The sequence below is a fragment of the Micromonospora sp. NPDC048887 genome (assembly GCF_040649715.1).
Classification (GTDB): Bacteria; Actinomycetota; Actinomycetes; order Mycobacteriales; family Micromonosporaceae; genus Micromonospora.
In genome coordinates, this window is the sequence record NZ_JBEZGA010000020.1 from 1 (window position 1) to 115343 (window position 115343).

A 115343-nucleotide genomic window follows, 5' to 3' on the forward strand; every position below is an offset into this window, starting at 1 on the left:
GCCGAGACCGGCTTGGCCGCGTGGGTGGTGTCCGCCGCGTGGGCCGCGACCGGACCGGCGAACACGCCACCGGTGAAAGCCAGACCAGCGATACCGAGAATGCTCTTACGCAGGATCGTGTTCATGAGGGGGCTCCATTCGGGGGTCGACGCACCCGGGGGAAGGCACGTGGCACCGTCAGGCGCTCAAAAAGTCTCGGGGGATCCGGCTGCTCGCGGGGCAGGGGGTGCCACGTCGCGGCGCCGGAACCATGTCCAACGACCGGCAGCCCGGGATGATTCCCGGACCTTCACGGATACCGCCCCGCCTGGGGCGAGCCCTTACTCGGTCGTTCACCCGGTTACAACGCCACCGACCCGCCGACGATTCCACCCCCAGAGTGCCACCCACCACCCCCGAACCAGACACCCACCCCAAACCCCCAAGCCCGCCCCCAGCACCGCGCCCTGCCACCTGTGATCAAGGACTTTGCGGCAGCTTTCTGCGCCAACGAGAACGCAAACCCCTTGATCACCGGCGAAATCCCCCCGGGCACCCGCCGAGTGCGGTCGATCATGAGGCTGACGGCAGCTGGTGTCCGGTTTGTCGCCGCCAACCTCATGATCGACCGGGCTGGAGGCGGTCGCCGAGGACTGGGCGGCAGGGACGAGAAGCCGGCGAAGAAGAACGGGGACGAGAGCCGACCCCGGGAGGTCCTCCGCGCGATCTTGCAGTTTTGGCCTCTGGCATGCCCTGTTTGCGAGGTTTGTGGGGTACGCAAGTGCAAGATCGCGCGGGGCTGGAGGAGGAGGTCCGCGGTGACGGGGTGGGTGGGGCTCGGCGGCGCTGTTGGTTGCGCGCGCGGGGACGGTCAGGCGGCGGGCCAGTCCTGGGAGGCCAGACGCGGCGAGACCGCCCCGGGTGGGGCGGCCTCGAGCCAGGACAGGAATCCGGTGACAGTGGATCGCGCCATGGCGATCTCGATCGGGGCGTGGTGGCTGGTACAGCGCAGGATCACCCACTCGGCGGGCATCGACATGCACTCCTGCCCCTCGGGCAGCCGGCGGCGCTCGACCGCCAGCCCCTTGCGCGAGAGCACCCGCTTGGGACGCAGCGCGAAGCTGAACATGCGATACCAGCGGAGCTCGTCGCCCACGAAGCGACCGAACCCGGGTGACCAGCCACGACCGTCGAGGATCGTGTTGACCCGGACGCTCAGCCGGATGATGCCACCGCTACGGGTGAACAGGGCCCGCCGGATGAAGAGGATCAGAAGCGCGACGACGACGATCGCGAAGCCGATTCCGATCCCTTCGACGATCTCCATCGGCGGGTCGGCTCAGCGGGCCGGGGTGGCGGGGGTTGCGCTCTCGGCGAGGACTGTGACGCCCTCACCGGTCACCGACAGGAAGCCGCCGTCCACGTCGAACGCGATCTGCTGGCCACCGGCCTGCTTGATGCGTACCTGGCTGGGTTCGGCGAGCTGGCCGAGCAGCGGTGCGTGCCCTGGCAGCACACCGAGCTCACCCTCGGTCGTCCGCGCGACGACCATCTCGGCCTCGCCGGTCCAGACCTTCTCCTCGACGGCTACGAGCTCGACGTGAAGCTGCTGTGCCACGCTGTCTCCTTGCTGCGGCGGCGGATTGCCGAAAGTCTAGTCGCGCCCCCGCAGCCCACCCAACGCGGGTGGTGAGAGCCCTGCCACCACGGCCCCGCACCCGCTCAGGCTACTTGGTCTTCTGGATGAAGTCGGGGTGCTCCAGCAGGAACGCGTCGAGCTGTTCGGTGCGCAGCGCGGTGAAGAAGTCCTCCGCCGGTTCGAGCAGTTCCTCGCCCCGGTAGTTGCCGCCGGTGCCGATCGAGCCGCCCGGCAGCTTGATCGTCTCGATCGCGTCGGGGCGGATGTCCTTCAGGGCCAGCCCGAAGTCCACCACGCTGTTGCCCCGGCCGTTGAACACCAGTGACTTCCCGGCGGCGCGCAGCACCCGGTCCAGCTTGACCGGGTTGGTCACCACGTCGGCGCTGAACGCCTGGCTCGCCATCGCCTTGACGAACTGCTGCTGGTGCCGCTGCCGGCCGTAGTCGCCGTCCGGCACGCCGTTCTTGGGGTAGCGCTGCCGGACGTAGTCCAGCGCCTGCCAGCCCTTGAGGTGGGCGTTGCCCTTCTTGTACACCGCCTGCGGTCCGAGGTAGCCCCCGCCGCCGGGCCTGAGCTGGCGCGGCGTGCCGTCCGGCTGGAGGTGCTCGGAGCGCACCTCCCGCTCGATGTACATGTCGACACCGCCCATGGCGTCGACGATCTTCTTGAAACCGCTGAAGTTGATGATCGCCCCGGCGTCGAAGCGCTTGATGCCGGTGACGCCCTGCACGGTCTTGGCGAGCAACTCGAAGCCCTGAACGGTGCTGGGGTTCTGGCCCGGCACGTTGCTGCCGTGCGACATGGCCGCGTTGAGCCGGTCGTTGGCGCCGGCGTACTCGGCCTTGGGGAACGCCGGAATGTCCACCCGCAGGTCGCGTGGGAGCGAGAAGAGATAGCCGCGGTCCATGCTGGCGGGCACGTGCAGCACCATGATCGAGTCGGCCAGTGGCCGGGCGGTGGACGTCCGCGGGTCCACGCCGACGAGCAGGATGTTGAGTGGCCCCTTGATGTCGCTCTTCTTCTCGTTGGCGCCGGCGGCCTGGTCGCCGAAGAGGTCGGCCTTGCCCACCGATCCCTCGTAGCGGGCGACCAGGGCACGTGAGCCGATCAGCACGGAGCCGCTGAGCACCACCATGACGATGCCGAGGATGGTGCAGACGCGGGCCCACCGGGGCACGCCGCGCCACATGGACCGCTTGCCGCGATCCGTGCCGCCCTTACCGCCCACGAGCATCTCCAATCGTCGCGCCCTCGGGTAGGAAGACGGGCACGGGGGTCCGTTTGGTTGCAGAGATCAACGGCCGGGATGTGAAGTCGTGTCAGAAACGGTAGCGCGTGATCCGGCGAACCGCTTGCCGGAGAAGCGGGCATCTGATAGAGCGCTGCGCCGAACAGGCGAGGGCCGCCCCGGCTTCCGCCGGGACGGCCCTCGTGGGTGTGAGCGGGCTCTCAGCCCTCCTCGCCCATCAGCTCCTTGGCCTTGGCCCGGAGGTCGTCCAGGCCGCCGCACATGAAGAACGCCTGCTCCGGGAAGTGGTCGAACTCCCCCTCGCTGATCCGGCGGAAGGCGTCGATGGTCTCGGAGATCGGGACCGTCGAGCCGGGTACGCCGGTGAACTGCTCCGCCGCGTACGTGTTCTGCGAGAGGAACCGCTCGATCCGGCGGGCGCGCCCGACGGTGAGCTTGTCCTCCTCGGAGAGCTCCTCGATACCGAGGATGGCGATGATGTCCTGCAGGTCCTTGTAGCGCTGCAGGATCCGCTTCACCTCGGTGGCGACGGCGAAGTGCTCCTCGCCGACGAACTCCGGGGCGAGGATCCGGGACGAGGACGCCAGCGGGTCCACGGCCGGGTAGATGCCCTTGTCGGAGATCGACCGCTCCAGGTTGGTGGTCGCGTCGAGGTGGGCGAACGTGGTGGCCGGCGCCGGGTCGGTGTAGTCGTCGGCGGGCACGTAGATCGCCTGCATCGAGGTGATGGCCTGGCCCCGGACGGAGGTGATCCGCTCCTGGAGCTGGCCCATCTCGTCGGCCAGGGTCGGCTGGTAACCCACGGCGCTCGGCATGCGGCCGAGCAGCGTGGAGACCTCGGAACCGGCCTGGGTGAAGCGGAAGATGTTGTCGATGAAGAGCAGCACCTCCTGCTTCTTCACGTCACGGAAGTACTCCGCCATGGTGAGCGCGGACAGCGCGACCCGCAGCCGGGTGCCCGGCGGCTCGTCCATCTGGCCGTACACCAGGGCGGTCTTGTCGATGACGCCCGACTCGGTCATCTCGGCGATGAGGTCGTTGCCCTCGCGGGTGCGCTCACCCACGCCGGCGAAGACAGAGGTACCACCGAAGTTCCGGGCCACACGGGTGATCATCTCCTGGATGAGCACCGTCTTGCCCACGCCGGCACCGCCGAACAGGCCGATCTTGCCGCCCTTGACGTACGGGGCGAGCAGGTCGATGACCTTGATGCCGGTCTCCAGCATCTCGGTCTTCGGCTCCAGGTCCGCGAAGGCCGGTGCCTTGCGGTGGATGCCCCACCGGTCGTCGGCCTCGATGGTCTCGCCCTCGGTGAGGTTGAGGCACTCGCCGATCGCGTTGAAGACGTGGCCCTTGACCGCGTCACCCACCGGCACGCTGATCGGCGCCCCGGTGTCGCGCACGTCGGTGCCGCGGACCAGACCGTCGGTCGGCTGCATCGAGATGGCGCGGACCAGGTTGTCACCCAGGTGCTGGGCGACCTCCAGGGTCAGCGTCTTCTCACCGCCGGAGAGGGTCACGTCGACGTGCAGGGCGTTGAACAGCTCCGGCATGGCGTCGCGCGGGAACTCGGCGTCGACGACCGGGCCGATGACCCGGACCACGCGACCCGTGGCCGTCTTGGTCTCAACTGCGGATACAGTCATCACACTTCACTTCCCGACGCGGCCAGCGCGTTCGCGCCGCCGACGATCTCACTGATCTCCTGGGTGATCCCGGCCTGACGGGCCGAGTTCATCTCACGCGTGTACTTCTCGATCATCTCTTCGGCGTTGTCGGTGGCGCTCTTCATCGCCCGCCGGCGGGCGGCCGACTCGCTGGCCGCCGACTCCAGCAACGCCGCGAAGATCCGCGTGTTGATGTACTTCGGCAGCAGGGCGTCGAGCAGCGACTCCGGCTCCGGCTCGAACTCGTACGCCGGCAGCGCGCCCTCGGACCGCGGCCGGTCCTCGACCTGCATCGGGCCGATGATCCGGGTCACCGGGTTCTGCGTCATCAGGGACTTGAACTCGGTGTAGACGATGTGCAGTTCGTCCACGCCGAGGATCCCGTCGGCACCGGCGTCCCCGTCCGTGTCGTCCGCGCCGGCGGTGAACGCCTTGATCAGCGTGTCACCGACCTCGCGGGCGTCGGCGAACGTCGGCTGCTCCGAGAAGCCGGTCCAGCTTCCCGCGATCTCCCGGCTGCGGAACCGGTAGTACGCCACGCCCTTGCGGCCGATGACGTAGAGCACCGGCTCCTTGCCGTCGGCGCGCAGCCGGGCGATGAGCGACTCGGCGGTCCGGATCGCGTTCGAGCTGTAGCCACCGGCCAGACCCCGGTCGGCCGTGACCAGCAGGACGCCCGCCCGCCGCACCCGCTCGCGCGAGGTGAGCAGCGGGTGGTCGATCCGCGCGTTCGAGGCCAGCGCCGTCAGCACGCCGGTGATCGCCTCGGCGTACGGCAGCGAGGCCGCCACCTTGGCCTGGGCCTTGGCGATGCGGCTCGTCGCGACGAGCTCCATCGCCTTGGTGATCTTCTTCATCCCCTTGGCGGAACGGATCCGCTGCCGGAGAACGCGTACCTGGGCGGCCATCGGATCAGCTCTCGGCCGGGCGCTCGGCGCCGTCGCGCAGGCGGGTCACCGTCTCGCGGGACTGCTCACCCTCCAGCGGCTTGGCCGGCGCCTCGTTGATCCGGACCTCCTCCTCCTTGCCCAGGAAGAGCTGCTTGAACTCGGTGATCGCCGAGTCGAGCGAGGAGATGATGTCGTCGCCCCACTTGTGGTCCGCGATCGAGGCCAGGACACCCTCGTGCTTGTGCCGGAGGTACTGCAGGAACTCCGACTCGAAGCGGCGCACCTCGCCGACCGGGACGTCGTCCAGCTTGCCCTCGGTGCCGGCCCAGACGGAGACGACCTGCTCCTGCACCGGGTAGGGCGAGTAGTTCGGCTGCTTGAGCAGCTCGACCAGCCGGGAACCGCGGTCCAGCTGAGCCCGGGAGGCCCGGTCCAGGTCGGAGGCGAAGGCGGCGAACGCCTCCAGCTCGCGGTACTGGGCCAGGTTCAGCCGCAGCGAGCCGGCGACCTTCTTCATCGGCTTCACCTGCGCGGCGCCACCGACCCGGGAGACCGAGGTACCGACGTTGATGGCCGGCCGGACGCCCTGGTTGAACAGGTCGGTCTCCAGGAAGATCTGGCCGTCGGTGATGGAGATGACGTTGGTCGGGATGAACGCCGAGATGTCGTTCGCCTTGGTCTCGATGATCGGCAGGCCGGTCATCGAGCCGCCACCCAGCTCGTCGGAGAGCTTGGCGCAGCGCTCCAGCAGACGCGAGTGCAGGTAGAAGACGTCACCCGGGTAGGCCTCACGACCCGGCGGGCGGCGCAGCAGCAGCGACACGGCGCGGTACGCCTCGGCCTGCTTGCTCAGGTCGTCGAAGACGATCAGGACGTGCTTGCCGCCGTACATCCAGTGCTGCCCGATGGACGAGCCGGTGTAGGGCGCGAGGTACTTGAAGCCGGCCGGGTCGGAGGCCGGGGAGGCGACGATGGTGGTGTACTCCATCGCGCCCGCCTCCTCCAGCGTCCCCTTGATGGAGGCGATGGTGGAGGCCTTCTGGCCGATCGCGACGTAGATGCAGCGGACCTGCTTCTTCGGGTCGCCGGAGCGCCAGTTCTCGCGCTGGTTGAGGATGGTGTCCAGGGCGACGGTGGTCTTGCCCGTCTTCCGGTCACCGATGATCAGCTGACGCTGGCCGCGGCCGATCGGGGTCATCGCGTCGATGGCCTTGATGCCGGTCTGCAGCGGCTCGTCGACCGACTTGCGGGACATCACGTTCGGGGCCTGGAGCTCCAGCTCACGGTAGCCCTCGTTGGCGATGTCACCGAGGCCGTCGATGGGCTCGCCGAGCGCGTTCACCACGCGGCCGAGGAACGCGTCACCGATCGGCACCGAGAGCACCCGGCCGGTGCGCTTGACGCGCTGACCCTCTTCGATCCCGCCGAAGTCACCGAGGACGACGACACCGATCTCCCGGACGTCGAGGTTCAGCGCCACACCGAGCGTGCCGTCCTCGAACTCCAGGAGCTCGTTGGTCATGGTCGAGGGGAGGCCCTCGACGTGGGCGATGCCGTCACCGGCGTCGGCGACGGTGCCGACCTCCTCGCGGGAGACGTCGGCCGTGTAGGAAGAGACGTAGCGCTCCAGGGCGCCGCGGATCTCCTCCGTCGAGATGGTCAGCTCGGCCATCCTCTGCTTCCTTAAGTATCTCAGGGCCCGGGATACCTAGTACCGACCGGTCCGATGGCATCGAATCAGGGCTGCTAAGACGCTGGTCAGCGCTTCGCGAGCGCGTTGCGGGTCTCGTTGAGGCGACGCAGGACGGTGCCGTCGTACAGGTCGGAGCCGACCTGTACGCGCGCCCCGCCGAGCACGTCGGGGTCGACCGTCTGCTTGACGGAGACCTCCCGACCGTACATCTCCGAGAGGCGGGCACCGAGGCGTCGCTCCTCCTCCTCGGTCAGCGGAGCCGCCACGGTCACGTACGCGACCTGACGGTCCCGCCGGTCGGCGGCAAGCTCGACCAGCCGGGTGAGCGCACCGGTGAAGGAGCGTCCCCCGAAGCCGGCGAGCGCGGCCTCGACGAGGCTGACGGTCACCGGCTGGGCCTTGCCGGCGAGCAGCTGCCGGGCCAGTTCGGCCCGCCGCTCGACCGCGGCCATCGGGTCGGAGAGCGTGTTCGACAGCTCGGCGGAACCGGCGACGACCTGCCCGAAGCGGAACAGCTCGTCCTCGACCTCGCCCAGCTCGCCGGCCAGGTCGGCGCTGGCCAGCAGTGCCTCCACGCCCAGGCGCTCGACACCGTCGAGCAGCTCGGTCGGGGCCGACCAGCGGCCGGACACCATCGACGTGAGCAGGTCGAGCGCCTCCGCGCCGATCCGGCCGCGCAGCATGTCGCCGAGCAGACCGGAGCGGTCGGCGCCGGCCCGGGCCGGGTCGGAGAGCGCCCGGCGCAGCCGCGGCTCGCGCCGCAGCAGGGCGGCGACGGAGAGGATGTCGTCGGCGGTGGCAGCCACCGCCGACGGCTCCGCGCCGCGGACGTACGTGTCGAGGCGCTCGGCCCCGGCCCGGTACGACTCCCGGCTGGCGGCCTGCATCAGCGGGCCCCCGTGCTCTCGAGATTGCTCAGGAACCGGTCGACGGTGCCCTTGCGACGCGCCTCGTCGGCAAGCGACTCGCCGACGATCTTGCTGGCCAGGTCCACCGCGATGGTGCCCACCTCGGTGCGCAGCTCGCGCACGATGGTGGCCCGCTCCGCGGCGAGCTGCTCCTTGCCGGCGGCGATGATCCGGTCGGACTCCTCACGCGCCTTGGCGAGGATGTCCTGCCGGATGCCGTCGGCGTCGGCCCGCGCGTCGTCGCGGATCTTGGCGGCGTCGGTACGCGCCTCCGCGAGCTGGGCCCGGTACTGCTCGAGCAGCTGGTTCGCCTCGGCCTGAGCCGCCTCGGCGCGCTTGATGCCGCCCTCGATCGCGTCGACCCGCGCCTGGTACATCGCCTCCATGCGGGGCATGACGAACTTCAGCAGGACGAAGACGAGCAGGGCGAAGGAGATCGTTCCGACGACCATCTCCTGCCAGATCGGCAAGATCGGATTGTGCGCGCCTTCGGCGGCGAGATACATGTCAGACCTCCGGATCGGGGGAGCTCGCGTCAGCTAACGGCGAAGGCGAGCACCAGGCCGAACAGCGCCAGCGCCTCGACCAGGGCGAAGCCCAGCACCAGCCAGGTGCGGTTGTAGCCGGCCGACTCGGGCTGGCGGGCGCTCGACTGGATGTAGGCCGCGAATACCAGGGCCACACCGATACCGGGGCCGATGGCGGCGAGGCCGTAGCCGATGGTGTTGACGTTGCCACCGATCTCGGCAAGAACGTTCATTGCGGGTATTCCTCCTAGTTCACACGTGAGGGCTCACGTGTACGCGGTCGGTACCAGATGCTTGGCCGGGCCGGGTGCCCGCCGAGCCGGATCTCAGTGCTCGTCGGCCAGCGACGTGCCGATGTAGTTGGCGCTCAGCGTGACGAAGACGTATGCCTGCAGCACCGCCACCAGCGCCTCGAAGAAGGCCATCACGATCGCCATCGCGAAGGAGAAGACCGAGGTCGCCTGGACGAAGACGCTGCTCGACCCGAGCATCACGAAGCCGCCGACGGTGAAGACCAGCAGGAGCAGGTGGCCGGCGAACATGTTGGCGAAGAGCCGCAGTGCCAGGGTGACCGGCCGGACGACGAAGTTCTGCAGGAACTCGATCGGAATCAGCAGGAAGTGCATCGGCCACGGCACGCCGGGCAGGATGAGGCTCTGCTTGAGGTACTTCCCGAGGCCGTGCTTGCGGACGCCGACGTAGTTGTACATGACGTACGAGATGGCGGCGAGCACGATCGGGAACGCGATGTGCGAGTTCGGCGAGATCTGCAGGCCGGGCACGATGCTGAAGATGTTTGTCAGCAGGATGAAGCTGAACAGCACGGTGAGGTAGGGCGCGAAGCGGATGCCCGCGTTACCCATCTGCTCCCGGGCGATGTTGTCCCGGACGAGCCCGTAGACCGCCTCCGCCGCCCACTGGCCCTTGCCCGGCACCAGCTTCGGCTTCCGGTACGCGGCCACGAAGAAGATGATCAGCAGCGCGACGGCGATCCAGATCATGATGCTGAACTTGGTGACCCAGGGGCCGGCCACGTCCGGCGGGTAGAAATCCCCGACGCTGGGGGGCCAGGGAAGGTCCTGGGCGACGACCAGCTGTCCGCTCACCGTGTCATCCTCCGCACTCAACAGACCCGCGTGTGCCGGAACTCAGGCACTGAGCCTCTTCATGATCAGGTAGATCGCCCCGGCCGCGCCGAGCATCATGCCGACGGCGACCCCGATGCCGGCTGGCAGACCGAAGAACCGTTCCGCCAACCAGCCGAGGCCACCCCACACCAGAATGCCGGCGAGCAGGTAACCCACGACGGCGCCTGCCACACCCTCCGACGAGTGCTCGTCGGACTTGTGGGAGTGGGGGTCATCGGCCATGACGTGGCGAACAATATCAGCAGGGGCGCGCGGGGATGTGCGGCACCCCCCACACTGCGGGCAGCGTGCGGGCCGTACTGCGGGCGCGTCAACCTCGCGCCACGTTACTCCTGTCGCGCCCGTCAGGGCACCCGCCGTACCGGACACGATTCCGCAAAGTCACTCGTCGTCGTCACGCGGCTTGAAGGTGGGCAGCGGGGACCTCATCGCCCAGGTCAGGTGCGCTCCGGTCCACACCACCACCGCCGCGATGATGGCCACGCCCATGGCCGGCAGGCCGGGCCAGCCGGTGGCCGCCACGGCGGCCATCACCACGCCCAGGATCACGATCTTGGTGGCGTAGGTGACGAGCCCGACCGACATGATCATCCGAGGGTGGACGGCGTCCGCCCAGGCCACCGAGACGCTGGAGATCAGGTAGCTGACGATCACCAGCGCCACGCCGGCCGCGAACCCGGCCGCGCCGGTCGGGCCGCGCAGCAGCGCCGCCGCCGGCACCCCCACCACCGCGAGGGCCGCGCACGCCAGCAGCGGCAGCCGCAGGTGGTTCAGCCGGGACCGGATGGCGCCGGGCTCGCCCGCCCGTGGCGCCGTCATCGGGGGTACGCCGGGAAGGCGGCGACCAGCTCGGCGACCTCGCGGGCCATCCCGGTCAGCGCGTCGGCGCCGCCGGAGGCGCCCGGATCGGTGCGTACCGCGCGCGCGATCAGCCCCGCGATCCGGCGCATCTCGCCCTCCCGCATGCCCTGGGTGGTGACGCTCGGCGTACCCACCCGGATGCCGGAGGCCACCGACGGCGGCCGCGGGTCGTACGGGATGGCGTTCTTGTTGAGCGTGATGCCGGCGGCGTCGCAGCGGGCCTCGGCCTGCGCGCCGGTCACCCCGGTCTCCCGCAGGTCGAGCAGGGCCAGGTGGGTGTCGGTGCCGCCGGAGACCGGCGGCAGTCCCTCCGCGGCCAGCCCGTCGGCGAGCGCGCGGGAGTTGGCGACGACCTGGGCGGCGTACGTGCGGAACTCGGGCTGCGCGGCCTCGCGCAGCGCGACCGCCTTGGCGGCGACGGCGTGCATCAGCGGGCCGCCCTGGGTGAACGGGAAGACCGCCTTGTCGATCCGGGCCGCGAGCGGCTCACGGCAGAGGATCATGCCGCCGCGCGGGCCGCGCAGCACCTTGTGGGTGGTCGCGGTGACCACGTCGGCGTACGGCACCGGGGACGGGATCGCCCCGCCGGCCACCAGGCCGATGAAGTGCGCGGCGTCCACCATCAGGTACGCGTCGACCTCGTCGGCGATCTCCCGGAAGCGGGCGAAGTCGATCAGGCGCGGGTACGCCGTCGCGCCACAGATGATCATCTTTGGCCGGTGCGCCCGGGCCAGGTCGCGTACCTCGTCGTAGTCGATCAGTCCGGTGTCCGGCCGGACGGTGTAGCCGACCGGGTGGAACCACTTGCCGGAGAAGTTCACCCGGCTGCCGTGCGTCAGGTGCCCGCCGTGCGGCAGGTCCATCGCCAGCACCGTGTCGCCCGGCTGGATCAGGGCGGCGTACGCGGCCAGGTTGGCGCTCGCCCCGGAGTGCGGCTGGACGTTCGCGTGTTCGGCGTCGAACAGCTCCTTCGCCCGGGACACGGCCAGTTCCTCGGCCCGGTCCACCTCGGCGCAGCCGCCGTAGTAGCGCCGGCCCGGATAGCCCTCGGCGTACTTGTTGGTGAGCGTGGAACCCAGCGCGGCCAGCACCGCGGGCGAGGTGAGGTTCTCGCTGGCGATCAGTTGCAGACCGCCGCGCAGCCGGTCCAGCTCCCCCAGCACCACCTCGGCGATCTCCGGGTCGACGGTACTGAGCTGCTGGAAGTCCGGCCCCCAGAAGGTGTCCCTCGCGTTCTCCACAGCGAAGGAGTCTACGGAGCCGCACACTGGATGCCGTGAGATGCCTCGTCACCGGTGCGACCGGCTACATCGGCGGACGCCTCGCGCCCCGGCTGCTGGCCGAGGGGCACCCCGTACGCTGCCTGGCCCGCACGGCCGGGCGGCTGCGCGACGTGCCGTGGGCGGCCGAGGCGGAGATCGTCGAGGGCGACCTGCGCCGGCCGGAGACGCTGCCGGCCGCGTTCGCCGGCGTGGAGGTGGCGTACTACCTGGTGCACTCGCTGGGCCAGCGCGGTTTCGAGGCGGCCGACCGGGAGGCGGCGACGAACTTCGCCGAGGCGGCGCGCGCCGCCGGCGTACGCCGGATCGTGTATCTCGGCGGGCCGGAGCCGGCGGAGCGCGACGGCCTGCCCTCGGCGCACCTGCGCTCCCGGGCGGAGGTCGCGCGGATCCTGCTGGACAGCGGGGTGCCGACGGCGGTGCTGCGCGCCGCCGTGATCATCGGGTCCGGCTCAGCCTCGTTCGAGATGCTGCGCTACCTGACCGAGCGGCTGCCGGCGATGGTCACCCCGCGCTGGGTGCGCAACCGGATCCAGCCGATCGCGGTCCGGGACGTGCTGCGTTACCTGGTCGGCTGCGCGCACCTGCCGGCCGACGTCAACCGGGCCTTCGACATCGGCGGCCCGGACGTGCTGACGTTCTCCGACATGATGCAGCGGTACGCCCGGGTGGCCGGACTGCGACCCCGGGTCATCCTGCCGGTCCGCCCGCTCACCCCGTCCCTGTCGTCGCACTGGGTCGGCCTGATCACGCCAGTGCCGAACGCGATCGCCCGGCCGCTGGTGGAGAGCCTGGTGCACGAGGCGGTGGCGCACGAGCACGACATCGCCGGGTACGTGCCGGACCCGCCGGGCGGGCTGACCGGCTTCGACCAGGCGGTCGAGCTGGCGCTCACAAAGGTGCGCGACGCGCAGGTGGAGACGCGCTGGTCGAACGCGAGCGGGCCGGACGCCCCCGCCGAGCCGCTGCCGTCGGACCCGCGCTGGTCGGGCGGCACCGCGTACACCGATGTGCGGCAGCGGACGGTGGACGCGCCGCCGACGGCGCTGTGGCGGGTCATCGAGGGCGTCGGCGGCGAGAACGGCTGGTACTCGTTCCCGCTCGCCTGGTCGGTGCGCGGCTGGATGGACCGCCTGATCGGCGGCGTCGGGCTGCGCCGGGGCCGGCGCGACCCGCACCGGCTCCAGGTCGGCGAGGCGCTGGACTTCTGGCGGGTCGAGGAGATCGTCCCGGGTGAGCTGCTGCGGCTGCGCGCCGAGATGCGGTTGCCCGGCCGGGCCTGGCTGGAGATGCGCGCCGAGGCGGACGGGGACGGCCGCAGCCGGTACGTCCAGCGCGCCGTGTTCCTCCCGCGCGGCCTGCCCGGCCACCTCTACTGGGCGTCGGTGGCGCCGTTCCACGCCGTCGTCTTCGGCGGCATGGCCCGCAACATCGCCCGGGGCGCCGAACACCAGGTTGGTTAGGAAGAAGCGCCGGGCACGGCGGGCCTCACGCGGCTTCCTTCCGCAGCGCGGGGCCGAGCAGCAGCCCTCCGTCGATGACGTACTCGGCTCCGGTGATGAAGGCCGCGTCCGGCGACGTGAGGAACACCAGCAGCGCGGTGACGTCGGCGGGCTGCCCGAGTCGCGGTACGGCGAACGGCTCGGGCGAGTAGAAGTCGGCGATCGGGGCGTCGCTGCCGGCCGCCGGCTCGGTGATGAACGGCGTGTCGACCACGCCGGGGTGGATCGCGTTGACGCGGATGTTGTCGCGGCCAAGCTCCAGCGCGGCGGTCCGGGTGAGCCCTCGTACCGCCCACTTGCCGGCGACGTAGGGCGCGTAGAAGGCGGTGCCGCCGAAGCCCATGGTGGAGCCGATGTTGACGATCGCTCCTCCGCCCGCGCGCCGCAGCGCCGGGGCAGCTGCCCTGATGCCGAGGAAGGTGCCGGTGAGGTTGACGTCGAGGATGCGCGCCCAGGTGGCCCGGTCGGTGGACTCGATGAGGGCCGGTGGGTTCTGCACCCCGGCGTTGTTGACCAGGATCGTGAGCGCGCCGAACGCCTTCTCGGTCTCCGCGACGGCGGCGGCCCACGACTCCTCCCGGGAGACGTCCAGGGAGACGAACCGTGCCCGGTGGCCCAGCTCGGCGGCGAGGCCGGCGCCCCGCTCGGCGTCGATCGCACCGATGACGACGTTTGCGCCTTCGGCGTGCAGGGCGCGAACGTGGCTGGCCCCCTGCCCGCCGGTGCCGCCGGTCACGAGAACTGTCTGATTGGCGAAGCGGGACATCGGATCCTCCGGTACGTGCGGTACGACAACCCGGGAAACGGGTGGTGAGTCAATTGACTCACCATTTCGAAGCTACGCCGCCGCACATGGTGAGTCAACCCACTCACCTCGCTACGATGGGCGCATGACCCCAGCGCCGTCGGCCTATCACCAGCGCGTGGCGGAGGAGAAGCGCGCGCTGATCGTGCAGGCCGCCACCGAGCTCTTCCTGGAGTTGGGCTACGACCGGGCCTCACTGGCACGCGTCGCCGCCGGCGCCGGCGTGTCGAAGGCGACGCTGTTCAAGCAGTTCCCGACGAAGGCGGCATTGTTCGACGCGATCGTCGTCGACTCGTGGGCCCGCAACGACGTCGCCGACGTGCCGCCCACCGGTGACCTGGCGGCCGGCTTGACGGTTCTCGGGCGGCACTACGCGACGCTGTTGAGCCGGCCGGAGATGACCGACCTGTTCCGCATCGTCATCGCCGAACTGCCGCGCTTCCCCGAACTGGCCAGAGCGCACTTCGCGCAGGGCAAACTGCCGTACTTCGAGTCCGTCCGGATCTACCTCTCGGCCGAACACGACGCGGGGGTCGCCGACGTCGCCGACCCGGAGATGGCCGCCACGCACTTCCTCGGGATGATCTCCAACTACCTGCTCTGGCCGCGCCTGGTCCTCCCGGACTGGACGGTCACCCCCGAGCGCACGGCAGCTGTCGTCGACGAAGCCGTCCGGACCATGGTCGCTCGGTACGGCAGGTCGACGAGCTGACTCTCAGTTGCCGGTGCGCGGGCTGGTGTGCTGGAAGGCCACGGCCTGGCCCGGCGGGACGAAGTCGCGTACCGGCTCGTCGCGCAGCGACCACGCCAGGATGCGGCCCACGGCGGCGATCTGCCGCTTCTGCACGCCACCACCGACCGCGTCCCGGGGATCGTCCGGGTTCGCGGCGATCGTCGCCACCGACAGCTGCGGGGTGAACGCCACGACCGTCTCGGTGGCGTTCCGCTCCGAGCTGCCGGTCTTGCCCGCCACCGGCCGGCGCAGGCCCGGGGCCAACTCCTCGGCCGTGCCGCCGTCGCAGCGCCGGTACATCGACTGGTCGCCGACCGGGCAGCGGCTGGCGTCGGCCGCCGCGCGGGCCACCTCGGTGTCCAGCACCTGCCGGCAGTCGGCGTTCCCGGCCGCGACCCTGCGGCCGGACGGGTCGGTGATCGAGGTGACCGGCGTGGGCCGGCACCACGTGCCCTCGGCGGCCACCGCGGCGTACGCGCCGGCCAGGTCCAGCGGCGTGGTGGCGGAGACGCCGAGCGTGAACGGCCCCCAGCTCTTGGCACCCTCGCGGGCCATCCGGGCATCCGCCGGAGCGCGGAACACGATGCCCAGCCGCTGGGCCATCTCGACCACCCGGTCCGCGCCGACGCGCTCGGTCAGCCAGGCGAAGTACGTGTTCACCGAGCGCCCGAACGCGTCCCACATGTCCCGGTCGCCGTCCATCCAGGAGGCGTTGGCGTTCTCCGGGCACCACCGGCCGCCGCAACTCGCCGGGCCGGCGCCGACCGGGTACTGCGTCACGTAGACGCGCGGGGCGTCGAACTCGGTGTCCAGCGGCAGCCCGGACTCCAGCGCGGCCAGCAGCGCGAACAGCTTGAACGTCGAGCCCGCCTGGTAGCCGGTGATGCCGCCACCGCCGGCCACGAGCTGGTTGACCGTGTTCGGGTAGTTCTGCTGCCCGTCCGGGTTGGCGGCCGCGCCGTAGGCGCGGTTCACCGCCATCGCCAGCACCCGGCCGGTACCCGGTTGCACCACGGCCGTCGGCGCCGCGCGGGCGATCGTCTCCGGGTAGATCTCCCGCACCTGCTCGCTCGCCTTGGCCTGCACGTCCGGGTCGAGCGAGGACACGATCTTCCAGCCGCCGCGGCGCAGTGTGCGCTGCCGTTCGTCGGCGGTCTCGCCGAACGCCGGCTGGGCGTTCCACCACTGCGTGAACCAGTCGCAGAAGAAGCCCCAGTCGTTGTGCTCGGCGGAGACCGCGGCGCAGTCGTTGGGGGTGGTGTTCGGCTTGAGGGCCAGTTCCGTCGCCTTCGCCGCCTCGGCGTCCGCCGCGCCGACCCGGCCGGTCTCCACCATCCGGTCCAGCACGTACGCCCGGCGCTGCCGGGCCGAGTCGGCGTCGCCGCTGATCGGGTCGTCGGCCGGGGAGCGGACCAGCCCGGCGAGCAGCGCGGCCTGGGCCAGCGTGAGCCGGTCCGGCGTGGTGGAGAAGTAGCGCTTGCTGGCGGCGGCGATCCCGTACGCCCCGGCGCCGAAGTACGCGATGTTCAGGTAGCGCCCGAGGATCTCGTCCTTGCCGACCTGCCGTTCCAGCGTCAGCGCGTACCGCATCTCGCGGATCTTGCGGCCGACGGTGATCTCGGTGGCGGCGGCGCGCTGCTCCTCGGTCAGCCGGGGGTCACCGGCCAGCGCGTTGCGCACGTACTGCATGGTCAGCGTGGAGGCGCCCTGGCGGGTGCCCTCGCGGCGGTTGGCCGTGAACGCCCGCGCCACGCCGCGCACGTCCACGCCGTGGTGCTCGTAGAAGCGCACGTCCTCGGCGGCCACGATGGCGTCGCGCATCACCGGTGCCACCTCGCCGACCGGCACGTCCACCCGGTCCTCGACGTAGAACGAGGTGATCAGCGTCCGCCCGTCGCTCGCGTACAGGTTGGAGCGCTGCGCCGGCTGCGGCGTCCTGAGCGCCTCCGGCAGCGCGGTGTACGGCATCAGGTTCTTCACGCCCAGCCCGAAGACGAGCGCGGCCGGCAGTGCGGCGGCGGCCAGGGCCAGTCCGGCGAGCACGCCGGCCAGCACAACGGTGAACAGCTTGTCGAGATAGGCCCGGTTCATCAGCTCTCCCCGCAGGAGCCGGCCGTACGGACCCGTTCAGAATGGCCCGAATGTGCGCTTTGGCCGCCACCTTCCGAGAAAGGCGCAGAAAGTTCGCGAGGAAGGATGAATCTCAGGGCAACAGCGCGGCAGCCAGCGGCTGCACCGTCTCCTCGATCTCGTCCGCGACCCGGCTGAAGCACTGGTCGCCCCGGCCCCACGGGTCGTCCAGATCGTCTGTGGGCAGCGCGGAGGCGTTCTGCCGGGCCGCGTCGACGGCCGCCACCAGCGCGACACCGCGCGCGAACACGGCGTCCGGCGTCGGCTCGGCCGGCGGCAGGGCGGCGCGGTCCAGCCCGCCGAGCAGGCGGCCGAACTCACCGAGGACGAACGTGCGCGCGGCGGCGTCCGGCCGCAACGCCACCACGTACTCCTGCTGGTCGGCCGTGGCGGTGAGCACCAGGTCGGCGGCGTCGATCAGGTCGGAGCGCAGACGCCGGGCGGCGAACCCCTCGGTGTCGCCGCCGCGCGAGACCACCTGCCGGGCGGCGGGCGGGTTCATCTCCTCCCCCGCGTGCCAGCCGCCGGTGCCGGCGCTGTGGCTGTGCACCAGCGCGTCCGACCCGGCCGGGTCGACGTCGAGGCGGGCCAGCCGCTCGCGGACCGCGAGCAGCAGCAGCCGCTCGGCCATCGGCGACCGGCAGATGTTGCCCATGCAGACGTGCAGGACGGTGAAGGGCGGCACTCAGACCCCCCGCTCGTCGAGGATGTCCGGCACGACCTCCCGCAGCTTCGCCAGCGTCACCGCGCCCTCGCGCAGCACCCGCGGCACGTCGCCGGTCAGGTCGACGATGGTGCTCGGCACCGGGTCCACCGCCGGCCCGGCCTCCAGGTACGCCCGGACGCCGTAACCGAGCTGGTCGCGCGCCTCCTCGGCGGTGAGCGCGGCGGGCTGGCCGACCTTGTTCGCCGAGGCGACCGCCATCGGCCCGGTCTCGCGCAGCACCTCCAGCGCCACCGGGTGCAGCGGCATCCGCACCGCCACCGTGCCGCTGTTGTCGCCCAGGTCCCAGGCGAGGCTCGGCGAGTGCTCCACCACGATGGTCAGCGCGCCCGGCCAGAACGCCTCGACCAGGTCGCGGGCCGCGCCGGGCAGCGAGAAGACCAGGCCGTCGAGCGTGTGCCGGGAGCCGATGAGCACCGGGGGCGCCTGCCGGGCGCCACCCTTGGTGTCCGCCAGAGCCTTCACCGCGTACGGGGTGAAGGCGTCCGCCCCGACGCCGTAGACCGTGTCGGTCGGCAGGACGACGAGTTCCCCGTTCTTGACGGCCTCGATGGCAGCGGCGATGCCGCGGTCCCGGTCGGCGAGCGACCGACAGTCGTAGAGCATCACGAGGAGTCAGTCTGCCACGCCCGGCCGGGGTCGGGGTGGGTGCCGTCCGCCCGCCGGGACGCGCTCGCCCAGCGGGGCCGCCCGGCCAGGTCCCGGTGCTCCTCGACCCGGTCGTAGCGGCCGTCACCGCGCAGCAGCGCCGGCACCTCCTCCGCGTGCGTGTCGTCGTGCTCGACGCCGATCACGCCGCCCGGGCGCAGCAGCTCGGCGGCCCGGCGCACCACCGGGCGGATCACGTCCAGCCCGTCCGCGCCGCCGAACACCGCCTCGTCCGGATCGTGCCCGGCCACCTCCGGCGGCACGATCACCGACCTCGGCACGTACGGCGGGTTGCAGAGCAGCACGTCGACCCGCCCGGCCAGGCCGGCCAGCAGCTCCGGGTCGGTCACGTCGGCGGCCACCACCTCGACCGGCCGGTCCCCGGCGGCGGCCCGGTCCGCCGCGTTGCGACGCAGCCAGGCCAGCGCGGCCGGGGACCGCTCCACCGCCACCACCCGGGCCGCGGGCACCTCCTGCGCGACGGCGAGGGCGATCGCGCCGGAACCACTGCACAGGTCGACCACGAGCGGCGCGGCGTGCTCCCGGGCCCGCTCGACGCCCCAGCCGGCCAGCAGTTCGGTCTCCGGCCGGGGCACGAAGACACCCGGCCCGACCGCCAACTCCAGGTGCCGGAAACCGGCCGAGCCGAGCAGGTGCTGCAACGGCTCCCGGGTCACCCGCCGCCCGACGAGGGCGTCCAGGCGGTCACGCTGCGCCGGGGTGAAGCCGTCGGCGAGCGCCAGCCGGCCACGCGGCACTTCCAGGACGTACGCGGCGAGCTGCTCGGCCTCGGCGCGGGGCGCCTCGACGCCGGCCGCCGCGAGCGCGCGCGCCACCCGGTTGATCACCAGCGACGGGCGTTCGCGTTCTGTCCCTTCGGACGGGTGTTGCGGGAGTGCTGTCACGCAATAATCATGAGGCGTAGCGGCCCACCTCACGAACGGGTGCGTCCGGGCGCACACCGCAGGGAGGTCGCGAGTGGGCTGGCTCGACCAGGTCGAGGACCAGGTTGACGCTCTCCGCCGCGCTCGGTCCCTCCAGGAAGCCAGCCGGTCCGCGGAGGCGTGCGCCCTGCTCGACCGCGTCATCCGCACCACGGCCGACCCGTACGCCCGCGCCGACGCGCTCGTGCAACGCCTGTCCGCGCTGATCAACCTCGGCCGGACCGCCGAGTTCACCAGGGCTGTCGAGGACGCCTCCGCCGCCGTACGCGACCTGGCCGAGCCCTACCTGCACGGGCACCTCAACGCGCTGGCCGCGCTCGCCGCCCACCACCAGGGCGCGCTCGACAGGTGCGTGACGCACCTGGTCCGGGCCGCCCGCGCGCTCGGCGCCGACGACACCCCCGACCGGGACACCGCCTGGGGCTGGCACGACCTGGCGATGGCGTACTCGTACCTCAGCTTCCACGGCCACGCGCTCGGCGCGATCGAGCGCGCCCGGGAGGTCGGGCTCAGCGTCGGCATCCCCGAGGAGACGTTCGCCGCGCCGGGCATCCGGCTGCGTAACGCGGTCGCGCTCGACCACAACGGCGACAGCGACGGCTGCCTGCGGGTGCTGCGCGACGTGGCCGGCGACCTGGCCCGGTTCCTGCGCGGCGGGCGGGCCGGCAACCTGCGCCCGAGCAGCCTGGCCGCGTACGGCTACGCCGCCGCCCGCCGGGCCGCGCTCGGCGACCGGGTGGAGTCCGCCGGGGACGCCGACCCGAACCGGCTGCTCGGCCACGGCGGGGACAGCGCCCGCGCCCGCGACCTGCGCCAGCTCGGTCAGGTCTGCCTGGCGGTGGCCGACGGCCGTCCGATCGAGGCGGTCACCCGGCTGGACTCGCTCCGGGTCTCCGCCGAGACGCTCGGCGCGGCCGAGGCGCCCCGGCTGCGCAGCGTGGCGCTGGCCCGGGCCGGTGACCACGCGGGCGCGCACCGGGCCGACCGGCACGCGTTCCGGCTGGCGGCACAGCGCAGCGACCGGCTGCGGGACGTCTACATCGACGGCATCGCCGCCCGGATCGACCACGAGGAGATGCGCCGCGAGGCGGCCCGGTACGAGGGCGAGGCACTCACCGACCCGCTCACCGGCCTGCCCAACCGGCGCCGGCTGGAGCGCTACCTGGGCGCCGTGGTGTCCCGGGGCGAACGGGTCGTGATCGGCGTCTGCGACCTCGACGGGTTCAAGGCGGTGAACACCCGTCACGGCCACCACTCCGGCGACCTGGTGCTGCAACGGGTGGCCGGAGTGATCAACCGGGTGATGCGGCGGGGTGACTTCGTGGCCCGCTACGGCGGCGACGAGTTCGTCGTGGTGCTGCCCGACACCGGCATGCCGGAGGCGGTCGAGGTGGCCCGCCGGATCGAGGCGGCCGTGCGCACCGAGGACTGGGAGTCCCTGGTCCCCGGCACGCCGGTCGGGGTGACGATCGGCTTCGCCGAGGTCGACGGCAGCACCACGGTGAGCGTCCGGGAGGCGCTCGGCGCCGCGTTCGAGCTGGCCGACCGGGAGATGCTGCGCGCCAAGGCCCGGTTGCGGGCGAGCTGAGCGGTAAGGAAGGGCCCCCTGTTAACGCCTCCGGTAGAGCAGGGGCCCCCGCTTAACACCCCGTGCGGTCAGCGGCGGGACAGCTCGGTCTCGCCGGCCAGCCGGGCCGCGCGGTCCGCCTCGGCCAGTGCGTCGAGCACCCCGTCCAGCTCGCCGGCCAGGGCCAGGTCCAGGTTGTACGCGGTGTAGCCGATGCGGTGGTCGGTGATCCGGTTCTGCGGGAAGTTGTAGGTGCGGATCCGCTCGGACCGGTCCACGGTGCGGACCTGCGCCTTGCGGGCGTCCGACGCCGCCGCGTCCGCCTGCTCCTGGGCGGCGGCGAGCAGCCGGGCGCGCAGGATGCGCATGGCCTGCTCCCGGTTCTGCAGCTGGGACTTCTCGTTCTGGCAGGAGACCACGATGCCGGTCGGCACGTGGGTGATGCGGACCGCCGAGTCGGTGGTGTTCACCGACTGCCCACCGGGGCCGGACGAGCGGAACACGTCGATGCGCAGCTCGTTCGGGTCGATGGTGACGTCCACGTCCTCCGCCTCGGGCAGCACCAGCACCCCGGCGGCGCTGGTGTGGATGCGGCCCTGCGACTCGGTGACCGGTACGCGCTGCACCCGGTGCACGCCGCCCTCCCACTTGAGCCGGGACCAGACGCCGTTGCCGCCCTCCGGCACGCCCTTGCTCTTGATCGCCAGCGAGACGTCCTTGACGCCGCCGAGGTCGGAGTCCTGCGCGTCGATCACCTCGGTGACCCAGCCGTGCCGCTCGGCGTACCTGGTGTACATCCGCAGCAGGTCCCCGGCGAACAGCGCGGACTCCTCGCCGCCCTCACCGGCCTTGATCTCGACGATCACGTCCTTGGCGTCGTGCGGGTCGCGCGGGATGAGCAGTTCCGCGAGCCGTTCCTCAAGGGCCGGCAGGGAGGCGGCGATGGTGTCCGCCTCGGCGGCGAACGACGCGTCCTCGGCGGCCAGTTCCCGGGCGGCGGTCAGGTCGGCGCGGGCCTGCTCCAGCTCGCCGGCCGCCTTGTGCAGCGGAACCAGTTCGGCGTATCGACGGCCGACCCGCCGGGCGGTGCCCTGGTCGGCGTGGATGGCCGGGTCGGCCAGCCGCCGCTCCAGCTCGGCGTACTCGTCGAGGAGGGCGGCCAGGCGCTCACTGCTCATGCTGCGGGTGCTCCTTGGTGATGAAACCGGCGCAAACGGACGAACGCCCGTGCCCGGCAAAAGCCGGACACGGGCGTCGTCGACGGAGCTACTTGGCCTTCTTGGCCTGAACCTTGGCGTACTTCTGCTGGAACTTCGCGACCCGGCCGGCGGTGTCCAGCACGCGCTGCTTACCGGTGTAGAACGGGTGGCAGGCGCTGCAGGTCTCGACGCTGATGGCGCCGCCCTTGGCGGTGCTGCGGGTCGTGAAGGAGTTGCCGCAGGAGCAGCGGACCTCGGTGGTCGCGTACTCCGGGTGGATGTTGGGCTTCATGTCGCCTCGGTCCTTTCGTCGGTGGTCGCCGGGTCGCCGTCGGTGCTCCCCGCCGTCACGACGGGCTCGGGCGTGAACCGGAACCGGTGGCCGATTGACCAGTCTGCCACGGGCGTCTTCCACCCGGCACAGGAGGTCCGCCACCTCCAACGCCGGCCCACCCCTCAGCATTCCCACCCCCACCCCACCCACTCCCCCGGCCCACCCGCGCCCACCCACCACCCGCCCGCCCCGGGCCCCGCCCCGAGCCCGGCGATCATGAACTTAGCGGCACTTCCCGCCCCTTTTGTCCAGGCCAACTTCATGATCGCCGGAGCGGGAGCCGGGGCCGGGCGAGGGGGGCGCGGACTGGGCGAGGGGTGCGGCCGGGGCTCCTCCCCCAGGATGAGGAGCCCCGGTCCGGGTCAGGCCGCGGGGGCGCGGACAGCTGCGGCGGTGGTCACAGTCGCCTCGGCCTTCACGCCGTTGACAGTCACCGCCAGCAGGATCTGCGCGCCGGGACGCAGCGCGGTCAGCCGGCCGGTGGCCGGGTCGAACCAGGCGGCGTGCCACGGACGAATGCCGACGACGCCCCCGATGTGCAGGCTCGGCGAGCCGGACCAGTCGGCGCTGACCGGCGCGGCCACCGGCACCTGCCGCCCGCTCGGCTGGGTGAGCGTGGCCGTGACGTCCACCGGCGAGCCCTGGCGCACCTGCGCGGGCGCGGTCAGCGCGAGCCGGTCGACGTGCGCGTGCGTCTCCGCACTCACCCACGTCGGCCCCTCGGCCAGCGGGTCACGGCGGGCCCGCTCGGCCTCGCCCGGCGTCACCGGGTCCACCCCGAACTCGGTCCAGCCGGTGAACCCGCCGAGCGCGGCCGGGGTGGACGGGTCCTTGCCCGAGTTGCCGTTGATCACGTACGGCACGCCGTCCACCCGGTCGGCGTGGAACGTGCCGACGTGGCCGTTGACCATCAGCGCCCCCTTGCCGGTGCGGTGCTGGAAGTCGGCCAGCCACTGCTCCACGAGCGCCGCCTCCTTGCGGTCGCCGAGCTGGCTGGCCTTGGCCGGGCTGGGGTCGCGCGGCGGGTGGTGGAAGAACACCGCCACCGAACCCACCGAGCGGTCGGCGGCGGCCTGGTCGAGCGTACGGCGCAGCAGTTCCACCTGGTCGAACCCGCCGCCGCGCAGCGACCCGGTGGCGGTGCTCAGCGTGAGGAACCGGGTGCCCCGGTGGTCGAAGACGCGCGAGGTGTCCCCGAAGACGCTGCGGAAGTTGTCGATCGGCGCGCCCATGATCTCGTGGTTGCCCGGCACGTAGTGGTACGGCACCTCGCCGCCCAGTTCCTCGTCCAGGATGCGCTTGGCCAGCGTGAAGTCCGCCGGGTAGGCGGTGTCCACGAAGTCGCCGTTGATGATCAGGAAGTCCGGCCGGGCGGCGCGGACCTCGCGCAGCGTACGGCGGGCCTGGGCGACCAGGTCGCTGTCCGGGTTCGCGGCGACGAACTGCGCGTCGGAGAGCACCGCGAAGCGCCAGGGCGCCCCGTCCACAGTGCCGTCGCGCAGCACCACCCGATCGGTGCGGTTCGGCTCCGGCGGCGCCTGCACGTCCGGCGGCACCCGGGCCACCAGGTCGTCGATCACCACCTCGCTGCGGTACTGCTTGGCCGGGTCGGTCTCGGCCACGTAGAACCGGCGCACCCGCACCGGGTACTGCACGCCCGGCGGTACGGCGAACTCGACGTACTTCCAGCCGGTCCAGTCCAGGTACGGGCCGCGCAGCACGAACTGGGTGTCCTGCGCGTCGTGCAGGTGCAGGCTCGGCCACTCGCCGGTGCCGTTCGCCTTGATCCACATCCCGAACGCCTGCGGCTGGCCGGGTACGTCGATCCAGGCGGGCGGGTCGGCGTACGCGGCCCGGGTGCCGGTGGACTGGCTGAAGTCGTACGACATCCGCAGCCCGCCATCGGTGTGGCCCTCGGCCGGGGCGACCGACCCGGAGGCGCGGGCCTGGCTGAACTTCCACGACGCGGCGTCGTCGAAACCGGCCACCGGCACGTCGGTCAGCCCGACGGTCACCGGCAGGACCGTGCTGCGGTTGCCGACCCGGGCGGTGACCAGCGCCGAGCCGCTCGCGGCAAGCGCCTTGACGGACAGGTTGCCGTCGGCGGTGGGGGTGACGGAGAGCAGGTCGCTGTCGTACTCCAGCTTCAGGTCGGCCGGCTCGATCGGCGCGGTGTTGCCCTCGGCGTCGAAGCCGACCACGCCGAACAGGCCGGTGTCGCCGGCCCGGTCCAGGCCGACCCGGTCGACGGTGCCGTCGATGCGCGCAAGCGGGCCGAGCACCGTCAGCTCGATGGCGCCCCGGGCGCGTCCCCGGGTGGCCGTGACGGTGCTGCGCCCGGGAACCGCGGCCCGGAACACGCCGTCGCCGTCCACCCGGCCGTGGGTGGCGTGCCAGCGCGGCTCGCCGGCGGCCGGGCCGTACGTCTCGTCGTATCCGGCGGCGGTGAGCCGGCGGGTGAGGCCGGGGAAGACCCGGTCCGGCCGGCCGCCGCGCACCGGCGCGACACCGGGTGCGGCGGTCGGGTCGCTGGCGGTCTCCAGCCAGTAGCCGGTGAGCCGGCCGCTGCCCTTCGGCGCGTAGACGGCGAGCCCGTTCGGCACCGGCCGCTCGCTGCCGTCGGACGGGCTGTTCTCCACCTGGACCGTGGCCGCGCCCGGCTCCCGGGCGAGCAGCGTGGACGAGCCGCCGCCGTCGAGGTTGAGCGCGTTCGCGGCGCCCAGCTCGGCCATCATGCGGCCCATCTCGGTCTGGGTGACGCCCCGGCTGTCCACCTGGCGCCCGTCCACCGTCAGCATGATCATCTTGCGCCCGTCGGCGGAGAAGCCGACTGCGGTGCGCGGGGCCAGCGACTCGTCGGCGATGTTCTGCACCACGCCGTCACGGACCAGCACGTTGCCGCCGCCGACGGCGGCGCGCAGGTCACCGCCGTCGGCGGCGCGCGGTCGCCAGGTCAGGTCCACCGCGTCGCCGGGACGTAGCGCGGCGAGCGCGTCGGCGCCGGCCTCGCGGCCGAGCAACACCGTGCTGCCGGCCGGGATCGGCCCCTCGCCCGCCGTGGTGGCCACGTTCGCCACCCGGCCGCCGGTCACCGTCACCTCGACCGTGCGGGCCGCGCCCTCCACGGCCCGCCTGCGGGTGTACGACCCCCAGAGCGGCGTGAACACGCCCACGCCGTCGCGCTGCACCATGTTGTTGAACTGGGTCAGCGGCACCGGCCCGGCGGGCAGCGTGGCGCTGCCCTCGAAGCCGACCTGGACGACCCGGCCGATGCCCTGAGCGCTGATCCCGACCGCGTTCGGGTGCCCGGCGACCGGCGACTGCACCAGCTCGCCGGAGCGGACGCCGACGCCCTGGGCGGCACCGGAGTTGTTGATGTCGAAGAAGTCGCCGTTCACCGCCGCGACGGCACGGGAACGGTCCACCGCGGCGCGCAGCGGCTCGTCCTTGGTGACCTCGCCGGAGTTGACGTAGTCGACGGTGAGCCCGCCGGCCAGGTCGGCGGTGAGGGCGTCGGCGCGCAGCCAGCCGGCCGCGTCGTACCTGTCGAAGGAGGTCAGGTCGAGGCCGGGCGCGACCGGCCGGGTGGTCTTGGCGGTCTCCAGGCCGCCGGCCGGTTCCACACCGGCGAGCGCGACGGCGGAGTCAGGGCGGGACGAGGCGCGCGGCGCGTCCTCGGCGGCGGTGGCGGCCGGCGGTGCGGCAGCCGGCGGCCCGGCGGCCGTGGCGGCGGACGGCGCCGGCGTGGTGATCGTCAGCAACGGCGTCAGCAGCAGGACGCCGGCGAGGCGGGCGGGTCGACTGCGGGTTCGCATGGACGACAGTCAACCCGACGGTGAACAGAAGTTTCAATACCTAACGGCTTAACCGTAGAAAAACTTCACGGGCGGGCCGCCCGGTACGCGACGAGGGGCACGGCCGCGTTCGGCCGTGCCCCTCGTGCGTCGGATCGTCAGCTCACTCGCCCGGAGTGGACTTCGCGATCTGCATCAGGAACTCGATGTTGGTGCGGGACTGCTTGAGCCGGTCCAGCAGGAGGTCGAGCGCCGCCTGCGAGTCCAGCGAGTGCAGCACCTTGCGGAGCTTGTGGATGATCGCCAGCTCCTCCGGCGCGAGCAGGACCTCCTCCTTGCGCGTGCCGGAGGGGTTGATGTCGATCGCCGGGAAGACCCGCTTGTCGGCGATCTTCCGGTCCAGCTTCAGCTCGGCGTTACCCGTGCCCTTGAACTCCTCGAAGATGACCGTGTCCGCCATGGACCCGGTCTCCACCAGCGCGGTGGCGAGAATGGTCAGCGAACCGCCGTTCTCGATGTTGCGCGCCGCGCCGAGGAAGCGCTTCGGCGGGTAGAGCGCGGTGGAGTCGATACCACCCGACATGATCCGGCCGCTGGCCGGCGCCGCCAGGTTGTACGACCGCCCGAGCCGGGTCACCGAGTCGAGCAGCACGACCACGTCGTGTCCCAGCTCGACCAGGCGCTTCGCCCGCTCGATCGCCAGCTCCGCGACGGTGGTGTGGTCCTGCGGCGGACGGTCGAACGTGGCCGCGATGACCTCGCCCTTCACCGACCGCTGCATGTCGGTGACCTCTTCCGGCCGCTCGTCGACGAGCACCACCATCAGGTGGCACTCCGGGTTGTTGCGGGTGATCGCGTTCGCGATCGCCTGCAGCACCATCGTCTTACCGGCCTTCGGCGGCGACACGATGAGCGCCCGCTGGCCCTTGCCGATCGGCATGACCAGGTCGATCACCCGGGTGGTGAGGATGTGCGGCTCGGTCTCCAGCCGCAGGCGCTCCTGCGGGTAGAGCGGCGTGAGCTTGTAGAACTCCGGCCGGCGCTTCGCCTCGTCCGGCTCCATCCCGTTGATGGTGTCCAGCCGGACCAGCGGGTTGTACTTGTCGCGCCGCTGCTCGCCGTCCCGCGCGGCCCGCACGGCGCCGGTGATCGCGTCACCGCGGCGCAGGCCGTACTTCTTGATCTGGGACATCGAGACGTACACGTCGTTCGGGCCGGCGAGGTAGCCGGTGGTCCGGACGAAGGCGTAGTTGTCGAGCACGTCGATGATGCCGGCCACCGGGACGAGCACGTCGTCCTCGCCGACCTGCGGCTCGCGGCCGCCACTGCCACCGCCGTCGCCCTCGCCCCGCTCGCCACGGCCGCGACGACGGTCCCGGAACCGGCTGCGCCGGCCCCGCCGGCCGCCGCCCTCGTCGTCGTCGCCGTCGTTGTCCCGCTCGGCGCGCTGACCCCGGTCGTTGCGGTCGCCACGGTCGTTACGGTCACCGCCGCGCTCGTTACGGTCACCGCCGCGCTCGGCCCGCTCGGCCCGCTCGCCACGGTCGCCCCGCTCGTTGCGGTCGCCACGCTCGGCCCGCTCGCCACGGTCACCACGGTCGTTGCGCTCACCGCGCTCGGCCCGGTCACCGCCGCGCTCGGCACGGTCGGCCCGCTCGCCGCCGCGCTCGGCACGCTCACGGCCCCGGCCCTCGTTACGCTCACCGCGCTCGGCCCGGTCACCGCCACGCTCGGCCCGCTCGCCGGTCTCGGCGGGCGCCTCGTCGGCGCGCGCCGTCTCGGCCGGCCGCGCCTCGGCCACCGGCGCCTCGGCCGGTCGTGCCTCGGTGGTCGCGGCGGCAGCCCGGCTGCGGCGACCACGGGTACGACCCTCGGTCACCTCGGCGGCCGGCGCCTGCTCGGCGGGGCGTGCCTCGGCCCGCTCCTCACGGACCTCCGCGTGCACCTCCTCACGGGCGGGAGCGGCAGCCGCCGCCACCTCGGCTCGCGGTCGAGGGGTTCCGGCCGCGGCGCCGCCCTGCTGCCGCTCGGTGATCGCACTGATCAGCTCGCCCTTGCGCATGCGAGCGGTACCAGAGATGCCGAGCGACGCGGCCAGGCTCTGCAGCTCCGGCAGCAGCATCGCCGACAGACCGGTGCCGCTACGCCGGCGGCGCGTGGGGGCGGCGGTGGTGGCATCGCCAGCGACGTTGGAAACATCCGACGTCACGTCGGTGGTGTCGCTCAATGGATTCCTTCCCTCGATAGGCCGGGCTGCCCGGAGTCGTGGAACCAGGTGGCCGGGCGGCCTCGGTGCACCCGCCTCGCATGACGCGTCGCGGGAGTCTGTGACACAGCAGCCGGTGGTTTCCCGACTCACCACCGTCGGTGAGCAGGTCTCGCCGTCTGCGGCGACCTTGGAAACTGCGGCGCGGCGTGGGCCTTGAGCAGGGGTGACGGGCTACCGCCGAGAGCTTCGGGGGTGCGCCGAACCGCAGGAAGATCGCATGCTTCGCGGCTGTGCTAGGTCTAGAGCGTAATCGCCTCGTCCGACCTGCGGCAACAGGGCCCCGCTCGGCGTGTCAAAGTCTACCCCGGATGACCCGGGCACCGCTGACATCTATCGGCAACTCCCAGCGCCGCCAGTCTGTTCCCGCCTGGAAGTCCGCTGAGACCCGGGAGAGCGCCAGCACGGTCGGACCCGCCCCGCTGACCACAGCCGCCACACCCGCCGCACGCAGCGCGGCGACGAGCGCCGCCGTGGCGGGCATGCCCGGGGCCCGCTGGTCCTGGTGCAGCCGGTCGACGGTGGCGGGAAGCAGCAGCGCGGGGTCGGCGGTGAGCGCGTGCACCAGCAGGGCCGCCCGGCCGGCGTTCGACGCCGCGTCGGCGTGCGGCACGGTGGCCGGGAGCGCCGCGCGGGCCACCGAGGTCAGGCCCCGCTCGGCGGGCACGAACACCGTCGGGCGCACGGCCGCCGCCACCGGCAGCGATACCGCCCGCGCCCCGCCCGGTTCCGTCCAGGCGATCGTGAAGCCGCCGAGCAGGCAGGGCGCGACGTTGTCCGGATGCCCCTCCAGCTCGGCCGCCAGCCGCAGCGCGGCGTCGTCGTCCATCCGCCGCTCGCCGCCTGCAACCAGCGCGCGGGCCGCCAGCACCCCGGCCACGATCGCCGCCGACGACGAGCCGAGCCCGCGGGCCTGCGGGATGCGGTTGACGCACTCCAGCGCCAGGCCGGCCGGCTGCGCGCCGAGCGCGTCGAAGGTGGCCCGCATGGCGGTGACGATCAGGTGCCGCTCGTCCGACGGCAGCTCGCCGGCGCCCTCGCCGGTGACCGACACCCGTACGCCGCCGTCCGTCACCTCGGCCGTGACGTCGTCGTGGCGGCCGAGGGCCAGCCCGAGCGCGTCGAAGCCGGGGCCCAGGTTGGCGCTGGTCGCGGGCACCCGGACCCGTACCGGGCCGGGGATGAATGTGGTCGGCACCGGCTCATGCTAGGACGTACGGCGGACAAGCCGTCCGTACCGCCCGGAGCGTGAGACCGACGTGTCATCCCGCCCGGTCCGGCACCGGCACGTCGACCGGGTCGGTGAGCGAGAGCCGCCGGGTGGCGAACCGCCAGCCGATCGCGTACAGGACTGTGACCAGGCCACAGCCGGCGAGCACGGTGCGCTCGTCCACCCGGTCCACGACGAGCGCCACCACCAGCTGGCTCACCGCGATGGCGAGCGTCGCCAGCATCATGTCGGTGGCGAAGACCCGGCCGCGCAGCCGGTCCGGCACCTCGCCCTGCAACGCGTAGTTGGACAGCACCCAGTTGCTGCCGCCGCCCAGGTGGGCCAGGAAGACCAGGACCAGCACCAGCGGGAACCAGGTCACCACTGAGGCGCCCAGGTAGGCCAGGCCGTACATCGACATGGACAGTGCCAGGCCGGTGAGCAGCCAGGCCCGGTTGCTCAGCACCCGGCGCATCATGATCGGGCCGACCAGGGCCCCGGCGCCACGGGCGGCGAAGAGCAGCCCGGCGCCGACCGCGCCGACCCCGTACACCCCGGCGAGCAGCGGGAAGACGGTGAGCACGCCGTTGCCCAGGCCGACCGCCGACTTGACGGTCACCAGCGCCAGCACGCGCGGACGGTGGGCGATGTAGCGCAGCGCCTCCCGGATCGCCGCCCAGGTGCGCGGCACCGCCGCCGCCGGGTCGCGCGGCGCCTGCAACGGCCGGCGGATCAGCGCGGCCAGGCCCGCGGCGGCGACCAGGCCGACCGCCGCCACCCAGAAGCTGGCGTACGGCCCGGCGGCGGCGCTCAGGATGCCGCCGAGCGAGGCGCCGACCACCGTCATCGTGCCCCACGCGGAACCGGCGACCGCGTTGCCCGCCGCCAGGTCCTCCGGGTCGACCACGTTCGGCAGCGCCGCCTGGGCCGCGGGCGAGTAGAACGCCTTCGCCACCGCCACCAGCGCGATCGCCGCCAGCGCCAGCCAGGCCGTGCCGGCGCCGCGCACGCCGAGCAGCAGCAGCACACCGGCGAGCGCGCCCACGTTCGCCACCATCATCACCGTGCGGCGGTCGAACCGGTCGGCGACGGTCCCGGCGTACGGGAGCAGCAACGCCGTGGTGCCGGTGTCCACCGCCAGCACCAGCGCGCCCCAGACGCCGCTGCCGGTCAGGTCGGGCAGCAGCACCAGCAGCGGCACCATGACGAACCAGTCCGCGCCGAAGACCACCAGCTGGGCGAGGAACAGGTGGCGGAAGTCGCGATTGCGGACGACTACCGAGAGGGTGGGTGACACGCGGGGCACCCTACCGGGCCGCCCCCGGCGCGGCAGTGCGGCGCAGCAGATCGGAGACCGTGACGAAGGTGTATCCCCGGGCGCGAAGCCCGTCGATGATGTCGGGCAGGCCGCGCAGCGCCACCAGCCGCGAGTCGGCGCCCACGTCGTGGGCGAGCAGGATCGTGCCGGGGCGCATGTCGGCGACGATCCGCCGGGCGTGCCCGGCCGGGTCGTGCGGGAAGTCGCCCTCGACCATCTGGAGCGTCCAGAGCACCACGCGGTAGCCCAGCCGGGCCGACGCGTAGAGCACCGAACCGCCCAGGTGCCCCCAGGGCGGGCGGAGCAGCCGGGGCGCCGAACCGGTGGCCGCGGTGATCGCGTCGTGGCTGCGGCGCAGGTCGTCGTAGACGGTAGCGGCGTCCATCCGGGCCAGATCGCGGTGCGCCCAACTGTGGTTGCCGACCTCGTGCGCGTCCATCCGGCCCCGCAGCAGCGCGGCGTGCTCGCGGGCCCGCTCACCGACCAGGAAGAAGGTGGCCGGCACCCGGTGCTCGGCGAGCGTGTCGAGCACCATCGGGGTCCACTGTGGGCGCGGGCCGTCGTCGAAGGTGAGCGCCACCAGGGGCTCCTCGGTGCGCACCCCCCAGACCACCTGAACACCGCCGGTGCCGACCTCCTGGTGGCGGTTGCCGAGCGTGGCGCTGGCCGGCCCGCCCGCGATCGGGAGCCGGCGGTCGGCAACCCAGGTGCTCTCGGCGGTCGCGGCGGAGCCGATCGCCGCACCGCCGAGCAACAGCGCGGAGCGGCGCAGCAGGCTACGCCGATCCCAACGGCCCGTGGCCCCCGCCATCACGCCTCCGAACCGAAAGTGTGCAAAATCTCACTGAGCGTACCGCCCGGTGTTGCTCTGGTGTGTCCCGCGCATTGAGGCGCCGGGAGGGGCCCACGGGCCCCTCCCGGCCCGTTACTCGGTGGGCGGAAGCGGCGAGCGGCGGCTCTTGGGCAGGCGCAGCACCTCGAACTGGTCGGTGCCGTCGACAAGCGCGCCCGACGGGCGGGCCGGCGGCGGCGCGACCTCGGCCCGTTCCCCGGACCGTTCCGCGGCCCCGCCGGCCGGCACCGGCACCGGGTCCGGCTGCGGCTGCGGCTCGACCGGCTCGGCAACGCCCCGCCGGCGGTTCCGGAACGAGCCCTTCGTGTGCTCGACCATGGTGTAGAGCGTCGGCACCAGCACCAGCGTCAGCAGCGTCGAGCTGAGCAGGCCGCCGATCACCACGATCGCGAGCGGCTTGGAGATGAAGCCGCCCTCACCGGTCAGGCCGAGCGCCATCGGCAGCAACGCGAAGATGGTGGCCACCGCGGTCATCAGGATCGGCCGCAACCGGCGCCGGCCGCCCTCGACCACCGCCTCGGTCACGCCCATGCCCTGTGCCCGGTACTGGTTGATCAGGTCCAGCAGCACGATCGCGTTCGTCACCACGATGCCGACGAGCATGAGCACACCGATCAGCGCCGGCACGCCCAGCGGTGTGCGGGTGACCAGCAGCAGCCCGATCGCGCCGGTAGCGGCGAACGGCACCGAGATCAGCAGGATCAGCGCCTGGGTCAGGCTGCGGAACGTGGCCACCATGATCAGGAAGACGATCGCGATGGCGGCCAGCACCGCGAGACCGAGGTCCGCGAACGCGTCGGCCTGGTCGGCGCTGACACCGCCGATCACGTACGTGGCACCCGGCACGTCCAGCGCGTCCAGCCGCTTCTGCAGCTCCTGCGTGGTGGCGCCGAGGTTCGAGCCGGTCGCCGTGCCGGTGACCGAGACGCTGCGCTCCCCGTCGATCCGGGTCACCTGCTGCGGGCCCTCGACCTGGTTGACGTCGGCGATCGCGTCCAGCGGCACCGCGCCGACCCGCAGCGCCCGCAGTTCCTCGACGGTGAGCGGCGGCCGGGCGCCGCTGCTCAGCACCACGGTCTGCGTCGAGCCGTCCAGCGTCACCTGCCCGAGCGGCGCCCCCCGGTACGTCTGCGCGACGAGCTGCCCCACGGCCGCCTCGGTGAGACCCGCGCGGGCCGCGGCGACCCGGTCCACAGTCACCTCGACGCGCGGCACCTGGGTGGCCAGGCTGGTGGTCACGTCCTCCACGCCCGGCGTGCCGGCCAGCGCGCCCCGCGCCGCCTCGGCCGCCCGGGCCAGCGTCTCCTGGTCGGCGGCCTGCACCACCACCTCGACCTGGTTGGCGGAGGCGTTCTGCCCGCCGCCGAACGTCAACTCGCCCACCTCCGGGCCGAGCGCGTCGAACTCCTTGCGCAGGGCCTGCCGTACCGTCGCGGCGTCGGTGTCGTCGGACAGCGACAGCGACCAGGTGGCCCGGTCGCTGCCGCCGCCGGCGAACGGGTTGTCCCCACCACCGGCGCTGACCTGGTAGGTCTCCACCCCCGAGGTACGCCGCAGCACCTCCTCGACCCGCGCGGCGGCCCGGTCGGTGCCGGCGAGCGAGGTGCCGGCCGGCATCTCCTGCCGGATGGCGAGCGTGTCCTGGCCGGAGTCGTCCAGGAAGTTCGTCTCCAGCTTCTGCGCCAGGCCGAACGTGCCCAGCAGCACGAGCAGGCCGAGACCGACGGTGGCCCAGCGGGTCTTCCGCGAGCGGGTCGCGAAGTCGATCACCGGCAAATACGCCCGCTGCAACGGGTTGCGCAGCTCCTTCTCCTCGGCGGCCCGCCGGGCGGCGGCGTCGTCGGCACCGCCGCGCGGGCGCAGGAACCAGTACGCCAGCACCGGGATGACGGTCAGCGACACCAGCAGCGAGGCGAGCAGCGCCACCGTCACGGTGATCGCGAACGGGGCGAACAACTGCCCGACGAAGCCGCCCACCAGGGCGATCGGCGCGAACACGGCGACGGTGGTGAGCGTGGACGCGGTCACCGCGCCGGCCACCTCGCGGACCGCGGTCAGGATGGCGTCCCGCTTCGGTTCGCCGTACTCCAGATGGCGTTTGATGTTCTCCAGCACCACGATGGAGTCGTCCACCACCCGCCCGACCGCGATGGTCAGCGCGCCGAGGGTGAGCAGGTTCAGCGAGTAGTCGCCGGACCAGAGCACGATCAGCGCGACCAGCACGGACAGCGGGATGGACACCGCGGTGACCACCGTGGAGCGCACCGACAGCAGGAACACCAGGATCACCACGACGGCCATGACCAGGCCCAGCAGGCCCTCGGTGGTCAGGCTCTCGATGGACCGCTCGACGAACGGGGCCTGGTCGAAGACCACTGTCAGCTCCGCGCCCGCGGCGTCACCCAGCTCGTCCAGCCGGTCCCGCACGTCGTGCGAGATCTCCACCGCGTTGCCGTCCGGAGCGGCGGTCACCGCGATACCCAGGCTGGGCTTGCCGTTGGTACGGGTCAGCGAGGTGGCCGGGGCGAGCTGCTGCTCCACCGCCGCCACGTCGCCGAGGCGTACCGGGGCGGCGGGAGCGGTGGTCAGCACGATGCCGCGCAGGTCGTCGAGCGTACGGATGGGGGTGCCGACCTGGACCGGCAGCGACCGGTCGCCGTCGGCGAGCGCGCCCGCCGGCACCGCCACGCCGTTGCTCTTGAGCGCCGAGGCGATGGCGGTCGGCGCCACCTTGGCGGCGGCCAGCTTCGCCGGGTCCGGCGTGATCGTCACGACCTGGTCCCGGGCGCCGGTGACGTCCACCGAGCGGACCCCGTCCAGCGCCTCCAGCTCCGGCACGACCGCGTTGCGCAGCTTCTCCGCCAGCGCCCGCTCGTCGCCGTCGCCGGTCGCGGCGACCACCAGGGCGGGCAGGTCGTCGGTGCTACCGGCGATCACCTGCGGGTCGACGCCCTCGGGGAGCTGGGAGTCAATCCGGTTGAGCGCGGTCTCCATCTTGTTCACGACGTCGTCCAGGTCGGTGCCGAACTCGTACTGCACCTGGACCGTGACCGCGCCCTCGCGCGAGGTGGAGGTGACCTTGTCCAGGCCGGGGATGCCCTGGAGGCTGTTCTCGATCGGCTCGGCGACCTGGGATTCCACGATCTCCGGCGCGGCGCCCGGGTACGTCGCCACGATGAACGCGGCGGGAAACTCCAGCGACGGCAGGAGCTGCTGCTTCAGCGACGGCACGGCGAACAGGCCGAAGGCCGTGGTCACCAACGCGACGAGGGCGATCAGGCCCCGGTTGGCGAGGCTGAATCTGGCGAGCAGCGACATCGGCGTTACTCACTCCTGAGAGGTGTCCGGCGGGGGGTGTCTGAGTCTGCCGCACGCCCCGGCACTCCCGGCATCCGCCCCGGCCGATGACACTCCCGCCGGCGCCGCCCGCCGACGCCTCGCCCTCAGACCAGGTCGAGGGAACGCGCGGCGGCCAGCGCGTCGTTGGCGATGGTCACCGGCGCCGGCGCGGTGGAGATCGCCCACTCCGGGTCCTTCAGGCCGTGCCCGGTGACCGTGCAGACCACCCGCGACCCGGCCGGCACCCGTCCGGCAGCGGCCTGCTGGAGCAGACCGGCGACGCTGGCCGCGCTGCCCAGCTCGACGAAGACGCCCACCTCGCGGGCCAGCAGCCGGTACGCCGACAGGATCTCCCGGTCGGTGACCGCCGAGATCAGGCCGTCCGAGGCGTCCCGCGCGTCGAGGGCCTTCGTCCAGCTCGCCGGGTTGCCGATCCGGATGGCGGTGGCGATGGTCGACGGCTCCGGCACCACCTGCCCGGTGACGATCGGCGCGGCGCCGGCCGCCTGGAAGCCGTACATCCGGGGGGCCTTCGTGGCGTTGCCGTCGCGCAGGTCCTCGGAGTAGCCCATCCAGTACGCGGTGATGTTGCCGGCGTTGCCGACCGGCAGGCAGTGGATGTCGGGCGCGTCGCCGAGCGCCTCGACGATCTCGAAGGCGGCGGTCTTCTGGCCGTGCAGCCGGTCGATGTTGACGGAGTTGACCAGCGCGACCGGGTAGTCCTGGGCGAGCTTGCCGGCGAGCCCGAGACAGTCGTCGAAGTTGCCCTGCACCTGGAGCAGCTTCGCGCCGTGCACGAGCGCCTGGGCCAGCTTGCCCAGCGCGATCTTGCCCTGCGGCACCAGCACCGCGCAGGTGATCCCGGCCCGGGCCGCGTACGCGGCGGCGGAGGCGCTGGTGTTGCCGGTGGAGGCGCAGATGATCGCCTTGTCACCGGCCTCGACGGCCTTGGAGACCGCGACAGTCATGCCCCGGTCCTTGAACGAGCCGGTCGGGTTGGCGCCCTCGACCTTGAGCCACACGTCCGCGCCGACCCGGGCGGAGAGCACCGGCGCCGGCAGCAGCGGCGTGTCGCCCTCGTGCAGGGTGACGACGGGAGTCGCCTCGGTGACCGGCAGCCGATCCCGGTACGCCTCGATCAGTCCCCGCCACATGTCGTGCTCCTCGCCTCTGTCGCCCCGCTCCGGGGCCTGCCACCAGCGTGACCCAGCCGGCTCGGCCGGTCACCGGCACACCCTGACCTAACCATCAGGCGGGACGCGTGGGTTACGCGCCGCCCTCCACCCGCAACACACTCGTCACCGACCTGACGATGTCGAGTCCGCGCAGCTCACGCACGGTGGCCGCGAGCGCGGCGTCGGGCGCGACATGGGTGACGATAACCAGCTCCGCGTCGCCGCCGGCCGGCCCCTGACGAACGGTGGCGATGGACACCTCGTGCCGGGCGAAGACGCCGGCCACCCCGGCCAGCACGCCCGGACGGTCGGCCACGTCGAGGCTGATGTGGTAGCGGGTGAGCGCCTCCCCCATCGGCCGCACCGGCAGGTCCGCGTACGCCGACTCGCTCGCCGCGCGCACCCCGGCGAGGCGGTTGCGGGCCACCGCCACCACGTCGCCGAGCACCGCGCTGGCGGTGGGCGCGCCACCGGCGCCCCGGCCGTAGAACATGAGCTGCCCGGCGGCGTCGGCCTCGACGAAGACCGCGTTGAACGCGTCGCCGACGCTGGCGAGCGGATGGGTCAGCGGGATCATCGCCGGGTGCACCCGGACGTTCACGGTCTCCCGGCCCCCGGGGTCGACGCCCCGGGCCGCGATGCAGAGCAGCTTGATCGTGCAGCCCATGGCCTTGGCGCTGGCCACGTCGGCGGCGGTCACCTCGGTGATGCCCTCGCGGTGCACGTCGGCGGCGGTCACCCGGGTGTGGAACGCCAGCGAGGCGAGGATGGCCGCCTTGGCGGCGGCGTCGAAGCCCTCCACGTCGGCCGTCGGGTCGGCCTCGGCGTACCCCAGCTCGGTGGCCTCCTCCAGCGCCTCGGCGAACCCGGCGCCGGTGGCGTCCATGGCGGAGAGGATGAAGTTCGTGGTGCCGTTCACGATGCCGGTGACCCGGGTGATCCGGTCGCCGTGCAGCGACTCGCGCAGCGGGCGCAGCAGCGGGATGGCCCCGGCGACGCTCGCCTCGTAGTAGAGGTCGGCACCACCCTCGGCGGCGGCGTCGTGCAGTGACGCGCCGTCCTCGGCGAGCAGCGCCTTGTTGGCGGTGACCACGCTCTTGCCCGCGCGCAGCGCCTCGACCAGCCAGCCCCGGGCCGGCTCGATGCCGCCGACCACCTCGACCACGACGTCCACGTCGTCGCGCTTGATCAGCCCGAGCGCGTCGGTGGTGAACAGCGCCGAGTCGACCGGCAGGTCGCCGCGGTCACGGCCGATCCGGCGTACGGCGATCCCGACGATCTCCAGCGGGGCGCCGATCCGGGCGGCGAGGTCTTCCGACTGCTCGTGCAGCAGCCGGACCACGTCGCTGCCGACAGTGCCGCAGCCGAGCAGCGCCAAGCGAACCGGTGAGGTCATCCCACATCCAATGCCAGCAGGTCGTCTTCGGTCTCCCGGCGGACGATCAGCCGCGCCCGACCTTCGCGGACGGCGACGACCGGCGGCCGCGGGACATGGTTGTAGTTGCTCGCCATGCTCCGGCAGTAGGCCCCGGTGCCGGGCACCGCGACAAGATCTCCGGGCTGCACGTCAGCGGGCAGGAATTCATCCTTCACCACGATGTCCCCGGACTCACAATGCTTTCCCACCACGCGGGCGAGTATCGGCTGCGCGGCCGACGTGCGGTTCGCCACGGTGGCCGAGTACGAGGCGTCGTACAGGGCGGTACGGATGTTGTCGCTCATCCCCCCGTCCACGCTGACATAAGCACGACCAGCCACCGCGTCACCGCCAGTGCCCAGCGGCACGGACTTGACGGTCCCGACCTCATAGAGCGTGAACACGGCCGGACCGACGATCGCGCGGCCCGGCTCGATGGACAGGTGCGGCACGGCCAGGTTCTCCGCCGCGCACTCCCCGTCGACGATCTTGCGGAGCCGCTTCGCCAGCTCGTACGGCGAGGCCGGGTCGTCCTGGGTGGTGTACGCGATGCCGAAGCCGCCGCCCAGGTCCAGCTCGGGCAGCTCCACGCCGCGCGCGTCGCGGATCTGCGCCTGGAGGGCGAGCACCCGGCGGGCGGACACCTCGAAGCCGCTGGCGTCGAAGATCTGCGAGCCGATGTGCGAGTGCAGCCCGCGCAGCTCCAGCACGTCCTCGTCGAGGATCTTGAAGGCGGCCGCCGCGGCGGCGCCGCCCGCCAGCGAGAACCCGAACTTCTGGTCCTCGTGCGCGGTGGCGATGAACTCGTGGGTGTGCGCCTCCACGCCGACGGTGACCCGGATCAGCACCATCGGGCGTACCCCGCGCTCGCGGGCCAGCTCGGAGAGCCGGTCGATCTCGGTGAACGAGTCGACGATGATCCGGCCCACGCCGGCGTCCACCGCCCGGGTCAGCTCCGCCACCGACTTGTTGTTGCCGTGGAAGCCGATCCGCGCAGGCTCCATCCCGGCCGACAGCGCGGTGGCCAGCTCACCGCCGGTGCAGACGTCGAGGAACAGGCCCTCCTCGGCGATCATCCGGACCACGGCGCGGCACAGGAACGCCTTGCCGGCGTAGTAGACGTCCGCGTCCGGGAAGGCCGCCCGGAACTCCCGGCAGCGCTCGCGCAGGTCGTCCTCGTCGAGCACGTACGCCGGGGTGCCGTACTCGGCGGCCAGGTCGCCGGCGTCCACGCCCGCGACGGTCAGCACGCCGCCGGGGCCCCGCGCCACGTTGCGCGGCCACAGGTGCGGCACCAGGGCGTTGACGTCGACCGGGGTACGCAGCCAGGCTGGCCCCCGGGTGCCGATCTCGCCGTGCAGCGCGCCCGCCTCGTGAGCCCTCATGCCGTCACATCCGCTCCGGCGCGGACACCCCGAGCAGGTGCAGGCCGTTGGCGACGACCACCCGGGTGGCGTCGTTGAGCCAGAGCCGGGCCCGGTGGGTGTCGGTGATCTCCTCGTCGCCCTGCGGGGCGATCCGGCAGTTGTCGTAGAACCGGTGGTACGCCTGCGCGACGCTCTCCTCCAGGTAGCGCGCCACCCGGTGCGGTTCGCGCAGCTCGGCGGCGGTGGCCACCACGGCCGGGAACTCGGCGAGAGCCTTGAGCAGCTCGTTCTCCTTGTCGTGGCCGAGCAGCTCCGGCTGGAACGCGGCGGCGTCGCCACGGGTCAGCCCGATCTCGGCCGCGTTGCGGGCCGCCCCGGCGGTGCGCGCCGCGACGTACTGCACGTAGTAGACCGGGTTGTCGTTCTTGGCCCGGGTCCACAGCTCCACGTCGATATCGATCGGCGAGTCGGCCGAGTAGCGGGCCAGCGCGTACCGGGCGGCGTCCACGCCGATCGCGTCGACCAGGTCCTCCAGCGTGACCACGGTGCCGGCCCGCTTGCTCATCCGCACCGGGGCGCCGTCGCGGACCAGGTTGACCAGCTGGCCGATGAGGATCTCCAGGTTGCGCGCCGGGTCGTCGCCGAAGCACGCGGACATCGCCTTCATCCGGCCGATGTAGCCGTGGTGGTCGGCACCCAGCATGATCACGACCCGGTCGAAGCCGCGCTCCCGCTTGTTCAGGTAGTAGGCGCAGTCGGCGGCGAAGTAGGTCCACTCGCCGTTGGACTTGCGCAGCACCCGGTCCTTGTCGTCGCCGAACTCGGTGGTGCGCAGCCAGGTCGCGCCCTCGGACTCGAAGACGTGCCCCTGCTCGCGCAGCCGGGCCAGCGCCGCGTCCAGCGCGCCCCGGTCGTGCAGGTCCTTCTCGTTGAAGTAGGTGTCGAACTCCACCCCGAAGTCGCGCAGCGAGGACTTGATCTCGGCGAACATGAGCTGGACGCCCTCGGTCCGGAACACATCCTGGGCGGCGTCCTCGGGAAGCTCGAGCACATCCGGCCGCAGCCGGACCACCTCGGCGGCGATCTCCGCGATGTACGCGCCGCCGTAGCCGTCCTCCGGCGCGGGCTCGCCCTTCGCGGCGGCCAGCAGCGAGCGGGCGAACCGGTCGATCTGGGAGCCGGCGTCGTTGAAGTAGTACTCGGTGCCCACGTCGGCGCCGGTGGCGCGGAGCAGGCGGCTGAGCGCGTCGCCGACGGCCGCCCAGCGGACCCCGCCGATGTGCACCGGGCCGGTCGGGTTCGCCGAGACGAACTCCAGGTTGATCCGCTGACCGGCGAGCGTGTCGCTGCGCCCGTACGCCGGACCGGCCTCGACGATGACCTTGGCGAGCTGACCGGCGGCGGCCGCGTCCAGGCGGACGTTGAGGAAGCCGGGCCCGGCGATCTCCACCGACTTGATCCCCGGCGCCTTGGCCAGCTCGTCGGCCAGCGCGGTGGCCAGCTCCCGCGGGGGCACACCCACCTTCTTGCTGAGCTGGAGCGCCAGCGTCGAGGCGTAGTCACCGTGATCCGGATTACGGGGTCGCTCGACGGTGGTCTGCGCGGGCAGCGCGGCGCGGTCCAGTCCCCGCTCGTCGAAGACGGCGTGGGCTGCGGCGAGGACGACCTCGGCGAGTTCTGCGGGAGTCACTGATCCATGTTATCGGGGGTAGACTCGGGCACCGCGGCGGCGACCCAGCATGTGAACCGGTCCCGCGCTCCCCCTGACCGACCGACCTGACGAGGCACGATGAGCATCAGCACCCCGGGCGGCCCGGAACGCCGTCCCACCGTGGTCAGCACCGGCAAGAAGCCGGCCGCCGGCCGGCCCGCGGCTGCCGACAAGCCCGCCGCGAAGGCCGGCTCGGGCAAGGCCGGGGGCGGCAAGGGCACGCCACGGCAGGGCGCCGGGGGCAAGGGCCGCAAGCCGGTCACCCCGGTGAAGGTCAGCCAGGGCCGCTCCTGGGGTCCGATCGCCCTCTTCGTCGCGGTCGGCGTCCTGGCCGTGGGCATCATCGGCGCCGGCGCCTGGGCGGTCTACCAGGGCGCCCAGCCCTGGCAGAAGCGGGCCGAGGCGATCGACGGCATCGTCGACTACCGCGCCAAGGACAAGGACCTGGTCAAGGGCGGTAACCACCAGCCCGGCACGATCAAGTACGACATCGCCCCGCCGGTCGGCGGCCCGCACAACCAGGCCTGGCAGAACTGCATGGGTGACGTCTACGACGCCCCGATCGCCAACGAGCACGCGGTGCACAGCCTGGAGCACGGCACGGTCTGGATCACCTACCGCCCGGACCTGCCCGCCGACCAGGTGGAGAAGCTGCGCGGCAAGGTGCAGGGCAAGGAGAAGCTGATGCTCAGCCCGTTCGAGGGTCTGGACAAGCCGATCTCCCTCCAGGCCTGGGGCTACCAGCTCAAGGTCGACAACGCCGACGACGGCCGGATCGACGAGTTCATCAAGACGCTGCGGGTGAACGCCTCCATCGAGGGCCCGAACGCGCTCTGCGACCAGGGCGTCACCGCCACCGGCACCGCCCCGCGGGACAACCTGCAGAACAACATGCCCCAGCAGCCCACCCAGTGAGGAAGCCGCGATGACCGCTCCGGTGACCACCGACGACGAGCTGGACGAGGCTCCGGCCGCCGACCAGGGCGGCCGGGGCGCGGTGCGCCGCTACGGCCTGCTGGCGGTGGCCGCCGCCCTCGTGGTCGGGCTGGTCCTCGGGTACGCGGGCGGCCTGCTCACCCCGACGCTCACCCGGCCCGGTGAGAACTCGCCGGAGGCCGGGTTCGCCCGGGACATGACCGCGCACCACAACCAGGCAGTGGCCATGGGCCTGCTGGCGTTCAGCCAGGGCCAGGACCCCGAGGTACGCCAGGTCGGCGTGGACATCGCCACCGGCCAGCAGGGCGAGATCGGCACCATGCAGACCTGGCTGCGCTCCTGGAAGCTGGACCCGACCGGTGACCAGGCCCCGATGGCGTGGATGCCGGACGGCGGCGGGCTGATCAAGGACGGCCTCATGCCGGGCATGGCGACGCCGGAGGAGATGGCGAAGCTGCGCGCGGCGAGCGGTCGCGAGTTCGACGTGCTCTTCCTCCAGATGATGATCCGCCACCACATCGGCGGGGTGCACATGATCGACGGCATCCTCGACGAGGGGCACGACGACGACGTGCTGGCGGTCGCCCAGGTCATGAAGAACACCCAGCAGAACGACCTGACCAACCTGAGCGCCGCCCTGAAGCGCCTGGGCGGCACCCCGTAAACACCCGCACCACTCACCACCGAGGCCCGGTCCCCCTCCCAGGGGCACCGGGCCTCACCCATCCCCGCCCTCCCCACCCCCACCCCCGCCCCGCGATCTTGCAGTTGCTGCCCCCTGGATGCCGGATTCGCCCCGTTATAGGAGGGCCGAAAGTGCAAGATCGCGAGGGCCAGGGCAGACCCCTGGAGATCTTGGTACGGGGGCGCCCTCGGGGAGGGCGGTTTCGTACCAAGATCTTGGGGGGTGAGGGCCACGCATTGTCCGGAATGTTCGGTATGGGCGTTTGTAACGGTTTGGGGTTAACGGGTCATTGTGGGGGTTGGAGAGTTTTCTACCCACATATCGTGACCAGTTGCGATTCGGGCTCGTTGCCCAAGACGTGGGGGTTGCACTCAGAGACGCAGGGCGGTCGGTGACCAGCTGGTGCCGACGCCACACCATCGGCGGTGACGGAGCGGTGGCAGCCGTCCGTCGCGGACTGCGGCAGGGCGAGCCGGGAACGCTCAGCCGCGAACAGGAACTCGAACTCATCGACGTGCTCCGGGGGGTCCACCCCGACGAGTTCGGCCTCGACGAGGAGCTCTGGACACGGCAGAGCCTGACCGCCCTCATCGAGCGCCGGTTCGGGCTGGCGATGGACGCCGGCACCGTCGGGGCGTACCTGCGGGCCTGGGGGCTCGGGCCGCGCGAGCCGCGCGAGCGGGCCTGCGGCCTGTGCGTCGGCGCGGTCGAGCGCTGGGTACGCAGCGAGTACCCGGCGATCACGCGGGCGGCCCAGGAGCACGCCGCCGAGGTCTACTGGATCGGCCGGGTACGCCTGCGCGGCACCATGCCCGCCGCCGACGTGGTGTCGGCGGTCTCCTCGCGGGGGCGGGTGCGGTTCATGGTGACCACACCGTCGGTGGATCCGCCGCTGCCCCGGGACTTCGTCCTGCGGCTCAGCGGCGCCGAGGAACGCACGGTCCACCTGATCGTGGACGGCTCGTGGCCGCGCAACGAGTGGCCCCGCCGGCTGCCTCGGCGGGTCGTGCTGCACCCGCTGCCGAGCTGCGGTCGCGCCGTCGCCGCCGCCTGATCCGACGAAGATCGACTCGCGGGGGTACCGATTCGGTGATCCGGGAGGGGGTTTGCTACTCTTCTCGGGTCGCTGAGCCCCCGTAGCTCAGGGGATAGAGCACCGCCCTCCGGAGGCGGGGGCGCAGGTTCGAATCCTGCCGGGGGCACACTTGCTAGCAAACCTCGATCACCACAAGGCCCTTGACCAGACCGGTCGAGGGCCTTCGTCGTGTCCAGGCCATCTGAGCGACCCTCACCTTTGTCCCCCGATTCGGGGATGAGCAGGTCACGCGCTGGCTAACCTCGCGGTGAACGGGTCGAACCTCAGCGAAGGTGAGCCAGTTGCCCGAGACGCCGCTGACCAACCGCCCCAAGATGCACACAGCCGTTCCCTCGTCGTTGTCCACCGCGCAGCGGTGGGTGCTGCGCGGTGTCGCCGTCGCCGACGCCCCGTGCGGCCTGTGGTTCCTCGAAGCGGTGGCCACCGGCACCGGCACCACGCCGGACGAGCCGATCGACGCGACGGTGGAGGAGCTGATCGCGCGCGGGTTCCTCGCCGACACCGCCGCCGGGCTGCGGCTGGCCTCGATCGCGTTGCGCGACGGCATCCTGCGGGACACCCCGCCCTCGGTGCGTCAGGCGCTGCGCGAGGTGGCCGCCGGGGTGCTCGCCAACGCCGGGCGTCCGGCCCAGGCCGCCCGGCAGCTCCTGCGGGCCACGCCGGTGGTGAGCCGGTCCGCACGGACGCTCGCCACGCGGCTGGCGGCCGACCCGGCGGTCGGCCCGAGCCTCGCCGCGGATCTGCTGCTGGCCGCCCCCGCGCCCGGATCGGCCGACGCGCGCCTGGCCTGGCTGGTCGACGTCGCCGACAACCTCTACCTGGCGGGCCGGGTGGACGAGACGCTGAGCATGCTGCACCGGGAGGTCGCCGCCGACCGGTACGGGCCGCGCCAGCGGGCGATGCTGCTCGGGCGGCTCGGCGCCTACTACGCGACCCAGCGTCCCTCGCTGTCCCTGACGTACCTCGGCCGGGCGCTGAACCAGGAGCTCGACGCCGCCGGGCGGAGCTGGACGCTCACCATGCTGGCGTCGCTGGCGGCCCGGTTCGGGCATCCCGACGCCGCCGAGCTGGTGGCGGCGGCGCAGCGGGCCCACGAGCGCAGCCCCTCCCCCGGCGGCGGTATCCGGCTGGCCCTGGCGAACGCGGCCCGGGCGACCGCTGTCGGCGACCTGCCCGGCGCCGCGCGGATCCTCCAGGAGGTGGACGCGGGCGAGCCCGCCGCCCGCACCCAGGCGATCTTCCTGCGCGTCGACCGGGTGGCGAACCAGATCGCGCTCGGCCGGTACGTCGACGCGGTGACCGCGCTCGACGGCGTCGCCGCTGAGATCGGCACGCTCGGTGCGGTGGCGCAGCCGCTGGTCACCGCGCTGGACTGCGTGCTGCGGCTCGCCACCGGAGAGCTGGCCGAGGCCGAGGCCCGGGCCCGCCTCGCGTTGACCGAACGCGGCGGCGCCCTGCCGGCACAGGCCCGGGTGGACCTGCTCGCCACAGTGGTGGAGGTGCTGTTGCGCCGGGGTGAGGTGGCAGCGGCCCGGGAACTTCTGGCCGGGGAACGCCCCGCTGTGGGCTGGCCCGACGACGTGCAGTGGTTCCGGCTCGGCTGCGCCGCCGCCGGTGACCCGGAACCGGGCCGGCACACCGCGCTCCTGGGCGTCGCCTTCGCCCTGCCGGACCGTTCGATGGCGCCCCTGCTGCTGGTGCCGCACCACGGCCCGCGACTGGTCCGCGCGGCGCTGGCGCTCGGTGACCGGCAGCGCGCCGAGAACCTCGCCGACCAGCTGAAGCGGGCCGCCGGGATGGCGAACAACGCGCTCTGGCGCGGCGTGGCGCACCAGGTCGACGGGCTGCTCACAGGCGATCCGGCGGCACTGCGCGCGGCGGTACGGCTGCTGCGTACCACCTCCGCGCGGCCGGCCCTGGCCGACGCACTGCACGACCTGGCGCGCTCGCCCGGGCTGCCGCCCGCGGAGACGTTCGACCTGCTCGCCGAGGCCGCCGCGATGTACACGCGGATGGGCGCGGCGAGCGACGGGGCCCGGACGCCGGAGGCCGGCAGCCCGGTGGGTGACGACGCCGGCCGCCCGGCCGTGGCCGCGCTGACCCCCGCCGAGGTACGGGTGGCCGAACTGCTCGCGGTCGGCATGACGAAGCAGGAGGCGGCCCGGGACCTGTTCGTCTCGTTCCACACCGTCGACACCCACCTGCGCTCGATCTACGCCAAGCTCGGTGTCCGCAACCGGGTGGAGCTGGCGCTGGTCTGGGAGGCCCGGGACGTCGGCTGACCGGACACGGCGCGGACGCCACGCGAGGGGCGTGGCGTCCGCGTACCGGTCCGGCCTCAGTGCCGCTGCACCGGGCTCTTCGTCTTCGGCAGTGCCTCGACCAGTTCGCGCGGCACGTTGATCGTGTCCGCCACCACCTCGGGCGGGACGTTCGCCAGCCACTGCGCGAGCGACACGTCCTCGAACTTCGCGGTCCGGAACAGCTCCAGGTAGACGAACGGCTTGTCGCCGATGTTCTCGATGTAGTGGCCCATCGAGATCGGCACGTATCCGACGTCGCCGGTCTCCATGTTGAAGGTGCGCGCGGTGCCGTGGTTGGCGAAGACACCCATCCGCCCCTTGCCCGAGATCACGTACTGCATCTCGGCGCCGTTCGGGTGCCAGTGCAGTTCCCGCAGCGCGCCCGGTTCGATCTCCACCATGGCGACGGTCGTGGTGATCGCCGCGGCGAAGTTGCTCGAGTCGGCGATCCGTACGCTCCCGCCCTCGAACTTCTCCGGTGTCTGGGCGAGCAGGCTGTGCTTGAACGTGCGGGGCACGTCGCCGGTGGGGCTGAACACCCGGTCCTCGGCCAGCGGCGGCGGCGCCTGCCCGGGGAAGATGTACCGCTCGGACTCGTCCGGGAAATTGGCCATCTGCTGCATGGTCCAGCCGAAGTTCTTGGCGATGACCTCCCTCGGCACGTGCGAGAAGAAGTCGGTCACCTGGAACGTCGCGTCCTCGGAGTAGCAGCCGTCGTCGAAGACGAGCAGGAACTCCACACCCTCCTCGTGCGCCTGGATGTGGTGCGGGATGCCGGCCGGGAAGTACCAGAGGTCGCCGGCCTTGACGTCTTCGAGGAAGTTGCGGCCCTCCTGGTCCACGGCGGCGATCCGGCAGCTGCCGGTGAGGACGAAGGCCCATTCCGACTGGATGTGCCAGTGCAGTTCCCGGTACGCGCCGGGGTTGAGCTTCATGTTCACGATCGCCAGGTCGTGGGCGATCGGCAGGAGACGGTTGGTGATCTCCCGGGTCCAGCCGCCGCTCTCCTGGCGGGTGTGCGCCAGCGAGAACGGGAACACCATGTTGGGCAGGAGTCCGTGGTCCGTCGACGGCGGGTGCACCAGGTCGGGGTGGGACTGGTCGATCGCCGGATTCCGCGGGACCGTGCCGACCATCTGGTGGTCCTTGGGCGATCCCATACCGGCACGGTCAGTGGATCTGGGCATGACGAGTTTCCTTCCGGGTGTGGGCCGCCGCGTCGGCGGCCCGGGACGGGACGAACAACGCCCGCAGGTGCTCCGGGCTCTGCAGGGCCACCGCGAGCGGAAGCGCGACACAGAGGAACAGAGACGCCACGACGCTCCAGACCGGAGCGTCGACGGCGACTCCGGCGACGGCCAGAGCCGCGATCGAGTAGAGCGTGACGCGCAGTCTGGTGATCGGGAGCACGAACATGTGCCCGGCCTCCTTCGGTGATTCGCGTCGCCGGAACGCAATGGCGATGTTGCCGAACCCGGGCCAATCGGGTAACCACGCGATCGCGCTATTCCACGGAATCGGACGAACGGCCGCACAAAACGCGCGCCGCGTATTTTCTGCCATCGGATCCCGGACCGGTTTCACAAGCCGGATACGAGGGTAGGAAGCCGGATGTCCAATTCTGCGAACAGTTCTGCGAGGGCTGCCCGGAGCGCGGAGGACCGCTGGCGGGTGGGGGAATACGACTTCCACGTACCATTTCTCGCACTTGCGCTCGCCACCGGCCTCGCCGGTGTGGTCGACGCGTTCTCGTTCCTCAAGTACAAGGTGTTCGTAGGTATTCAGACGGGCAACGTGGCATTCGTCGGAATGGGTGCCGCCGGTCACCTCAAGGCGTGGCCGTCCGCGCTGGCGTCACTTGTCGCGTTCGGCCTCGGCGGGCTGCTCGGCGCGGGGATCCGCCGTGTGCGCCCGGCCGGCCCGCTCACCCCGCCGGGCATGGAACTGCTCGCCATGCTGGCGCTGCTCGTGCTCTGGGGGCTGGTGGACCGGTCCCTCGACTCGGGCCGCGACTCGCTTACCGAGCGCACGATCCTGACCGCGCTGCTGGCGTTCCCGGTCGGCATCCTCGGCGGGCTCGTGGTCCGCACGTTCGGCGTGCAGACCGCCACCTCGTACCAGACCGGCACCGTGCTGCGCACCACGAAGGGCATCGCCGACTGGGTGTTCGAGCCGGAGGGCCGCAGCGCTACCGGGCGGCTCGCCGCGACCGGCCTGCTCTGCCTGGTCAGCTACGCGATCGGCGGCTTCGTCGGCGCGGCCACCGAGACCCGCCCGATCTGGACGATGATCGTCACCTGGGCGCTGGCCGTGGTGCTCATCGCGTTCACCTGGGGCAAGCGGCCCCCCGCGACGGCGACCGGACGTCGCTGACGCGGGCGGGCCTCACCCGGCCTCGCGGCGGGCCTTCGCGCGGCGCTTGCCCTCGTGCATGGCCTGCACCCGGGCCACCGGAATGGTCCGACCGTGCTCGACGAGTTCCGCCGGCAGCCGCTGCGGCGCGGGCAGCGCCTCCGCCCAGGGATCCCGGTCACCGAGCAGCGCGGGCACGGTCCGCACGGTGAAGTCGGCCGGGCTCGCGCTCTCCAGGTCGGTCCAGCCCACCGGGTACGAGACGGGGGCGCCGGGCCGGATCCGAGGGCTGTAGGCGGCCACCACCGTCGCCCCGTACGCCCGGGTCGAGTCGACGAAGACGCGGCCGCCGCGGTCGGCGACGATGAACGCGGTGGTCGCGGCCGCCGGGTCGAGCCGTTCGGTACGGGCGGCGAGCGCCCGGGTCGCGGCGGCGGCCTCCTCCGCGGTGGTCGCCGGGTTCACCGGCACGATCACGTGCAGCCCCTTGGCGCCGCTCGTCTTCACCGCGCCCGCCAGCCCGGCGTCGGCGAGCGCCTGGCGCACCAGCAGCGCGACCCGCACCACGGCGCCGAACGCGTTCCCCTCCGGCGGGTCCAGGTCGAGCACCAGGTGGGTCGGGTGTTCGGGCGCCCCGGTGCGGGCCAGCGTCGGGTGGTACTCCACCGCCCGCTGGTTGGCGAACCAGAGCAGCGTCCGCCGGTCGTCGCAGAGGGCGTACGAGATCTTCCGGTGTGACGCCTCCGCCCACACCTCGGTGCGGCGTACCCAGTCGGGCGTGTACTTCGGCAGGTTCTTCTGCATGAACGGCTCCTGGCCGGGCCGCACCCGCAGCACCGACAGCGGCCGGTCCCGCAGTTCCGGCAGGATCCGGTCGCCCACCACGTCGAGGTAGTCGACCAGGTCGCGTTTGGTCGCCCCGGCGCCGTCGAACAGCGGCTGGTCGAGGTTGGTCAGCGACACTCCGGCCCGGGTCTCGTCGGCTGCGCCCATCGGACCACCTTCCCGGGCCGCGCCCGGCTCGGCAACCCCGACACGGTGCCCAGCGCGTCTCGGCGGCCCGCACCTGCGACGATCGAGGGGTGGGTGACGTGGAGGCGGACCGGTGCGTGTCTGCGGAGCAGGCGAGCGCCTGCACCGTGCGGGAGGCGCTGGACCGGGTGGGCGGGAAGTGGGCCATCGGCATCCTCATCGCCGCCTCGGCCGGCCCGGTCCGCTTCACCGAGCTGGAGCGCCGGGTGGAGGGGATCAGCCGCCGGATGCTCACGCTGACGCTGCGCAACCTTGAGCGGGACGGGCTGCTGCACCGGCACGTGCATCCCACGGTGCCGCCGAAGGTGGAGTACACCGCCACCCCGATGGCCCAGGAGCTGTACGAGTCGCTGGTGGCGTTGACGAGCTGGGCGGAGCGGCACCGCGAGGCGATCAGCGCGGCCCGGGCCGAGTACGACCGCACGCACGGCGGCCCACCGGCCTGACTCAGCCCGGCACCCGCTCGGCCCAGTCGATGTGGTGGTCGAACAGCCAGGCCTGGGCGGCGCCGCCGTCGCGCGCCAGGTAGCGGGCGGCCAGTGGCATGCCCAGGTCCCGGACCAACCGGCCGACCGGGCCGGCGACCTTCGTGGTGCTGGTCCGCCGCCCCTGCGCGACCACCCGCTGCACCCGGTCGCGGCGCAGCCGCTCGTAGGCGCGGAACGCCGACGGCACGTCCGGCAGGTCACGCAGGCAGCGGGCGAGCTGGACGGCGTCCTCGAAGGCCATCGCCGCGCCCTGCCCGGAGGAGGGGGCGGCGGTGTGCGCCGCGTCGCCGATCACGATCATGCCGTCGCGGTGCCAGACCGGCACCGAGGGCAGGTCGTACGTCGGCCAGCCGTACTCGATGCGCTCGGTGTGGTCGAGGATCCGCGTCGCCGGGCCCGGGTCGGCGGCGAGCAACGCGCGCAGCCGGGACCGGGCCTCGTCCGGGCTTGTCGCGGCGGGTCGCTCCCGGCTCGGCTCGACCGGCTGTGGCGGGTTGGCGAACCACCAGACCTCGTCCTCCCCGACCACGATCCAGCAGAAGAAGCAGCGCCGGCCGAACATCATCTGCATCACGCCGCGCTCGTCGGGCAGGCGCAGCCCGCGGGCGAATCCGCCGGCGTTCAGCAGCGGCACGTAGCGCGGCGCGGGGGCGGCCGGGTCGATCAGCGCGCGGACCCGGGAGCGCAGCCCGTCGGCGCCGATGAGCAGGTCACCGCGAGCGGTGCGGCCGTCGGCGAACCGGGCAGTCACCCCACCGCCGGTCGTGTCGGCGCCGGTCAGCCGCGCGCCGTGGACGAACTCCACGCCCCGGCGCAGCGCCTCGTCGCGCAGCGCCCGGTAGAGGTCGGAACGGCCGACCGTACGGCTGCCGGGTGCCCCGAACTCGGCGAGCCGGCGCCCCCTGTGGTTGCGCATGAGCATCCGGGGCGTCGGGTGCCCGAGCCCGGCCACCAGGCCGTCGATGTCGATCGCGCGCAGCGCGTCGAGCCCGTTGGCCGACAGCGTCAGGAACGCGCCCACCCCGACCGCGTCCCGCGAGTACGCCTCGTACACCGAGGCGTCGATGCCGGCGCGCCGCAGCGCCATGGCGGCGACCGGGCCCGCGAGTCCGGCACCGACGACGACAGCATTAGTCATGTCATGACTATACATAAAATGACTATGGTGCAACAGGGGGCACCTAGGGTGGGGCCATGACGGTTCGTCGCTCGCCGCTGGCGATGATGGTGCTGGCCCTCCTGGTCGAGGAGCCGATGCACGCGTACCGGATGCAGCAGCTCATCCGGGAGCGCGACAAGCAGGACGTGGTGAACGTCGCGCAGCGCAACAGCATCTACCAGACCATCGAGCGGCTGCGCCGTGACGAGCTGATCCGGGTGGCCGAGACCAGGCGCGAGGAGGGGCGGCCGGAGCGCACCGTGTACGCGCTCACGCCGGTCGGCCGGCGCACCCTCGACGGGTGGCTCGCCGACGCGCTCGCCACCCCCGCTCGGGAGTTCCCGGAGTTTCCCGCCGCCCTGTCGTTCCTGCCGATCCTGCCGCCCGAGGAGGCGGCCCGGCGGCTCGACCAGCGGGCCGGCGCCATCGAGGCGCGGCTGCGCGAGCGCGAGGCGACGCTGGCCGGGGTACGGCTGCCCCGGCTCTTCCTGATCGAGGACGAGTACCAGCTGACAGTGCTCCGCGCCGAGCTGGACTGGGTACGCCGGCTCGTCGCCGACCTGCGCTCCGGCGCCCTCACCTGGTCCGGGGAATGGCTCGCCGACTGGACCGGCACACCGTCCTGACCTGCGCGGACAGGCAGTTGTGGCGAACGCCACGGACCGGATCTGACCGATCGGTCAGACCCTGACCGATCGGTCAGGCATGCTGGAGGACATGGCGCGACCCACCACCGCCACCCACGACGAGCTGCTGGCCGCGGCCGCTCGCCGGTTCGGCGTAACCGGCTACAAGGGCACCTCGCTCCAGGACATCGCCCGTGAGGTGGGCTGCTCCAAGGCGACGGTGCTCTACCACTTCGCCAGCAAGGACGCCCTGCTCTGCGAGCTGATGGCCCCGGCCATCACGATGCTGGAGGAGCTGGACGCCCGGATCGCCGCGCACACCGGCGCCGGGGCCCAACGCGTCGCCGCGGACGGCTTCGTCGACCTGGCGGTCCGCTTCCGCCGGGAGATCGCACTGCTCCGGGGCGAGTTCCCCGACCTGCTCCAGCAGCCCGCGTTCACGCACATCCAGCAGATCTCCGAACGGCTGGTCGCGGCCTTCGCCGGCTTCTCCGACCGGCCGGAGGCCCGCGTCGCCGCGCTCGTCGTGCTCGCCGGCATCGCCGAGACCTGCGGCGAGTTCCTGGACATCCCCGACGAGCAGTTGCGCCCCGCGCTGCTCGCCGTGGCGTACCGCGCGCTCGAAGTCACCACCTGATCCGAAACTGCGAGGACAAGGAAGGTCCATGGCGACCCTGCTGTACCGGCTCGGCCGGGCATCCCTGCGCCGGCGGCGACTCGTCGCCGTCGTCTGGCTCGTCGTACTCGTCGGGCTCGGCCTGGCCGCGGCCACGCTGCGCGGCCCGACGGCGAGCAACTTCACCATGCCGGGCACCGAGTCGCAGAAGGCGATCGACCTGCTCGCCGACCGCTTCCCGGCGGCCAGTGGCGCCACCGGCACCATCGCGATCAAGGCGCCACAGGACGGCGCGCTCACCTCACCCGCCGGACAGGCGGTGGTCCAGCAGGTCACGCAGGAGGCGGCCACGCTCCCCGGCGTGGTCGGCGCGGTCGACCCGTACCAGGCGCAGGCGCTCACCCCGGACGGCCGGTACGCGCTAATCCAGGTGCAGTTCGCCGGTGGGGCGGACGAGGTCACCGACGAGCAGCGCGACGCGTACGAGAAGGTCGGCGCGCAGGCCGAGGCGCAGGGCTGGCAGATCGCGCCCGGCGGCGAGGTGCTCAACGGTGAGCCGGAGGTCGGCTCGACCGAGGCGATCGGCGTGCTGGTCGCGGCGATCGTTCTGGTCATCACGTTCGGCTCGCTCGTGGCGGCCGGGATGACCATGCTGAACGCGCTGATCGGCGTGGGCGTCGGCATGGCCGGCCTGTTCGCGCTCAGCGGCGCGGTCGAGCTGACAAGCACCGCGCCGATCCTGGCGCTGATGCTCGGCCTCGCGGTCGGTATCGACTACTCGCTGTTCATCACCTCCCGGCACCGGCAGAACCTGCTCGACGGGCTCTCCCCGGAGGAGGCGGTCGGCCGCGCGGTCGGCACCGCCGGCTCGGCTGTGGTCTTCGCCGGCGCGACGGTGGTGGTGGCGCTCGCCGGCCTGGCCGTGGTGGGCATCCCGTTCCTCACCGTGATGGGCCTGGCCGCCGCCGGCACCGTCACCGTGGCCGTGCTCGTGGCGATCACGCTGGCCCCGGCGCTGCTCGGCTTCGCCGGCCACAAGGTGCTGCCGCGCAAGCTGCGCGACCGCAAGGCGGTCGAGGACCCGACCACCGGCTCGGAGGACCGCTCCGGCTTCGGCTTCCGCTGGGCCCGCTGGGTGACCAGGTTCCGCATCCCGGTGATCCTCGTCGGCCTCCTCGGCCTCGGCCTGCTGGCGATCCCGGCGCAGGACATGCGCCTGGCGCTGCCGGACGCCTCCGCCGCCGCCGAGGGCACCCCGGCCCGGGTCAGCAGCGACCTGATCCGCGAGGGCTTCGGTCCCGGCTTCACCGGCCGGCTCGCCGTCGTGGTGACGGCTGACTCGCCGCAGGCCACCCAGGGCGCCATCCCGCAGGTGACCGCGCTGATCCAGAAGACCGACGGGGTGCTGGCCGTGGCCCCGCCGCAGGTCGACCCGTCGGGGCGTACCGCGCTGATCGGGGTGATCCCGAAGTCCGGGCCGACCGACGAGGCCACCGAGACGGTGGTGCACGACATCCGCAAGCAGGTCTCCGGCATCCAGAACGTCGACGTGCTGCTCACCGGCGTCACGGCGGTCGGCATCGACGTGTCGGAGAAGCTCTCCGACGCGCTGCCGGTCTACCTGCTGCTGGTGGTGGGCCTGTCGATCCTGCTGCTGATGCTGGTGTTCCGGTCGATCCTGGTGCCGGTCAAGGCGGCGCTGGGCTTCCTGCTCACCGTGGCGGCCACGTTCGGCATCACCGTCGCGGTGTTCCAGCAGGGCCACCTGGCCGACCTGGTCGGCCTGGACACCCCGGCGCCGCTGGTCAGCTTCCTGCCGATCCTGCTCATCGGCATCCTGTTCGGCCTGGCCATGGACTACGAGGTCTTCCTGGTCTCCCGGATGCGCGAGGACTTCGTGCACGGCGACACCGCCCAGCAGGCCACCATCAACGGCATGGGGCACGGCGCCCGGGTGGTCACCGCCGCCGCGCTCATCATGATCTCGGTGTTCGGCGGCTTCGTCTTCCTGGAGGACCCGATCATCAAGTCGATGGGCTTCGCGCTCGCGATCGGTGTCGCCATCGACGCGTTCGTGGTCCGGATGACGATCGTGCCGGCGGTGATGTCGCTGCTGAACAACGCCGCGTGGTGGCTGCCGCGCTGGCTGAACAAGATCCTGCCCAACGTGGACGTCGAGGGTGAGGGCCTGCGCGCCCACCTCGCCGAGAAGCAGCACGCGCAGGTGTGAGCCGTACCGGGTGGGGTCCGACGGGCCCCACCCGGTCACACCCCCGCCGGGTACGTCTCCATCTCGCCCGGTGTGACCCGCGTCGGCAGCGGGTGCAGCGCCGTCGTCTCGTCGCACCAGACGAACGCGTCGTAGCGCTCACCGAGCCGGGTCGGCACGTAGTTGCCCCACGACTCGAAGCTCGGGTCGTACACCACCCCGATCGCCCGGTGGTCGGCCTCGCCGGTCACCCATTCCGGCTGGTCGTCGCCGCCGAAGACGAGCACCGCGCGGTCCGGCATCAGCTCGTGCAGCCGGTGCTCCACCGAACCCGCCCGGGCCGGCGGCACCACCATGGTCTCGGCCGGTGATCCCCAGCGCGGCGCGGCCACCACGCTGCCGCGCCAGCTGCCGAAGCCGATCAGCGCCACCGCGTCCCGGCCGTGCCGTTCCCGGCCGAGCTGCCCGATGTTGACCATGCCGTCCGCCGCCATGTCGGTGGCCCGGGCGTCGCCGACGTGCGTGTTGTGCGCCCACACGATGCCCCGCGAGCCCGGCCCGTACCGGTCCAGCAGCCGGTCGAGCGTGTCGGCCATGTGGACGTCGCGGACGTTCCACGACTCGGGGCCGCCGCCGACCATGGCCCGGTAGTACCGCTCCGCGCCGGCCACCACCTCCGCGTTCTGCCAGGCCGAGAAGCGGTCCGGGCCGTCCGCGGCGGCCTGTTCCCGGGTACGCGCCAGCAGCCGCACCACCTCCTCCTCGCACCGGGCGGAGACGAACCGGCTCGCCATCGCGTACTCCTCGGCCCGCGTGCCGTACGGCTCGAAGCAGCGGTACGCCTCCTGGGCCGCCTCCAGCGAGGCCGGGTCCTCCTCACCGAGGTAGTCGAAGATGGCCTGCATCGACTCCCAGAGGGAATACACGTCCAAGCCGTGGAAGCCGGCCCGCTCCCCCTCCGGGCGTTCCAGGTTCCACGCGCGCAGCCAGCGGCAGAAGCGGGCCACCTCGGCGTTCGCCCACATCCAGGTGGGCCAGCGCTCGAACCGTTCCAGCGCCACGAGCGGATCGGCCAGGCCGCCCGGCGCACCGACCACCGACCGGTGCACCCGGTCGCAGTCCGGCCAGTCCCCCTCCACCGCCACGAAGTCGAAGCCCTGCTCGGCGATGAGCCGCCGGGTCACCTGCTCCCGCAGCCGGTAGTAGTCGTAGCTGCCGTGCGTCGCCTCGCCGATCATCACCACCCGGGCGTCCCGTACGCGGTCCAGCAAGGGGTCGAAGTCGCTCGGCGCGCCGAGCCGCTGTACCAGCATGTCCGCGGCTACCCGGGCCCCGCCACGACAAACCGCGGCCCGGACCCGGCGGCGGGCATGCCGCCGGGCCCAGCGGGTAGTCGGGCGGCATGACCGTCACCGGTGCGCAGTTGCGGGAGTTCCTGGCCGGCCTGGACTATCCGGTCTCCCGGGAGGACCTGGTCCGCTGGGGTCAGGAGAACGGCGCCGACACCGAGGCGCTCCAGGCGCTGCGGTCCCTGCCGGCCGAGGAGTTCCACTCCCCCGCCGAACTGGGTGAGGCGCTGGTCGTGCTGGCCGACGCCTGAGCTTCTATGCCGGAGGCGTGGGGTGAGGGCCCGTCCGCGCGTGCAGCAGCCGGAACAGCACCAGCCACTGTTCCGGCCAGACCAGGCCCACCGGGGTCTCCGGCGCGATCCGCGCGGCCCGCAACGCGCCGTCGACATGCCGCCGGGGACGGGCCGCGCGCAGCGAGGCCGCGAGCGAGCCGCCGACTCCGCCGAAGCCCAGCTCCACCATCCGCCGGTACGCGGGCAGCGCCGCCGGCGCCACGAGTGGCGTGCTCCGGCGCTCCAGCCGCAGGATGCCCCCGTCGGCGCCCGGCACCGGCCGGAACGCGGCCCGGGGCACCCGCCCGGCCAGCCGCCAGTGGTACTCGGGCCAGGTCAGCACCGTGAGCCGGCTCCACCGGCCGTGGTCGCCGCTGCGTTTGCGGGCGTAGTCGAGCTGGGTGAGCAACGTCGCGGTACGCAGTCCGGGCGCGGCCAGGCACCATCTCACCACTGCCGCGGTGAGCGACCAGGGGATGTTGCCGGCCACCGAGAACGGCCCGGCGGGCGGGGTCACGGCCAGGAAGTCGGCCGGGCGCACCTCGACGTTCGGCAGCGGGGCACAGGCGGCCGTCAGCTCCGGCAGCACTGCCGGGTCGACCTCGTACGCGATCAGCCGCCCGCACCGCGCGGCGAGTGGCCGGGTCAGCCGGCCGCGCCCGGCGCCGACCTCCAGCAGCAGGTCGTCCGGGCCGGGCCGGACCGAGCGGACCATCAGCGCGACGGCGGCCGGGTCGGCGAGGAAGTTCTGGGACAGTACGCGACGGGACCGGTCGCGTGCGGTGGTTCGGCGGGGCGCCACGGGTTCGTCCTGTCTGTCGCCGGACGGCGACGGGTACGGACCGCTGCGCGGGTGTCACCCCCGCCGTCGAGGCGGCGCGGGGCGGATCGGGCGGGCGGTCCGAGCGGATCGGGACTCGGACGACCCTGGAGAGTGGCCGGGACGCGGCGCATGCCTGAGACGGCCACCTCGACGAGGTGGCATGGTGGACGGACCAGCCGCCACCTCGGCGAGGTGGCGCGACCGGCGCCCTCGGCGGGCGGGTCGGAACCGGCGGTCGGGGTCAGACGTGGGCGGCGTACCGGCCGGCCAGGGCCGGGCGCCGGAACCGCGGACGGGCGACCAGGAGGAGCCCACACGCGGCCGGCGCGGCGGCCACGCGGATCAGGGCATGCGTGAACATGCCGCCACGCTAGCGACCGGGTCCGTCCCCGGCGACCGGTTTTCTACAGGTCGACTGTGCGGCCCTGCGACCGGGCGGTCTGCGCGGCGTCCAGCACCGCCACCACCTCACGGCCGAACCGCACGTCGCAGCGGTGGTCGCGGGTGCCGGCGTCGACCTCCTCCAGCAGCTGGTCGAGCGCGGCCCCGAACGCCTGGAGCGCGCTGCCGTCGCCGGGCGGGACGGTTTCGGTGCCGTTCTCGCCGAAGAAGACGAAGTCCCGGGTGACCGCCTCCGGCGGCGCGTCCAGGGTCAGCGAGAGCGAGCTGGTCGCGCCGCCGTCGTGGGTGAGCAGCAGGTGCACCAGGCCGCTCGGGCCGTCCATCGCGGCGACCCGGGTGACCCGGCCGAGCACCGGCAGGATCAGCGACAACGCGTGCGGGCCGATGTCCCAGAGCGCGCCGCGCTCCCGCCGCCAGGTCGAGTCGCCGTACGGGTTCCCGGGCTGGAAGATCGACGCGAACATGGTCGCGCGGGCGTGCTGCCAGCCGCCCGCGGCAGCGGTCGAGGCCAGGAACCCGGTGACGTTCGGGTGGAAGCGCTGGGTGAAGAAGACCACCGAGGCCACCCCGGACGCCTGTGCCGCGTCGACCACCCGGTCGGCGTCGGCGAGGTCGAGCGCCAGCGGCTTGTCCAGCAGCAGGTGCCGCCCGGCGGTGGCGGCCCGCACGGCGATGTCGGCCTGCACGTCCGGCGGGAGCGCCACGGCGATCGCGTCGCAGGCGTCGATGAGCGCGTCGACGTCGGTGAAGGCGGGTACGCCGTGCCGGGTGGCCAGCTCCTCCGCCTTCGCCGGGTTCCGCCCCCAGACACCGGCGAGCCGGGCCCGCGGGTGCGCCTCGATGGCCGCGGCATGCGTCTCCGCCGCCCAGTAACCCGTGCCGAACAACCCGAACCGCACCCCGACCCCCTGCCGCCGACGTCCGCCACCGGCGTACGCCGGGACCGTGATCCACGCTAGTCCCCGGACCAGCCCGGCGCGCCCCGACCCGGCGGGCCAGCCGCTACTACACGCATTAGTAGGCTGTGCCGGTGAACGACACCGTGTCGACGACCAGCGCGGCGGCCTCCTCCCCGGTGGACGGGCCACTCGCCACTGTCGCGATCGTGATCTCGCTGGCGCTCGCCGTCTGGGCCCTGGTGGCGGCTGTCCGCCACCGCCCGCCGGACCGGATCCAGTTCGTCGGCCTGGCCGTGCTGGAGGTGGCGCTGCTCGCGCTCACCGTGACGGCTCTCGTCGCGCTCGGCGGCGGCGAGCGGCCGGGCGAGCCGGGCGCGTTCTTCGGCTACCTGGCGACGCTCGTCTGCCTGCCCCCGCTGGCCTGGGTGCTGGCCCGGATGGAGCCGACCCGCTGGGGCTCGGGCATCGTCTGCGCGATCTGCCTGGTCACGCCGGTGGTGGCGGTACGGCTCCAGCAGACCTGGGAGGTCCTCGGTGGCTGAGACCACGACCGAGCAACCCGTCACCAACCGCGGCCCGGGGCGGCTGCTGATCGCCGTCTACATCGTCTTCGCCATCGCCGCCACCTCGCGGGCCGGGTTGCAGATCGCCACGAAGTTCGACGAGGCGCCGGTGGCGTACCTGCTCTCCGCGCTCGCCGCGCTGATCTACATCGTGGCGGCGGTCGGGCTGGCCCGGGCCGGGCACACCGGCCGCCGGGTCGCGCTCGCCTGCTGCACCGTCGAACTGGTCGGCGTGCTCGGGGTGGGCGTGCTGAGCATCGCCGACAAGGAGCTGTTCCCGGACGAGACGGTCTGGTCCGACTTCGGCAGCGGCTACGGCTACGTGCCGCTGGTGCTGCCGGTGCTCGGCCTGTTCTGGCTGTGGCGCACCCGGCGCGACCCCGCCTGAGCGGGCCCGCGCCGGGTCGGGCCGGTCAGTCCTTCGGGCCGCCGGCGACGTAGATGACCTGACCGGAGACGAACGACGCGCCCTCGCTGGCCAGGAACGAGATGGTGTGCGCGACGTCCTCCGGGCGGCCGGGACGGCGTACCGGGATCTCGGCGGCGGCGTGCTTCTGGAGGTCGTCGAAGTCGACCTTCATCCGCGCCGCGGTGGCGGCGGTCATGTCGGTGACGATGAAGCCGGGCGCGACCGCGTTGACAGTCACCCCGAACGGGCCCAGCTCGATCGCCAGCGTCTTGGTGAAGCCCTGGAGACCGGCCTTGGCGGCCGAGTAGTTCGCCTGCCCCCGGTTGCCGAGCGCGGACGTGCTGGACAGGTTGACGATCCGGCCCCACTTCGCCTCGACCATGTGCTTCTGCGCGGCCTGGCTGAACAGGAACGCCCCGCGCAGGTGCACACCCATGACCGTGTCCCAGTCGGCGTCGGCCATCTTGAACAGCAGGTTGTCGCGCAGCACGCCGGCGTTGTTGACGAGCACCGTCGGCGCGCCGAGTTCGGCGGCGATCCGTTCCACGGCGGCCTCGACCTGGGCCCGGTCGGACACGTCGGCGCCGACGCCGAGCGCCCGGCCGCCGGCCGAGCCGATGGCGTCCACCGTCTCCTTGGTGGCGGACTCGTCGATGTCGACAACGGCGACGGCCATGCCGTCGGCCGCCAGCCGGCGGGCGGTCGCCGCGCCGATGCCGCGCGCGGCTCCGGTGACGATGGCGACGCGGGGCTCCTCCGACATGCTTACCTCCCGGTAACTTGTGGCTCGATCGAAGGAGCTTAACCCGCCGGTACGCCGCGCCTACCGCTCGTGGTCCCGGCAGAGCCGGATCCACCGGTAGCCGTAGCCGGCGAGCTTGAGCCGGTCGAGCTTGCCCACGTCCTCGTAGTTGCGGTCGCTGAGCACGTCGATCGGCAGGTCCGCCTCCGGCGCCAGCGTGCTCAGGTCCACCTCGACGTCCTCGGTGCCGAGGTTGTGCAGGAAGACCATGGTCCCGGTACGCCCGTCGGCGCGGTGCGCGAGCACGCCCGGCGGCATCGGCACGTCGATGTGGGTGGTGCTGCCGGACCCGGTCTCCGGCGCCTCCCGCAGCGTCCGGATCATCCGCTCGAACCAGCCGAGCAGGGACCGCGGGTCCTTGCGCTGGGCGGTGACGTTGACGTTCTGGTAGCCGTACTCGCCCTTGTCGATGACCGGGCGGACCAGCTTCTCCGGCTCGGCGGTGGAGAAGCCCGCGTTGTCGGCGTAGGACCACTGCATCGGCGTACGGATCGCGTCGCGCCCGTCCAGCGACAGGTCCTCCCCCATGCCGATCTCCTCGCCGTAGCGCAGCACCGGCGTGCCGCGCAGCGAGAACTGCAGCGAGTACGCCAGCTCCATGTGCCGGCGGTCGTTGCCGAGCATGGGCGCCAGCCGCCGCCGGATGCCCCGGCCGTAGAGCTGCATGTTCTCGTCCGGCCCGAACTTCGCCAGCACGTCGTTGCGCTGGTCGGCGGTGAGCCGGGACAGGTCGATCTCGTCGTGGTTGCGCAGGAACGTGGCCCACTGGCCGCCGGTGGGCAGCTTCGGGGTGTCGCGCAACGCCTCGATGATCACCTCCGGGTCCTCCCGGGCCAGCGCGAGCATCAGCCGTCCGTTGAGCATGAAGTCGAAGAGCATGTGGATCCGGTTGCCCGAGCCGCTGCCGTCGCCGAAGTAGACGGGCAGCTCGTCCGGCTCGACGTTCGCCTCGGCCAGCAGGACCGCGTCGCCGCGCCGCCACTGCACGTGCTGGCGCAGGTCGGTGAGGAAGTCGAAGTCCTTCGGTGAGTTCGGGTTGCCCGGCTCGGTGCGCTCGATGATGAACGGCACCGCGTCCATCCGGAAGCCGGAGACGCCGAGCTGGAGCCAGAACGAGGTGATCTTCTTGATCTCCGCCCGGACCTTCGGGTTCTCGATGTTCAGGTCCGGCTGGAACTTGTAGAAGCGGTGGTAGTACCACGCCTTGGCGGTCCGGTCGTAGGTCCACGTCTCGTGCTGCTCGCCCGGGAACACCATGCCCTGGTGGCGGTCGGCCGGCTCGTGGTCGGCCCAGACGTACCAGTCCCGGTACGGCGAGTCCGGCGAGGAGCGGGCGGACTGGAACCACGGGTGCTGGTCCGAGGTGTGGTTGACCACCAGGTCGATGATCACCCGGATGCCCCTGTTGCTCGCCTGGTGCAGCAGTTCGGCGAAGTCGCCGAGCGTGCCGAGGCGCGGGTCGACGTTGTAGAAGTCGGTCGCGTCGTACCCGTCGTCCTCGTTGGGCGAGGGATGGATCGGGTTCAGCCAGAGGCAGGTCACCCCGAGCCGGGCCAGGTAGTCCAGGCGCCCGATCAGCCCCTGGAAGTCACCCACCCCGTCGCCGTCGGAGTCCGCGTACGTGTCGACGTCGAGGCAGTAGACGACCGCCTCCTGATACCACCTGTCACCCATGCGGGGACTACTTCTCCGAACGCGCGCGACGGCAAACCCGGTACGGTGCCGGGATGAGCGAGGAGGCGTACGACTGGTCCGCCGGCACCTGGCTGAACCCGCCCGAGCGGGCCGAGCCGGTCGACGGCGGCCTGCTGGTCGAGCCGCGTGGCGGTAGCGACTTCTGGCGGCGCACCAGCTACGGCTTCGTGCACGACGACGGTTCGGCGCTGCTCGCGCCGTTCGGCGTGGACACCGCCGTGGAGGTGTCGTTCCTGCTCGACTACGCGGCCCAGTTCGACCAGGCCGGCGTGCTGGTGCGGGTGGACGAGCGGCGGTGGACCAAGGCCGGCGTCGAGGTGAGCGACGGCGCTCCGCAGGTGGGCGCCGTGGTCACCGACGAGTTCTCCGACTGGTCGGTGGCGCCGGTGCCGCAGTGGTCGGGCCGGGAGGTGACGGTCCGGGTGAGCCGGGCCGGCGACGCGCTGACAGTCCGGGCCCGCTGCGCGGACGAGCCGTGGCGGCTGGTCCGCGTCGCCCCGCTCGATCCGGCGGCGGAGGCGTCGGCCGGGCCGTACTGCTGCTCGCCCAGCCGGGGTGGTCTGCTGGTCCGCTTCACCGGCTGGCGGCGGGGTCCGGCGGACGCCGCGCTGCACCCGGAGGGCTGAGTCACAGGTGTGACACCGGCCGGTCCGGGTAACACTTCCGGATCTCCGGCTCTCACGTGGAAGGACCGCCATGGCCCTGGCCCAGGACGTCGACCCGAACCAGTTCACCGGGCTGACCGGCTGGGTGGCGAGCGTGATCGACTCGTTCGGCGCGGTCGGCGTGGCGCTTCTGGTGGCGCTGGAGAGCATCATCCCGCCGATCCCGAGCGAGATCGTGCTGGCGATGGCCGGCTACCTGTCCGCCGAGGGCCGGTTCAACGTGGTGTTCATCGTGGTCGCCGCGACAGTCGGCTCACTGATCGGCGCGCTGGTGCTCTACTGGCTCGGCGCGGCGCTCGGCGAGGACCGGCTCAAGCGCTGGCTGGACCACATCCCGCTGGTCGACCTGGAGGACCTGGAAAAGGCGGACCGCTGGTTCGAGCGGCACGGCCGGTGGGCGGTGCTGATCGGCCGGGTGGTGCCTGTGGTGCGCAGCCTGGTCTCCATCCCGGCGGGCGCCAACCGGATGCCGCTGGGCGAGTTCATCCTGCTCACCACGCTCGGCAGCGGGGTGTGGAACGCCCTGATCGTCGGCGCCGGGTTCACCCTCGGAACGCGGTGGGAGGACGTCGACAAGTACAGCCAGTGGTTCAACTACGCGATCTTCGCGGTCTTCGGTTTCATGATCGTGAGCTGGGCGGTGAAGAAGGTGCGCCGGCGGCGCGCCCGGCAGTCGGTGACCGCCGGGCGCTGACCGTCGCGCGGGCTCAGAACCCCGCGGTGATGCCGGTGAACTCCCAGGTGTTCTGCGCGATGCCGGAGCAGTTGGCGACCACGCCGCCGCCCGGGCAGGGCCGGTCCCGGTTGACCGACCAGAACGTGAACCGGGCCAGGCCGCGCGCCTTGGCCCAGTCGCGGATCTGCGTCCAGGTGGCCGGCGAGGTCAGCTCCTGCTGGTCGGAGAGGCCGTTCATGCCGGACAGGCCCATGTGGGCGTACGCGGTGGCGTCGGACCAGCCGAACGCGTTCTTCAGTGCGGTCTTCAGGCCCTCGGCCGCGTTCACGGTGTTCTGGTACATGTTCGCGCCGCCGCCGAAGTCGAACGGCATGATCGTGAACACGTCGATCCCGGCGCCCTTCGCGGCGGCCTGGTTGATCAGCCGGGTGCCGTAGTACGACGGCCCGGTGGTCGAGGTGCCGAACGTGATGATGGTCTTGATCCCCGGGTTGTTCTGCTTGACGATCTTGAGGGCGTCCAGGATGCGGTCCTGCACCACCTCGTTCTCGAACTCGTCGCTGTTCTCGATGTCGATGTCGATGGCCTTCAGCCCGTACGCGTTGATGACCTGCTGGTACGCGCCCGCGAGGGCGGCGGCGGACGAGCAGTTCGGGCCGAGCTTGTTGCCGCTCCAGCCGCCGAAGGACGGGATGACGTCGCCGCCGGCCGCCTTGATCGCGGCGATGGTGGCGGCGTGCGTGCCGCCGGTCAGCGGGCCGTTGCCGTCCCAGGCCGGGGTGCAGCCGCCGCCGGAGAGCACGAACGCGATGGTGAACCACTTGATCCCGGTCGCGCCCATCACCGTGGCGGGCGCGGGCGGGTCGCCCCAGCCCGGGTAGAGGTAGGGCGCGGCGGCCATCGCGCCACCGCCGCCACCGGTGCAGCCGCTGGTGGTGGCCGCGACCGCCGTCGACTTAGCCGACTCGCCGCTGCCGTTGTACGCGGCCACCGTGTAGCTGTGCCCGCTGCACGCGGCCAGCCCGGAGACGGTGGCCGAGGTGCCGGTGACGGTGGCCTTGACAGTGCCGCCCTCGTACACCCGGTAGCCGGTGACGGTGCCGGAGACCGCGTTCCAGGCCAGCGAGACGGCGGACGCGGTGGTGCCGGTGACCCGCAGCCCGCCGGGGGTGGCGGGGGCGCCCGGGTTGCCGGGGTTGCCGCCGCCGGTGCAGGAGGCGCCGTTGACCGTGCAGTTCACCGGGTCGCCGGTCCCGCTGACGACGAAGCCGAAGCTGGTGCTGGCGCCCGGGGCGAGCGCGCCGTTCCAGGACTGGTTGACGGCGGTGACGTGCTGGCCGGAGGTGGTCAGCCGGGCGTCCCAGAACGAGCCGAGCGTGCTGCCGGACGGCAGGTCGAACTGGACGTTCCACGAGGAGATCGCGGCGGAGCTGTCGTTCGTGACGGTGAACCGGGCCTCGTACCCGCTGCTCCAGCTGGAGGTGCGGACGAAGGCCGCGGTGGCGGCGGAGGCGGGCGGCGCGGCGAGCAGGGCACCGGCGACCACGGCGGTGGTCAGCGCGGCGGCGAGTGTCGCCAGGCGGGGGCGGAGTCTCACGGCGTCCTCCAGGGGACGGGCGGGGGATGGAGAGGGATTCACAACCGTCGACGTGCGCCTATTATTAGGAGTGTTAACTGTTTCTGTCCAGCACCGGTTCGGGCGCGGCCCGGACGATGTGCCCGGGCCGCGCCTCGCCGCGCTCAGCGACGGAAGGTGAACCAGTTGACGTTGACGAAGTCGGACGGCTGCCCGCTGCTGAACGTCAGGTAGACGGTGTGCCGCCCGGTCACCGCGCCGACGTTGCCCGGCACCGAGCGCCAGGTCTGCCAGCCGCCCGTGTTGCCGACTGCGAAGCTCCCGATCGGCGGCGCGGTCGGGCTGTCCACCCGGACCTCCACCAGCCCGCTCACCCCGGACGCCGCGCCGGAGGCGACCCGGGCCACGAAGTCGCGCGGCGGCGTCGAGCCGAAGTCGACGTTGTCGTAGCGGGCCCAGTCGCCGTTGGCGAGCCAGCCGATGTCCTGCCCGCCCTCGGCGCACGTCTCCACCTGCACGCCGTTCTGCGCGTTGAACGACTCGGCCTGGATCGTCGAGTAGGCGTCGCGCACCCCGCCCGGCGGCGGCGTGGTCGGCGTCGGCGACGGGTTGCTCCCGCCACCCCGGGTGTAGACGGCCACGTAGTCGACCAGCATCGACCGGCCCGGCACGGTGGACGCGGTGGGCGTCGCCGAGCCGGCCACGCCGTCCGGGAAGCCGCCGCCCATCGCCACGTTGAGCAGCAGGAAGTAGCCGGCGTGGCCGGTCATCTGACTCCAGTACGGCTCACCGATCTGGTTCTGCCCGACGGTGTGGAAGAGCTGGCCGTCGACGTACCAGCGCAGTTGCTGCGGACTGGTCGAGGCGTCCCACTCGAACCGGTAGGTGTGGAACGCCGACTGGCAGGTGCTGCCCGGGCAGGCCCGGGACGCACCGATGCCGTTGAACTCCCCGCACGGGCCGCCCGGCGCGACGCCGCAGTGCAGCACGCCCCAGACCGAGTTGATCCCGTTGACGTTCTCCATCACGTCGAACTCGCCGATGCCCGGCCAGTTCTGGTAGTTGCCCCGGTACGGCGAGCCGAGCGCCCAGAACGCCGGCCAGTACCCGGACGCCGCCGCACCGGTGACGTTCGGCATCTGGATCCGGCCCTCCAGGGCCAGCACGCCGCCCGACGGCGGCTTGAAGTTCGCCCGTACCGTCTCGATCCGGGCGGAGGTCCAGCGGCCGGCCGAGTCCCGCAGCGGCGTGATGCGCAGGTTGCCCGAGCCGTCCTGGGCCAGGTTGGCAGTGCTGGACGTGTAGGTCTGGATCTCGCCGGTGCCCCAGTTGGCCGGGCCGCCGGGGTAGCTGGTGCCGGTGTCGATGATCCAGTTGGCGGACGAGGGCAGCGTGCCGGACGGGCCGGTGAAGTCGTCGCTCCACACGAGGTTCCACCCGGACGGTGTCGGGGGCACCGCGGCCTGGGCGGTCATCGAGACGCCGGCGAGTGCTGTGGTGAGCGCGAGGACGCCGGCGCCCAGGGCGAGCCGGCGGCGTGGTCGGGGCACGGTGGCGGAGGCGGCCGGAGCCGCCGGGATCGGGTTCATTCGGGGTGCCTCTCTGCGGGGGACGGGTCCGGGAGAGCGCTCTCTGAGAGCGATTTCTACGCGCCCGTCCCCGCACTTGTCAACGCTTGTCGATGGCCTCCGCCGGCTGCGGCCGGCGCAGCACCACCTGCTCCAGCGCGGTCCACGCCGTGGTGGTGACCAGATAGAGCACGGCCGCCAGCGGCACCACGAGCGCCACCAGCACCGTGCCGTACGGCAGCAGCGGGAGCAGCCGCCCGAGCACCGCCGCGCCCGGCCCCTCGGCCGGCGTACCGGCCACGGTGCCGGTGGCCGCCGCCGCCCGGCGCATCCGCCGCGAGGACCACCAGGCCAGCGCCAGCAGCGCGGCCAGCAGCACCCCGAACACCAGCGGCACCGGACCGGCCAGCCCGTCGCCGAGGTGCCACCCCAGCGGTACGCCGGCGAGCCGCTCCCCCAGCAGCTCCGGTGCGCCGTCACCGGTGGCGAACAGGCGGTACATGACAAGGAAGAACGGTGCCTGCAACAGCGCCGGCAGGCAGCCGGCGACCGGGCTGGCCCCGGCGTTGCGGTAGAGCGCGAACAGCTCGCTCTGGAGGCGGGCCGGATCGTCGGCGTACCGGCGCTGGAGTTCCCGTACCTCGGGGGCGAGCGCGGTGCGGCGCCGCTCCCCGCGGACCTGCGCCACTGTCAGCGGGGAGATCAGCAGCCGGACGGCGACGGTGAACAGGACGATGGCGGCGGCCGTCGCGGCGCCGCCGGCGAGCGGGGCGAGCACGTCGGCGAGCCAGGTGACGACTGTGGCCGCGGCCGAGGCCGCGGAATGCAACGGTGCGAAGGCGAGCATGGGTGGACCCCTCGATGGCGATTCCGGGTGTCCCGGGCGGCGGCATGCCGCGCGGCGGGACTGATGACGACGGAATCGGCCGCGAAAGCCGGGGTGGAGGAACCGGCGGCCCGCCGACGCGGGCCGGAAGGTGGCTACGCGGCCGAGGGGCGCAGGCCGGGCGCGCGGGGACGCGGACGCCCCGGCGCGTCCGGGTCGACCTGCCGGGGCACGCCCCGACGGCGGGCGCGGGCACGCAGGGCGGCGGCGAACCGGGTGCCGGGCGGCGTGGGCAGCGCGCGAACCCGCAGCGCGAGCAGGGTCGCCAGCAGCAGCGCGGCGACGACCGCCGCACCGGCGAGCAGCCCGGCCGGCCGGTCGGCGACCAGCGCGAGGGCGTAGGCCCACGCCCCCGTCAGCACCGCCAGGATCCCCGCCACACGGTGACAGTAGCCCGCCGTGTCACGCCCCGCGGCCCGTGCGTCCACGCCGCCGCGCCGCCGGGCGGACCCCCACGACCCGAACGGGCGAACCGGCGCCGACACGCCGCCGGGCGCGTTTCCGGGCCCGGACACGGTGGGTAACAGGCCATCGACCACGCGGCACGGTGCCGCAAGCGGTCCCGAGGAAGACGGTGGTGACGATGAGTGGCTCAGTGGCGGAGCGGGAGCGGAGCGCCGCAGCGGGCGGAACCGACCTGCTGACAGTCGGCGTCGAGGAGGAGTTCCTGCTCGCCGACCCGCACACCGGGACCGCCGTACCCGCCGTGGACCTGGTGATGGAGCAGGTGCCGGCCGAGCTGCGGGGCCAGGTGGAACGCGAGTTCCAGACCAGCCAGATCGAGATCGGCAGCCCGCCCGGGCTGGACCTGTCCTCGATCCGGCACTCGCTGTCGATGCTGCGCGCCGAGCTGGCCGACGCGGCCGAGCGGGCCGGAGTACGGCTGCTGGCGATCGGCACCGGGCCGGTCGACGGGCCGGTGCCGCCGGTGGTGGACAAGCCGCGCTTCGACCGGATGATCGAGCGGTTCCGGCTGCTGGTGCCCGGCCCCGGCAACAACGGCATGCACATCCACGTCGGCATTCCCGACCCGGACACCGGCGTGCAGGTGCTCAACCACGTCCGGCCGTGGCTGCCGATCCTGCACGCGGCCACCGCGAACTCCCCGTTCTCCCGGGGCGAGGACACCGGGTACGCGAGCTGGCGCTCGGTGGAGTGGGAACGCTGGCCGTCGGTCGCGCCCACCCCGTACCTGGAGTCGCACGAGCACTACGAGCGGCTGATCCGGCAGCTCATCGCCAGCGGCGTGATGCTGGACGAGGGAATGCTCTACTGGTACGCCCGGCTCTCCGCCAAGTACCCCACCGTGGAGATCCGCATCGGCGACGTCTGCCCGTCGGTGGACGACGCGGTGCTGGTGGCGGCGCTGGTCCGCGCGCTCGTCGCGACAGCGCTCACCGACATCGCCGCCGGCCGTCCGGCCGTCAACACCGACCACCACCTCCTGGTGGCGGCGCACTGGCGGGCCGCCCACGACGGGCTGGAGGGCGAGGGCGTCGACCTCACCGACGGTGAGCTGCGCCCGGCCTGGGAACTGCTGGACCGGCTCGTCGACCGGCTGCGCCCGGAACTGGAACGGCACGGCGACCTGGACCGGGTCACCGATCTGCTGGGCGGGCTGCGCCGGCACGGCAGCGGCGCGGCGCGGCAGCGCGCGGTGTTCGAGCGCACCGGCAGCCTCGTCGACGTGGTCGCGGACGTGGCACGGCAGACCCGTGGCTGAGCGGCCGTGCGGCCGCGGCCCGGCGTGACAGGATGGGCGACGTGGCCGAGCGCATGATCGTCATCGGCGGCGACGCCGCCGGAATGTCGGCGGCGTCGCAGGCGCGACGCCGCCGCCGCGACCGCTCCGACCTGGAGATCGTCGCGTTCGAGCGGGGGCACTTCACCTCCTACTCGGCCTGCGGCATCCCCTACTGGGTGAGCGGCGTGGTCGAGGAGCGGGACGAGTTGATCTCCCGCGACCCGGAGACCTTCCGCGACGAGTTCGGCATCGAGGTCCGCACCCGGCACGAGGTCACCGCCATCGACCTCGACCGCCGCGAGGTCCTCGCGCGGGACCTGGACGGCGGCGGCGAGGTCCGCGCCGGTTTCGACACCCTGGTGTACGCCACCGGCGCGTCACCGATCCAGCCGGACTGGGCGCGCGACGACGTGTCGGGGGTGTTCGGCGTGCAGACGCTCGACGACGGCGCGGCGCTGATCGACTGGCTCGCACGTGAGCCCCGGCCGCGGCGGGCGGTGGTGGTCGGCGGCGGCTACGTCGGCGTCGAGATGGCCGAGGCGCTCGTGCAGCGCGGGCTCTCGGTGCAGCTGGTCGAGCAGGCCGACCAGCCGATGTCGACTGTGGACCCGGACATGGGCGAGCTGGTGGTCGAGGCGATGCGGGCCACCGGGATCAACGTCCGTACCGGCATCACCGTCACCGGCCTGGAGGAGCGGGACGGCCGGATCCGCGCGGTGCTCACCGACGAGGGGCCGATCCCGGCCGACGTCGTGGTGCTGGGACTCGGGGTACGCCCCAACACCGCGCTCGCCGAGGCCGCCGGCCTGCCGATCGGTCCCTCCGGGGCGATCCGGGTGGACCGGCGGATGCGGGTGCCGGGCGTGCCCGGCGTCTGGGCGGCCGGTGACTGCGTGGAGTCCCTGCACCGGGTCAGCGGCATGCCGGTGCACATCCCGCTCGGCACGCACGCCAACAAGCAGGGCCGCGTGGCGGGCATCAACATCGGCGGCGGGTACGCCACCTTCCCCGGCGTCATCGGCACCGCCGTCACAAAGGTCTGCGAGCTGGAGGTGGGCCGCACCGGGCTGCGCGAGCGGGACGCCCGGGAAGCCGGCTTCGAGTTCGTCACCGTGCACACCCAGTCGACGAACCGGGCCGGCTACTACCCGGGCGCGCGGCCGATGACGATCAAGCTGATCGCCGAGCGGCCCAGCGGGCGGCTGCTCGGGGCGCAGATCGTCGGCTGGTCCGAGGCGGCCAAGCGGATCGACGCGCTCGCGGTGGCACTGTGGAACGGCATGACGGTGGACGAGATGACAGCGCTCGACCTGGGGTACGCGCCGCCGTACGCCCCGGTGTGGGATCCGGTGCTGATCGCCGCCCGCAAGGCCGTCGACGCCCTCGCCGCCGTGTAAGGAAGGGCCCCCTATTAACGCCTCCGGTAGAGGAAGGGCCCCTTCTTAACACCGAGACCCGGGTTTGTCGGTGCCGGGGGTTAGCGTGTGCGCGTCGCCGGTCCGGCACTCCCCTCGGAGGTAACCCCACATGTCCCAGGAGACGACCTACCTCGAACTGTCCGAAGTGGATGGTGGAGCTCACAAGTTCTACGAGGTGGTGGTCGACGACACCGCGATGACAGTGCGCTTCGGGCGGATCGGCGACCAGGGCCAGGTGAAGACCAGCACCTACCCGGACAACTCCCGCGCCCGCGCCGCCGCGGCGAAGAAGATCGGCGAGAAGATCCGCAAGGGGTACGCCCCGGCGGTGCCCGGCGTACGCCAGAAGCGCACTGTCTCGCGCCGGCAGATCGTCAGCACCCGCTCGACCGCCCGCACCGCCCCGGTCCTCTGGCGGTACGCCTCGGGCGCGCCCGCCTTCGGCATCTTCGTCGACGACAGGCACTGCATGGTCGGCAACGAACACGGCGTGATCACCACGCTCGACCACGACGCCCGCCTGGTCAACCAGGTCCGGCTGCCCGACGGGGTGAAGTGCATCGTCGCCGACGACGCCTGGGTCTACGCCGGCTGCGACGACGGCAACGTCTACGACCTGTCCGGCAAGGTGCCCCGCGCGGCGTACGCGATCGCGCCCGAGATCGACATCTACTGGCTGGACATCCACGACGGCGTGCTGGGCGTGTCCGACCGCGACGGCGGCATCTCGGCGATCGACCACGAGGACGAGTTCCTCTGGCGCCGGCCGGGGCGGGGCCGGTCGGCGTGGATGGTCCGCTGCGACGCCGACGCGCTCTACCACGGCCACTCGCAGGGCGTCACCGGTTACGACTGGCGCACCGGGCGGGAGCTGTGGCACACCGGCACCGGCGCGGTGCTGTTCGGCTGGCAGGAGCGCGACGCGGTCTTCGCCGGCACCGGCACCCGCGAGGTGGTGCGCCTGCGCAAGGACGGCCGGGCCGAGCAGGTCTACCGCTGCGACTCGGCGGTCTTCTCCTGCGCCACAGCCGAGGGCGGCCGGTACGTGTTCGCCGGCGACAGCGCCTCCTCGATCTACTGCTTCGACCAGGCCGGCAACCGGTTGTGGAAGCTCGGCACCGGCTGCGGCTCGGCATACTCGATGCAGTACCACGACAACCGGCTCTACGTGGTCACCACGAGCGGCCACCTGGCCTGCATCGACGCGAGCGAGGCGGCGATCCGGGCGGCCGAGGCGGGCAGCGTGCCCGACGTGGTCGACGTCAAGGCGCCGGCCCGGATGCCGGAGACGGCCGCCTGGGCCTCGGTCGAGGTGACCACCGACGACCGTGACGGCGTGCTGGTGCAGTGCGTCGAGCAGGGCGGCCGGCTGCGCGTGCACGTCCTCGCCGACGGCTACCGGCGGGACTGGTCGGTGCAGTTCCCCAAGGGCATCCGTGAGCCGGGCGCGCGCTACCTGGTCACCGAGGTCCGCGAGTCGGGCCGTGGCGGCTTCTACCGGGCGTACGGGGACATCCGCCGGCTGCGCTGACGCGCACCGGCGAGGCGGGCCGCACGAGGCCGGGCCGGGACAGCGGATCGTCGCCGTACCGGCCAGGATGTGCCGATGCGGTGCGATATTCCCGAAGGGCTGCGCTGGGTCGAGCGGACGGCAGCCGGCCGGGCGTGGCTCGCGGAGCTGCCCGGCCGGCTGGCCCACTGCGTCGCGCGGTGGGAACTGACGGTCGGCCCGCCGTTCGCGTACGCGTTCGCCTCGCTGGCGCTGCCCGCGACGCTTCCCGACGGCACGCGGGCGGTGCTGAAGCTCCAGTACCCGGACGACGACAGCGTCCACGAGGCGACAGCGCTGGCACACTGGGCCGGGCGGGGCGCGATCCGGCTGCTCGCCCACGACGCCGACCGGCGCGCGCTGCTCGTGGAACGGTGCGACCCCGGTACGCCGTTGCACGCGCTGGCGGCCGACGCCGCGCTCGACGTCGCGGTCGGCCTGCTGCCGGGGCTCGCGGTGCCGGCCGGCGCGCCGTTCACCTCGCTGGCCGAGGAGGCGGCCGGGTGGGCGGAGCGGATGCCTGGCAACTGGCGACGGGCCGGCCGCCCGTACGAGCGGCGCCTGCTCGACGCCGCGCTCGGGCTGCTCGCCGAGCTGGCGCCGGGCCAGGGCGAGCAGGTGCTTGTCAACCAGGACCTGCACGCCGGCAACATCCTGGCCGCCGCACGCGAGCCGTGGCTGGTGATCGACCCGAAGCCGCTGGTCGGCGAGCGGGAGTTCGCCGTGGTGCCGCTCGTGCGCGGCGCGGAGCTGGGGCACTCTCCGGCGGCGGTGCGGCACCGGCTCGACCGGCTCAGCGCCGGCCTGGGCCTGGACCGGGAGCGGGTACGCGGCTGGGCGATCGGTCAGACGGTGGCCTGGAGCATCGGCGGCGACCAGGTCTTCCCCGGCAACGTCGAGGTCGCCCGGTGGCTGCTCGACGAGACGTGACAGCGCCGCCGCACCCGGGAGGGCGCGACGCGGCCGACGCGACAGCCGGTGCGGCGCGCGGTCAGCCCGCCTGGCAGGCAGGGCACCAGTAGAGGTTGCGGCCGGCCAGTGTGCCCCGGCTGACCGGGGTGCCGCAGACGTGGCAGGGCGCGCCGGGGCGGCGGTAGACGTACACCTCGCCACCGTGCCTGTCGACGCGCGGCGCGCGGCCTGTCACCTCCGGCAGGTCGGCGTCGCGCACCGTGTCGATCCGCCCCCGCTCGACAGCCCGGTTCATCAGCGCGACCAGGTCTGCCCAGAGTTCGGTCCAGCCGGCCGGCGTCAGTTCCCGCCCGGGCAGCAGCGGCGGCAGCCCGGCCCGGAACAGCGCCTCGGTCACGAAGATCAGGCCGGTGCCGGCCACCACCGACTGGTCGAGCAGCAGCGCCGCGAGCGGGGTGGGGCTGCGCCGGATCCGCGCGTACGCCCGGTCCGGGTCGGCGTCTGCGCGCAGCGGGTCCGGCCCGAGCCGGTCGCGCAGCGCCGCCACCTCCGGCGGGGTCAGCAGCTCGCAGGCGGTCGGACCGCGCAGCTCCAGCCAGTTCCGGTCGCTGTGCAGGCGCAGCCGCAGCTGCCCGACCGGGGCCGGCGGCTCCCCCGGCCCGTCGGCGAACTTCCCGTACAGACCCAGGTGTACGTGCAGCGTCAACTCGCCCGCGTAGTGGTGCAGCAGGTGCTTGCCGTACGCCTCGGTGCCGTCCAGGACGGTGCCGCTCAGGCGGGCCGCGCCCTCGGCGAAGCGGCCCTGCGGGCTGTCGGCGTGCACCTTGTCGCCCGCGAACAGCTCGGCGTGCCGGGCGGCGAGGCGGTGGATGCTGTGTCCCTCTGGCACGACCGCCAAGCGTAGCCAGCGGGTCGCGCCGTCGGCGACGTCGGGCCGTGGGACGGCATTGAATCGATGCCTACCGACTGAAAGACTGGCTGCGGTAGCGCTCGGGAGCCAGTGCGAGCCGCTCGATCTCGCCGGAGGGACAAGCGCGGGGTGATGCGCCGCCCCGGTGCCGGGCAGTCGTCTCCGGCAGTCCACCGTGCCGCCGCGCCGCCCCTCGGGGACGGCTGGGCACCAGCCGATCACGCGGCGGCGACATCGCGGTCCACCACCGCGGCGCCGACCGCCCCCGGCGCCCCCAGCTCGGGAGAGACACATGCTCCGTACGCTCGGCGCGGCCCTGGCCGCCGCGCTCGCCCTGACCGGCCTGGCCGCCTCGGCGGACGCCGGCCGGTCCCCCGCCACCACGGCGATGACGCCTGCCACCGCGGCGACGCCAACCCCCACGCCCACGTACGCCTGCCCGCCGGCGCTACCGGTCACCGGCCAGGTGACCGGTGCCACCACGACCAGCATCACCATCACCTACTGGATGGTGCTCAGCCCGCCCTGCGGCTACGACCCGCCGCTCCTCATCAGCCTCTTCGCCAGCCGCGAGGACGCCACCGCGTGGCGCGATCCGGTGGCCGAGGCGGTCACCGGGCCGGAACGGTCGGGGAAGGTGACGCTCGGCGGCCTGACCCCCGGTACCGAGTACTGGTTCCGGTTCGGCGACACCAAGGGCACGCGGGATCCGTACGTGATCGGCGGCCCGGCGCGCACGCTGTCGCTCTGCTCCGCGACGGCCACCATCGACAGCCGGTGGGACGGTGGCTTCGTCGCGACAGTGACGGTGCGCAACGACGGCGCCGAGCCGGTCCCGGGCTGGCTCGTGTCGTGGCGGTGGTCCGGTGACGAGCACATCCGGTCGGTCTGGGGCGGCGTGGTCGAGGGCGCCGGGCAGGACGTCGCGGTGCGCAACGCCTCCTGGAACGGGACGCTGGCACCCGGCGGTTCGGCGACGTTCGGCCTGCTCGTGGCGGCGGGCACGACGCCCGCCGCGATCACGCCGGTCTGCGGGCGGTGACCGCCATGCGACGGCACGGCGGCAGGGGCCGCCTCCTGGCGGCGGGGCTGGCGCTCGCGGTGGCCCTGGCGGCGACAGTGCTGGGGCCGGCGGCGGGTGCGCTCGCCGCGCCGGTGACGGTCACGAACGGCACCCAGTTCACCGACACGAGCGGCGCGGTGGTGCACGCCCACGGCGGCGGCGTGCTCGAGGTCGGCGACTACTACTACTGGTTCGGCGAGAACCGCAATCCGGACAACACGTTCCGGGCGGTGTCGGTCTACCGTTCCACGGACCTGCGTACCTGGGAGTTCCGCAACAACGCGCTCACCCAGTCGTCGGCCGCCGAATTGCGGGTCGCCAACATCGAGCGGCCGAAGGTCGTCTACAACGCGGGCACCGGCCGGTTCGTGATGTGGATGCACAAGGAGAACGGGTCCGACTACAACGAGGCGCGGGCCGCCGTCGCCTCCTCGGCCACCGTGGACGGGAACTACACCTACCACGGCAGCTTCCGGCCGCTGGGGCAGCACATGTCCCGCGACATCACGCTCTACAACGACAACGGCACCGCGTACATGATCTCGGCGGCCGACGACAACTACGACCTGAACATCTACCGGCTCACGCCGGACTACCTGAACGTGGCCGCCCTGGTGGGCAACTTCTGGGACGGTGCCCACCGCGAGGCGCCCGCGATGTTCAAGCGGGGCTCGACGTACTTCCTGCTGACGTCGGGGGCGACGGGCTGGAGCCCGAACCAGGCCCGGTACGCCACCGCGCCGAGCGTCGCGGGGCCGTGGAGCGGCTGGACCGACGTGGGCAACGGCACCACCTTCAACTCCCAGCCGGCCTTCGTGCTGCCGGTCCAGGGCACGTCCGGCACCAGCTACCTCTACCTGGGTGACAGGTGGGCGGGCGCGTGGGGCGGCCCGGCCAACGACTCCCAGTACGTGTGGCTGCCGATCACCTTCCCGACCGCCACCAGCATGAGCCTGACCTGGTATCCGTCGATCACCATCGACACGGCGGCGGGCACCGTCACCGGGAACTCGCCCGTGTACTACCGCGTCACGGCCCGGCACAGCGGCCGGGTGCTCGACGTGATCAACGGCTCCACGGCGAACAACGCCGAGGTCAAGCAGTGGAGCTGGAACGGCGGCGGCAATCAGCGGTGGGAGTTCCAGGACGCCGGCGGCGGCTGGTTCCGCCTGGTCAACGCCGGCAGCGGCAAGTGTCTCGACGTCGCGAACGCGTCCACCGCCGACGGCGCCAACATCATCCAGTACACCTGCGGCAGCGGCGCCAACCAGCAGTGGCAGTGGGCCGCGCTGGGCGGCTGGTTCCAGCTGCGGGCGCGGCACAGCGGCAAGTGCCTCGACGTGGTGAACGCCGGCACCGGCGACGGCGCGGACGTGCAGCAGTACACCTGCGGCGCGGGCACCAACCAGCAGTGGTCACGCACCGTGTCCTGACCGGCGCCGATCTCCGCACGCTCCGGTGCTGGTCGCCGGAGCGTGCGGAGCAGCCGACGGGTGTCGATTTCGGCACACCTGGGTACTTCCTTTCTGTCATGCGCGGCCTCCGCGCCTGGATCAGGAGGTGCCATCGTGAAGATCCTGTCCCGCCGGAACCCTCCGGCGACCAGTACCGATACCAACGGCGACGGCGTGGTCGACGAGCGCGACCGGACCGCCGAGCAGCCGGCCGGCCGGCCCGTGGTCACCGACCGCGACGAGGAGCGGACCACGTACCGCAGCGCCGCCACCGCGACCGAGAACGAGCGTGCCCGGGACGCGGCGGCCGACCGGGACGCGCGCGATCTCGACGCGGCGACGCCGGCCGACGACCGCACGACCGGCCTCCGGGGAGCGGCCACGACGGCCCACGGCCGGAACGCGGCGGCCGACGACGAGCCGGACGCCGAGGCCCGGCGCCGGGCTGCGGACCGGGGCGCGGCGGCGCGTGCGGTCACCGGCCGCCGGGTCGACGCCGACACCCGGACCGTTCCGGTGACCGACGCCCGGACCGCCGGTGCGACGCCCGCCGTCGGAGCCCCCGTCGCCGAGCCCACCGTCGACCTGGACCGCGACGGCCGCCCGGACCACACCGATCTCGACCGGGACGGCCGCCCCGACGGTACGGATGCCGACCGCGACGGCCGGGTGGACCGGCCGGAGCCGTACACCACAAAGCGTCCCCGGGCCAGCCTGCTCGCCACGCTCGGCCTGATCGTCTCGGTGGTCGGGGCGCTGTTCGTCCTCTCCGGCACGCTCGCCGGGTACGGCATCGGTGTCGGCGCGGCCGGCGCGGTGCTGGCGGTGCTGGGCCTGATCGCCACCCGTCGCCGACACGTTGCCGGCAAGACCGACGCGCTGATCGGCATCGCGGTGGGCCTTTCCGCGGTGGTGCTCGGCATCGTGGCGATGACCGGCCAGTTCGACTGGCCGACCACCGACGGCGACTGGGTGGGCCGCTTCCGCGAGTGGCTCGACTCACAGTTTGGCGCCTGGTTCTGACGGGCACCTTTCCGATCGCCGGCAGGGCCGGCCAGCCCGATCAGATCTGGTGGTTCACCAGCCGGGTAACACCTCTTTCGGGGGCGGCGGTTCGCCGCCCCCGAAGTGTGTCCGGCGTCGGCGCAATGATTGCTCACTGGTGACCGATTCAACGCAACGATTCGCCGCCGAACGCAACTTCTCGCGGTGGATGTCGTCTACCGGGGCCGCATAACGTTGGACCACGGCGCCAGCCCGTGGGCCGACGGTGGCCGGGCGCGCCCGACCCTGGGAGCACGACATGACGATGGACGCCATCCGCCAGCGCTTTCTGATGTGCCGGCCGACGTACTTCGCCGTCGACTACGCGATCAACCCGTGGATGGACCCCACCGCCCCGGTCGACGCCGACCTGGCGATCCGGCAGTGGGAGCGGCTTCGCCGGACGTACCTGGACCTGGGCCACGAGGTCGAGCTGATCGAGCCGGTCGCCGGCCTGCCGGACATGGTCTTCGCCGCGAACGGCGGCACCGTGATCGACGGCAGGGCCATGGCGGTGCAGTTCCGCGACCCGCAGCGCGCCGACGAGGCGCCCGCGTACCGGGCCTGGTTCGAGGGCGCCGGCTTCGAGATGTACGACCCGAAGCACGTCAACGAGGGCGAGGGCGACGTCCTGCTGGCCGGCGACCACCTGCTCGCCGGCACCGGGTTCCGCACCGCGCACGCGTCGCACGCGCAGCTCCAGGAGGTCTTCGGCTACCCGGTGGTGACCATGCAGCTGGTGGACCCCCGCTTCTACCACCTGGACACCGCGCTCACGGTGCTCGACGAGCGCACCGTGGCGTACCTGCCGGAGGCGTTCTCCCCCGGCAGCCGGGCGGTGCTGCGCCGGCTGTTCCCGGACGCGATCCACGCCACCATGGCCGACGCCGAGGTGCTGGGCCTGAACGCGGTCAGCGACGGCCGGCACGTGGTGCTGCCCGCGCAGGCCACCGACCTGGCCGCGAAGCTGCGCGACCGGGGCTACGAGACCATCGGGATCGACCTGTCCGAGCTGCGCAAGGCCGGCGGCGGACCGAAGTGCTGCACGTTGCGACTCCGTCAGGGAAAGGCGAGCAAGTGATCATCGACGACATGCTGCGGACTCCGTCCGCGGTCCGGGACGCGGAGCGTCACACGGCGCACAACTACCACCCGCTGCCCGTGGTGATCTCGTCGGCCGAGGGCGCCTGGCTGACCGACGTGGACGGCCGCCGCTACCTCGACTGCCTGGCGGGATACTCGGCGCTGAACTTCGGCCACCGGCACCCGAAGCTGATCGAGGCCGCGCACGCGCAGCTCGACCGGCTCACGCTGACCAGCCGCGCGTTCATCCACGACCAGTTCGCCGACTTCTGCCGCGAGCTGGCCGCGCTCTGCGGCAAGGACCTGGTGCTGCCGATGAACACCGGCGCCGAGGCGGTGGAGACCGGCATCAAGGTGGCCCGCAAGTGGGGCTACCAGGTCAAGGGCGTCACGCCGGGCCAGGCAAACATCGTGGTGGCGGAGGGCAACTTCCACGGCCGTACGACCACGATCGTCAGCTTCTCCACGGACGAGGACGCGCGTGCCGACTTCGGGCCGTACACCCCGGGCTTCACAGTGGTCCCCTACGGCGACCTGGACGCGCTGACCGAGGCGATCGACGAGAACACGGTGGCCGTGCTGCTGGAGCCGATCCAGGGTGAGCAGGGTGTCGTGGTGCCGCCGGAGGGCTACCTGCCGGGTGTGCGCCGGGTCTGCACCGAGCGCGACGTGCTGTTCGTCGCCGACGAGATCCAGTCGGGGCTGGGGCGTACCGGGGCGACGTTCGCCTGCGAGCACGAGGGCGTCGAGCCGGACATGTACCTGCTGGGCAAGGCGCTCGGCGGCGGCATCGTGCCGGTGTCGGCGGTGGCGGCGAACCGCGACGTGCTGGGTGTGCTCCAGCCGGGCCAGCACGGCTCGACGTTCGGCGGCAACCCGCTGGCCTGCGCGGTAGCTACCGAGGTGGTCCGGCTGCTGGCCACCGGCGAGTTCCAGCGCCGCTCGGCCGAGCTGGGCGAGCGGCTGCACGCCGGCCTGCGCGGCCTGATCGGCAAGGGCCTGGTGGCGGTACGCGGTCGCGGCCTGTGGGCCGGGCTGGACATCGACCCGGCGCTGATGACGGGCCGGCAGGCGTGCGAGCGGCTGATGGAGCGCGGTGTGCTCGCGAAGGACACGCACGGCTCGACCATCCGGCTCGCCCCGCCGCTGGTGATCACCGAGGACGAGATCGACCACGCGGTGGCGCAGCTCGCCGCCGTGCTGGCCGGCTGAGGGCGTACGCCTCACTCCGTACACGAGAAGGCGCCGGGACCGCGACGGTCCCGGCGCCTTCGCGCGTGCCGGTCACTGACGCGGCAGCCGCATCGCCATGGTCGGCGCCTCGGCCATCACCGAGTTCGGCGTGTACTTCGCGTCGCTGCTCATGTCGTCGGCGCGGCCGATCTGCACGCCCGGGTACAGCTCGATCAGGTCGCCCTCGGCCAGCACCCGGGACTGCTGCGGCGCCAGCGCGATCCGCTCGTGCTCGGCCATCGAGCCGCCGGGGCGTACGCCGGAGCCGTTGGTGCTGGTGTCGGTGACCACCACCTCGCCCACCCGCAGCTCCAGCCGGATGTGGCTGCGGCTGATCCAGCGGCGGGCCTCGTCGTTGAGCCACTGGCCGAGCGTCACCCCGCCCGGGCCGTCGGGCGCCCGGCCGATCGCCACCGGCTCGGTCTCGGTCAGCACGAACCGCTTGCGGACCAGCCCGCCGATGCGCGCCGCGAGCACCACGGTACGCGGGCGCGGGCCGGCGTCGGAGAGCCGTGCGCCGTGCCGGGGGCAGGTCGGCGCCCCGGTACGCAGCGTGGGCGGCGGCTGCTCGGCCGGCACCCGGTCCACGGCGGCCAGGTCGGCGAACGCGCCCCCGCCCCCGCCGCCGCCGAACAGCGCGCACCCCGGCTCCGGGCAGCGCCACTTCCGGGAGAGCAGCTTGACCCCGGCCGGGGAGCGGCTGCCGGTGGCCGGGTCCTGGCCGCCGCCGACGTGCGCGATGAAGACCGGCCCGCCGGCGCCGGGCACCGGGGCGAGCACGCGGCCCGCCTGCCCGACCCACGGGTACCGCCCGACGAGCCCGTCCAGCCGCGCCCGGGTGAGCACCGGCAGGCCGAGCAGGTCGGCCACCTCCAGCATCCGGTCACCGGGCTGGTCGAGCACCTCCACCAGGCCGTCGTCGGCCCAGCGGCGCACCACCATCCGCTCGTTGGAGGTCAGGTCGGCGTCGGACAGCAGCGCCCGGTGCACGATCGCGTAGACCGGGACGCTGTCCTCGCCGATCTGCCGGGACAGCGCGTCGATCACCATGCCGAGCCGCAGCAGGCTGGCCGGACGGCCGCCGTCCAGGTTCTGCCACCGGATGACCTCGGCCAGGTCGACCACGGCCCGGGCCAGCGACGGGTCGGTGCAGACCCGCCCCTCGATGGCGTCGAGCACCTTGCTGATCTCGAATCTCATGCCGCAGCTCCGCACGATGTCGTCAGTGACGCGGCCGGGCCCGTTCGCCCCGCCGCGCCGCGCGCCACCACCGCGGCGCGCCCTCCACCACCCGACGACCCTACCGGCAGCCGGTCGGCTCAGGCCGCGCGCAGCGGCCGGCCCACGTCGTGCAGGTGCGCCAACGCCTGCCGGTACGACTCGACCAGCCCGGTCTCCGCGTACGGGACGCCCTGCTCGGCGCAGTACGCCATCACCAGCGGCCGGGCCCGGCGCAGGTTGGCGCGCGGCATGTTCGGGAACAGGTGGTGCTCGATCTGGTAGTTGAGCCCGCCCAGCGCCAGGTCGACGAACCGGCCGCCGCGTACGTTGCGCGAGGTCAGCACCTGCTTACGCAGGTAGTCCAGCTCGTCGTCGGCGGTCGGCATCGGCATGCCCTTGTGGTTCGGGGCGAACGAGCAGCCCATGTAGAGGCCCCACAGCCCCTGGTGCACGGCGACGAACAGCAGCGCCTTGGCCGGTGACATGACCGCGAACAGCAGCCCGAGATAGCCGGCGGCGTGCGCGGCGAGCAGCAGCGCCTCCACGGCCCGGTGCCGCATCGGCACCCGCCACCGCCCGTCCGGCTCGCGGCCGACGAGCGCCTGCACGCTGGCCACGTGCAGCGCCAGCCCTTCCAGCAGCAGCAGCGGGAAGAACAGCCACGCCTGGCGGCGGGCCATCCACCGGCTCAGGCCGCGCGTGGCCGTCGCCTGCTCGTACGTCCAGACCAGCGCGCCCGCGCCGACGTCCGGGTCCTCGTCGGTGTGGTTCGGGTTGGCGTGGTGGCGGTTGTGTTTGTCCACCCACCAGCCGTAGCTGAGACCGACCGCCAGGTTGCCGGCGACCAGTCCGGCCGCCTCGCTCGGCCCGCGCCGGCGGAACATCTGCCGGTGCCCGGCGTCGTGGCCGAGGAAGGCCACCTGTGTGGTGGCCGCCGCCATGACCACCGCCAGGAGGATCTGCCACCACGAGTCGCCGACGAGCGCCACCACCACCCAGCCGGCCACAAACACGCCGAGCGTCAGCGCGATCCGGAGCGCGTACCGGCCGGGCCGCCGCTCGAACAGCCCCGCCTCGGCGATCCGGCGGGACAGCCGCGCGTAGTCGCTGCCCCGCCGTGCCGCGGGTTCCGTCAACGTGGAAGAAGTCATGTCGCCCCCGATGCCGCGAGCCACGCTCTCGTACGCGACTCTCCGTCACCGATTCTGGCGATTTTCGTCGCCGTGGGTAATCCCGCAGACCCCCGGCCCGATGGTGGTGCTGTCCCTACCCCGCCGGGCCGGACCAGCGCAAACGATCTTCGTCACATCGCAGCGAGCCCGCTCGCCGGTGGGCGCACCCGCTCTGACCAGCTAGTCTGGACGAAAAGATGAGTGTTGCTCACCCGAACGGCCAGGTGCGGGCCGCAGGGTCATCGACAGACGGGAGACAGCGCGGTGCGTGGATTGACAGACAAGGTTGTGCTCGTGACAGGCGGCGGCTTCAGCCCCGATCAGGTCGGCTCCGGACTCGGCATGTCCATGTGCGTCGAGCTGGCCGCCGAGGGCGCGAAGGTCGTCGTCTCCGACCTCTCCCTGGAGCGCGCCGAGGCGACCGTCGCGCGGATCAAGGAGGCCGGCGGGGACGCGGTGGCGGTGGCCGCCGACGTCATCGACGAGGACTCGGTACGCGCCATGGTGAGCGCCGCTCTCGACGCGTACGGGCGCATCGACGTGCTGGTGAACAACGCGGGCGTGTTCGGCGCGTACGTGCCGCTGCTGGAGATCGAGAACAGCCAGTGGGACCGCGTCATGGAGGTCGACCTGAAGGGCGTCTTCCTCGCCACCAAGGCCACGCTGCCGCACATGCTGGAGCGCGGCAAGGGCGTCGTGATCAACGTGTCCTCGGCGTCCGGCCTGGTCGCCAGCGAGGTCGGCGCGGAGTACACCACCGCCAAGCACGGCGTCATCGGGCTGACCAAGCAGATCGCCTACGACTACGGCCACAAGGGCATCCGCGCGGTCGGCATCGGCCCCGGCGTGATCAAGACCGCCGCCTTCGAGGGCGCGGAGATCACCAGCGACTTCCCGTTCTACGACCTGACCATGCAGGCGCCCGCCGGCCGGTACGGCGAGCCGCACGAGATCGCCCGCGCGGTCTGCTTCCTCGCCAGCGACGACGCGTCCTTCATCCACGGCCACACCATCCCGGTCGACGGCGGTTCGCCGATCCGGTGAGACCGACGACACCGATCGATCCCGACGCGGCGAGCCCTCCCACCATCGCGGGTGAGAGGGCTCGCCGCGTTCGTCAGCCGAGCCGGGCGACGGCGTCGCGCAGCCGGACCAGATCGCGCCGGCGCCGCTCGTAGGTGGCGGCCAGCCCGATCAGCAGCAGCCCACCCACCCCCAGGAAGATCCAGCGGGGCATCAGGTCCCAGCCCCGGGCCAGCTCGTGCAGGGCCAGCGGCACCAGCGTGGCCGCGCCCAGCACCACCGGCGCCTGCCAGCGCCGGGCCGCCCCGCCGAGCACGACCGCCAGCGCCGCCGCGCCGAGCGCCAGCCGCCGCCACGGCTGCGGCTCACCGGAGACCAGCACCGACACGAGGCTCGGCAGGAACGCCGCGACGAGTCCCGGGCCGAGCGCCAGCCAACTGGTCAGCCCGGGCCGGCGCCGCAACGCCAGCAACCCGGCGCCCAGGGCGAGCGCCGCCGCCGACAGCGTGTACGCCTCCGGCACCGTCACCCCGCGCGCGGCCAGCAGCAGCCAGGCGCCGACCAGCTCGCTGCTCGCGGCCACCGCCGCGAGCACGCGCCGCCCGGCCGGCGACTCGCCCCGGCGCAGCACCCGGAGCGCGACGGCGACGCCCCACAGCACGCAGACGGCCGCCGCGTGCCGCAACGAGCCGCTGGCGAGCAGCAGCGCGAGCAGCGCCACGGCCTGCGCCGCCGCCTCCAGCACCCACGCACCGGCCCGCTTCGCGCCGACTCCGCCCGGCCCGTTCGCCGGCAGGGCCGGCCCGCCCACAGCACCCGACGTCACCGGCCCAGCCGCACCCGGCGCCAGAGCGGGCACGACGGGCCCGGCCGCTGCCGGCCGACGGGACCGGCCCGCGCGCAGCAGCGGCGCCGCGTGCGACGTCACCGCCGCGACGGCCAGGACGGCGAACGCCCCGGTACGCATCGGCTGCCCGGCCGCGATCGACGCGGTGACGGCGAACCCGGTGGCCGCCGCCACGGCGCCCAGCCAGCCCGCGATCCGGACCGGCGTCGACCGCCCGGCCACCCCGGTCACGACCCCGGCCACCACCAGCACACCCAGCGCGGTGAGCGTCAGGGCCCGGGTGGCGAGCAGGCCACCGAACCCGGGTACGGCCAGCACCGCCCCGAGCGGCACGAGCACCACCGGGCGCACACCGGTGAGCGCGGCGGCCAGCAGCGCGGCCAGCCCGATCCCGAACACGACCGCCGGCACCACCGGCCAGGGCGCACCCGCCGCCGCCAGCAGCACCGGAAGCGCCACCGCGCCGAACGGCAGCGCGGCGAGCCACCACGCGACGCGGCGATCGGTGGCGGCGAAGGCTGCGGCGGCGACGCCCAGGGCCAGCAGCACCAGCCCGGCACGGGCGGTCTCGGCGGACGCCGCCGCGACGGCGGGCGCCCCGGACCAGGGCAGCACCGGCAGGTTCGCGAGCACCAGCAGCACCGGCCGCGCGGAGTCCAGCAACGCCAGCACGGCCAGCGCGGCACCCACCACCCGCGGCGCGACCGCCGGCCGGGCACCCGCCCCGGCGGCGAGCGCCAGCAGTACCCCCGCCGTGGCGTACGGCGCCACCGGTTCCCCGCCCGGCGCGACGACCGGGCCGAGGCCGACCCCGGCGAGCGCCACGGCGAGCCCCGCCGAGGCGTACCCGCTCAGGTCGGTCCACAGGCGACGGACGGCGAGGACGGCGGCGACCGGCACCACGACGGCGGCGGTAGCGCCCCGCAGTTGCCACCAGACCGGCGCACCCAGGCCGAGCAGCGCGACGGCCACCGCAGCCGGTACGGCAAGCAACGCCACCGCCAGCGCGACGCCGCCGACCACGGGCTGCGCGTCCCGCCCGCGCCGGCCCAGTGCCGCGAGCGCCACGCCGAGCACCACCGTCACGGCGAGCACGGCGACGGCACCGGCCGGGGCGGCGCAGCCGACCAGCAGCGCGTGCCCGAGCAGCACCGCCCCGGCCGACGCGGCGGCCGGCACGACGACCCGTCCCCCGCGCGGCCGGACCACCGCCGCCAGCAGCAGCGCGGTGGCCGCCGCGAGGTCCACGACCAGCACCAGCGGCCACGGCGTCGCCGTCACGGCCGGCACCGCGAGGGCGACCAGCCCGGCGGCCGCCACGCCGGCGAGCGGCCGGACGGCCCGCGGCGTCAGCAGCGCCACCGCCCCGGCGGTCAGCAGCAGGGCCACCGGAAGCTGCCAGCCCCAGGACGGAACCGGCACGTCCCGGCCGCCCTGCCAGGCCGGGAATCCGGCACTCGCGGTGGCCGCGCCGACCAGGCCGGTGAGCACGACCGCGACCTGGCCCAGCCCGGCGGCCACGGCGAGCGCGCCCACGAGCGGGCCGGTCCGGACCGGCGCCGGCAGCGCCCGGACCGCACCGGCGAGCGCCGCCACCACCAGGCCGGCGGCGAGCAGCAGCAGCCCCGGCCGCAGTTCGCCGACCGGCCGGATCAGCGCGAGGGCGAGCACCGGCACCAGCAGCCCGGTGGTCGTCGCGCGCCAGAGGCGGCCACCGGCGGCGAGCGCGCCGGCGACCACTGCGAGCGCCACCACCAGCAGCGGGCCACCGGCGAGCAGCGGCGTGCCCGCCGCGCGACCGACAGCCAGCGGCACCAGCGCGCAGCCGGCCGCCAGGACCAGCGCCACACCGTGTCCGATCCAACCCAGCACCCGCCCGACCACCAGCGCCACGCGCGCCTCAGGGGTCCGGCGGCGCAGCGCGAGCACCACCGCGAGGTTGCCGAGCGCCACAGCGGTCAGCACCAGCGCCCAGCCGGCGGCGGTGGGCCGGAACGCGGCAGCGGCCAGCGGCAGCACCGGCTGGGCGAGCAGCCACGCCGCGAACCAGGGTGCGGTCAGCCGGCTGGCCAGGCCGTACCCGGCCGCCACCGCCGTGCCGGCCGCCGCGACAAGCGCCGCGTACCGGCTGCCGGGCAGGGCGGTCACCCCGAACAGGTCCACCGACCAGGCGGCGTACCCGTCCAGGACCACGAGCAGCAACGCCACCGAGGCGAGCGTCTCGGCGGTGCCGCGCAGCCCGCGCGCCCGGGCGACCAGCGGCGCGGCCAGGGCCAGCGCGGTCACGGCGAGCAGGATCAGCGCCCGGCCGGCCACCCCGAACGTGGTCCAGGCGACGGCGGTGAACACCACAGCGGCGGTGCCGAGCAGCAGTCCACCGAGGACGAACAGCAGGCCCTGGACCGCGCGGGTGGAGGTCTCCGCGCCGCCGGGGCGTACCGCTGGGGTGGGGGGAACCGGGCGCGGCGGCGTCACCGCCGGGTGCGGCGCGGGACCGGCGGCGTGCGGCGCGGGGATCTCCTGGCGGACCCGGGCGGCGAGCGCCGCCCGCCGCTGCCGGGCCGTGACCAGCCGGCCGGAGAGCTCCTGGTACGCGAGCCGGGCCGCCTCGACGCGCGGCACCAGCTCGCCGATCTCCCGGTCCAGCCGGATCACCTCGGCGGCGGGCGGGTAGGGCGGACGGCCGCAGCCGCGGCATCCGGCGACGAGGTCGGCCGGGGCGCCGCAACCGGGGCAGGGGTAGCCGGTGTTCTCCACCCGGCCAGCCTCGCGGGCGGCGGGGTGGAGGGACAGAGTAGGAGTACCTAGGGCCGGGTCTGCTCGTGTACCCAGGCGGTGTAACCGGGGTTGCCGCTGCCCTCCCGGCTGACCAGGATCTCCGGCACCTCGTACGGGTGGTTGGCCCGGATCTGGTCGACCAGGGCGTCCACCCGGTCCGGCGCGGTCTTGAACCGCACCTGCCACTCGACAGTGGTCTGGATCGCCGACTGCCACCAGTAGGTGCTGTCCACCGGGCCGCCGACCTGAGCACAGGCCGCCAGCCGGCCGGCGACGGCCGCGGCCGCCAGCACGTCCGCGACCCCGCGGGCGTCCACCACAGTCGTCACCACGCAGATCTGGTCCACCAGCGCACCCTACGTCGCCCGCCGCCACCGCGCTGAACAGGAGCTCCGGTGATTCGGCTCAGGTGTCGGCCGCGCCGTCGCGGTTGTCCGCGATCCACCTGTCGATGCGGGCCCACCAGTCGAAAAGCCAGTCGATGCGTTCCTGCTTGCCGGCCGGGATCTCCTCCGGCGGCACCGACCAGAACCGCATCACGATCCGCTTGTCCATCGGCAGCTCGCGCCACACGTCCGCGACGGTGAGCATCTGGTCCAGGCCGGTGTGCGCCACGAAGATCACTCCGGCATCCGGCGCGGCGTCGAGCGCGGCGAGCAGCCCGCCCGGCTGCGGGGCGAGCACGTGCCGCATCCGCTCGGCCCGCCGCGCCATCCGTTCCAGGCCGAGCGAGCGCAGCCGGTCGATCGCGCGTAGCCGCCGCGACGGGGTGAAGTTGCCGCCCTCCGGGAAGATCACGAAGGCGTCGTCGTCATCCAGGCCGGTGGCCAGGTGCCCGACCTGCCGGGTCACCGAGTCGCGCCCGTCCGGCCCGGCCGCGATGAACCGGTTGGGCAGCCGGTTGAGCAGCACGTCGATGGCCGGATCCCACTGGAGCGTCTCCTTGAGCACGATCCGGGGCTCCCGGTTGAACCAGTTCACCAGCGCGTGGATCAGGATGAACGAGTCGCCGGGCCCGGCGTGCCGGCAGACCACCAGCTCGGGGCGGCCGGGCAGGGCGGTGTCCGGGTCGGTGCCGACCACGTCGATGCTCAGCCGCAGCGTCCACCGGGCCTGCCAGAACATGACCCGCAGGAACCAGCCGGCCAGGACGTAGTGGGCCCGCTGGAAGGCCGGCGCGCGCTTGTACACGCCGAAGCCCGAGGCGAGCCAGAGCACGAACAGGGCGAGCAGCGCGGCGGCGTCCCAGACCAGGTAGACGGTGCCGATCCAGAGCAGCCGCAGCGGGCGCAGCCGCCCCGGCACCAGCGGGGACGCGGCCAGCGCCAGCAGCGCCCAACCGGGCAGCGTGGTCACCACGAAGAAGGCCAGCAGCACCACACCAGGGGCGAGCACCAGCCGGCGTAGCCAGCGGGGCGGCAGCGGCATTCAGCGCTCCAGCGCGGTGTCCAGGTATCGGCGGGAGGCAGTGTACGCCCGGCTGATCCGCCGTCCCACCGCCGCCGTGTCCCGGTACGCCCACGGGCTGTCGTCGCGCGGCTCCAGCCCGCCGGTGGGCAGCACGTGCACCTCGACGTCCTCGGGCAGCGCCGCCATCTCCCGCGCGAACCGGTGCCGGCGGGCGATCTCGAACGCCACCTGGGCGATCTCCCACGGGCGGCGCGGCGGGCTCAGCTCGCGTTCGATCCGGCCCACCTGGAGTACGAAGATCTGCTTCGCGCCGAGCGCCACCGCCTCGCCGACCGGGATCGAGTTGACCACCCCGCCGTCGATGTAGTGCTGGCCGTCGATCTGGGTGGGCGGCAGCAGCCCCGGCACCGAGGCGGACGCGAGCACCGCCGGCACCAGCGGTCCGGTGTGGAACCAGTGCTCGGCGGCGCGCTCGATGTTCGCGGCGCAGCAGCGGAACGGCACGGCCAGGTCGGCGAAGGTGGTGTTCTCGCCCAGTGTGCTCTCCAGCAGGCGGTACAGCGGCCGGGGCGAGTGCAGGTGGGTACGGGCGGCGAACCGGCGCAGCTGCCGGGCGACCGAGTCGCCGTACACCTCGCTGGCCTCGGGCGACGCCCACAGCCGGACCAGCCGGTCGGTGACCGCCTCGGTCGGGTCGGCGGCGACCAGGGCGCCGTTCACCGCGCCGATCGACGTGCCGAGGACCAGGTCGGGTTTGATCCGGGCGCGGAACAGGGCGCGCAGCATCCCCACCTCGACCGCGCCGAGCACTCCCCCGCCGCCGAGCACGAACGCCACCGGACCTGCTGCCATGCCGTTCATCCTGGCACGCGGCCCACACCCGGCCGGTTGGCCGCCCCGCCCGTCACCGGAGCGTCACACGAACCGGCCCGGGTTGTGACGCACCGCGATCGTCAACCGGACGACTGTTGACAGGTCAGACACATTCCCGCAACCTGATAGCGCTCCCGAGCCCAGGCAGGTGCGAGCTGATGGCGACACTCCAGGCCGGCCGTCTGCTGGCCCGTCGGTACCGGCTCATCGACCGGATCGGCGCCGGTGGCATGTCGGTGATCTGGCGTGCCCGCGACGAGGTGCTCGACCGGGTGGTGGCGGTGAAGGTGCTCGCCCCCTCGCTCGCCGCCGACGCCCGGTTCCGCGGCATGGTGCGCGAGGAGGCCCGCTCGGCCGCGCAGCTCGACCACCCGCACGTCACCGCCGTGCACGACTACGGCGAGACGGTGGCCCCGGACGGCTCGATCACCTCGTTCGTGGTGATGGAGCTGCTCAGCGGCGAGGAACTGGAGCACCGGCTCACCGAGGGGCCGATGCCCTGGCCGGCGGCGGTGGAGACGGGCGCGCAGGTGGCCGAGGCGCTGGCCGCGGCGCACCGGCTCGGCATCGTGCACCGCGACGTGACACCGGCCAACGTGATGATGACGGCCACCGGCGCGAAGGTGCTCGACTTCGGCATCGCCACCCGGATCGGCACGCCCGACGACGACGAGGACGGCGGCACGTTCGGCACTCCGGCGTACGTGGCACCGGAGCGGCTCGACGGTGCGCCCGCCCAGCCGGCCACCGACGTGTACTCGCTCGGCGTGCTGCTGTTCGAGACGCTGACCGGGCACCCGCCGTACCCGGCGGAGACCTGGGAGGAACTGAGCGCGGCGCTCGCGGACAGTCCGGAGCCCACTCTGGACGACGTACCGGGACTGCCCCGGCCGGTCGCGGAGATCTGCCTGCGCTGCCTGGCCCGCGACCCGCGGCGGCGGCCCACCGCGCACCGGGTCGCCGCCGTGCTGCGCGACCAGTTGCTGCCCGCCGACCCGCAGGCGGCCACCATGCTGGCGCCGACCATGACGCTGCCCGCGCTGACCTCGCCGCCGCCCGATCCGGCCGCGCAGCCGGCTCCGGGCCGGATCCCCGTGGCGCAGCCGGTGCCGGAGCCGTCCCCCGCCGCGCAGCCGGTTCCGACTGCGCCGCCGGGCCGGCGGCGTACCCTCACGCTGGCAGCGGTCGGTGTGACAGTGGTCGCCGCCGCGGCGCTGCTGGTGCCCGCGCTGACGCCGGACCGGCAGGCCGGACCTCGGGTGCTGCCGACCGCCGGGCCGGTGCAGCCGTCGCCCGCCGAACCGCCGGTGACCGACGACCCGGCCACCACGCCGCCGGCCACCACGACACCCCCGCCGCCGACCGGGGGCACCCGCCCGCCGGCCGCCGGTCAGGCCGACGCCGCCGAACGGGTGGACGGACTGATCGAGGCCGGGCTGACCGAGGGCCAGATCCGCGAGGACGTCGGGGTGGACCTGCGTAACCTGCTGCGCAACGCGGTCGCCGCGAACGGCGAGGACGCGGTGACCGCCGCCGTGGACCGGCTCCGCGGCAAGATCGACGAACGCCGCCGTGAGGGCAGCATCAGTCCCGGGTACGCGCGGCGGCTCGACGCCGCCGCCGCGGAACTCGTGGCCGGGCAGACCTGACGGGTCAGCCCCCGACGGCCGGCGCCACCGCGCGGGCCGCCCCCGTGCTCGCCCGCGCGGCCAGGAAGCCCCGGTAGACCGCCTCGTAGTCGGCGGCCATCCGCTCCACCGAGAAGTTCTCCGCCACGTGCGCGACGCAGTCCCCCGGGTCCAGGTCCGCCGCCGCCGCCCGCAACGCCGCCGGCAGCTCGCCGGGGTGGTCGCAGACGAAACCGGTGACCCCGTCGCGGATCAGCTCCGGCACCGCGCCCCGGCTCAGCGCCACCACCGGCGTACCGGTCGCCATCGCCTCCACCATCACCATGCCGAACGGCTCCGCCCACTGGATCGGCATGATCAGGCAGCGGGCGTCCAGCATCAGCCGCAGCGCGGTCGCCCGGTCCGCGTTCACCACGAGTGTCACGTCGTCGCCGAGCAGCGGCCGGACCACCTGCTCCAGGTAGCGCCGCTCGGCCGGTTCGCTGCTCTTGCCGGCGAGCGTGAGCGGCAGCCCGGCCGCCCGGCAGGCCGCCACGGCCACGTCCGGGCCCTTGTCCGGGCTGAACCGGGCCAGCCAGAGCACCGGGCCCGCGCCCGGACCGCGCTTGCGGGGGATGTCCCGCAGCGGCATCGCGTTGTGCACGGTGCCGGCCCAGGGCAGCCCCGGGTTCGCCCGGCGCTGGGCGTGCGAGATCGCGACCAGCCCCACGCCCCGGTCGGTGGCGCCGAGCGCCGTGCCGTACTCGCCGACCGGGTTGCCGTGCACGGTGGCCACTGTGGGCACCCGGCGGCGGCCGGCCACCATCGGGCCGATCGTGGTGTGGTCGTGGATCAGGTCGAAGTCGGCCGGGCCGACCAGGCGGTCGACGTGGGCCAGGTGCGCCAGCTCGGGCAGCGACTCGCCCATCCGCTCGTACTGGAGGTCGGCGCAGGTGGAGACGAACTCGGCGGCGGTGCCGTGGTCGGTCCCGGCGCCGAACAACGTGACGCGGTGCCCCCGTTCGACAAGCGCGTCGACGAGACCCGCCACCACGGTCTCCAGCCCGCCGTAGCCGGGCGGCGGCACCGACAGCCAGGGCGGCACCACCATGGCGATCCGCAACGGCCCGGCCCACCCGCGCTCCGGGGACTGCTGGTTCACGGCTACGAGTCCTCCCCGTCGGTCCCCGGCGTACCCCGCTGCGCGCGGGTTCCCGACCCGGCTCGCGGTAAACGACCGCGTCAGCCGGACACCACGATCCCGACGTGCACCTCCCGTACGCCGGGTAGCGCCCAGGCGGCCCGTTCCGCGTCCTCCCGCTGCCACCAGGCACTCGCCACGCCGTCGAGCACGACCGTGTCGCCGTCGACCCGGGCGTCGATCCGCTCGGTCCCGGTACGCCGCGCCAGCAGGCGGCGCAGGTCGAGCCGCCTCTGCTCGTCACTCGGCGGGGTAGGGGGCCGCACCTCGACGAGGTTCGTCACGCCGCGTACGCCGCGCAGCCGGCGCAGCTCCCGCTCGGCGGTACGGCGCTGGAAGCCGAACTCGACCTCGCCGCGGAGCATCACCCAGCCGTCGGCCACCGTCACGTCCAGCCGCTCGGCGGGCACGAAGCTGTCCCACTCCAGGGCCCGGCTCGCCGCGATCGCGATGTCGGCGTCGGTACGCCGTTCCGTGGCGGGCAGGACGACCGCCAGGTCACTGGCGACCGCGCGCACGCCACGTACCCGGTGGGCGCAGCGTTCGGCGGCCCACCGCCGGGCGTAGCCGTCCACCTGGCCGGTGAGCGTGACGACGCCGTCGGCGACCGTCACGCCGACCTCGGTGGCCCGGGTCTGCGCGTCCCAGTCCAGTTCCGCGAGGACGTCACGCTGGATCGCCTGGTCGGTACGCACGGCAGGCATGGTGGTGGTCATACCCGCCAGGCTGCCGCCGGTGCGGGTGAGCCGGCCTCACCCGCACCGGGTGACAGATCGTCATCCGCCGTGGGCGATCCGCCCTCGGAAGGGCGAGGCCGGCCCTGCCGGCGTCGGTGACCTCGACGCCGGCTCCACGTCACCGTGAGTCGCGGCTCGGACGAGAGGGAACGAGGAGGGGCGGCGGGCGACGGAGCCAACCCCCTTGGCTCCGTCGCCCGCCGCCCGGGAGGGAGGCAGGTCCTCGGGACTATGACGTCTCGGCGAGCGTCACGGTTGCGTTCTCGGTGGATCCGTTTCGCTTGTACTGCACCTCGACCCGGTCACCGACCTTGCCGGCCTGCACGGCGCCGACCAGGTCGTTCGAGTCGTTGATCACCTTGTCGCCGAACTTGGTGATCACGTCGCCGCGCTGGATCCCGGCCTTCTCGGCGGGGCTGCCCGGCGTGACAGCGGCGACCAGCGCCCCGCCGTCCTCGGCGCCGTTGACGCTCACCCCCAGCGAGGGGTGGCTGATCTTCTCACCGCGCTGGAGCTTCTCGGCCACGTCCTTGGCCTTGTTGCTCGGGATGGCGAAGCCGACGCCGATGTTCCCGGTGCTGCCCTGTCCGGCGGTGGCGATGGCGGTGTTGATGCCGATCACCTCGCCCCGGGTGTTCACCAGCGCGCCACCGGAGTTGCCCGGGTTGATCGGGGCGTCGGTCTGCAGCAGCCCGGAGATCGAGCTGGCGCCCTGCTGCGGGTTCTGCTGCTGGCCGCCGCCCGCCTGGATGGTGCGGTCGCGGGCGCTCAGGATGCCGGCGGTGACCGAACCCTGGAGGCCGAGCGGGCTGCCCAGGGCGAGCACCTGGTCACCGACCTGCATGGCGTCGCTGTCGCCGAACTTGGCCGCCTTCAGGTCACGCACGCCCTCGGCCTGGACCACCGCGAGGTCGGTCTTCGGGTCGGTGCCGACGACCTTGGCGGAGGCGCTCTTGCCGTCGGCGAAGACCACCCGGACCGTGTCGCCGCCACCGGCGACCACGTGGTTGTTCGTGAGCACGTACCCGTCGGCGCTGAGGATCACCCCGGAGCCCTCACCGCTGCCCGTCATGATCGTGACGATGCTGTCCTGGACGGAGGCCGCGATCTTGGGCAGGTCGGCGCTGTTGATCACCGGAGCGGCGGAGTAGGTGCGGGTGGGGCCGCCCCCGTCGAGCGCGAGGGCGAGCGCGCCACCCGCGACGCCGGAGCCGAACATCAGCGCCAGCGCCAGCACGCCCGCGCCGACGAACTTACCGGCCCGGCTGGGCCGCGCCGGCTGCTGCGGGCCCCACTGCGGCGTCGGCTGGTACGGCTGGTAGCCCTGCTGCCCCTGGTACGGCTGCGCCTGGTACGACGGCACCGGCCCACCGTGCTGCGTGGACGGGTAGCCCGCGTTGCCCTGCTGGTTCCAGCCGCCCTGCTGGTGCTGTCCCCCGTACCAGGGATGGGGTTGCTGCGGCTGCCCCGAGGCCGGGTACGGCGGGGCGGACGGCGTCGCCGGCTGCGGCGGGTACGGCCCGGCGGGCGTGGTGTTCCCGGCGGGCGTGGCGGTTCCGGCGGCCGGGGAGTCGGCCGGAACCGACGCGGGGGCCGGGGTGGTGGAGGAGGAGTCCGACGTCCCGCTCTCGACGCGGGGCAGCTCGGCGGTGTGGTGCGACGGCTCGGCGTCGGCGGGGGCCGGCGACCGCTGCGGATCGGTCTCGTGGTCGGTCATGTCACCAGCTTTCCCCGTAGCACTGTCACCAGCCTGGAATCTGCCTGGAAGTTTTCTGAATGTCACTCGCCCGAATCGGTCGCCTCGGCGAGCAGCGGCAACTTCACCCGGAACGTCGCTCCGCCCCCGGGCGTCTCCGCCACCTCGACGGTGCCGTGGTGAGCGGCGACGAGCGCGGCGACGATGGCCAGGCCGAGGCCCGTGCTGATCGGCCCGCCGGCCCGGCGGGTGCGGGCGGCGTCCACCCGGTAGAACCGCTCGAACACCCGCTCGGCCTGCTCCGGCGTGAGGCCCGGACCGGTGTCCGCCACCTCCACCACGGCGAGGTTGCCCGCCTCCTCCCGCAGCCGCAGCGTCACCGCGGCGTCCGGCGGCGTGTGGGTGAGCGCGTTCGTCATCAGGTTGCCGATCACCTGGCGCAGCCGGGCGTCGTCGCCGAGCACCACCATCGGGCCGCCGCCCGGCTCCCGCTCCAGCTCGATCCGCCGCTCCGGGTCGACCACCCGGGCCGCCTGCACCGCGTCGGACGCCAGCACCGGCAACTCGACCGGGGCCAGCGTGATCGGCCGTTCCCGGTCCATCCGCGCGAGCAGCAGCAGGTCCTCCACCAGCAGACCCATCCGGGACGCCTCGTCCTCGATCCGGCGCAGCAGATCCGCGGTCTGCTCCGGCGCGCGCACCGCGCCCTGCCGGTACAGCTCGGCGAAGCCCCGGATGGTGGTCAGCGGCGTCCGCAGCTCGTGCGAGGCGTCGGCGATGAACTGCCGCATCCGTTCCTCGGAGCGGCGGGCCCGTGCCTCCGACGCCTGCGCGTACGCGGCGGCGTCCCGCGCGCCCATCTCGGCGCTGCGCGCCGCCGCCTCGGAGGCGGCCCGCGCGGTGAACGCGGCCTCGATCTGCGCGAGCATGGCGTTCAGCGCCCGGGACAGTCGGCCCAGCTCAGAGGTGGGGCAGGGCCGCCCCATCTCCGGGTCGGGCACCCGTCGGGTCAGATCGCCGCCGGCGATGGCGGCCGCCGTACGCTCTATCTCCACGAGCGGTTTCAAGCTGGCCCGGACGATTCCCGCACCCACCGAGGCCAGGATGATCAGGACCGCGCCACCGACGAGCACGTCGATCCAGAGCAGCTGCCGGACCGAGAGGTCGACGTCGTCGAGGTTCTGCCCGATCGCCAGGTAGGTGTTCTCGTCGACCTGCCGCACCATCAGGCGCCACCGCACCCGCATGTCCGCGCCGTCGTCGGTGAAGGCCGCTCCGCCGGCGTGGTCGAGGTACCAGTTCGCGTCCCTGAGCCCCGCGGGCAGGTCGTCCGGCACCAGCGAACTGTCCCGGAGGATCGCCACGCGCTGGGTGCGGCGGTCCCACTCGCTGAAGAGGTAGTCGGTGGGCAGGTTGTTGGCGTTGGCCTGGTTGACCACCACATCCTTGTTGAACTGGTCGCTCAGCTCGCCGTCGATCCGGTCGACCAGGTAGTTGTGCAGGAAGTAGGCGGTGGAGACACTGATCACCAGCAACGCGCCGGCCACCAGCGCCAGCACGGCGGTGACCAGCTTGAGCCGCAGCGGAATCCCGCGCAGCCAGCCCTTGGCGTCGTGGACGAGGTTCACGCCGCCGGCTTGCGGAGCACGTAACCCACTCCCCGGAGCGTGTGGATCAGCCGGGGCTGGGTGTTGTCGACCTTGCGCCGCAGGTAGGAGATGTACGACTCGACGATGTTGTCGTCACCGCGGAAGTCGTAGTTCCAGACGTGGTCGAGGATCTGCGCCTTGCTGAGCACCCGGTTGGCGTTGAGCATCAGGTAACGCAGCAGCTTGAACTCGGTCGGCGAGAGCTGCACCCGCTGACCGGCCCGGTGCACCTCGTGCGTCTCCTCGTCCAGCTCCAGGTCGGCGAAGGTGAGGCGGGACGGGGCCTGCTCGCCGGTCGCGGTGCGCCGCAGCACGGCCCGGATCCGCGCGGTCAGCTCCTCCAGGCTGAACGGCTTGGTGACGTAGTCGTCGCCGCCCAGGGTGAGCCCGCGGATCTTGTCGTCGGTGGCGTCGCGCGCGGTCAGGAAGACCACCGGGGTACGCGTGCCGCCCTCGCGCATCATCCGGATGACCTCGAAGCCGTCCAGGTCGGGCAGCATCACGTCGAGCACCACCAGGTCGGGCCGGTGGTCCTTGGCGGCGTTCAGCGCGGCGCTGCCACTGGTCGCGGTGGCCACGTCGAAGCCCGCGAAGCGCAGGCTCGCGGAGAGCAGTTCGAGGATGTTGGGATCGTCCTCGACGACGAGAAGTCGTGCCTCGGTCTGGGTAGCCGCCATGGCACCCATCATCCGCGCCTCGGCTGCGGTCGCGCTGGGCGCCGGCTGGAAACAACCTGTGAGATCAGCGGAGCAGCCGCCGCAGCCCGTCCAGCGCGCCGTCGAGCAGCCGGATCGCGGTACGGAGCTGGTTGTCGCTCAGGCCCCGGGCCCGGACCAGCGCACCGACCTCGACCGTGAACGCGGCCAGCCGCTCGTCGAAGTCGGCGAGCAGCGGCGGGTCGTCCGGACGGGCCGCGCCCCCGCCGTTCGCCGGGCGGGCGGTGGCGGACGACGCCCAGCCGCCCTGCCGGGTCTGCCGGGTCGCCTCGCGCAGTTCCCGCTTCAGGTCGCGCACCGATCCGCGTACCTCGGTGCGGATCTCCCCGGCCAGCGCGGAGAGATCCTCGACGGCGGCGCCGATGTCGCTCTCCAGCGTCGACAGCTCGTCGGCGCGGCGGCTCAGTTCGGCGCGGCCCGCGTCGGTGATCTCGTAGACCTTGCGCCCGCCGGCGGCGGTGTGCCGGACCAGCCCTTCCGCCTCCAGCCGTTGCAGCCGCGGGTAGATGGTGCCGGCGCTGGGCGCGTACAGGCCGAGGAAGCGCTCCTCCAGCAGGCGGATCAGCTCGTAGCCGTGCTTCGGGCCGTCGTCGAGCAGCTTCAGCAGGTAGAGCCGGAGGCGGCCGTGGCTGAACACGGCGGTCACGGCACGTCCTCCACGTGGTCGGCGGGCGCGACCGGGCGGGCGAGCAGCGCGATGCTGCCGGAGGTCGCGGAGGCCCAGAGCCTACCCGCACCGCCACCGAGCACCCCGTGGCTGTCCTTGATCGAGCCGAGCCCGCGCCCGCCGCCGTCCACCTGCGGGAAGCCGCTGGTGATCTTGCCGGAGGTGGTGTGCAGGTGCACGGTGAGGTCACTGTCCTCGCGGACCCGCACGGTGATGCTGCCGGAGATGGCGCTGAGCCGGATCTCGCTGCCGCGCGGGTTGTCCAGGTCGCAGGTGATCGAGCCGGAGACGGCGTGGGCGCGGACCCGCTCGGGCGCGCTGTCGGCGAGGATCAGCTCGCCGGAGACCGTCTCCAGGTCCAGGTCGCCGGCGATGCCGAGCGCCTCGACCGGGCCGGAGATGACCTTCGCGCTGGTGCGCCCGCGCAGTCCGCGCAGCGTGACCTGGCCGGAGGTGACGTCGACCCGGGTCTCCCGCCGCAGCCCGGAGGCGACGAGCGCGCCGCTGACCACAGACAGGTTGGCGAGCACGTCCGGCGGCACGGCGACCGACACCTCGGCCCGGATCCGGTTGCCGAACCAGGAGAAGAAGCCGAACAGGCCGGGCTTGCGCTTGTGCCGGATGGTCAGCCGCCCGTCGCGGACCTCGACGAGGAGGGGCCGGTTGCTGACCCGGGTCACGTCGACCCGGGCCGGACCGTCGGCGCCGACCACGTTCAGCCGGCCGCTGACCAGTTCGGCGTCGAACCGGGTGATCGGCTCGTCCACGGTGATCCGCTGCGGGCTCTCGACGGTCCAGCTGGCCATGACGCGCTCCCCTCGTCGACGGGCCGACCCACGGCCCGCCAGGTGTTGCGAGGAGCATAACGCGATACATCGCGACTGAACAAGACACTATCGCGTCTGTGTCGCGTCCCCGACGCCCCAGCGGGTCGGGCCGCCAGGTCGAGCCGGTCCGCGAGCACGGAGCGAGGGGTCGAGTGGACCGCGGCCTCCGCGATCCGGGCCAGCACCCTGCGGTCCGCGCCCTCGGCCGGGTGCAGCGCCGCGCCCACAGTCACCGACACGGTCAGGTCCCGGGCGGCGAGCACCCGGCGCACCGAGGCCCAGAGCGTCTCCGCACCGAGGAAGGCGGGCAGCGTGCTCGGGTCGCCCGCGTACCGGTAGGCGAGGCTCAGCGGCACCACCGGCGCGCCCGCCGCCACGGCGGCCTCGAACATGGCCGGGCGGAACCCGCGGCTGGGGCGGCAGCCCGTCGCGGCGCCACACCAGGTCGTACCCTCCGGGAACACCGCCACCGACCGCCCGGACCGCAGCGCGCCGGCCACCCGCGCGACGGTGGCCGGCAGGTCACGCGGCCGGGACCGGTCCACGAAGACGGTGCCCGCCGCGGCGGCCAGGGCGCCCACCAGCGGCCAGCTCCGGACCTCGCACTTGGCGACCATCCGGGTCGGCGACACGGCGAGCACCGCCAAGATGTCCAGCCAGGAGACGTGGTTGGCGACCAGCAGGGCGCGCCCGCGCGGCGTCCGGCCCCGGACCAGCAGCCGCACCCCGAGGCTACGCAGCGTCCACCGTGCCCAGCCGCGCGACGCGGCCCGGCCCCGGGCGGCCGGCAGCAGCGGCAGCAGCACTGCCACGCCCGCCCCGGCCAGCAGCATGCCGAGTACGCCGAGCAGCCGCCCCGCCCGGCGCAGCCGCGACACGTCCGGGGCGACCGGCGGCGGCAGGCAGTCCGGCCCGCAGCCCGAGGCGGGACGCCACAGCCCCTCCCCGGCGTACGGACCGGCCGGATCGGCGGCGGCGGTGGTCACGACCCGTCCCCGCCGATGAAGTGCCGCAGGTAGCGGGGGTTCATCCGGTCCAGCGAGAACAGCACGTAGAAGTCGGCGCAGCCGAAGTCCGGATCGTACGCGGGCTCGCCGGCCACCCACGCGCCCAGCCGCAGGTAGCCCCGCAGCAGCGGCGGCACGAGCGCCCCTCGTCGCGCGGGGGTGAGCGCGGCCGGGTCGGCGGCCGGCGCCTCGGCGAACCAGGGCCGGCGCGGGGTGACCCGCAACAGCGGCGGGGCGAGGTGCCGGGCGGTGACCTCGGCCCACACCTGCGCGGCGGCGGTCCCGCCGTCGGCCACCGGCACCGAGGCGCAGCCGCCGAGCCAGCGCGTGCCGCGCAGGTGCAGGTAGCGGCAGATCCCGGCCCACATGAGGTTGATCACGGCGCCGGTGCGGTGATCCGGGTGCACGCAGGAGCGGCCCGCCTCGACCAGGTGGTCGCGGAGCGGGGCCAGCGGGCTCAGGTCGAACTCGCCGTCGGCGTACCGGCGTTCGGTGCGACCGGGCGGCAGCAGCCGGTACGTGCCGACGACCTCGCCGGTCTCCTCGCGCAGCACCACCAGGTGGTCGCAGTGCGCGTCGAACTCGTCGGTGTCGAGGCCGGTGGCGGCGGTCGGCAGGGTGGCGCCGAGTTCACTGGCGAACACCTCGTGGCGCAGGCGTTGCGCGGCCGCGACCAGAGTCGGGTCGTCGGCGATCAGCAGGGTGTAACCGCTGGTCGTGAGCGGTGCGCCAGCGGCGTGCAGAACGGCCATGACTCCTGTGTAGGTGCCCTGGGTTGCCACCGCCGGGGTGAGCGGTGTCGATCCGGTGAACGCCGGTGGGCCGCGGCGTGCGAACCGGGACGGCCGGGGCGCGACGGGCGTGTGCGAGGCTGCCGGGCGGACCGCCCGCGACGGCGCCGGCGGCGGTGAACCGGAGGTGCACATGCTGGTCGAGGCCCGTTTCCAGGGGCCGGACGGCTCCGGCAACGGCGGCTGGAGCGCCGGGATCTTCGCCGCGCTGATCGACGACCGGGGCCCGGTGGAGGTCACGTTGCGCCGGCCGCCGCCGCTGGACACCCCGCTGGCCGCCGCCGACGGCGAGGTACGCGACCCGGACGGTCACCTGGTCGCCGAGGTACGCCGCGCCCGGCCGGTCGACGCGGTGGTGCCGCCGGTGGACCGGGCGACGGCGACCGACGCCGCGCGGGCGTACCCCGGCCTGGTCGACCATCCCTTCCCCCGCTGCTACGTCTGCGGCCCGGCACACCCGGACGGGCTGCGGATCTTCCCCGGGCGGCTGCCGGACGGGCGCACCGCCGCCCCGTTCGACGCGCCGGCCGAGGTGGTGCCCGCGACCGTGTGGGCGGCGCTGGACTGCCCGGGCGGCTGGGCGGTGCTCGCGCCCGGCCGGCCGTACGTGCTGGGGCGGATCGCCGCGCAGGTCATGGCGCTGCCACAGCCGGGCGAGGAGTGCGTGGTCACGGGCCTCGCGGTCGGCGCCGAGGGACGCCGGGCCGAGGTGCACACCAGCCTGTACGGTTCGGACGGCGCGCTGCTCGGCCGCGCCCGGGCCACCTGGGTGGCGCTGCCGGCCGGGTGATCTCATCCCTGAGGGGGACGGCGCGTACGCGTCCCGCCTGATTGACCCCCTTGCGCCGGGTTGGAAGGCTGTTGCCGGGCGCCCCCGCAACGGCGCCCCACCGGCGTGCGACGAGCCCGCCGGGGCAGGAGAGGAGAATGATGTCCGACGGGCAGCCACGCCCCAGTGCCGGGACCGGCCAGATCACCGTGTCCGGCCTGACCAAGCAGTACAAGAACGTCCGCGCGGTGGACAACCTGTCGTTCACGGTCGAGCCGGGCCGGGTCACCGGCTTCCTCGGCCCCAACGGCGCCGGTAAGACGACCACGCTGCGCATGCTGCTCAACCTGGTGACGCCGAGCGCCGGCACGGCCACCATCGGCGGCAGCCGGTACGCCGACCTGCCCGACCCGCTGCGTACGGTCGGCGCGGTGCTGGAGGCGTCCAGCGCGCACAAGGGCCGCACCGGCATCAACCACCTGCGGGTGATCTGCGCGGCGGCCGGGCTGCCCAAGGAACGCGCCGACGAGGCGCTGGCCCTGGTCGGGCTCACTCCGGCGGCGAAGCGCAAGTTCAAGGGCTACTCGCTGGGCATGAAGCAGCGGCTCGGCATCGCCGCCGCGATGCTCGGCAACCCGCAGGTGCTGATCCTGGACGAGCCGGCGAACGGCCTGGACCCGGAGGGCATCCGCTGGATGCGCGGCTTCCTCAAGGGGCTCGCCGCCGAGGGGCGCACGGTGCTGGTCTCCAGCCACCTGCTCTCCGAGATGCAGCTCCTCGCCGACGACGTGGTGATCATCGCGGCCGGCAAGCTGGTCCGGCAGGGCCCGGTCGACCAGGTGATGACCTCGATGACGCACGGCGTGCGGGTGCGGGTGCGTACCCCGCAGGCCGACGATCTGGCCGCGGCGCTGCGCGAGCAGTCGGCCACCGTCGACACCGACCCGCAGGGCGCGCTGCTCGTCAGCGGCGTGGACGCGCCGACCGTGGGCCGCGTCGCGCTGGCCGCCAAGGTCGAGCTGCACGAGCTGACCACCGAGCGCCCTGACCTCGAAGGGGTCTTCCTGGAGCTGACGGCCGGAAAGGCGGAGATCCGATGACGCTTGTCCGATCCGAACTGCTCAAGATCCGCACCACCAGCACCTGGTGGATCTTCGGGCTGATCAGCCTGCCGCTCTGGGTGCTGGCGCTGCTGTTCAACTGGTTGCAGACCGACGCGCTGGCCAGCGACAACCTGGGCGAGATCCCGGCCGACCAGGCCGACCAGGTGCAGGCGATCTCCAGCGCCGACAGCATCGCCGCCAACCTCTACACGAACGGTCAGTTCTTCGGGCTGCTCATCGTGCTGCTGCTCGGCATCGTCGTGGTGACGAGCGAGTTCTTCCACCAGACGGTGACCACCACGTTCCTCACCGCGCCGCACCGCACCGCGGTGATGCTGGCCAAGCTGGTCGCGGCCGGTGTGCTGGCGCTGCTGTTCTGGCTCGTCACCACCGTGCTCAACCTGATCTTCGCGCCGATGATCCTGGGCGCGTCGGACATCGGCAGCCAGCTCGGCAGCGGAGAGGTGTGGGGGGCGATCGCGCTCAACGGGCTGGCCTACCTGCTCTGGTCGGTGCTCGGCGTCGGCCTCGGCGTGCTGATCCGCAGCCAGATCGGCGCGACGGTGACCGGCATCCTGCTCTACCTGGGTGGCACCATCGGGGCCGCGATCGCCATCGGCCTGCTGGCGGGGCGCTTCGGCGACTGGATCAACCAGCTCCAGCTGCTGGTGCCGTCCCTGGCCTCCAGCCTGATGGTCGCCGGCACCGAGATCCCCGGCAACCCGCCGCGCTGGGCCGGCGCCGCGGTGCTGATCGGGTACGCGGTGCTGACCGGCGCGATCGGCGTGGCCACGATCCGCAAGCGCGACATCTCCTGACCTGACGGTCCGGGGCGGACCCCGGCCGGTGACCGACGTCATCGGCCGGGGTCCGTCGTGTAGCAGCAGTCGGCGGGTCACGCAGCGTTTGCCGAACTTCTGGCATCTTCTGTGAAACGGACCACCAGCCGGAGGCGAGAATGCCTGCGCGTAGCGCACGGCGTAGCCTTGGCATCGGTTTACCCAGCGTCGGCAACCGGGGGTCACCGGGGGCCACCGTGACATTCACAACCGCGTGAAAGAGGCGATTAGCGGCCGTGTCGACCCAGCAGACTTCGCAGGAGAACCCATTGGCGGGTTTCGGCCCGAACGAGTGGATCGTCGAGGAGATGTACCAGCGCTATCTCGCCGACCCCTCGAGCGTCGATTCGGCCTGGCACGACTTCTTCGCCGACTACCGGCCGGCCCCGGGCGCCGCCACCCCGCGCGCCGAGGGACAGGCCAAGCCGGCCGCGAAGCCGGAGCCGGGCGAGCAGCAGGAGGCCGCGGCCACCGTCACCGCGCAGCCGGCCAGGTCCGAGCCGAAGGCCGCCCCCGCCCCGGCCAAGCCCGCCGCGAAGCCGGCCGCCAAGACGCCCGCCAAGACGCCCGAGCCGGCCAAGAAGTCGGTCCCGGCCAAGCCGGCCGCCAAGGCGCCCACCGCGAGCGCCGCGGGCACCACGCCGCTGCGCGGCGTCGCCGCCAAGATCGTGCAGAACATGGACGCGTCGCTGTCGGTCCCGACCGCCACCAGCGTGCGCGCCGTCCCGGCCAAGCTGCTCGTCGACAACCGCATCGTGATCAACAACCACCTGGCCCGCGGTCGCGGCGGCAAGGTCAGCTTCACCCACCTGATCGGGTACGCGCTGGTCCGCGCGGTCGTCGAGCACCCGGAGATGAACAACTCCTTCGCCGAGGTGGACGGCAAGCCGGCGATGGTCCGCCCGGAGCACGTCAACCTGGGCATCGCGATCGACCTGGTCAAGCCGGACGGCTCGCGCAACCTGGTGGTGCCGTCCATCAAGGGCTGCGAGCAGATGGACTTCCGGCAGTTCTGGCAGGCGTACGAGGACGTGGTCCGGCGTGCCCGCCGCAACGAGCTGACCATGGACGACTACGCCGGCACCACGATCTCGCTGACCAACCCGGGCGGCATCGGCACGGTGCACTCGATCCCGCGCCTGATGCAGGGGCAGAGCGCCATCATCGGCGTCGGCGCGATGGAATACCCGGCTCCCTACCAGGGCATGAGCGAGGCCACGCTGGCCGAGAACGCGGTCAGCAAGGTCATCACGCTGACCAGCACGTACGACCACCGGATCATCCAGGGCGCGCAGTCCGGCGAGTTCCTGAAGGTCATGCACGAGCTGCTGCTCGGTGAGCGCGGCTTCTACGACGACATCTTCACCTCGCTGCGCATCCCGTACGAGCCGGTGCGCTGGATGCGCGACGTCGCAGTCGACAGCGAAGGCCAGATCAACAAGACCGCTCGGGTGCACGAGCTGATCCACGCGTACCGGGTGCGCGGCCACCTGATGGCCGACACCGACCCGCTGGAGTTCACCATCCGCAAGCACCCGGACCTGGACGTGCTCCAGCACGGGCTCACGCTCTGGGACCTCGACCGGGTCTTCCCGGTGAACGGCTTCGCCGGCCAGCAGCGGATGAAGCTGCGCTCGATCCTCGGCGTGCTGCGCGACTCGTACTGCCGCCGGGTCGGCATCGAGTACATGCACATCCAGGACCCGGAGGAGCGGCGCTGGATCCAGGAGCGGGTCGAGCGCAAGTACGAGAAGCCAAGCACCGACGAGCAGAAGCACGTGCTGAACCGGCTCAACGCCGCCGAGGCGTTCGAGACGTTCCTCCAGACCAAGTACGTCGGCCAGCGGCGCTTCTCGCTGGAGGGCGGCGAGTCGCTGATCCCGCTGCTCGGCGAGGTGCTGGAGTGCTCCGCCGAGGCCGGGCTGGACGAGGTCGTCATCGGCATGGCCCACCGCGGCCGGCTCAACGTGCTGGCGAACATCGTCGGCAAGCCGTACGAGAAGATCTTCTCCGAGTTCGAGGGGCACCTCGACCCGCGGTCCACGCAGGGCTCGGGCGACGTGAAGTACCACCTCGGCCAGAACGGCAAGTTCAGCACGCCGGACGGCGAGTACGCCGTCAAGGTGTCGGTGGTGGCGAACCCGTCGCACCTGGAGGCCGTGGACCCGGTGCTGGAGGGCATCGTCCGGGCCAAGCAGGACCGCATCGACCTCAAGCTGGAGGGCTACACCGTGCTGCCGCTGGCGGTGCACGGTGACGCCGCCTTCGCCGGCCAGGGCGTCGTCGCCGAGACGCTCAACCTCTCCCAGCTGCGCGGCTACCGCACCGGCGGCACCGTGCACGTGGTCGTGAACAACCAGGTCGGCTTCACCACCGCCCCGGAGTACAGCCGGTCCAGCCTCTACAGCACCGACGTGGCCCGGATGATCCAGGCGCCGATCTTCCACGTCAACGGCGACGACCCGGAGGCAGTGGTCCGGGTGGCCCGGCTCGCGTTCGAGTACCGGCAGGCGTTCAACAAGGACGTCGTGATCGACATGGTCTGCTACCGGCGGCGCGGGCACAACGAGGGCGACGACCCGTCGATGACCAACCCGCAGATGTACCAGATCATCGACTCGAAGCGGTCGGTCCGGAAGCTCTACACCGAGGAGCTGATCGGGCGCGGCGACATCACCGTGGAGGACGCGGAGGAGCTGCTGCACGACTACCAGTCGCAGCTGGAGCGGGTCTTCAAGGCCACCCGCGACGCCGCCACCACGCCGCGCCAGCTCAGCCGCCCGGCGCGGCAGGACGAGCCGGAGCCGCAGGTCGAGACCGCCACCGACGCCGACGTGATCAAGGCGATCGGCGAGGCGCACGTCAACCTGCCGGAGGGCTTCACCCCGCACAAGCGGATCCAGCAGCTGCTGGAGCGGCGGCGCAAGATGTCCGTCGAGGGCGGCATCGACTGGGGCTTCGCCGAGATCATCGCGTTCGGCACGCTGCTGAACGACGGGGTGACCGTCCGGCTCGCCGGGCAGGACTCGCGCCGCGGCACGTTCGTCCAGCGGCACGCCGCTGTGGTCGACGCCAAGACCGGCGAGGACTACCTGCCGCTGATGTCGCTCACCGCCGACGGCGAGCGGTCGCGCTTCTTCGTCCACGACTCGCTGCTCTCCGAGTACGCGGCCATGGGCTTCGAGTACGGCTACTCGGTGGAGAACATCAACGCGCTGGTGGCCTGGGAGGCCCAGTTCGGTGACTTCGTCAACGGCGCCCAGTCGGTGATCGACGAGTTCATCTCCTCCGGCGAGGTGAAGTGGGGCCAGCGCTCCGCGGTGACGCTGCTGCTGCCGCACGGCCACGAGGGCCAGGGCCCGGACCACACCTCCGGCCGTCCGGAGCGGTTCCTCCAGCTCTGCGCCGAGGACAACATGCGGGTGGCCATCCCGAGCACCCCGGCGAGCTACTTCCACCTGCTGCGGCGCCAGGCCATGTCGCCCAAGCGCAAGCCGCTCGTGGTGTTCACGCCGAAGTCGCTGCTGCGGCACAAGCTCTGCGTGTCGCCGGTGGAGGACTTCACCACCGGCACGTTCTCCCCGGTGCTGGCCGACCCCGCGGCTCCGGCGCCGGAGCAGGTGAAGCGGGTGCTGCTCTGCTCGGGCAAGGTCTACTACGACCTGTTCCAGGCCCGGCAGGAGCGGGGCGTCACCGACACCGCGATCATCCGGATGGAGCAGCTCTACCCGCTGCCCGTCGAGGAGGTCCGGGCCGCGCTGGCGCAGTACCCGAACGCCGAGGACTTCGCCTGGGTCCAGGAGGAGCCGGCCAACCAGGGCGCCTGGTCGTTCGTCGCGCTCAACCTGCTGGAGCACCTGCCCGAGGTGCGGCTGCGCCGCATCTCCCGGCCGGCCGCCGCCGCTCCGGCGGTCGGCTCGGCGAAGATGCACGAGGTCGAGCAGAACGCACTGATCGAGGCGGCTCTCCCCCGCCCGTGACCCCACCGGCAGCGGCCCGTCCCGACCCGGGGCGGGCCGCTGCCGTACGACGAGAGGAACACCGTGTACTTCACCGACCGTGGCATCGAGGAGCTGGTCGAGCGCCGGGGCGACGAGCAGGTCAGCCTGGAGTGGCTGGGCGAGCGGCTGCGTGACTTCGTCGACCTGAACCCGGAGTTCGAGACCCCGGTCGAGCGGTTCGCCACCTGGCTGGCCCGCCTCGACGACCCCGACGACGACTGACCGGTCTCAGCCGGCCGCGCCCCGCCCGGCGACCCGGAGTCCTCCGGTACGCCGCAGCTTCTGCCAGCCCAGCCGGCCGCCGGTGAGCGCGGTGCCGACCGCCTGGAGCAGCACCAGGTACATCACCTGGCGGTAGACGAACTGCTGCAGGGGCAGCACCCAGAGCACGCCGAGCTTCTCCCGGTCCAGCCGGAAGGCCAGCACCGCGGTGAGGAACTGGAGCGCGAGCATGGCCAGCCAGGCCACCATCGTGTCGCCGCGGTCCAGGAAGATCAGCCCGTAGATCGCGAGCAGGTCGATCACCGGGGCGGCCAGCGGCAGCAGCACGCCGAACAGGGTCAGGAACGACAGGCACCGGCGGCCGAACCGGCCCGACGGGCCGCTCTCGATCACCGAGCGCCGGTGCTTCCACATCGCCTGCATGGTGCCGTAGCTCCACCGGTAGCGCTGCTTCCACAGCTGGCCGATCGTGGTCGGCGCCTCGGTCCAGGCGCGGGCGCTCTCCTCGTACACGATGTGCCAGCCGGCCCGGCCGGCGGCGATGGTGACGTCGGTGTCCTCGGCCAGCGTGTCGTCGGTCATGCCGCCCACCTGCTCCAGCGCCTGGCGCCGGAACGCGCCGATCGCGCCGGGGACGGTGGGCATGCAGCGCAGCGTCTCGTAGAGGCGGCGGTCGAGGTTGAAGCCGATGACGTACTCGATGTGCTGCCACTTGGCGATCAGGCCGCGGCGGTTGCCGACCTTGACGTTGCCGGCGACCACGCCGACCCGGGGGTCGGCGAACGGCTGGACCAGCCGGCGGACCGAGTCCGGCTCGAAGATCGTGTCGCCGTCGACCATGACGATCAGGTCGTGCCGGGCCAGCGCGACGCCCGTGTTCAACGCGCTCGGCTTGCCGCCGTTGGGCTTGCGCACGACCCGGACGTTCGGCAGGCGCAACGCCGCCACGAGGTCGGCGGTGCCGTCGGTCGAGCCGTCGTCGACCACCACCACCTCGATGCCGCCGGGGTGGTCACCCATGGCCAGCGAGCGGACCGCCGCGACGATGCCCTCCCGCTCGTTGTAGGCGGGCACGATCACCGAGACCGGTTCGGTGACCGGTGGACCCCACGACCAGTCGCGGCGACGGCGGCGGCGCGCGTGCCGTGGGGCGAGGACGAACAGCAGCAGCGCCCGGCCGACGGTGAGCACGCCGACCAGCAGGAAGAAGGCGCCGAGCACCCCGAACATGCCGTCGGCCACGCGAACCGCGCCGACCAGGACGTGTCCCCGCCACTGCTCGCCGAGCGGGGCCGCCGCCTGCCCGCCGACCGGCCCGGGTACGCCCGCTGCCGCGAACGTCTGGTTGAGCCCCTCGCTGACCGTGGTGAAGCGGTAGCCGCGTTCCAGCATCATCGGGATGTACCGGTCCAGCGCGGCCACGGTGCCGGACCGGTCGCCGCCCGAGTCGTGCCAGAGCGCGACGGTGCCGGCGGTGCCGGCCGGCGTGGCGTTGGCGACCATCTCCTCGACCGGGGGAAGTTCCCAGTCCCGGCTGTCGACGTCGTTCACCACCGTGAGGTAGCCCAGCCGGCCGGCCTGCCGCAGCATCGGCCAGTCCCGGTCGGTGTAGGCGTCCGCGCGGGACGAGTACGGGAAGCGCAGCAGCGACGAGCGGACACCTGTGGTGCTGGCGATGGCGAGCTGGGTCTGCGCGTACTCCAGTTCCCGCCGCCAGTCCGGCAGCGTGGCGAGGTCGGGGTGGGTGAACGTGTGCACGCCCAGTTCGTGGCCCTCGGCCACCAGCCGTCGGGTCACGTCCGGGTTGCGGACGACCTGCGAGCCGAGGACGAAGAAGGTGCCCTTCACCTGGTACTTGTCCAGGACGCGCAGCACCTCGGGCGTCCAGCGCGGGTCGGGCCCGTCGTCGAAGGTGAGCGCGACGGTACGCGCCGGCAGGCGGTGTGACTGGGTCCGCCCCTCGGGGCTGACGTTGACGATCGGGCCGCCCCCGATCACCGAGCTGGGGACCTCCCGCTGGCTGCCGGGCTTCACCCGGTTGTCGGGCACGAACGCGGCGTTCGTGTACGCCTCGACGAACAGCAGGCCGGCCAGGACCACCATGACCATGACGACAAGGGTCCAGCTCGGCCGGGGCAGCAGACGCCGGCCGCGGGAGCGGCGCGGGCCGGCGATCCGCCGGGCGTCCAGGACGACAGTGGGCTCGTCGTCCGGCCGCGCTCCGGCCCGGTGCCGGCGGACGGCGTGCACGCGGCGGGGGTCGAGCGGAACGGTGGGCTGGTCAGCTGTCGACTGTCGGGCGGGCGCCTGGTCAGTCATCGGCTGGCGCGGCCGGCGCGACGGGTTCGGCGGGCGGGTCGACGGCGGGCGGCGGATCGACCACTGGCGGCGGCACCTCGGCGGTGGGGGCGGTGGGCGGCGCGGTGGTGCCCGGCGCCGGGCGGGTGACCGTGGGCGCGCTCGGGGCGCTCCGGGTCGGCCGTGCGGACCGGGGGCTCGGCGGGACCGTGCCGCCGGGCGTGACGGAGGTGACCGGGGTCCGCGCCGGGGCGGTACGGATGTCCGCAGGCGTGTCCGGCGTGGGGCGCGTCACCGTCGGTGCCGGCGACGTGGTCGGCTTCGACGACGGCAGCCGCTGCTCGGTGGTCTCCTCGACGAACGGGATCACGGTGGCCGGGGTGATCGGCCCGCCGGCGAAACTGACCCCGACCATGATCGTGTAGACCGCACCCGCCGCGCCGGCACAGTAGGCGAGACGACGCAGCCACCGGCGTCGCCGCCCGCTGGGGTCGACGAAGACGGGGGGCGATTCCGGTACGACGGGAATCAGCGCGGTCGGGCCTTCCACGGCCTCAGTGTAGATGCGAGAAATTTCCACCTTCTTCCCTGGCTAGCCGGTGTGACCAGGCAGAACGGGCAGCACTCACCTCGATCTTGTAGGTTAGGGGCCGTGGCGCGCAGCGTGTACCTGACCGGCGTTGGTTCGGGCGGGGGAAAATCGACGGTGGCGCTCGGCCTGGCCGAGCTGTTGTCCCGACAGGTGGAACGGATAGGCGCGTTCCGGCCGCTCGTCTCAGGTGAGGGGCCCGACCCCATCCTCGCCCTGCTCACCGAGCGCTACCGGATGGACCTGCCGGTCGACGAGCTGCACGGCGCCACGTACGCCGAGGCGAGCGCGCTCGTCGCGGACGGCCGCCGGGAGGAGCTGATCTCCCGGATCGTCACCCGCTACCGGGAGGTCGAGCGGCGCTGCCCGGCGATAGTGGTGGTCGGCAGCGACTTCGCCTACGGCGACGGCGCCGGCCCGCGCGAGCTGGCCTTCAACGCCCGGCTGGCGACCGAGTTCGGCAGCGTCGTGGTGCCCGTGGTGGACGGGTTCGGGCAGACGCCCGAGACGATCGCGGCGGCGCTGCGTGGCGCGTACCACGATCTGGTCGACCTCGGCGCGACGGTGATCGCGGCGCTGGCCAACCGCGTGCCGGAGCCGATGACGCTGCCCGAGCTGCCGGTGCCCGCGTACGCGATCCCGGAGGTGCCGACCGTGTCGGCCCCGACGGTGGCCGAGGTGGCGGCGGCGCTGCGCGGCACCGTGCTCACCGGCGACGCGACCGCGCTGGACCGCGACGTGCTCGACTACGTGGTCGGCGCGGCGCACGTGCCGACGCTGCTGGACCACCTCACCGACGGGGCGCTGGTGATCACCCCGGGCGACCGTGCCGACCTGCTGGTGGCCGCCGGGGCCGCGCACGTGGCCGGGCAGGTGTCGCTGGCCGGGCTGGTGCTCACGCTCGGCGAGCAGCCCGACCCGCGCGCCATGCGCCTCGTCGAGCGGATGAACACCGGGCTCCCAGTGCTGTCGGTGCCGAGCGATAGCTACGACACGGTGTCCGCGTCCAGCCGGATCGAGGGCCGCCCCAGCACCGCCAACCCGCGCAAGGTCGAGGCCGCGCTCGGCGCGTTCGAACGCTGCGTGGACACCGACGACCTGGCCCGCCGGCTGCGGGTCAGCCGTTCCGCGCGGGTCACCCCGCTGATGTTCGAGAACGACCTGATCGACAGGGCCCGCGCCCGGCGCCGCCGGCTCGTGCTGCCCGAGGGCGCCGACGAGCGGATCCTGCGCGCGACCGAGGTGCTGCTGCGCCGGGGCGTCGCCGAGATCACCCTTCTCGGCCGCCCGGACGAGATCGCCCGGCGGACCCGGGAACTGGGCGTCGACCTCGGTGACGCCCAGGTCGTCGACCCGGCGAGCAGCCCGTGGCGGGACGAGTTCGCGCAGGCGTACGCGGAGTTGCGCGCCCACCGGGGCGTCACAGTGGAGCTGGCGCACGACATCGTGGCGCAGCCCAACTACTTCGGCACGATGATGGTGGAGACCGGCCACGCCGACGGCATGGTCTCCGGCGCCACCCACACCACTGCCGCCACCATCCGGCCCGCGTTCGAGATCATCCGGACCGTGCCCGGCGTCTCCGTCGCCTCCAGCGTCTTCTTCATGCTGCTCGCCGACCGGGTGCTGGTGTACGGCGACTGCGCGGTCAACCCCGACCCGGACGCCGACCAGCTCGCCGACATCGCCATCTCGTCTGCCGACACGGCGGCCCGGTTCGGCATCGAGCCGCGGGTGGCGATGCTGTCGTACTCCACCGGCAGCTCCGGCTCCGGCGCCGACGTGGAGAAGGTCGCGGCGGCCACCAAGCTCGTCCGGGAACGCCGGCCCGACCTGCTCGTCGAGGGCCCGATCCAGTACGACGCGGCGATCGACCCGCAGGTGGCGGCCACCAAGCTGCCGGACAGCCCGGTCGCCGGGCGGGCCACCGTGTTCATCTTCCCGGACCTGAACACCGGCAACAACACGTACAAGGCGGTGCAGCGGTCCGCCGGAGCGGTGGCCGTCGGGCCGGTCATGCAGGGCCTGCGCCGGCCCGTCAACGACCTGTCCCGGGGCGCTACCGTTCCGGACATCGTCAACACGGTGGCGATCACCGCCATCCAGGCCGCCGCGGAGGCGTCGGAATGAGCCGCATCCTGGTCCTCAACAGCGGGTCCTCGTCGGTCAAGTACCGGCTGTACGACGGCGACGACGTCCTGGACAAGGGCACGGTCGAGCGGATCGGCGAACCGGGCGGCGGGCCGGCCGACCACGAGAGCGCGGTCCGGGAGATCATCGGCCGGCTCGACCTGACCGGGCTGGCCGGCGTCGGTCACCGGGTGGTGCACGGCGGGCGGAAGTTCAGCGCGCCGGTACGCGTCGACGACGCCGTCGTCGACGCGATCGAGGATCTGGTGCCGCTGGCGCCGCTGCACAACCCGGCCAACCTCGCCGGCATCCGGGTCGCGCTGGAGGCGCTGCCGGACACCCCGCAGGTCGCGGTCTTCGACACCGCGTTCCACCACACGCTGCCCGAGGCCGCCGCCACGTACGCGATCGACAAGGACACCGCCGAGCGTTACGGCGTACGCCGCTACGGCTTCCACGGCACCTCGCACGCGTACGTCTCGCGTCGCGTCGCCGACCTGCTCGACCGCCCGTACGACGAGATCAACACCATCACGCTGCACCTGGGCAACGGAGCGAGCGCGTGTGCCGTACAGGGCGGGCGCAGCGTGGCCACCTCGATGGGCATGTCCCCGCTGGAGGGGCTGGTGATGGGCACCCGCAGCGGCGACCTCGACCCGACTGTCATCTTCCACCTGCGCCGCGAGGGCGGCATGGTCGTCGACGACATCGACGACCTGCTCAACCACCGCAGCGGCCTGCTCGGGCTGACCGGCGTCAACGACATGCGCGAGGTGCTGGCCCGCCGCGACGCCGGTGACCCGGATGCGACGCTGGCCTTCGACGTCTACTGCCGCCGGATCACCGGCTACGTGGGCGCGTACTACGCGCTGCTCGGCCGGGTCGACGCGATCGCGTTCACCGCCGGGGTCGGCGAGCACGCCGCACCCGTCCGGGCCGCGTCGCTGGCCGGGCTGGAGCGGCTGGGCGTCACCGTCGACCCGGCACGCAACGACGGTCAGGGCGACCGGGTCGTCTCCCCCGACGGCGCGGAGGTGGCGGTGCTGGTGGTCGGCACCGACGAGGAGCGGGAGATCGCCCGCGAGACCCGCGAGGTGCTCGGCGTCTGACCGCGGGCGCCCGGTCCTCCGCGCGGCCCGGCCCGGATCAGCCCAGGGCGATCCAGGCGACCAGGGCGACGACCACCACGGCGGCGACTGCGACGCCGGCGATCAGCGGCAGGCGGGACGGCGCCGACGCCGGCGCGGCCGGCTCGGGAGAATCGACGAATGCGCGGAACTGCGCGGTGTTGCCACTCGGGTCGGTGTAGTTCTCAGCCATGCGGCTGACCCTAGCGAAGCCGAACCGGGCGGACCGTCCCGCCGGGCCGCCACCTGCGGATCCGGGTGGCGGGACCGGGCAGACCCGGCCACCCGGTGGAGGCGGGAGCCGCCCGGGTGGCGGCGCCGACCGGTCCGGACGGCTGGCGCGTGCCGCCCGCTCGGCTGCCTACCGTGCAGGTGTGAGGGGGCAGCGGCTGGTCGCCGCGCTGATGACGGCGCTGCTGGCCGGTTGCGGCCCGGCCGTGACCACGTCCGGCCCGGCGCCGGCCGCCCTCGGGCCCGCGCCGGAGCGCCCGTACGCGGTCGGGATGCGGCAGTTCACGCTCGACCCGGACGGCAGGCGCCCGCTGCCGGTCACCGTCTGGTACCCGGCCGCGCCGCCTGCCGCACCGTCGCGCTCAGCCGTACTCCCGACGGGAACCGGCCCGGGCGGGCCTCGCGCGGTGGCCCTCCCGGCTCGCCAGTCGGTCGTCGCGGTCCCCTCCGGATCCGGCCGGGCCACACCGGCGAGCCCCGTTCCGGAGCGCGGACCGCAGGTCCGGCCGGGCGCGCCGTTCGCGGCCGGACGGTTCCCGGTGGTCCTCTACAGCCACGGCCTGCGCAGCCTGCCCGCCCTGCACGCGGCGCTGACCAGCCGCTGGGCCGCCGCCGGGTTCGTGGTGGTCGCGCCCACCTATCCGCGTACGAACCAGCGCGCCCGCGCCTACACCCGCGACGACGTCCGCAACCAGCCCGCCGACGCCTGGCGGCTGGTCCGTCACCTGGTCCGGCTGGGTGACCGCCCCGGCGATCCGCTCGGGGCGCACATGGCGGTGGACCGGTTCGCCGCCGCCGGGCACTCGGCCGGCGGTCACACGACGCTCGGCATGTTCGCCTCCGGGCAGCCGTCCCCGTTGCGGGCCGGAATCGTGATCGCCGGTGGCCGGATGGTTGCCGGTCTCTCTCGGCCGCTCGCACCGATGCTGTTCGTGCACGGGAGCGCCGACCGGATCGTGCCGGAGTCGATCGGCCGGGCCGCGTACGCCCGCTGCCTCGGCCCGGCCGCCTTCCTGACCCTGACCGGTCAGGGCCACGGCGAGTACCTGACGCCGGGCCGAACCGGGTTCACCCAGGTGCTCGCCACCACCACCGACTTCCTGCGATGGACGCTCTACGCCGACCGCGAGGCCCTGCACCGCCTCCCCACCGACGCGACAGCGCCCGGCACCACCACCTTCACGACCCGCTCCCTCCCGCCCACCCGCCCCTTGGCCCGTCGATCATGAAGTTGACGGCGTTCGCTGTCCGGTTTGTCGCCGCCAACTTCATGATCGACGGGGTCTGGGCGGGCGGCGAGGGGCGGCGAGGTGTGGGCGGGGTGGGTAGCGTGCGCGGGGTGGACGGGCTGGAGGGACGGCAACTGGGGGCGATCCGGGAGGTCGTCGATGTCGCCGATGCCGCCGGGATCGAGGTGTGGCTGCGCGGCGGCTGGGCGATGGACTTCCACCTCGGCGAGGTGACCCGGCCGCACGTCGACGTCGACTGGTACTGCTGGCGGCGCGACGCCGCACCGCTGGCCGACCGGCTCGGCGCGCTCGGCTGGCGGCCCGACCCCCGGATGCCCACCGAGACGCAGCTCGACCTGCTGCGCGGCGACGTCGAGCTGAGCTTCGCGTACCTGGACCGGGACGCGGACGGCCGGGTCGTCGTCGGCGCCGGACCATGGGCCGGCACCCTCCTGCCCGACGGGATGCTGAGCGGCCCGCCCGGGCGGATCGGCGCGTTCACCGCACCGGTGATCAGCGTCGGCGCCCAGATCGAGTTCAAGGAGATGTTCCCGGTCTGGATGCCGGAGCGCCCCCGCCGGGCCAAGGACGCCGCCGACCTGGCTCGTCTCCGGGGGTCAGCGGGTGGTCACCCGGCGCGCTGACCGGGCCTGGTGGCCGCCGATCGCGAGGCACAATCGAGTTCATGCGCCGTCGTCCCGCCGCCCTCGTCACCGCCGCCCTGCTCTCCGCCGCTCTCACCGGCTGCTCGGAGCAGCCCACCGCTCCCGCCGAGCGGCCCGCTCCCGACGCCCCACCGACGACGAGCACAGCCGCCCCGCGGGTGCCGGCCGGCAAGGCGCCCGCGGAGAGCTTCGCGGTCGGCGTACGCCAGGTGAAGCTGAACCGCGACGGCGACCGGCCGCTGCCGGTGACGCTCTGGTACCCGGCGGCGGGCGCTGCCGGCGGCGCGGTCGAGCGTTCCGCCCCGGCGGCGGAGGGGCGGTTCCCGGTGGTGCTGTTCAGCCACGGGCTGGGTGCCCGGCCGGAGGACTACCAGGCGCTGCTGACCCGCTGGGTGGCGGCCGGTTTCGTGGTCGCCGCGCCACGTTTCCCGCACACCTCCCGGGGCACCGACGGCAACCCGCTGGACGTGCTCAACCAGCCGGCCGACGTGTCGTACGTGCTGACCCGGGTGCTCGCGCTCGGCGAGAAGGCGGGCGACCCGCT

At 73.1% G+C, this 115343-nt stretch carries 98 protein-coding genes, 1 tRNA gene and 2 pseudogenes (1 of these 101 running past the window's edge); 39 read left to right on the forward strand and 62 right to left on the reverse strand.

Annotation, left to right across the window (positions count from 1 at the left end):
* Window positions 1-850: 850 nt before the first annotated feature.
* The 13 genes from AB0C17_RS25005 to glyA all read right to left on the reverse strand — a co-directional run bounded on the left by AB0C17_RS25005 (window position 851) and on the right by glyA (window position 11802).
* A complete protein-coding gene (locus tag AB0C17_RS25005) occupies window positions 851-1306 on the reverse strand; it encodes a DUF2550 domain-containing protein (protein WP_357383913.1) in 456 nt (151 codons plus the stop codon).
* A 12-nt stretch (window positions 1307-1318) separates the two neighbouring features.
* Window positions 1319-1597, reverse strand: coding sequence for a F0F1 ATP synthase subunit epsilon (locus AB0C17_RS25010; RefSeq protein ID WP_357383911.1), 279 nt, complete (start codon window positions 1595-1597; stop codon window positions 1319-1321).
* A gap of 109 nt (window positions 1598-1706) precedes the next feature.
* Complete coding sequence (locus AB0C17_RS25015; RefSeq protein WP_357383932.1) at window positions 1707-2852, reverse strand: LCP family protein; 1146 nt, start codon at window positions 2850-2852, stop codon at window positions 1707-1709.
* Between the two features lie 215 nt (window positions 2853-3067).
* Window positions 3068-4513: a F0F1 ATP synthase subunit beta gene (gene atpD / locus AB0C17_RS25020; RefSeq protein ID WP_357474674.1), complete on the reverse strand. Its 1446-nt coding sequence runs from the start codon at window positions 4511-4513 to the stop codon at window positions 3068-3070.
* A complete protein-coding gene (locus tag AB0C17_RS25025) occupies window positions 4513-5442 on the reverse strand; it encodes a F0F1 ATP synthase subunit gamma (protein ID WP_354871302.1) in 930 nt (309 codons plus the stop codon). Before AB0C17_RS25025 ends, atpD begins: the two co-directional genes overlap by 1 nt.
* 4 nt (window positions 5443-5446) lie before the next feature.
* Window positions 5447-7096 (reverse strand): F0F1 ATP synthase subunit alpha, encoded by a 1650-nt coding sequence (gene atpA, locus AB0C17_RS25030; protein WP_357480688.1) that lies wholly within the window; start codon window positions 7094-7096, stop codon window positions 5447-5449.
* 86 nt (window positions 7097-7182) lie between these two features.
* The gene (locus tag AB0C17_RS25035; protein WP_357383904.1) at window positions 7183-8004 is read right to left on the reverse strand and encodes a F0F1 ATP synthase subunit delta; all 822 of its coding nucleotides are present in this window, start codon (window positions 8002-8004) and stop codon (window positions 7183-7185) included.
* Window positions 8004-8531 (reverse strand): F0F1 ATP synthase subunit B, encoded by a 528-nt coding sequence (locus tag AB0C17_RS25040; protein WP_357383902.1) that lies wholly within the window; start codon window positions 8529-8531, stop codon window positions 8004-8006. Before AB0C17_RS25040 ends, AB0C17_RS25035 begins: the two co-directional genes overlap by 1 nt.
* Window positions 8532-8560: 29 nt before the next feature.
* Complete coding sequence (gene atpE / locus AB0C17_RS25045; RefSeq protein ID WP_018789141.1) at window positions 8561-8785, reverse strand: ATP synthase F0 subunit C; 225 nt, start codon at window positions 8783-8785, stop codon at window positions 8561-8563.
* Between the two features lie 93 nt (window positions 8786-8878).
* A complete protein-coding gene (gene atpB / locus AB0C17_RS25050) occupies window positions 8879-9658 on the reverse strand; it encodes a F0F1 ATP synthase subunit A (RefSeq protein ID WP_043328655.1) in 780 nt (259 codons plus the stop codon).
* Window positions 9659-9700: 42 nt separating this feature from the next.
* Window positions 9701-9922 (reverse strand): hypothetical protein, encoded by a 222-nt coding sequence (locus AB0C17_RS25055; RefSeq protein WP_269704359.1) that lies wholly within the window; start codon window positions 9920-9922, stop codon window positions 9701-9703.
* A gap of 159 nt (window positions 9923-10081) precedes the next feature.
* Window positions 10082-10519 (reverse strand): hypothetical protein, encoded by a 438-nt coding sequence (locus AB0C17_RS25060; protein WP_357474669.1) that lies wholly within the window; start codon window positions 10517-10519, stop codon window positions 10082-10084.
* Window positions 10516-11802 carry a serine hydroxymethyltransferase gene (gene glyA, locus AB0C17_RS25065; RefSeq protein WP_357383897.1) on the reverse strand — a complete coding sequence of 429 codons (1287 nt, stop codon included), beginning with the start codon at window positions 11800-11802 and terminating at the stop codon, window positions 10516-10518. The genes AB0C17_RS25060 and glyA overlap by 4 nt, the downstream gene beginning before the upstream one ends.
* Before the next feature lie 35 nt (window positions 11803-11837).
* On the opposite strand from glyA, the gene AB0C17_RS25070 reads away from it, so the two are divergent.
* Window positions 11838-13304 (forward strand): SDR family oxidoreductase, encoded by a 1467-nt coding sequence (locus AB0C17_RS25070; protein WP_357480691.1) that lies wholly within the window; start codon window positions 11838-11840, stop codon window positions 13302-13304.
* A 25-nt stretch (window positions 13305-13329) separates the two neighbouring features.
* Here the strand turns inward: AB0C17_RS25070 and AB0C17_RS25075 are convergent, their stop codons facing one another.
* On the reverse strand, window positions 13330-14109 hold the full coding sequence (locus AB0C17_RS25075) for an SDR family oxidoreductase (protein ID WP_357480694.1): 780 nt from the start codon (window positions 14107-14109) through the stop codon (window positions 13330-13332).
* Between the two features lie 124 nt (window positions 14110-14233).
* On the opposite strand from AB0C17_RS25075, the gene AB0C17_RS25080 reads away from it, so the two are divergent.
* The gene (locus AB0C17_RS25080; protein WP_357383891.1) at window positions 14234-14860 is read left to right on the forward strand and encodes a TetR/AcrR family transcriptional regulator; all 627 of its coding nucleotides are present in this window, start codon (window positions 14234-14236) and stop codon (window positions 14858-14860) included.
* Window positions 14861-14863: 3 nt separating this feature from the next.
* On the opposite strand, the gene AB0C17_RS25085 is transcribed toward AB0C17_RS25080, so the two are convergent.
* The 4 genes and pseudogenes from AB0C17_RS25085 to prmC form a co-directional block, all read right to left on the reverse strand.
* Window positions 14864-16972, reverse strand: coding sequence for a transglycosylase domain-containing protein (locus AB0C17_RS25085; RefSeq protein ID WP_357383889.1), 2109 nt, complete (start codon window positions 16970-16972; stop codon window positions 14864-14866).
* Between the two features lie 112 nt (window positions 16973-17084).
* Window positions 17085-17696: a phosphotyrosine protein phosphatase gene (locus tag AB0C17_RS25090; RefSeq protein ID WP_357480696.1), complete on the reverse strand. Its 612-nt coding sequence runs from the start codon at window positions 17694-17696 to the stop codon at window positions 17085-17087.
* A pseudogene (locus AB0C17_RS25095) lies at window positions 17697-18350 on the reverse strand (L-threonylcarbamoyladenylate synthase); the annotation flags it as partial.
* Window positions 18341-19288 (reverse strand): peptide chain release factor N(5)-glutamine methyltransferase, encoded by a 948-nt coding sequence (gene prmC / locus AB0C17_RS25100; protein WP_357480699.1) that lies wholly within the window; start codon window positions 19286-19288, stop codon window positions 18341-18343. The gene prmC and the pseudogene AB0C17_RS25095, both read right to left, overlap by 10 nt.
* 73 nt (window positions 19289-19361) lie before the next feature.
* On the opposite strand from prmC, the gene AB0C17_RS25105 reads away from it, so the two are divergent.
* Entirely contained in the window at window positions 19362-20915 is a 1554-nt protein-coding gene (locus AB0C17_RS25105; RefSeq protein ID WP_357474647.1) for a GGDEF domain-containing protein, read from the forward strand.
* A 68-nt stretch (window positions 20916-20983) separates the two neighbouring features.
* Here AB0C17_RS25105 and prfA read toward each other — a convergent pair whose 3' ends face one another.
* The 12 genes from prfA to argS all read right to left on the reverse strand — a co-directional run bounded on the left by prfA (window position 20984) and on the right by argS (window position 40856).
* Window positions 20984-22072 carry a peptide chain release factor 1 gene (gene prfA, locus AB0C17_RS25110; RefSeq protein ID WP_357383880.1) on the reverse strand — a complete coding sequence of 363 codons (1089 nt, stop codon included), beginning with the start codon at window positions 22070-22072 and terminating at the stop codon, window positions 20984-20986.
* Window positions 22073-22160: 88 nt separating this feature from the next.
* Window positions 22161-22385: a 50S ribosomal protein L31 gene (rpmE, locus tag AB0C17_RS25115; protein WP_184688060.1), complete on the reverse strand. Its 225-nt coding sequence runs from the start codon at window positions 22383-22385 to the stop codon at window positions 22161-22163.
* 404 nt (window positions 22386-22789) lie between these two features.
* Window positions 22790-26242, reverse strand: a complete 3453-nt coding sequence (locus AB0C17_RS25120; RefSeq protein ID WP_357474643.1) for a phosphodiester glycosidase family protein — start codon at window positions 26240-26242, stop codon at window positions 22790-22792.
* Between the two features lie 142 nt (window positions 26243-26384).
* On the reverse strand, window positions 26385-28448 hold the full coding sequence (gene rho, locus AB0C17_RS25125; protein WP_357480702.1) for a transcription termination factor Rho: 2064 nt from the start codon (window positions 28446-28448) through the stop codon (window positions 26385-26387).
* A gap of 334 nt (window positions 28449-28782) precedes the next feature.
* Window positions 28783-29685, reverse strand: coding sequence for a homoserine kinase (gene thrB / locus AB0C17_RS25130; RefSeq protein WP_357383874.1), 903 nt, complete (start codon window positions 29683-29685; stop codon window positions 28783-28785).
* Between the two features lie 64 nt (window positions 29686-29749).
* Window positions 29750-30994, reverse strand: a complete 1245-nt coding sequence (locus tag AB0C17_RS25135) for an MFS transporter (protein ID WP_357383872.1) — start codon at window positions 30992-30994, stop codon at window positions 29750-29752.
* Between the two features lie 10 nt (window positions 30995-31004).
* Window positions 31005-31826 carry a polysaccharide deacetylase family protein gene (locus AB0C17_RS25140; RefSeq protein WP_357480705.1) on the reverse strand — a complete coding sequence of 274 codons (822 nt, stop codon included), beginning with the start codon at window positions 31824-31826 and terminating at the stop codon, window positions 31005-31007.
* A gap of 114 nt (window positions 31827-31940) precedes the next feature.
* Window positions 31941-35186: an efflux RND transporter permease subunit gene (locus AB0C17_RS25145; RefSeq protein ID WP_357480708.1), complete on the reverse strand. Its 3246-nt coding sequence runs from the start codon at window positions 35184-35186 to the stop codon at window positions 31941-31943.
* A gap of 125 nt (window positions 35187-35311) precedes the next feature.
* Window positions 35312-36361: a threonine synthase gene (gene thrC / locus AB0C17_RS25150; RefSeq protein WP_357383866.1), complete on the reverse strand. Its 1050-nt coding sequence runs from the start codon at window positions 36359-36361 to the stop codon at window positions 35312-35314.
* 112 nt (window positions 36362-36473) lie between these two features.
* Entirely contained in the window at window positions 36474-37778 is a 1305-nt protein-coding gene (locus AB0C17_RS25155) for a homoserine dehydrogenase (protein WP_357480711.1), read from the reverse strand.
* Window positions 37775-39184, reverse strand: a complete 1410-nt coding sequence (gene lysA, locus AB0C17_RS25160) for a diaminopimelate decarboxylase (RefSeq protein ID WP_357480714.1) — start codon at window positions 39182-39184, stop codon at window positions 37775-37777. The genes AB0C17_RS25155 and lysA overlap by 4 nt, the downstream gene beginning before the upstream one ends.
* 4 nt (window positions 39185-39188) lie before the next feature.
* The gene (argS, locus tag AB0C17_RS25165; RefSeq protein ID WP_357383860.1) at window positions 39189-40856 is read right to left on the reverse strand and encodes an arginine--tRNA ligase; all 1668 of its coding nucleotides are present in this window, start codon (window positions 40854-40856) and stop codon (window positions 39189-39191) included.
* 99 nt (window positions 40857-40955) lie between these two features.
* On the opposite strand from argS, the gene AB0C17_RS25170 reads away from it, so the two are divergent.
* The 5 genes from AB0C17_RS25170 (at window position 40956) to AB0C17_RS25190 (ending at window position 45876) form a co-directional block, all read left to right on the forward strand.
* Window positions 40956-41792, forward strand: coding sequence for a DUF3105 domain-containing protein (locus AB0C17_RS25170; protein WP_357383858.1), 837 nt, complete (start codon window positions 40956-40958; stop codon window positions 41790-41792).
* A gap of 10 nt (window positions 41793-41802) precedes the next feature.
* The gene (locus AB0C17_RS25175) at window positions 41803-42477 is read left to right on the forward strand and encodes a DUF305 domain-containing protein (protein WP_357383856.1); all 675 of its coding nucleotides are present in this window, start codon (window positions 41803-41805) and stop codon (window positions 42475-42477) included.
* Between the two features lie 379 nt (window positions 42478-42856).
* Complete coding sequence (locus AB0C17_RS25180; RefSeq protein WP_026267749.1) at window positions 42857-43552, forward strand: winged helix-turn-helix domain-containing protein; 696 nt, start codon at window positions 42857-42859, stop codon at window positions 43550-43552.
* A 76-nt stretch (window positions 43553-43628) separates the two neighbouring features.
* Window positions 43629-43700, forward strand: a tRNA-Arg gene (locus tag AB0C17_RS25185).
* Between the two features lie 166 nt (window positions 43701-43866).
* Entirely contained in the window at window positions 43867-45876 is a 2010-nt protein-coding gene (locus AB0C17_RS25190; protein ID WP_357480716.1) for a helix-turn-helix transcriptional regulator, read from the forward strand.
* Window positions 45877-45932: 56 nt separating this feature from the next.
* Here AB0C17_RS25190 and AB0C17_RS25195 read toward each other — a convergent pair whose 3' ends face one another.
* Together AB0C17_RS25195 and AB0C17_RS25200 are read right to left on the reverse strand one after the other, a co-directional pair.
* Window positions 45933-47057, reverse strand: a complete 1125-nt coding sequence (locus AB0C17_RS25195; RefSeq protein WP_357474628.1) for a cupin domain-containing protein — start codon at window positions 47055-47057, stop codon at window positions 45933-45935.
* Between the two features lie 10 nt (window positions 47058-47067).
* Window positions 47068-47460, reverse strand: coding sequence for a hypothetical protein (locus AB0C17_RS25200; RefSeq protein WP_357480718.1), 393 nt, complete (start codon window positions 47458-47460; stop codon window positions 47068-47070).
* A gap of 108 nt (window positions 47461-47568) precedes the next feature.
* On the opposite strand from AB0C17_RS25200, the gene AB0C17_RS25205 reads away from it, so the two are divergent.
* Complete coding sequence (locus AB0C17_RS25205; RefSeq protein WP_357474622.1) at window positions 47569-48270, forward strand: DUF1275 family protein; 702 nt, start codon at window positions 47569-47571, stop codon at window positions 48268-48270.
* 12 nt (window positions 48271-48282) lie between these two features.
* Here the strand turns inward: AB0C17_RS25205 and ligD are convergent, their stop codons facing one another.
* The gene (gene ligD, locus AB0C17_RS25210) at window positions 48283-49242 is read right to left on the reverse strand and encodes a non-homologous end-joining DNA ligase (protein ID WP_357474619.1); all 960 of its coding nucleotides are present in this window, start codon (window positions 49240-49242) and stop codon (window positions 48283-48285) included.
* An 89-nt stretch (window positions 49243-49331) separates the two neighbouring features.
* Between ligD and AB0C17_RS25215 the strand changes: the two genes are divergently transcribed.
* Window positions 49332-49727, forward strand: coding sequence for a helix-turn-helix domain-containing protein (locus AB0C17_RS25215; protein WP_357480720.1), 396 nt, complete (start codon window positions 49332-49334; stop codon window positions 49725-49727).
* 1 nt (window position 49728) lies between these two features.
* On the opposite strand, the gene AB0C17_RS25220 is transcribed toward AB0C17_RS25215, so the two are convergent.
* Entirely contained in the window at window positions 49729-50907 is a 1179-nt protein-coding gene (locus tag AB0C17_RS25220; protein WP_357480722.1) for an NAD(P)/FAD-dependent oxidoreductase, read from the reverse strand.
* A 56-nt stretch (window positions 50908-50963) separates the two neighbouring features.
* On the opposite strand from AB0C17_RS25220, the gene AB0C17_RS25225 reads away from it, so the two are divergent.
* The 3 genes from AB0C17_RS25225 to AB0C17_RS25235 all read left to right on the forward strand — a co-directional run bounded on the left by AB0C17_RS25225 (window position 50964) and on the right by AB0C17_RS25235 (window position 54400).
* On the forward strand, window positions 50964-51554 hold the full coding sequence (locus AB0C17_RS25225; protein ID WP_357480724.1) for a PadR family transcriptional regulator: 591 nt from the start codon (window positions 50964-50966) through the stop codon (window positions 51552-51554).
* 91 nt (window positions 51555-51645) lie between these two features.
* The gene (locus AB0C17_RS25230; RefSeq protein ID WP_357383844.1) at window positions 51646-52191 is read left to right on the forward strand and encodes a helix-turn-helix domain-containing protein; all 546 of its coding nucleotides are present in this window, start codon (window positions 51646-51648) and stop codon (window positions 52189-52191) included.
* 28 nt (window positions 52192-52219) lie between these two features.
* Entirely contained in the window at window positions 52220-54400 is a 2181-nt protein-coding gene (locus AB0C17_RS25235; RefSeq protein WP_357383842.1) for an MMPL family transporter, read from the forward strand.
* A gap of 35 nt (window positions 54401-54435) precedes the next feature.
* On the opposite strand, the gene AB0C17_RS25240 is transcribed toward AB0C17_RS25235, so the two are convergent.
* Window positions 54436-55692, reverse strand: a complete 1257-nt coding sequence (locus tag AB0C17_RS25240; protein WP_357383840.1) for an erythromycin esterase family protein — start codon at window positions 55690-55692, stop codon at window positions 54436-54438.
* 89 nt (window positions 55693-55781) lie between these two features.
* Here AB0C17_RS25240 and AB0C17_RS25245 point away from each other — a divergent pair, with 89 nt between their 5' ends.
* Window positions 55782-55979, forward strand: coding sequence for a DUF2795 domain-containing protein (locus tag AB0C17_RS25245; RefSeq protein ID WP_357383838.1), 198 nt, complete (start codon window positions 55782-55784; stop codon window positions 55977-55979).
* 4 nt (window positions 55980-55983) lie between these two features.
* Here AB0C17_RS25245 and erm read toward each other — a convergent pair whose 3' ends face one another.
* Entirely contained in the window at window positions 55984-56802 is an 819-nt protein-coding gene (gene erm / locus AB0C17_RS25250) for an ErmE/ErmH/ErmO/ErmR family 23S rRNA (adenine(2058)-N(6))-methyltransferase (protein WP_357480727.1), read from the reverse strand.
* Between the two features lie 425 nt (window positions 56803-57227).
* A complete protein-coding gene (locus AB0C17_RS25255) occupies window positions 57228-58124 on the reverse strand; it encodes a Gfo/Idh/MocA family oxidoreductase (protein WP_357383834.1) in 897 nt (298 codons plus the stop codon).
* A 125-nt stretch (window positions 58125-58249) separates the two neighbouring features.
* On the opposite strand from AB0C17_RS25255, the gene AB0C17_RS25260 reads away from it, so the two are divergent.
* Window positions 58250-58666: a hypothetical protein gene (locus AB0C17_RS25260; RefSeq protein ID WP_357383832.1), complete on the forward strand. Its 417-nt coding sequence runs from the start codon at window positions 58250-58252 to the stop codon at window positions 58664-58666.
* Entirely contained in the window at window positions 58659-59075 is a 417-nt protein-coding gene (locus tag AB0C17_RS25265; RefSeq protein ID WP_357383830.1) for a hypothetical protein, read from the forward strand. The genes AB0C17_RS25260 and AB0C17_RS25265 overlap by 8 nt, the downstream gene beginning before the upstream one ends.
* A gap of 25 nt (window positions 59076-59100) precedes the next feature.
* Here AB0C17_RS25265 and fabG read toward each other — a convergent pair whose 3' ends face one another.
* Together fabG and AB0C17_RS25275 are read right to left on the reverse strand one after the other, a co-directional pair.
* On the reverse strand, window positions 59101-59859 hold the full coding sequence (gene fabG / locus AB0C17_RS25270) for a 3-oxoacyl-ACP reductase FabG (RefSeq protein ID WP_357383828.1): 759 nt from the start codon (window positions 59857-59859) through the stop codon (window positions 59101-59103).
* A 60-nt stretch (window positions 59860-59919) separates the two neighbouring features.
* The gene (locus AB0C17_RS25275; protein WP_357383826.1) at window positions 59920-61572 is read right to left on the reverse strand and encodes an alpha-amylase family protein; all 1653 of its coding nucleotides are present in this window, start codon (window positions 61570-61572) and stop codon (window positions 59920-59922) included.
* A gap of 53 nt (window positions 61573-61625) precedes the next feature.
* On the opposite strand from AB0C17_RS25275, the gene AB0C17_RS25280 reads away from it, so the two are divergent.
* Together AB0C17_RS25280 and AB0C17_RS25285 are read left to right on the forward strand one after the other, a co-directional pair.
* Window positions 61626-62219, forward strand: coding sequence for a DUF1349 domain-containing protein (locus tag AB0C17_RS25280; RefSeq protein ID WP_357383824.1), 594 nt, complete (start codon window positions 61626-61628; stop codon window positions 62217-62219).
* Window positions 62220-62289: 70 nt separating this feature from the next.
* Complete coding sequence (locus AB0C17_RS25285; RefSeq protein WP_357383822.1) at window positions 62290-62952, forward strand: DedA family protein; 663 nt, start codon at window positions 62290-62292, stop codon at window positions 62950-62952.
* A 13-nt stretch (window positions 62953-62965) separates the two neighbouring features.
* Here AB0C17_RS25285 and AB0C17_RS25290 read toward each other — a convergent pair whose 3' ends face one another.
* The 4 genes from AB0C17_RS25290 to AB0C17_RS25305 form a co-directional block, all read right to left on the reverse strand.
* A complete protein-coding gene (locus AB0C17_RS25290) occupies window positions 62966-64531 on the reverse strand; it encodes a cellulose binding domain-containing protein (protein ID WP_357474615.1) in 1566 nt (521 codons plus the stop codon).
* 143 nt (window positions 64532-64674) lie between these two features.
* Entirely contained in the window at window positions 64675-66099 is a 1425-nt protein-coding gene (locus AB0C17_RS25295; RefSeq protein WP_357383817.1) for a carbohydrate-binding protein, read from the reverse strand.
* A 79-nt stretch (window positions 66100-66178) separates the two neighbouring features.
* Window positions 66179-66925, reverse strand: coding sequence for a membrane protein insertase YidC (gene yidC, locus AB0C17_RS25300; RefSeq protein ID WP_357383815.1), 747 nt, complete (start codon window positions 66923-66925; stop codon window positions 66179-66181).
* A 134-nt stretch (window positions 66926-67059) separates the two neighbouring features.
* The gene (locus AB0C17_RS25305) at window positions 67060-67344 is read right to left on the reverse strand and encodes a DUF6412 domain-containing protein (RefSeq protein ID WP_357383813.1); all 285 of its coding nucleotides are present in this window, start codon (window positions 67342-67344) and stop codon (window positions 67060-67062) included.
* A 194-nt stretch (window positions 67345-67538) separates the two neighbouring features.
* Between AB0C17_RS25305 and AB0C17_RS25310 the strand changes: the two genes are divergently transcribed.
* The 4 genes from AB0C17_RS25310 to AB0C17_RS25325 all read left to right on the forward strand — a co-directional run bounded on the left by AB0C17_RS25310 (window position 67539) and on the right by AB0C17_RS25325 (window position 72605).
* Window positions 67539-68687: a glutamate--cysteine ligase gene (locus tag AB0C17_RS25310; RefSeq protein WP_357383811.1), complete on the forward strand. Its 1149-nt coding sequence runs from the start codon at window positions 67539-67541 to the stop codon at window positions 68685-68687.
* Window positions 68688-68728: 41 nt separating this feature from the next.
* Entirely contained in the window at window positions 68729-70105 is a 1377-nt protein-coding gene (locus AB0C17_RS25315) for an FAD-dependent oxidoreductase (protein ID WP_357383809.1), read from the forward strand.
* 130 nt (window positions 70106-70235) lie between these two features.
* Window positions 70236-71657, forward strand: coding sequence for a WGR domain-containing protein (locus tag AB0C17_RS25320; RefSeq protein WP_357480732.1), 1422 nt, complete (start codon window positions 70236-70238; stop codon window positions 71655-71657).
* A 75-nt stretch (window positions 71658-71732) separates the two neighbouring features.
* The gene (locus tag AB0C17_RS25325; RefSeq protein WP_357480735.1) at window positions 71733-72605 is read left to right on the forward strand and encodes an aminoglycoside phosphotransferase family protein; all 873 of its coding nucleotides are present in this window, start codon (window positions 71733-71735) and stop codon (window positions 72603-72605) included.
* A 61-nt stretch (window positions 72606-72666) separates the two neighbouring features.
* Here AB0C17_RS25325 and AB0C17_RS25330 read toward each other — a convergent pair whose 3' ends face one another.
* Complete coding sequence (locus AB0C17_RS25330) at window positions 72667-73476, reverse strand: DNA-formamidopyrimidine glycosylase family protein (RefSeq protein WP_357383803.1); 810 nt, start codon at window positions 73474-73476, stop codon at window positions 72667-72669.
* 313 nt (window positions 73477-73789) lie between these two features.
* Between AB0C17_RS25330 and AB0C17_RS25335 the strand changes: the two genes are divergently transcribed.
* From AB0C17_RS25335 to rocD, 5 genes are all read left to right on the forward strand, one after another.
* Entirely contained in the window at window positions 73790-74539 is a 750-nt protein-coding gene (locus AB0C17_RS25335; RefSeq protein ID WP_357383801.1) for a cellulose binding domain-containing protein, read from the forward strand.
* 5 nt (window positions 74540-74544) lie between these two features.
* The gene (locus AB0C17_RS25340; RefSeq protein WP_357480738.1) at window positions 74545-75993 is read left to right on the forward strand and encodes an RICIN domain-containing protein; all 1449 of its coding nucleotides are present in this window, start codon (window positions 74545-74547) and stop codon (window positions 75991-75993) included.
* A gap of 135 nt (window positions 75994-76128) precedes the next feature.
* The gene (locus AB0C17_RS25345) at window positions 76129-77037 is read left to right on the forward strand and encodes a thrombospondin (RefSeq protein ID WP_357480741.1); all 909 of its coding nucleotides are present in this window, start codon (window positions 76129-76131) and stop codon (window positions 77035-77037) included.
* A 286-nt stretch (window positions 77038-77323) separates the two neighbouring features.
* A complete protein-coding gene (gene ddaH / locus AB0C17_RS25350; RefSeq protein WP_357383929.1) occupies window positions 77324-78139 on the forward strand; it encodes a dimethylargininase in 816 nt (271 codons plus the stop codon).
* Entirely contained in the window at window positions 78139-79353 is a 1215-nt protein-coding gene (gene rocD, locus AB0C17_RS25355; RefSeq protein ID WP_357383927.1) for an ornithine--oxo-acid transaminase, read from the forward strand. The genes ddaH and rocD overlap by 1 nt, the downstream gene beginning before the upstream one ends.
* Window positions 79354-79425: 72 nt before the next feature.
* Here the strand turns inward: rocD and AB0C17_RS25360 are convergent, their stop codons facing one another.
* Window positions 79426-80574, reverse strand: coding sequence for an FHA domain-containing protein (locus AB0C17_RS25360; protein ID WP_357383795.1), 1149 nt, complete (start codon window positions 80572-80574; stop codon window positions 79426-79428).
* A 119-nt stretch (window positions 80575-80693) separates the two neighbouring features.
* On the reverse strand, window positions 80694-81746 hold the full coding sequence (locus AB0C17_RS25365) for an acyl-CoA desaturase (protein ID WP_357383793.1): 1053 nt from the start codon (window positions 81744-81746) through the stop codon (window positions 80694-80696).
* A gap of 285 nt (window positions 81747-82031) precedes the next feature.
* On the opposite strand from AB0C17_RS25365, the gene AB0C17_RS25370 reads away from it, so the two are divergent.
* A complete protein-coding gene (locus AB0C17_RS25370) occupies window positions 82032-82811 on the forward strand; it encodes a glucose 1-dehydrogenase (protein ID WP_357383791.1) in 780 nt (259 codons plus the stop codon).
* A 73-nt stretch (window positions 82812-82884) separates the two neighbouring features.
* Here AB0C17_RS25370 and AB0C17_RS25375 read toward each other — a convergent pair whose 3' ends face one another.
* From AB0C17_RS25375 to AB0C17_RS25390, 4 genes are read right to left on the reverse strand one after another with little or no spacing between them, the layout of a single operon-like run.
* Window positions 82885-86394, reverse strand: a complete 3510-nt coding sequence (locus tag AB0C17_RS25375) for a hypothetical protein (protein ID WP_357472277.1) — start codon at window positions 86392-86394, stop codon at window positions 82885-82887.
* A gap of 47 nt (window positions 86395-86441) precedes the next feature.
* Window positions 86442-86762, reverse strand: coding sequence for a divalent-cation tolerance protein CutA (gene cutA / locus AB0C17_RS25380; protein ID WP_357383787.1), 321 nt, complete (start codon window positions 86760-86762; stop codon window positions 86442-86444).
* A 58-nt stretch (window positions 86763-86820) separates the two neighbouring features.
* On the reverse strand, window positions 86821-87843 hold the full coding sequence (locus AB0C17_RS25385) for a 1-acyl-sn-glycerol-3-phosphate acyltransferase (RefSeq protein ID WP_357480743.1): 1023 nt from the start codon (window positions 87841-87843) through the stop codon (window positions 86821-86823).
* Complete coding sequence (locus tag AB0C17_RS25390) at window positions 87844-88677, reverse strand: patatin-like phospholipase family protein (RefSeq protein ID WP_357480746.1); 834 nt, start codon at window positions 88675-88677, stop codon at window positions 87844-87846. It lies immediately after the preceding gene.
* Between the two features lie 179 nt (window positions 88678-88856).
* Here AB0C17_RS25390 and AB0C17_RS25395 point away from each other — a divergent pair, with 179 nt between their 5' ends.
* Window positions 88857-90347, forward strand: coding sequence for a protein kinase (locus tag AB0C17_RS25395; RefSeq protein WP_357480749.1), 1491 nt, complete (start codon window positions 88857-88859; stop codon window positions 90345-90347).
* Between the two features lie 4 nt (window positions 90348-90351).
* Here AB0C17_RS25395 and AB0C17_RS25400 read toward each other — a convergent pair whose 3' ends face one another.
* The 9 genes and pseudogenes from AB0C17_RS25400 to AB0C17_RS25440 form a co-directional block, all read right to left on the reverse strand.
* Window positions 90352-91416: a glycosyltransferase family 4 protein gene (locus AB0C17_RS25400; protein WP_357480772.1), complete on the reverse strand. Its 1065-nt coding sequence runs from the start codon at window positions 91414-91416 to the stop codon at window positions 90352-90354.
* A 131-nt stretch (window positions 91417-91547) separates the two neighbouring features.
* Window positions 91548-92222, reverse strand: coding sequence for a BON domain-containing protein (locus AB0C17_RS25405; protein ID WP_357383779.1), 675 nt, complete (start codon window positions 92220-92222; stop codon window positions 91548-91550).
* Between the two features lie 250 nt (window positions 92223-92472).
* Window positions 92473-93960 carry a trypsin-like peptidase domain-containing protein gene (locus AB0C17_RS25410; protein ID WP_357383777.1) on the reverse strand — a complete coding sequence of 496 codons (1488 nt, stop codon included), beginning with the start codon at window positions 93958-93960 and terminating at the stop codon, window positions 92473-92475.
* Window positions 93961-94022: 62 nt separating this feature from the next.
* The gene (locus AB0C17_RS25415; RefSeq protein ID WP_357472286.1) at window positions 94023-95567 is read right to left on the reverse strand and encodes an ATP-binding protein; all 1545 of its coding nucleotides are present in this window, start codon (window positions 95565-95567) and stop codon (window positions 94023-94025) included.
* The gene (locus tag AB0C17_RS25420; RefSeq protein ID WP_357383773.1) at window positions 95564-96265 is read right to left on the reverse strand and encodes a response regulator transcription factor; all 702 of its coding nucleotides are present in this window, start codon (window positions 96263-96265) and stop codon (window positions 95564-95566) included. Before AB0C17_RS25420 ends, AB0C17_RS25415 begins: the two co-directional genes overlap by 4 nt.
* A gap of 64 nt (window positions 96266-96329) precedes the next feature.
* Window positions 96330-96950 (reverse strand): PadR family transcriptional regulator, encoded by a 621-nt coding sequence (locus AB0C17_RS25425; RefSeq protein WP_357480752.1) that lies wholly within the window; start codon window positions 96948-96950, stop codon window positions 96330-96332.
* Window positions 96947-97777, reverse strand: a complete 831-nt coding sequence (locus AB0C17_RS25430) for a DUF4097 family beta strand repeat-containing protein (protein ID WP_357480755.1) — start codon at window positions 97775-97777, stop codon at window positions 96947-96949. The genes AB0C17_RS25425 and AB0C17_RS25430 overlap by 4 nt, the downstream gene beginning before the upstream one ends.
* 176 nt (window positions 97778-97953) lie before the next feature.
* A pseudogene (locus tag AB0C17_RS25435) lies at window positions 97954-98784 on the reverse strand (lysophospholipid acyltransferase family protein); the annotation flags it as partial.
* Window positions 98781-99557, reverse strand: coding sequence for a GNAT family N-acyltransferase (locus tag AB0C17_RS25440; protein WP_357480758.1), 777 nt, complete (start codon window positions 99555-99557; stop codon window positions 98781-98783). The pseudogene AB0C17_RS25435 and the gene AB0C17_RS25440, both read right to left, overlap by 4 nt.
* A 172-nt stretch (window positions 99558-99729) precedes the next feature.
* On the opposite strand from AB0C17_RS25440, the gene AB0C17_RS25445 reads away from it, so the two are divergent.
* The 5 genes from AB0C17_RS25445 (at window position 99730) to AB0C17_RS25465 (ending at window position 106530) form a co-directional block, all read left to right on the forward strand.
* Window positions 99730-100386, forward strand: a complete 657-nt coding sequence (locus AB0C17_RS25445; RefSeq protein ID WP_357480775.1) for a hypothetical protein — start codon at window positions 99730-99732, stop codon at window positions 100384-100386.
* A gap of 140 nt (window positions 100387-100526) precedes the next feature.
* Window positions 100527-101465, forward strand: a complete 939-nt coding sequence (locus AB0C17_RS25450) for an ABC transporter ATP-binding protein (protein WP_357383923.1) — start codon at window positions 100527-100529, stop codon at window positions 101463-101465.
* Complete coding sequence (locus AB0C17_RS25455) at window positions 101462-102286, forward strand: ABC transporter permease (protein WP_357472295.1); 825 nt, start codon at window positions 101462-101464, stop codon at window positions 102284-102286. Before AB0C17_RS25450 ends, AB0C17_RS25455 begins: the two co-directional genes overlap by 4 nt.
* A gap of 257 nt (window positions 102287-102543) precedes the next feature.
* Window positions 102544-106287 carry a multifunctional oxoglutarate decarboxylase/oxoglutarate dehydrogenase thiamine pyrophosphate-binding subunit/dihydrolipoyllysine-residue succinyltransferase subunit gene (locus AB0C17_RS25460; RefSeq protein ID WP_357383758.1) on the forward strand — a complete coding sequence of 1248 codons (3744 nt, stop codon included), beginning with the start codon at window positions 102544-102546 and terminating at the stop codon, window positions 106285-106287.
* A 63-nt stretch (window positions 106288-106350) separates the two neighbouring features.
* Window positions 106351-106530, forward strand: coding sequence for a DUF6104 family protein (locus AB0C17_RS25465; protein ID WP_357383756.1), 180 nt, complete (start codon window positions 106351-106353; stop codon window positions 106528-106530).
* 6 nt (window positions 106531-106536) lie between these two features.
* On the opposite strand, the gene AB0C17_RS25470 is transcribed toward AB0C17_RS25465, so the two are convergent.
* Together AB0C17_RS25470 and AB0C17_RS25475 are read right to left on the reverse strand one after the other, a co-directional pair.
* On the reverse strand, window positions 106537-108849 hold the full coding sequence (locus AB0C17_RS25470; protein WP_357480761.1) for a bifunctional polysaccharide deacetylase/glycosyltransferase family 2 protein: 2313 nt from the start codon (window positions 108847-108849) through the stop codon (window positions 106537-106539).
* Window positions 108842-109378, reverse strand: a complete 537-nt coding sequence (locus AB0C17_RS25475; protein WP_357383752.1) for a hypothetical protein — start codon at window positions 109376-109378, stop codon at window positions 108842-108844. The genes AB0C17_RS25470 and AB0C17_RS25475 overlap by 8 nt, the downstream gene beginning before the upstream one ends.
* 102 nt (window positions 109379-109480) lie before the next feature.
* Here AB0C17_RS25475 and pta point away from each other — a divergent pair, with 102 nt between their 5' ends.
* Window positions 109481-111547 carry a phosphate acetyltransferase gene (gene pta, locus AB0C17_RS25480; protein WP_357480763.1) on the forward strand — a complete coding sequence of 689 codons (2067 nt, stop codon included), beginning with the start codon at window positions 109481-109483 and terminating at the stop codon, window positions 111545-111547.
* A complete protein-coding gene (locus AB0C17_RS25485) occupies window positions 111544-112656 on the forward strand; it encodes an acetate kinase (protein ID WP_357383748.1) in 1113 nt (370 codons plus the stop codon). Before pta ends, AB0C17_RS25485 begins: the two co-directional genes overlap by 4 nt.
* 37 nt (window positions 112657-112693) lie before the next feature.
* Here the strand turns inward: AB0C17_RS25485 and AB0C17_RS25490 are convergent, their stop codons facing one another.
* Entirely contained in the window at window positions 112694-112867 is a 174-nt protein-coding gene (locus AB0C17_RS25490) for a hypothetical protein (RefSeq protein WP_216929420.1), read from the reverse strand.
* A 181-nt stretch (window positions 112868-113048) separates the two neighbouring features.
* On the opposite strand from AB0C17_RS25490, the gene AB0C17_RS25495 reads away from it, so the two are divergent.
* The 3 genes in view from AB0C17_RS25495 to AB0C17_RS25505 are tightly spaced (at most 41 nt apart) and all read left to right on the forward strand, a layout consistent with a single transcriptional unit that may run on beyond the window.
* Complete coding sequence (locus AB0C17_RS25495; protein ID WP_357480766.1) at window positions 113049-114134, forward strand: alpha/beta hydrolase; 1086 nt, start codon at window positions 113049-113051, stop codon at window positions 114132-114134.
* 2 nt (window positions 114135-114136) lie between these two features.
* The gene (locus AB0C17_RS25500; RefSeq protein WP_357480769.1) at window positions 114137-114778 is read left to right on the forward strand and encodes an aminoglycoside adenylyltransferase; all 642 of its coding nucleotides are present in this window, start codon (window positions 114137-114139) and stop codon (window positions 114776-114778) included.
* Between the two features lie 41 nt (window positions 114779-114819).
* Window positions 114820-115343 carry the 5' portion of a chlorophyllase gene (locus AB0C17_RS25505; protein WP_357383742.1) on the forward strand. Its footprint extends 442 nt past the window's final position, so only the first 524 of its 966 coding nucleotides appear in the window; the start codon lies at window positions 114820-114822; its stop codon lies beyond the right edge, outside the window.

Excerpts from the sequence above, each read along its gene's own strand:
- AB0C17_RS25005 (WP_357383913.1), bottom strand. The coding sequence starts at position 1,306 with ATGGAGATCGTCGAAGGGATCGGAATCGGCTTCGCGATCGTCGTCGTC.
- AB0C17_RS25015 (WP_357383932.1), bottom strand. The coding sequence starts at position 2,852 with ATGCTCGTGGGCGGTAAGGGCGGCACGGATCGCGGCAAGCGGTCCATG.
- atpD (WP_357474674.1), bottom strand. The coding sequence starts at position 4,513 with ATGACTGTATCCGCAGTTGAGACCAAGACGGCCACGGGTCGCGTGGTC.
- AB0C17_RS25025 (WP_354871302.1), bottom strand. The coding sequence starts at position 5,442 with ATGGCCGCCCAGGTACGCGTTCTCCGGCAGCGGATCCGTTCCGCCAAG.
- atpA (WP_357480688.1), bottom strand. The coding sequence starts at position 7,096 with ATGGCCGAGCTGACCATCTCGACGGAGGAGATCCGCGGCGCCCTGGAG.
- AB0C17_RS25035 (WP_357383904.1), bottom strand. The coding sequence starts at position 8,004 with ATGCAGGCCGCCAGCCGGGAGTCGTACCGGGCCGGGGCCGAGCGCCTC.
- AB0C17_RS25040 (WP_357383902.1), bottom strand. The coding sequence starts at position 8,531 with ATGTATCTCGCCGCCGAAGGCGCGCACAATCCGATCTTGCCGATCTGG.
- atpE (WP_018789141.1), bottom strand. The coding sequence starts at position 8,785 with ATGAACGTTCTTGCCGAGATCGGTGGCAACGTCAACACCATCGGCTAC.
- AB0C17_RS25055 (WP_269704359.1), bottom strand. The coding sequence starts at position 9,922 with ATGGCCGATGACCCCCACTCCCACAAGTCCGACGAGCACTCGTCGGAG.
- AB0C17_RS25060 (WP_357474669.1), bottom strand. The coding sequence starts at position 10,519 with ATGACGGCGCCACGGGCGGGCGAGCCCGGCGCCATCCGGTCCCGGCTG.
- AB0C17_RS25075 (WP_357480694.1), bottom strand. The coding sequence starts at position 14,109 with ATGTCCCGCTTCGCCAATCAGACAGTTCTCGTGACCGGCGGCACCGGC.
- AB0C17_RS25080 (WP_357383891.1), top strand. The coding sequence starts at position 14,234 with ATGACCCCAGCGCCGTCGGCCTATCACCAGCGCGTGGCGGAGGAGAAG.
- AB0C17_RS25085 (WP_357383889.1), bottom strand. The coding sequence starts at position 16,972 with ATGAACCGGGCCTATCTCGACAAGCTGTTCACCGTTGTGCTGGCCGGC.
- prfA (WP_357383880.1), bottom strand. The coding sequence starts at position 22,072 with ATGAGCAGTGAGCGCCTGGCCGCCCTCCTCGACGAGTACGCCGAGCTG.
- rpmE (WP_184688060.1), bottom strand. The coding sequence starts at position 22,385 with ATGAAGCCCAACATCCACCCGGAGTACGCGACCACCGAGGTCCGCTGC.
- AB0C17_RS25120 (WP_357474643.1), bottom strand. The coding sequence starts at position 26,242 with ATGCGAACCCGCAGTCGACCCGCCCGCCTCGCCGGCGTCCTGCTGCTG.
- AB0C17_RS25140 (WP_357480705.1), bottom strand. The coding sequence starts at position 31,826 with ATGGCGGGGGCCACGGGCCGTTGGGATCGGCGTAGCCTGCTGCGCCGC.
- AB0C17_RS25145 (WP_357480708.1), bottom strand. The coding sequence starts at position 35,186 with ATGTCGCTGCTCGCCAGATTCAGCCTCGCCAACCGGGGCCTGATCGCC.
- thrC (WP_357383866.1), bottom strand. The coding sequence starts at position 36,361 with ATGTGGCGGGGACTGATCGAGGCGTACCGGGATCGGCTGCCGGTCACC.
- AB0C17_RS25155 (WP_357480711.1), bottom strand. The coding sequence starts at position 37,778 with ATGACCTCACCGGTTCGCTTGGCGCTGCTCGGCTGCGGCACTGTCGGC.
- lysA (WP_357480714.1), bottom strand. The coding sequence starts at position 39,184 with ATGAGGGCTCACGAGGCGGGCGCGCTGCACGGCGAGATCGGCACCCGG.
- AB0C17_RS25170 (WP_357383858.1), top strand. The coding sequence starts at position 40,956 with ATGAGCATCAGCACCCCGGGCGGCCCGGAACGCCGTCCCACCGTGGTC.
- AB0C17_RS25175 (WP_357383856.1), top strand. The coding sequence starts at position 41,803 with ATGACCGCTCCGGTGACCACCGACGACGAGCTGGACGAGGCTCCGGCC.
- AB0C17_RS25195 (WP_357474628.1), bottom strand. The coding sequence starts at position 47,057 with ATGGGATCGCCCAAGGACCACCAGATGGTCGGCACGGTCCCGCGGAAT.
- AB0C17_RS25200 (WP_357480718.1), bottom strand. The coding sequence starts at position 47,460 with ATGGCAGAAAATACGCGGCGCGCGTTTTGTGCGGCCGTTCGTCCGATT.
- ligD (WP_357474619.1), bottom strand. The coding sequence starts at position 49,242 with ATGGGCGCAGCCGACGAGACCCGGGCCGGAGTGTCGCTGACCAACCTC.
- AB0C17_RS25220 (WP_357480722.1), bottom strand. The coding sequence starts at position 50,907 with ATGACTAATGCTGTCGTCGTCGGTGCCGGACTCGCGGGCCCGGTCGCC.
- AB0C17_RS25225 (WP_357480724.1), top strand. The coding sequence starts at position 50,964 with ATGACGGTTCGTCGCTCGCCGCTGGCGATGATGGTGCTGGCCCTCCTG.
- AB0C17_RS25230 (WP_357383844.1), top strand. The coding sequence starts at position 51,646 with ATGGCGCGACCCACCACCGCCACCCACGACGAGCTGCTGGCCGCGGCC.
- AB0C17_RS25235 (WP_357383842.1), top strand. The coding sequence starts at position 52,220 with ATGGCGACCCTGCTGTACCGGCTCGGCCGGGCATCCCTGCGCCGGCGG.
- AB0C17_RS25240 (WP_357383840.1), bottom strand. The coding sequence starts at position 55,692 with ATGCTGGTACAGCGGCTCGGCGCGCCGAGCGACTTCGACCCCTTGCTG.
- AB0C17_RS25245 (WP_357383838.1), top strand. The coding sequence starts at position 55,782 with ATGACCGTCACCGGTGCGCAGTTGCGGGAGTTCCTGGCCGGCCTGGAC.
- fabG (WP_357383828.1), bottom strand. The coding sequence starts at position 59,859 with ATGTCGGAGGAGCCCCGCGTCGCCATCGTCACCGGAGCCGCGCGCGGC.
- AB0C17_RS25275 (WP_357383826.1), bottom strand. The coding sequence starts at position 61,572 with ATGGGTGACAGGTGGTATCAGGAGGCGGTCGTCTACTGCCTCGACGTC.
- AB0C17_RS25280 (WP_357383824.1), top strand. The coding sequence starts at position 61,626 with ATGAGCGAGGAGGCGTACGACTGGTCCGCCGGCACCTGGCTGAACCCG.
- AB0C17_RS25285 (WP_357383822.1), top strand. The coding sequence starts at position 62,290 with ATGGCCCTGGCCCAGGACGTCGACCCGAACCAGTTCACCGGGCTGACC.
- AB0C17_RS25295 (WP_357383817.1), bottom strand. The coding sequence starts at position 66,099 with ATGAACCCGATCCCGGCGGCTCCGGCCGCCTCCGCCACCGTGCCCCGA.
- yidC (WP_357383815.1), bottom strand. The coding sequence starts at position 66,925 with ATGCTCGCCTTCGCACCGTTGCATTCCGCGGCCTCGGCCGCGGCCACA.
- AB0C17_RS25320 (WP_357480732.1), top strand. The coding sequence starts at position 70,236 with ATGTCCCAGGAGACGACCTACCTCGAACTGTCCGAAGTGGATGGTGGA.
- AB0C17_RS25325 (WP_357480735.1), top strand. The coding sequence starts at position 71,733 with ATGCGGTGCGATATTCCCGAAGGGCTGCGCTGGGTCGAGCGGACGGCA.
- AB0C17_RS25335 (WP_357383801.1), top strand. The coding sequence starts at position 73,790 with ATGCTCCGTACGCTCGGCGCGGCCCTGGCCGCCGCGCTCGCCCTGACC.
- AB0C17_RS25340 (WP_357480738.1), top strand. The coding sequence starts at position 74,545 with ATGCGACGGCACGGCGGCAGGGGCCGCCTCCTGGCGGCGGGGCTGGCG.
- ddaH (WP_357383929.1), top strand. The coding sequence starts at position 77,324 with ATGGACGCCATCCGCCAGCGCTTTCTGATGTGCCGGCCGACGTACTTC.
- AB0C17_RS25360 (WP_357383795.1), bottom strand. The coding sequence starts at position 80,574 with ATGAGATTCGAGATCAGCAAGGTGCTCGACGCCATCGAGGGGCGGGTC.
- AB0C17_RS25365 (WP_357383793.1), bottom strand. The coding sequence starts at position 81,746 with ATGACTTCTTCCACGTTGACGGAACCCGCGGCACGGCGGGGCAGCGAC.
- AB0C17_RS25385 (WP_357480743.1), bottom strand. The coding sequence starts at position 87,843 with ATGCCGCTGCCGCCCCGCTGGCTACGCCGGCTGGTGCTCGCCCCTGGT.
- AB0C17_RS25390 (WP_357480746.1), bottom strand. The coding sequence starts at position 88,677 with ATGGCAGCAGGTCCGGTGGCGTTCGTGCTCGGCGGCGGGGGAGTGCTC.
- AB0C17_RS25395 (WP_357480749.1), top strand. The coding sequence starts at position 88,857 with ATGGCGACACTCCAGGCCGGCCGTCTGCTGGCCCGTCGGTACCGGCTC.
- AB0C17_RS25400 (WP_357480772.1), bottom strand. The coding sequence starts at position 91,416 with ATGGTGGTGCCGCCCTGGCTGTCGGTGCCGCCGCCCGGCTACGGCGGG.
- AB0C17_RS25405 (WP_357383779.1), bottom strand. The coding sequence starts at position 92,222 with ATGACCACCACCATGCCTGCCGTGCGTACCGACCAGGCGATCCAGCGT.
- AB0C17_RS25410 (WP_357383777.1), bottom strand. The coding sequence starts at position 93,960 with ATGACCGACCACGAGACCGATCCGCAGCGGTCGCCGGCCCCCGCCGAC.
- AB0C17_RS25420 (WP_357383773.1), bottom strand. The coding sequence starts at position 96,265 with ATGGCGGCTACCCAGACCGAGGCACGACTTCTCGTCGTCGAGGACGAT.
- AB0C17_RS25430 (WP_357480755.1), bottom strand. The coding sequence starts at position 97,777 with ATGGCCAGCTGGACCGTCGAGAGCCCGCAGCGGATCACCGTGGACGAG.
- AB0C17_RS25440 (WP_357480758.1), bottom strand. The coding sequence starts at position 99,557 with ATGGCCGTTCTGCACGCCGCTGGCGCACCGCTCACGACCAGCGGTTAC.
- AB0C17_RS25445 (WP_357480775.1), top strand. The coding sequence starts at position 99,730 with ATGCTGGTCGAGGCCCGTTTCCAGGGGCCGGACGGCTCCGGCAACGGC.
- AB0C17_RS25450 (WP_357383923.1), top strand. The coding sequence starts at position 100,527 with ATGTCCGACGGGCAGCCACGCCCCAGTGCCGGGACCGGCCAGATCACC.
- AB0C17_RS25455 (WP_357472295.1), top strand. The coding sequence starts at position 101,462 with ATGACGCTTGTCCGATCCGAACTGCTCAAGATCCGCACCACCAGCACC.
- AB0C17_RS25470 (WP_357480761.1), bottom strand. The coding sequence starts at position 108,849 with ATGACTGACCAGGCGCCCGCCCGACAGTCGACAGCTGACCAGCCCACC.
- AB0C17_RS25485 (WP_357383748.1), top strand. The coding sequence starts at position 111,544 with ATGAGCCGCATCCTGGTCCTCAACAGCGGGTCCTCGTCGGTCAAGTAC.
- AB0C17_RS25490 (WP_216929420.1), bottom strand. The coding sequence starts at position 112,867 with ATGGCTGAGAACTACACCGACCCGAGTGGCAACACCGCGCAGTTCCGC.